Source organism: Bacillota bacterium, from assembly GCA_030019365.1.
Taxonomy (GTDB): Bacteria; Bacillota; Sulfobacillia; order JACIYH01; family JACIYH01; genus JACIYH01.
Genome location: JASEFA010000003.1, coordinates 173,015 through 288,357 on the forward strand (window position 1 = coordinate 173,015; position 115,343 = coordinate 288,357).

General features: G+C 68.9%; 102 protein-coding genes and 3 pseudogenes (1 of these 105 cut by a window edge). 93 read left to right on the plus strand and 12 right to left on the minus strand.

Going from position 1 to position 115,343, the window contains the following annotated elements; all coding sequences use genetic code 11:
* Window positions 1–184 precede the first annotated feature (184 nt).
* From whiA to QME70_07230, 54 genes and pseudogenes are all read left to right on the plus strand, one after another.
* The gene (gene whiA, locus QME70_06965) at window positions 185–1,060 is read left to right on the plus strand and encodes a DNA-binding protein WhiA (protein MDI6894335.1); all 876 of its coding nucleotides are present in this window, start codon (window positions 185–187) and stop codon (window positions 1,058–1,060) included.
* A gap of 114 nt (window positions 1,061–1,174) precedes the next feature.
* Complete coding sequence (locus tag QME70_06970; protein MDI6894336.1) at window positions 1,175–1,765, plus strand: 4Fe-4S dicluster domain-containing protein; 591 nt, start codon at window positions 1,175–1,177, stop codon at window positions 1,763–1,765.
* Window positions 1,762–2,631 (plus strand): CoB--CoM heterodisulfide reductase iron-sulfur subunit B family protein, encoded by an 870-nt coding sequence (locus tag QME70_06975; protein ID MDI6894337.1) that lies wholly within the window; start codon window positions 1,762–1,764, stop codon window positions 2,629–2,631. The genes QME70_06970 and QME70_06975 overlap by 4 nt, the downstream gene beginning before the upstream one ends.
* Window positions 2,632–2,643: 12 nt before the next feature.
* A complete protein-coding gene (locus tag QME70_06980; protein ID MDI6894338.1) occupies window positions 2,644–4,620 on the plus strand; it encodes a CoB--CoM heterodisulfide reductase iron-sulfur subunit A family protein in 1,977 nt (658 codons plus the stop codon).
* Window positions 4,611–5,045 (plus strand): hydrogenase iron-sulfur subunit, encoded by a 435-nt coding sequence (locus QME70_06985; protein MDI6894339.1) that lies wholly within the window; start codon window positions 4,611–4,613, stop codon window positions 5,043–5,045. The genes QME70_06980 and QME70_06985 overlap by 10 nt, the downstream gene beginning before the upstream one ends.
* Entirely contained in the window at window positions 5,030–6,049 is a 1,020-nt protein-coding gene (locus QME70_06990; protein MDI6894340.1) for a 4Fe-4S dicluster domain-containing protein, read from the plus strand. Before QME70_06985 ends, QME70_06990 begins: the two co-directional genes overlap by 16 nt.
* A 13-nt stretch (window positions 6,050–6,062) precedes the next feature.
* Window positions 6,063–7,145 (plus strand): 4Fe-4S dicluster domain-containing protein, encoded by a 1,083-nt coding sequence (locus tag QME70_06995; protein ID MDI6894341.1) that lies wholly within the window; start codon window positions 6,063–6,065, stop codon window positions 7,143–7,145.
* Window positions 7,146–7,248: 103 nt separating this feature from the next.
* Window positions 7,249–8,067 (plus strand): FAD/NAD(P)-binding protein, encoded by an 819-nt coding sequence (locus QME70_07000; protein MDI6894342.1) that lies wholly within the window; start codon window positions 7,249–7,251, stop codon window positions 8,065–8,067.
* Between the two features lie 2 nt (window positions 8,068–8,069).
* Window positions 8,070–9,107 (plus strand): polyprenyl synthetase family protein, encoded by a 1,038-nt coding sequence (locus QME70_07005; protein MDI6894343.1) that lies wholly within the window; start codon window positions 8,070–8,072, stop codon window positions 9,105–9,107.
* A 4-nt stretch (window positions 9,108–9,111) separates the two neighbouring features.
* Window positions 9,112–9,765, plus strand: coding sequence for a redox-sensing transcriptional repressor Rex (locus QME70_07010; protein MDI6894344.1), 654 nt, complete (start codon window positions 9,112–9,114; stop codon window positions 9,763–9,765).
* 6 nt (window positions 9,766–9,771) lie between these two features.
* The gene (gene cdaA, locus QME70_07015) at window positions 9,772–10,572 is read left to right on the plus strand and encodes a diadenylate cyclase CdaA (protein ID MDI6894345.1); all 801 of its coding nucleotides are present in this window, start codon (window positions 9,772–9,774) and stop codon (window positions 10,570–10,572) included.
* A 91-nt stretch (window positions 10,573–10,663) separates the two neighbouring features.
* Entirely contained in the window at window positions 10,664–11,860 is a 1,197-nt protein-coding gene (locus tag QME70_07020; protein ID MDI6894346.1) for a CdaR family protein, read from the plus strand.
* Between the two features lie 53 nt (window positions 11,861–11,913).
* Window positions 11,914–13,275 carry a phosphoglucosamine mutase gene (gene glmM / locus QME70_07025; protein MDI6894347.1) on the plus strand — a complete coding sequence of 454 codons (1,362 nt, stop codon included), beginning with the start codon at window positions 11,914–11,916 and terminating at the stop codon, window positions 13,273–13,275.
* A gap of 233 nt (window positions 13,276–13,508) precedes the next feature.
* Window positions 13,509–15,389, plus strand: a complete 1,881-nt coding sequence (gene glmS / locus QME70_07030; protein MDI6894348.1) for a glutamine--fructose-6-phosphate transaminase (isomerizing) — start codon at window positions 13,509–13,511, stop codon at window positions 15,387–15,389.
* A 189-nt stretch (window positions 15,390–15,578) separates the two neighbouring features.
* Window positions 15,579–16,070: a holo-ACP synthase gene (locus QME70_07035; GenBank protein ID MDI6894349.1), complete on the plus strand. Its 492-nt coding sequence runs from the start codon at window positions 15,579–15,581 to the stop codon at window positions 16,068–16,070.
* Window positions 16,067–17,650 (plus strand): NAD(P)H-hydrate dehydratase, encoded by a 1,584-nt coding sequence (locus tag QME70_07040; GenBank protein ID MDI6894350.1) that lies wholly within the window; start codon window positions 16,067–16,069, stop codon window positions 17,648–17,650. The genes QME70_07035 and QME70_07040 overlap by 4 nt, the downstream gene beginning before the upstream one ends.
* Before the next feature lie 50 nt (window positions 17,651–17,700).
* Window positions 17,701–18,927: an alanine racemase gene (gene alr, locus QME70_07045; GenBank protein MDI6894351.1), complete on the plus strand. Its 1,227-nt coding sequence runs from the start codon at window positions 17,701–17,703 to the stop codon at window positions 18,925–18,927.
* Window positions 18,920–19,207, plus strand: coding sequence for a ribbon-helix-helix protein, CopG family (locus QME70_07050; GenBank protein ID MDI6894352.1), 288 nt, complete (start codon window positions 18,920–18,922; stop codon window positions 19,205–19,207). Before alr ends, QME70_07050 begins: the two co-directional genes overlap by 8 nt.
* Entirely contained in the window at window positions 19,201–19,551 is a 351-nt protein-coding gene (locus tag QME70_07055; protein MDI6894353.1) for a type II toxin-antitoxin system PemK/MazF family toxin, read from the plus strand. The genes QME70_07050 and QME70_07055 overlap by 7 nt, the downstream gene beginning before the upstream one ends.
* Before the next feature lie 41 nt (window positions 19,552–19,592).
* On the plus strand, window positions 19,593–20,573 hold the full coding sequence (locus QME70_07060) for a D-cysteine desulfhydrase family protein (protein ID MDI6894354.1): 981 nt from the start codon (window positions 19,593–19,595) through the stop codon (window positions 20,571–20,573).
* Between the two features lie 6 nt (window positions 20,574–20,579).
* Entirely contained in the window at window positions 20,580–21,284 is a 705-nt protein-coding gene (locus tag QME70_07065) for a gamma-glutamyl-gamma-aminobutyrate hydrolase family protein (GenBank protein MDI6894355.1), read from the plus strand.
* Window positions 21,271–22,371, plus strand: coding sequence for a P1 family peptidase (locus QME70_07070; GenBank protein ID MDI6894356.1), 1,101 nt, complete (start codon window positions 21,271–21,273; stop codon window positions 22,369–22,371). The genes QME70_07065 and QME70_07070 overlap by 14 nt, the downstream gene beginning before the upstream one ends.
* A 57-nt stretch (window positions 22,372–22,428) precedes the next feature.
* A complete protein-coding gene (locus QME70_07075) occupies window positions 22,429–22,863 on the plus strand; it encodes a hypothetical protein (GenBank protein MDI6894357.1) in 435 nt (144 codons plus the stop codon).
* A 1-nt stretch (window position 22,864) separates the two neighbouring features.
* Entirely contained in the window at window positions 22,865–24,769 is a 1,905-nt protein-coding gene (locus QME70_07080; protein MDI6894358.1) for a glutamate mutase L, read from the plus strand.
* Window positions 24,744–26,090: a hypothetical protein gene (locus tag QME70_07085; protein MDI6894359.1), complete on the plus strand. Its 1,347-nt coding sequence runs from the start codon at window positions 24,744–24,746 to the stop codon at window positions 26,088–26,090. The genes QME70_07080 and QME70_07085 overlap by 26 nt, the downstream gene beginning before the upstream one ends.
* A 42-nt stretch (window positions 26,091–26,132) precedes the next feature.
* Window positions 26,133–26,567, plus strand: coding sequence for a hypothetical protein (locus QME70_07090; GenBank protein MDI6894360.1), 435 nt, complete (start codon window positions 26,133–26,135; stop codon window positions 26,565–26,567).
* Window positions 26,557–28,374: a glutamate mutase L gene (locus QME70_07095; protein MDI6894361.1), complete on the plus strand. Its 1,818-nt coding sequence runs from the start codon at window positions 26,557–26,559 to the stop codon at window positions 28,372–28,374. The genes QME70_07090 and QME70_07095 overlap by 11 nt, the downstream gene beginning before the upstream one ends.
* A gap of 12 nt (window positions 28,375–28,386) precedes the next feature.
* Window positions 28,387–29,613 carry a hypothetical protein gene (locus tag QME70_07100; protein MDI6894362.1) on the plus strand — a complete coding sequence of 409 codons (1,227 nt, stop codon included), beginning with the start codon at window positions 28,387–28,389 and terminating at the stop codon, window positions 29,611–29,613.
* 118 nt (window positions 29,614–29,731) lie between these two features.
* Window positions 29,732–30,598 carry a DUF483 domain-containing protein gene (locus QME70_07105; protein ID MDI6894363.1) on the plus strand — a complete coding sequence of 289 codons (867 nt, stop codon included), beginning with the start codon at window positions 29,732–29,734 and terminating at the stop codon, window positions 30,596–30,598.
* Window positions 30,585–31,469: a uracil-DNA glycosylase gene (locus QME70_07110; GenBank protein ID MDI6894364.1), complete on the plus strand. Its 885-nt coding sequence runs from the start codon at window positions 30,585–30,587 to the stop codon at window positions 31,467–31,469. Before QME70_07105 ends, QME70_07110 begins: the two co-directional genes overlap by 14 nt.
* A gap of 1 nt (window position 31,470) precedes the next feature.
* Entirely contained in the window at window positions 31,471–32,013 is a 543-nt protein-coding gene (gene tsaE / locus QME70_07115; GenBank protein MDI6894365.1) for a tRNA (adenosine(37)-N6)-threonylcarbamoyltransferase complex ATPase subunit type 1 TsaE, read from the plus strand.
* Window positions 32,007–32,744 carry a tRNA (adenosine(37)-N6)-threonylcarbamoyltransferase complex dimerization subunit type 1 TsaB gene (gene tsaB, locus QME70_07120; GenBank protein ID MDI6894366.1) on the plus strand — a complete coding sequence of 246 codons (738 nt, stop codon included), beginning with the start codon at window positions 32,007–32,009 and terminating at the stop codon, window positions 32,742–32,744. Before tsaE ends, tsaB begins: the two co-directional genes overlap by 7 nt.
* 5 nt (window positions 32,745–32,749) lie before the next feature.
* A complete protein-coding gene (gene rimI / locus QME70_07125) occupies window positions 32,750–33,190 on the plus strand; it encodes a ribosomal protein S18-alanine N-acetyltransferase (protein ID MDI6894367.1) in 441 nt (146 codons plus the stop codon).
* A 76-nt stretch (window positions 33,191–33,266) separates the two neighbouring features.
* On the plus strand, window positions 33,267–34,271 hold the full coding sequence (gene tsaD / locus QME70_07130; protein MDI6894368.1) for a tRNA (adenosine(37)-N6)-threonylcarbamoyltransferase complex transferase subunit TsaD: 1,005 nt from the start codon (window positions 33,267–33,269) through the stop codon (window positions 34,269–34,271).
* A 44-nt stretch (window positions 34,272–34,315) separates the two neighbouring features.
* Window positions 34,316–34,747: pseudogene (locus QME70_07135) on the plus strand (acyltransferase).
* Window positions 34,748–34,799: 52 nt separating this feature from the next.
* Window positions 34,800–35,870: a M42 family metallopeptidase gene (locus QME70_07140; GenBank protein MDI6894369.1), complete on the plus strand. Its 1,071-nt coding sequence runs from the start codon at window positions 34,800–34,802 to the stop codon at window positions 35,868–35,870.
* Window positions 35,867–36,979, plus strand: coding sequence for a M42 family metallopeptidase (locus QME70_07145; protein ID MDI6894370.1), 1,113 nt, complete (start codon window positions 35,867–35,869; stop codon window positions 36,977–36,979). The genes QME70_07140 and QME70_07145 overlap by 4 nt, the downstream gene beginning before the upstream one ends.
* Window positions 36,976–38,067, plus strand: coding sequence for a M42 family metallopeptidase (locus tag QME70_07150; GenBank protein ID MDI6894371.1), 1,092 nt, complete (start codon window positions 36,976–36,978; stop codon window positions 38,065–38,067). Before QME70_07145 ends, QME70_07150 begins: the two co-directional genes overlap by 4 nt.
* Window positions 38,061–38,669: a thiamine phosphate synthase gene (locus QME70_07155; protein ID MDI6894372.1), complete on the plus strand. Its 609-nt coding sequence runs from the start codon at window positions 38,061–38,063 to the stop codon at window positions 38,667–38,669. Before QME70_07150 ends, QME70_07155 begins: the two co-directional genes overlap by 7 nt.
* Before the next feature lie 30 nt (window positions 38,670–38,699).
* Window positions 38,700–39,248 (plus strand): gamma carbonic anhydrase family protein, encoded by a 549-nt coding sequence (locus QME70_07160; protein MDI6894373.1) that lies wholly within the window; start codon window positions 38,700–38,702, stop codon window positions 39,246–39,248.
* 125 nt (window positions 39,249–39,373) lie between these two features.
* Window positions 39,374–39,820, plus strand: a complete 447-nt coding sequence (locus tag QME70_07165) for a DMT family transporter (protein MDI6894374.1) — start codon at window positions 39,374–39,376, stop codon at window positions 39,818–39,820.
* A 203-nt stretch (window positions 39,821–40,023) separates the two neighbouring features.
* Window positions 40,024–41,496 (plus strand): IMP dehydrogenase, encoded by a 1,473-nt coding sequence (gene guaB / locus QME70_07170; GenBank protein ID MDI6894375.1) that lies wholly within the window; start codon window positions 40,024–40,026, stop codon window positions 41,494–41,496.
* A 286-nt stretch (window positions 41,497–41,782) separates the two neighbouring features.
* The gene (locus QME70_07175) at window positions 41,783–42,595 is read left to right on the plus strand and encodes a hypothetical protein (GenBank protein MDI6894376.1); all 813 of its coding nucleotides are present in this window, start codon (window positions 41,783–41,785) and stop codon (window positions 42,593–42,595) included.
* Between the two features lie 27 nt (window positions 42,596–42,622).
* Window positions 42,623–43,243: a hypothetical protein gene (locus QME70_07180; protein MDI6894377.1), complete on the plus strand. Its 621-nt coding sequence runs from the start codon at window positions 42,623–42,625 to the stop codon at window positions 43,241–43,243.
* Between the two features lie 30 nt (window positions 43,244–43,273).
* Complete coding sequence (locus tag QME70_07185) at window positions 43,274–44,092, plus strand: hypothetical protein (protein MDI6894378.1); 819 nt, start codon at window positions 43,274–43,276, stop codon at window positions 44,090–44,092.
* A 30-nt stretch (window positions 44,093–44,122) separates the two neighbouring features.
* A complete protein-coding gene (locus QME70_07190) occupies window positions 44,123–44,725 on the plus strand; it encodes a hypothetical protein (protein ID MDI6894379.1) in 603 nt (200 codons plus the stop codon).
* Window positions 44,726–44,880: 155 nt separating this feature from the next.
* Complete coding sequence (locus QME70_07195; protein ID MDI6894380.1) at window positions 44,881–45,588, plus strand: ABC transporter ATP-binding protein; 708 nt, start codon at window positions 44,881–44,883, stop codon at window positions 45,586–45,588.
* Between the two features lie 54 nt (window positions 45,589–45,642).
* Window positions 45,643–46,776, plus strand: a complete 1,134-nt coding sequence (locus QME70_07200; protein ID MDI6894381.1) for a hypothetical protein — start codon at window positions 45,643–45,645, stop codon at window positions 46,774–46,776.
* Between the two features lie 7 nt (window positions 46,777–46,783).
* The gene (locus tag QME70_07205) at window positions 46,784–47,551 is read left to right on the plus strand and encodes an ABC transporter ATP-binding protein (GenBank protein ID MDI6894382.1); all 768 of its coding nucleotides are present in this window, start codon (window positions 46,784–46,786) and stop codon (window positions 47,549–47,551) included.
* Entirely contained in the window at window positions 47,541–48,935 is a 1,395-nt protein-coding gene (locus tag QME70_07210) for a hypothetical protein (protein MDI6894383.1), read from the plus strand. The genes QME70_07205 and QME70_07210 overlap by 11 nt, the downstream gene beginning before the upstream one ends.
* On the plus strand, window positions 48,935–50,485 hold the full coding sequence (locus QME70_07215) for an ABC transporter permease (GenBank protein MDI6894384.1): 1,551 nt from the start codon (window positions 48,935–48,937) through the stop codon (window positions 50,483–50,485). The genes QME70_07210 and QME70_07215 overlap by 1 nt, the downstream gene beginning before the upstream one ends.
* A 32-nt stretch (window positions 50,486–50,517) precedes the next feature.
* The gene (locus tag QME70_07220) at window positions 50,518–52,338 is read left to right on the plus strand and encodes a glutamate mutase L (GenBank protein ID MDI6894385.1); all 1,821 of its coding nucleotides are present in this window, start codon (window positions 50,518–50,520) and stop codon (window positions 52,336–52,338) included.
* A gap of 15 nt (window positions 52,339–52,353) precedes the next feature.
* The gene (locus tag QME70_07225) at window positions 52,354–53,457 is read left to right on the plus strand and encodes a hypothetical protein (GenBank protein MDI6894386.1); all 1,104 of its coding nucleotides are present in this window, start codon (window positions 52,354–52,356) and stop codon (window positions 53,455–53,457) included.
* A gap of 88 nt (window positions 53,458–53,545) precedes the next feature.
* Window positions 53,546–53,962 (plus strand): hypothetical protein, encoded by a 417-nt coding sequence (locus QME70_07230; GenBank protein ID MDI6894387.1) that lies wholly within the window; start codon window positions 53,546–53,548, stop codon window positions 53,960–53,962.
* 43 nt (window positions 53,963–54,005) lie between these two features.
* On the opposite strand, the gene QME70_07235 is transcribed toward QME70_07230, so the two are convergent.
* Window positions 54,006–54,878: a site-specific DNA-methyltransferase gene (locus QME70_07235; protein MDI6894388.1), complete on the minus strand. Its 873-nt coding sequence runs from the start codon at window positions 54,876–54,878 to the stop codon at window positions 54,006–54,008.
* A 136-nt stretch (window positions 54,879–55,014) separates the two neighbouring features.
* Window positions 55,015–55,191, minus strand: a complete 177-nt coding sequence (locus QME70_07240; GenBank protein MDI6894389.1) for a hypothetical protein — start codon at window positions 55,189–55,191, stop codon at window positions 55,015–55,017.
* A gap of 298 nt (window positions 55,192–55,489) precedes the next feature.
* Between QME70_07240 and QME70_07245 the strand changes: the two genes are divergently transcribed.
* From QME70_07245 to guaA, 19 genes and pseudogenes are all read left to right on the plus strand, one after another.
* Window positions 55,490–58,573 carry an NADH-ubiquinone oxidoreductase-F iron-sulfur binding region domain-containing protein gene (locus QME70_07245; GenBank protein MDI6894390.1) on the plus strand — a complete coding sequence of 1,028 codons (3,084 nt, stop codon included), beginning with the start codon at window positions 55,490–55,492 and terminating at the stop codon, window positions 58,571–58,573.
* Between the two features lie 9 nt (window positions 58,574–58,582).
* Window positions 58,583–61,321: a formate dehydrogenase subunit alpha gene (fdhF, locus tag QME70_07250; protein ID MDI6894391.1), complete on the plus strand. Its 2,739-nt coding sequence runs from the start codon at window positions 58,583–58,585 to the stop codon at window positions 61,319–61,321.
* Window positions 61,322–61,336: 15 nt separating this feature from the next.
* Window positions 61,337–61,822: an NADH-quinone oxidoreductase subunit NuoE gene (gene nuoE / locus QME70_07255; protein ID MDI6894392.1), complete on the plus strand. Its 486-nt coding sequence runs from the start codon at window positions 61,337–61,339 to the stop codon at window positions 61,820–61,822.
* Window positions 61,823–61,890: 68 nt separating this feature from the next.
* Entirely contained in the window at window positions 61,891–62,814 is a 924-nt protein-coding gene (locus tag QME70_07260; GenBank protein ID MDI6894393.1) for a formate dehydrogenase accessory sulfurtransferase FdhD, read from the plus strand.
* Window positions 62,815–62,837: 23 nt separating this feature from the next.
* A complete protein-coding gene (locus QME70_07265) occupies window positions 62,838–64,022 on the plus strand; it encodes an acetyl-CoA C-acetyltransferase (GenBank protein MDI6894394.1) in 1,185 nt (394 codons plus the stop codon).
* A 121-nt stretch (window positions 64,023–64,143) separates the two neighbouring features.
* On the plus strand, window positions 64,144–64,992 hold the full coding sequence (locus QME70_07270; GenBank protein MDI6894395.1) for a 3-hydroxybutyryl-CoA dehydrogenase: 849 nt from the start codon (window positions 64,144–64,146) through the stop codon (window positions 64,990–64,992).
* A 245-nt stretch (window positions 64,993–65,237) separates the two neighbouring features.
* Window positions 65,238–65,393, plus strand: a pseudogene (locus QME70_07275) (acyl-CoA dehydrogenase family protein).
* Window positions 65,394–65,437: 44 nt separating this feature from the next.
* On the plus strand, window positions 65,438–65,683 hold the full coding sequence (locus QME70_07280; protein ID MDI6894396.1) for an AbrB/MazE/SpoVT family DNA-binding domain-containing protein: 246 nt from the start codon (window positions 65,438–65,440) through the stop codon (window positions 65,681–65,683).
* The gene (gene mazF, locus QME70_07285; protein ID MDI6894397.1) at window positions 65,683–66,021 is read left to right on the plus strand and encodes an endoribonuclease MazF; all 339 of its coding nucleotides are present in this window, start codon (window positions 65,683–65,685) and stop codon (window positions 66,019–66,021) included. Before QME70_07280 ends, mazF begins: the two co-directional genes overlap by 1 nt.
* Window positions 66,022–66,209: 188 nt before the next feature.
* Window positions 66,210–66,404 (plus strand): hypothetical protein, encoded by a 195-nt coding sequence (locus QME70_07290; GenBank protein MDI6894398.1) that lies wholly within the window; start codon window positions 66,210–66,212, stop codon window positions 66,402–66,404.
* A 114-nt stretch (window positions 66,405–66,518) separates the two neighbouring features.
* Complete coding sequence (locus QME70_07295; GenBank protein MDI6894399.1) at window positions 66,519–67,793, plus strand: molybdopterin molybdotransferase MoeA; 1,275 nt, start codon at window positions 66,519–66,521, stop codon at window positions 67,791–67,793.
* Window positions 67,794–67,818: 25 nt separating this feature from the next.
* Window positions 67,819–69,813, plus strand: coding sequence for a molybdopterin biosynthesis protein (locus QME70_07300; GenBank protein MDI6894400.1), 1,995 nt, complete (start codon window positions 67,819–67,821; stop codon window positions 69,811–69,813).
* Window positions 69,814–69,834: 21 nt separating this feature from the next.
* The gene (gene moaA, locus QME70_07305; protein ID MDI6894401.1) at window positions 69,835–70,818 is read left to right on the plus strand and encodes a GTP 3',8-cyclase MoaA; all 984 of its coding nucleotides are present in this window, start codon (window positions 69,835–69,837) and stop codon (window positions 70,816–70,818) included.
* A 103-nt stretch (window positions 70,819–70,921) separates the two neighbouring features.
* The gene (gene moaC, locus QME70_07310; protein ID MDI6894402.1) at window positions 70,922–71,551 is read left to right on the plus strand and encodes a cyclic pyranopterin monophosphate synthase MoaC; all 630 of its coding nucleotides are present in this window, start codon (window positions 70,922–70,924) and stop codon (window positions 71,549–71,551) included.
* On the plus strand, window positions 71,530–72,042 hold the full coding sequence (locus tag QME70_07315) for a MogA/MoaB family molybdenum cofactor biosynthesis protein (GenBank protein MDI6894403.1): 513 nt from the start codon (window positions 71,530–71,532) through the stop codon (window positions 72,040–72,042). The genes moaC and QME70_07315 overlap by 22 nt, the downstream gene beginning before the upstream one ends.
* 68 nt (window positions 72,043–72,110) lie before the next feature.
* A complete protein-coding gene (locus QME70_07320) occupies window positions 72,111–72,509 on the plus strand; it encodes a MaoC family dehydratase (GenBank protein ID MDI6894404.1) in 399 nt (132 codons plus the stop codon).
* Between the two features lie 242 nt (window positions 72,510–72,751).
* On the plus strand, window positions 72,752–74,053 hold the full coding sequence (locus QME70_07325) for a hypothetical protein (protein MDI6894405.1): 1,302 nt from the start codon (window positions 72,752–72,754) through the stop codon (window positions 74,051–74,053).
* A 135-nt stretch (window positions 74,054–74,188) separates the two neighbouring features.
* Entirely contained in the window at window positions 74,189–74,722 is a 534-nt protein-coding gene (gene hpt, locus QME70_07330) for a hypoxanthine phosphoribosyltransferase (GenBank protein MDI6894406.1), read from the plus strand.
* Between the two features lie 46 nt (window positions 74,723–74,768).
* Window positions 74,769–76,298, plus strand: a complete 1,530-nt coding sequence (gene guaA, locus QME70_07335) for a glutamine-hydrolyzing GMP synthase (protein MDI6894407.1) — start codon at window positions 74,769–74,771, stop codon at window positions 76,296–76,298.
* Between the two features lie 82 nt (window positions 76,299–76,380).
* On the opposite strand, the gene QME70_07340 is transcribed toward guaA, so the two are convergent.
* From QME70_07340 to QME70_07365, 6 genes are all read right to left on the minus strand, one after another.
* Window positions 76,381–77,670 carry an MFS transporter gene (locus QME70_07340; protein ID MDI6894408.1) on the minus strand — a complete coding sequence of 430 codons (1,290 nt, stop codon included), beginning with the start codon at window positions 77,668–77,670 and terminating at the stop codon, window positions 76,381–76,383.
* Between the two features lie 93 nt (window positions 77,671–77,763).
* A complete protein-coding gene (locus tag QME70_07345; protein ID MDI6894409.1) occupies window positions 77,764–78,477 on the minus strand; it encodes an ABC transporter ATP-binding protein in 714 nt (237 codons plus the stop codon).
* Window positions 78,474–79,244, minus strand: coding sequence for an ABC transporter ATP-binding protein (locus tag QME70_07350; GenBank protein MDI6894410.1), 771 nt, complete (start codon window positions 79,242–79,244; stop codon window positions 78,474–78,476). Before QME70_07350 ends, QME70_07345 begins: the two co-directional genes overlap by 4 nt.
* Complete coding sequence (locus QME70_07355; GenBank protein ID MDI6894411.1) at window positions 79,225–80,559, minus strand: branched-chain amino acid ABC transporter permease; 1,335 nt, start codon at window positions 80,557–80,559, stop codon at window positions 79,225–79,227. Before QME70_07355 ends, QME70_07350 begins: the two co-directional genes overlap by 20 nt.
* A gap of 25 nt (window positions 80,560–80,584) precedes the next feature.
* Complete coding sequence (locus QME70_07360) at window positions 80,585–81,508, minus strand: branched-chain amino acid ABC transporter permease (protein ID MDI6894412.1); 924 nt, start codon at window positions 81,506–81,508, stop codon at window positions 80,585–80,587.
* A 208-nt stretch (window positions 81,509–81,716) separates the two neighbouring features.
* Window positions 81,717–82,898 (minus strand): ABC transporter substrate-binding protein, encoded by a 1,182-nt coding sequence (locus tag QME70_07365; protein MDI6894413.1) that lies wholly within the window; start codon window positions 82,896–82,898, stop codon window positions 81,717–81,719.
* 672 nt (window positions 82,899–83,570) lie between these two features.
* On the opposite strand from QME70_07365, the gene purE reads away from it, so the two are divergent.
* From purE to QME70_07425, 12 genes and pseudogenes are all read left to right on the plus strand, one after another.
* Complete coding sequence (purE, locus tag QME70_07370; protein MDI6894414.1) at window positions 83,571–84,194, plus strand: 5-(carboxyamino)imidazole ribonucleotide mutase; 624 nt, start codon at window positions 83,571–83,573, stop codon at window positions 84,192–84,194.
* Entirely contained in the window at window positions 84,191–85,534 is a 1,344-nt protein-coding gene (purB, locus tag QME70_07375; protein MDI6894415.1) for an adenylosuccinate lyase, read from the plus strand. The genes purE and purB overlap by 4 nt, the downstream gene beginning before the upstream one ends.
* Window positions 85,535–86,254 (plus strand): annotated as a pseudogene (locus tag QME70_07380) (phosphoribosylaminoimidazolesuccinocarboxamide synthase).
* Window positions 86,255–86,341: 87 nt separating this feature from the next.
* On the plus strand, window positions 86,342–86,584 hold the full coding sequence (gene purS, locus QME70_07385) for a phosphoribosylformylglycinamidine synthase subunit PurS (GenBank protein ID MDI6894416.1): 243 nt from the start codon (window positions 86,342–86,344) through the stop codon (window positions 86,582–86,584).
* 36 nt (window positions 86,585–86,620) lie between these two features.
* Window positions 86,621–87,316 (plus strand): phosphoribosylformylglycinamidine synthase subunit PurQ, encoded by a 696-nt coding sequence (gene purQ, locus QME70_07390; protein MDI6894417.1) that lies wholly within the window; start codon window positions 86,621–86,623, stop codon window positions 87,314–87,316.
* Between the two features lie 55 nt (window positions 87,317–87,371).
* Window positions 87,372–89,705 (plus strand): phosphoribosylformylglycinamidine synthase subunit PurL, encoded by a 2,334-nt coding sequence (gene purL, locus QME70_07395; protein MDI6894418.1) that lies wholly within the window; start codon window positions 87,372–87,374, stop codon window positions 89,703–89,705.
* A 132-nt stretch (window positions 89,706–89,837) separates the two neighbouring features.
* Entirely contained in the window at window positions 89,838–91,238 is a 1,401-nt protein-coding gene (gene purF / locus QME70_07400; protein MDI6894419.1) for an amidophosphoribosyltransferase, read from the plus strand.
* Between the two features lie 36 nt (window positions 91,239–91,274).
* On the plus strand, window positions 91,275–92,360 hold the full coding sequence (gene purM / locus QME70_07405; GenBank protein ID MDI6894420.1) for a phosphoribosylformylglycinamidine cyclo-ligase: 1,086 nt from the start codon (window positions 91,275–91,277) through the stop codon (window positions 92,358–92,360).
* A gap of 123 nt (window positions 92,361–92,483) precedes the next feature.
* On the plus strand, window positions 92,484–93,113 hold the full coding sequence (purN, locus tag QME70_07410) for a phosphoribosylglycinamide formyltransferase (GenBank protein ID MDI6894421.1): 630 nt from the start codon (window positions 92,484–92,486) through the stop codon (window positions 93,111–93,113).
* Between the two features lies 1 nt (window position 93,114).
* Window positions 93,115–94,761 (plus strand): bifunctional phosphoribosylaminoimidazolecarboxamide formyltransferase/IMP cyclohydrolase, encoded by a 1,647-nt coding sequence (gene purH / locus QME70_07415; protein MDI6894422.1) that lies wholly within the window; start codon window positions 93,115–93,117, stop codon window positions 94,759–94,761.
* A 24-nt stretch (window positions 94,762–94,785) separates the two neighbouring features.
* Window positions 94,786–96,150 (plus strand): phosphoribosylamine--glycine ligase, encoded by a 1,365-nt coding sequence (gene purD, locus QME70_07420; GenBank protein ID MDI6894423.1) that lies wholly within the window; start codon window positions 94,786–94,788, stop codon window positions 96,148–96,150.
* A complete protein-coding gene (locus tag QME70_07425) occupies window positions 96,147–96,686 on the plus strand; it encodes a QueT transporter family protein (protein MDI6894424.1) in 540 nt (179 codons plus the stop codon). Before purD ends, QME70_07425 begins: the two co-directional genes overlap by 4 nt.
* A gap of 13 nt (window positions 96,687–96,699) precedes the next feature.
* Here the strand turns inward: QME70_07425 and QME70_07430 are convergent, their stop codons facing one another.
* Both QME70_07430 and QME70_07435 read right to left on the minus strand, forming a co-directional pair.
* Complete coding sequence (locus QME70_07430) at window positions 96,700–98,643, minus strand: helicase-associated domain-containing protein (GenBank protein MDI6894425.1); 1,944 nt, start codon at window positions 98,641–98,643, stop codon at window positions 96,700–96,702.
* A gap of 40 nt (window positions 98,644–98,683) precedes the next feature.
* The gene (locus QME70_07435; GenBank protein ID MDI6894426.1) at window positions 98,684–100,459 is read right to left on the minus strand and encodes a helicase-associated domain-containing protein; all 1,776 of its coding nucleotides are present in this window, start codon (window positions 100,457–100,459) and stop codon (window positions 98,684–98,686) included.
* A 64-nt stretch (window positions 100,460–100,523) separates the two neighbouring features.
* Between QME70_07435 and QME70_07440 the strand changes: the two genes are divergently transcribed.
* From QME70_07440 to ligA, 7 genes are all read left to right on the plus strand, one after another.
* Window positions 100,524–101,021 carry a GNAT family protein gene (locus QME70_07440; protein ID MDI6894427.1) on the plus strand — a complete coding sequence of 166 codons (498 nt, stop codon included), beginning with the start codon at window positions 100,524–100,526 and terminating at the stop codon, window positions 101,019–101,021.
* A gap of 36 nt (window positions 101,022–101,057) precedes the next feature.
* The gene (locus QME70_07445; GenBank protein MDI6894428.1) at window positions 101,058–102,815 is read left to right on the plus strand and encodes an ABC-ATPase domain-containing protein; all 1,758 of its coding nucleotides are present in this window, start codon (window positions 101,058–101,060) and stop codon (window positions 102,813–102,815) included.
* A gap of 166 nt (window positions 102,816–102,981) precedes the next feature.
* Window positions 102,982–104,493 (plus strand): TldD/PmbA family protein, encoded by a 1,512-nt coding sequence (locus tag QME70_07450; GenBank protein MDI6894429.1) that lies wholly within the window; start codon window positions 102,982–102,984, stop codon window positions 104,491–104,493.
* Window positions 104,487–105,824, plus strand: coding sequence for a metallopeptidase TldD-related protein (locus QME70_07455; protein ID MDI6894430.1), 1,338 nt, complete (start codon window positions 104,487–104,489; stop codon window positions 105,822–105,824). The genes QME70_07450 and QME70_07455 overlap by 7 nt, the downstream gene beginning before the upstream one ends.
* Before the next feature lie 380 nt (window positions 105,825–106,204).
* Window positions 106,205–106,933: a hypothetical protein gene (locus tag QME70_07460; protein ID MDI6894431.1), complete on the plus strand. Its 729-nt coding sequence runs from the start codon at window positions 106,205–106,207 to the stop codon at window positions 106,931–106,933.
* A gap of 25 nt (window positions 106,934–106,958) precedes the next feature.
* Window positions 106,959–109,466, plus strand: coding sequence for a 3'-5' exonuclease (locus QME70_07465; GenBank protein MDI6894432.1), 2,508 nt, complete (start codon window positions 106,959–106,961; stop codon window positions 109,464–109,466).
* A gap of 21 nt (window positions 109,467–109,487) precedes the next feature.
* The gene (ligA, locus tag QME70_07470; protein MDI6894433.1) at window positions 109,488–111,512 is read left to right on the plus strand and encodes an NAD-dependent DNA ligase LigA; all 2,025 of its coding nucleotides are present in this window, start codon (window positions 109,488–109,490) and stop codon (window positions 111,510–111,512) included.
* 535 nt (window positions 111,513–112,047) lie between these two features.
* Here the strand turns inward: ligA and QME70_07475 are convergent.
* Window positions 112,048–113,040: a ParM/StbA family protein gene (locus QME70_07475; protein ID MDI6894434.1), complete on the minus strand. Its 993-nt coding sequence runs from the start codon at window positions 113,038–113,040 to the stop codon at window positions 112,048–112,050.
* Between the two features lie 374 nt (window positions 113,041–113,414).
* Window positions 113,415–113,852 (minus strand): DUF1844 domain-containing protein, encoded by a 438-nt coding sequence (locus QME70_07480; GenBank protein MDI6894435.1) that lies wholly within the window; start codon window positions 113,850–113,852, stop codon window positions 113,415–113,417.
* Window positions 113,853–114,236: 384 nt separating this feature from the next.
* Between QME70_07480 and QME70_07485 the strand changes: the two genes are divergently transcribed.
* On the plus strand, window positions 114,237–115,343 hold the start of the coding sequence (locus tag QME70_07485; GenBank protein MDI6894436.1) for a BTAD domain-containing putative transcriptional regulator. The gene runs 2,610 nt beyond the window's last position; only the first 1,107 of its 3,717 coding nucleotides appear in the window; it begins with the start codon at window positions 114,237–114,239; the stop codon falls past the right edge of the window.

Here is a 115,343-nt window from a genome sequence, read left to right on the forward strand (position 1 = left end):
CGTCCTTCAGAAAACCGCGGACGCGGTCCGATGAAAAATGACGGAACGCCCCCCATCATGAAAAGCGGGAAGCGCCTGCACTCGGTCTGCTGGCTTACGGTGCTGTCCGTGCCAGGATCAGGCCATTGTCGTCCCCCGCGCGGGGTGCTAAACTCAAGAAAGGTGGGTGCGCGGGGGGCCTGGATTGTCCTTCACTGTTGAGGTCAAGGAAGAGCTGGCGCGCGTGATGCCGCCCCGTCCCTGCTGCCGGCGGGCGGAATTGCTGGCCCTGTGGTGGTACGGTCGCCGCCAGGGTTCCTGGCTGGTGGAGAGTGCGGCCACCGCGCGCAAGGTGGTGCGGCTGAGCCGGGGAGCGCTGGGCAAGCCGCCTCGCGTGGAAGCGGTGCGGGCGGGAGGGCACTACCGCTTCCTGGTGGCCCCTCCAGTGGGATTGCCGGCTCCCGGGGAGGCGGATGGGGAACCGGGCAACGGCTGCTGCCGGCGCTCTTTCCTGCGCGGAGTGTTCCTGGCCTCCGGCTGGGTGGCCGACCCCGGCCGGGGACACCACCTGGAGCTGGCGCTGCCTTCCCGGGAGGCGGCGGAGGAAGTGCTCGCCCTGCTGCGGAGCGAGGAGTTGCCCGCCCGGCTGGCCCGGCGGCAGGATACGTACCTGGTGTACCTGAAGAACGGCGAGCAGGTGTCCCGTTTCCTCATCATGGCCGGCGCCCACGGCTCGGTCATGCGCTTTGAGAACGTGCGCGCCCTGAAGGAAGTCAAGAACCTGGTGAACCGGCTGGTGAATGCGGAAACGGCCAACCTGGGCAAGGTGGTGGACGCATCCTGGCGCCAGGTGGAGGACGTGCGCGTCATCCTGGCGGCCGGGGTGTGGGAGCAGCTGCCCCGGGCCCTGCAGGAGGTGGCCCTGGCCCGGCTGCGTCACCCCGATGTAAGCCTGAGGGAACTGGGTGAGACACTGCAACCCCCGGTGGGGAAATCGGGGGTGAACCATCGCCTGCGCCGCCTGCACCGGTGGGCGGAACGGGCCCGGGCAGCAGGAGTTGGCGAAGGTGTATGGAAATGATACGGGGTGTTGCAAATACCTTGAGGGGGGCTAATTTTTTCCCTGCTTTTGTTACCAAAGGAACAATCCCCGGGTCCGGTGCGCGGGGCCGGGGCGGGGAGGGAGGCCGAGAGGGTGAGCAAGGCCGTACTGCATCTGAGCGAGGGGATGGAGCCGGGGTTCTTGCGTGAGGTAGAAGTAGAGGCGGGAACGAGGGTATCACTCTGCTATCAGTGCGGCAAGTGTGCGGCATCCTGTCCGGTGTCGTTCGTGATGGACCTGGAGCCGTACCAGGTGATGAGGCTGGTGCAACTGGGCGCCCGCGACGAGGTGCTGCGCTCCCGGACCATCTGGCTGTGTGCCTCCTGCACGGCCTGCAGCGAGCGCTGCCCCCGTGAGGTGGACGTGGCCGCCACCATGGACGCCCTGCGGGTGCTGGCCCGGCGGGCCGGCTACCGGCCCGCGGAGGGGCAGATCGCCCTGTTCCACGGCATCTTCCTGGACAACGTGCGGGATGCGGGCCGGCTGCACGAGCTCGGGCTCATGGTCCGCTACAAGCTGAAGAGCGGGGGCCTCTTCTCCGACCTGGATGTGGGATTGCCCATGATGCGCCACGGTAAGCTGAAGCCCGTGCCCCACCGCATCCGGGGGACGGATCAGATGAGGGCGCTCTTCGCCCGCGTGCGCGCCCGCGAGGCCGCGGCGAAGGGAGGGGAGGGGCGGTGAAGTACGCTTATTTCCCCGGATGCTCTCTCTCGGGTACCGCCCGCGAGTACGACCGTTCCACCCGGGCGGTGGCCCGGGTGCTGGGCCTCGAGCTGGAGGAGATCCCCGACTGGTCCTGCTGCGGGGCGACTTCGGCCCACGCTACTGAGAAGCTGCTTAGCCTGGCCCTGCCCGCCCGCAGCCTGGCGCGGGCCGACGAGATGGGCCTGGACGTGGTGGCACCGTGTGCGGCCTGCTTCAACCGGCTACGCACCACCGTCCACGCCGTGCGATCGGACTGGAAGGTACGGCAGGAGGTGGGGGAGGTCCTGGGCCAGGAGTACGCGGCCCGCTCCGACGCCTACGCGCTGCCGGACGTGATCGTCAACCGGTACGGCCTGGACAATATCGTCCCCCACCTGAAGAGGAGCCTGGACGGCCTGAAGGTGGCCTGTTATTACGGCTGCCTGCTGGTGCGGCCGTCGGCCATCACCGCCTCTGACGACCCCGAGGATCCCCAGACCCTGGACCGTCTGGTGCGGGCCCTGGGTGGGGAGCCGGTGGTGTGGCCCGCCAAGACCGAGTGCTGCGGCGCCTCCCTCAGCATCACCCGCACCCGGGTGGTGTGGCAGCTGGCCGCCCAGATCCTCACCGCCGCTCAGAGGGCGGGGGCCGAGGCCATCGCGGTGGCTTGCCCCTTCTGCCAGTCCAACCTGGACATGCGCCAGGTGCAGGCCCAGAAGTGGAGCGGCCGGCGCTGGAACATCCCCGTGTACTACTTCACCCAGCTACTGGGGGTGGCCCTGGGGCTGCCTCCCGGCGAACTCGGACTGGAGAGCCATTTCGTGGACCCGCTGGGGGTCCTGCGCCAGAAGGCACTGGTATAAGGGGGGCGGGGCATGAAGCGCATCGGCGTATTCCTCTGTCACTGTGGCTCCAACATTGCCGGCACCGTGGACATCGACCGCGTCGCGGAAGCGGTGCGCAAGATGCCGGGCGTGGTGTACGCGGAGCAGAACAAGTACACCTGCTCGGAGCCCGGCCAGGAGCAGATCCGCAAGGGGATCAAGGAGCAGGGCCTGGATCGGGTGGTGGTGGCGGCCTGCTCGCCCCGCATGCACGAGAACACCTTCCGGCGCACGGTGGAGTCGGCCGGCCTGAACCCCTACCTGCTGGAGATCGCCAACGTGAGGGAGCACTGCTCCTGGGTGCACAAGGACCGGGAGGAGGCCACCGCCAAGGCCATCGATCTGGTGCGGCGGGCGGTGGCCAAGGTGGTGTTCAACCGGCCCCTCCAGAAAGCGTCCATCCCGGTGGAGAAGCGGGCCCTGGTCATCGGGGGCGGCATCGCCGGCATCCAGGCCGCCCTGGACATCGCGGACGCCGGCCACGAGGTGTGGCTGGTCGAGAAGGAGCCCTCCATCGGCGGGCGCATGGCGCAACTGGACAAGACCTTCCCCACCCTGGACTGCTCCCTGTGCATCCTCACCCCCAAGATGGTGGACGTGGCCCAGCACCCCAACATCCGGTTGCTCACCTACTCCCGGGTGGAGAACGTGAGCGGGTACGTGGGTAACTTCGAGGTGACGGTACGCAAGCGGGCCCGCTCCGTGGACGAGTCCAAATGCACGGGGTGCGGCACCTGCTGGGCCAAGTGCCCCCACAAGGTGCCCTCGCAGTTCGACCTGGGCCTGGGGCAGCGCAAGGTGATCTACGTACCCTTCCCCCAGGCGGTGCCCAACAAGCCGGTCATCGACCGCGATCGCTGCGTCTACTTCAAGACGGGTAAGTGCCGGGTGTGCGAGCGCTTCTGCCCGGCGGGCGCCATCGACTTCACCCAGGAGGACGAGCTCATCACCGAGCGGTTCGGGGCCATCGTGGCCGCCACGGGGTTCGACCTCTTCGACCACGGCCGCTACGGTGAGTACGGGGCGGGGCAGGACCCCGACGTCATCAGCGGGCTGCACTTCGAGCGGCTGGTGAACGCCTCCGGTCCTACCGAGGGTAAGATCAAGCGGCCGTCGGACGGCAGGGTGCCCCGCAGCGTGGCCTTCGTCACCTGCGTGGGCTCCCGCGACGACAAGAAGGGGATCAGCTACTGCTCCCGGGTGTGCTGCATGTACACGGCCAAGCACGCCATCCTGCTCGCGGAGAAGGTGCCCGGCTGCAGGAGCTACGTGTTCTACATGGACATGCGCACCCCGGGCAAGGGGTACGAGGAGTTTTACAAGCGCTCCCAGGAGATGGGCACCCAGTACGTGCGCGGGCGGGTGGCGCGCATCTTCCGCGAAGGTGACCACCTGGTGGTGCAGGGCGAGGACACCCTGCTCGGGCGCAAGGTGGTGGTGGAGGCGGACATGGTGGTGCTGGCCACCGGCATCACCCCCCGGCAGGACGCCGGGGAGCTGGCCCGCACCCTGGGCATCTCGTACGACCAGTACGCCTTCTTCAACGAGGCCCATCCCAAGCTGCGCCCGGTGGAGACCAACACGGCGGGCATCTACCTGGCGGGCGCCTGCCAGGGTCCCAAGGACATCCCCGACGCCGTGGCCCAGGCCAGCGGGGCGGCGGCCAAGGTGTCGGCCATGTTCTCCAGGGACACCCTCACCGCCGATCCCCTCATCGCCACCGTCAACGAGGCCATCTGCTCGGGGTGCCTGTGGTGCAAGCCCATCTGCCCCTACCGGGCCATCGACGAGAAGATCATCACCGAGCGGGTGCGCGGGCGCACGGTCAGCCGGCGGGTGGCCACGGTGAACGCCGGGCTCTGCCAGGGCTGCGGCGCCTGCACGGTGGCCTGCCGGGACGGGGCCATGAACCTGCTCGGGTTCTCCAATGAACAGGTGCTGGCGGAGGTGGAAGCGCTATGCCGGTGAACTGGGAGCCGCGCATCATCGGGTTCTGCTGCAACTGGTGTTCCTACGCGGGGGCCGACCTGGCCGGCACCAGCCGCCTGGAGTACCCGCCCACCGTGCGGGTCATCCGCGTGCCCTGCTCGGGCCGGGTCAACCCCCAGTTCATCGTGCGAGCCTTCCAGAAGGGGGCGGACGGCGTGCTGGTGGCGGGATGTCACCCCGGCGACTGCCACTACTCGACCGGCAACTACTTCACCCGCCGGCGCCTGCAGGTGGCCCGCCGCTTCCTGGAGTACCTGGGGATCGACCCCCGCCGCCTGCGCATCACCTGGGTATCGGCCTCCGAGGGCCAGAAGTTCGCGGACACGGTGCGGGAGATGACCGAGGAAATCAGGGTCCTGGGGCCCAACCGCGTGATGAGGGATGAGCTATGGGCGGCGAACTGAGGGCTCAAGATGCTGCAGTGGGCGTGGGCGGGCAGGCCGGGACGGGCGCCATGAGCGCCGTCGGGCACGAGCTGGCCGAGAAGGTGGGCGGGCTGCTGGCGGGCGGCGAGGTGAGGATGTTCCTGGGGTACGGGGCCGGGCGCACGGCCCTGCGGGTGAGGCCCCGGCATGTGCTGCGGCCCGAGGGGGCTGCCGGCCTGGTGTGGAACGAGTTCTGCGCTCCCTCCCTGGCCAAGTATCTCCTGGACGAGCAGGAGGAAGAAGGCCGGGTGGGGGTGCTGGTCAAGACCTGCGACCTGCGGGCAATGAAGCGCCTGGTGGCGGACCGGCGGGTGGATCGCGGGCGCGTCCTCCTCGTGGGGGTGGGCTGTGCGGGGGTGGTGGACGCCGGTAAGGTGGAAGCCCTGCTGGTGGAGCCCGTGGTGGAAGCTGGAGTGCAGGACGGTAAGCTGGTCCTCCAGACCCGCTCCGGCGTGCGCGAGCTTCCCCGCGAGGAGTACCTGCTGGAACGCTGCCTGCACTGCGAGGATCCCAACCCCCGTGAGGTGGACCTCCTGGTGGGCCCGGAGGTCGCGCCCTGGGCGGCACGGCCTCGCGACTATGCCGAGGTGGCCGAGGTGACGGCCATGGGGGCGGCCGGGCGGGCGGCGTACTGGGACCGCCAGTTCGCCCGGTGCCTGCGCTGCTTTGCCTGCCGCAACGTGTGCCCGGCCTGCAGCTGCCGGGAGTGCTCCCTGGAGGTGTGGGAGCCCATGTGGCTGCCCCGCGAGGTGAGCGTCTCCGAGCAGTACATGTTCCACTTCACCCGCGCCTTCCACGTGGCGGGCCGGTGCGTGGACTGCGGCGAATGTGAGCGGGTGTGCCCGGTGAGCATCCCCCTCATGAAGCTCAACCGGGCGCTGCAGAAGGAAATCCAGGAACTCTTCGGGGTCGAGCGGCCCTGGGAGCCGGAGGAGAAGGAGCCCCTGGCCATGTACACCCCGGACGATCCCGACTTCCATTGAGGGAGGTGGTTTCGTGAGGCGCCTCGAACGCAAGGACATGCGTGCCTTCCTGGATAAGCTGGCCTCCGCCGCCTCCCTGGTGGCCCCGGTGCGGGAGGACGGGGTGGTGGTGTTCCGGCCGGTGTCGTCGGGCGAGCAGGTGGTGCTTGACTACGTGAACCCGGTACGCTCGGCCAAGGAACTCTTCTTCCCCCAGACCGAGGTCATGTTCCGGTTCCTGCCCTCCCCGGTGGCGGGCATCACCCCCGTGCAGCCCGACCGGCAGACCGTCCTGTTCGGCATCCGGCCCTGCGACCTGGCCGCCCTCTCCCTGCTGGACGAGGTGTTCCTGGGGGGCGATTACCGGGATGCCTGCTGGGCCAGACGGCGGGAGCTCACCACCCTGGTGGGCATGGCCTGCGAGCAGCCGGACGAATCTTCCTGCTTCTGCACTGCCTTCGGCATCACCCCGGGGACGGCGGACGGCGCCGACATCATGCTTTACCCGGCCGGCGAGTGGCTGGGGGTGGAGGTGCTCACCCCGCGGGGCCAGGCCCTCCTCGACCGGGTGCTGTCGGACGGCGCTGTCGCGCTGGGGGAGATCGGCCCGCCGGGGGCGGCGAGTCAGGCGGGCGCGGGTGGCGGGGCCGGTGAGGCGGGGGATCGTCTGCAGCAGGAATACCTCAAGCGGCCTGTGCGCCTGGGGGACCGGTTGCGGGTAGGCGACCTGGCGAAGGAGCTCGACGACCGCTTCGACGATCCTTACTGGGAGGAAGCGTCCCGGCGCTGCCTGGGCTGCGGCATCTGCACCTACCTGTGCCCCACCTGCCACTGCTTCCTGGTCACTGACGTGCCCAAGCGGGACGACGGGGTCAGGCTGCGCTGCTGGGATAGCTGCCAGTTCAAGGACTTCCTGCTCATGGCCGGGGGCCATAACCCCCGTCCCACCAAGAAGGAGCGCACCCGACAGCGCTTTATGCACAAGCTGAACTACTTCGTGCACCGGTACGGCCGTTACCTGTGTACGGGATGCGGGCGGTGCGTGCAGCACTGCCCGGTGGGCCTGGACATGGCCACCGTGATCGCCGACCTGCGGGGGGTGAGCGAGCATGTTTGACCTGGTTTCTCCGGGCGCGCCGCGAGCGGGTGCCGCGGGAGCCAGTGGCGCGGGTGTACGCGGAGCGGGTGTCACGGCGACGGTAGCGAGCGCCGTGGATCCCATGATGCCCCATCTGGCCCGGATCGAGGAGATCGTGGCCGAGACCGCTTCCGGGGACGTGAAGACCTTCCGGGTGCAGTTCCTCGACCCTGAGACTTCCTTCTCGCACCTGCCCGGCCAGTGTGCCATGGTCTCGGTGCTGGGCGTGGGCGAGGCCATGATCTCCATCAGCTCCAGCCCCACCCGGCCCCGCCCCCTGGAGCTGGCCGTGAAGCAGGTGGGACGCCTGACCGCGCGGCTGCACGAGATGGAGCCGGGGGACGTGATCGGCGTGCGCGGACCGTACGGCAACCACTTCCCCTTCGAGGACATGAAGGGGAAGGACCTCCTCTTCATCGGCGGTGGCATCGGCCTGGCACCCCTGCGCTCTCTCATCAACTACGTGCTGGACAACCGGGGGGATTACGGTAAAATAGACATCATTTACGGGGCGCGCTCCCCCGGTGACCTGTGCTTCAAGCGGGAGCTGTACGATGTGTGGCCCTTGGCGCCCGACACCAGGGTGCTGCTCACCGTGGACCGGGGGGACGAGGAGTGGAAGGGCGCGGTGGCCCTGGTCCCCCACTTCCTCGAGCAGGTGCATCCCGAGCCGGAAGGGAAACTTGCCATTACCTGCGGGCCGCCCATCATGATAAAATTCACCCTGGAGTCCCTGAAGAAGTTGGGCTTTGCGGATGAGCAGATCGTCACCACGCTGGAACTCAAGATGCAGTGCGGGATCGGCAAGTGCGGCCGATGCAACATCGGCTCCCGGTACGTGTGCCTGGACGGGCCCGTGTTTACCCTGGCCCAGCTCGAGACGATGCCCGCAGAGTACTGAAGGTGGGTGAAACAGTGGAAGCCGCCGCTGGCACGGGGGCTGCCCTCGCTCTCCCGCGCACGGCATCGTGCGTGCCTTTCCGGGGGGCCCGCTGGGCGTTTCTCGCCCGGGACATGGAGGGGGTACGGGACTGGATCCGCGTCACCCTGGGAACCCCCGGCGGGTTGCTGGGGGAGGCGGGGAGGCATCTTCTGCGGGGGACGGGCAAGCACCTGCGCCCCGGCCTGGTACTCCTGTGCGCCCGGCTGGGTGATTACCGCCCCGAGCAGGTGATCCCGGTGGCTGCGGCGGTGGAAATGGTGCACATGGCCACCCTGGTGCACGACGACGTCATCGACGGTTCCCCCCAGCGCCGGGGGTGGCCCACCGTGAACGTGAGCTGGAACGAGCGGGTGGCGGTGCTGCTCGGGGATTACCTCTTCTCCCGCGCCCTCACCCTGGGTTCGCGCTACGGTGGCCAGCAGGTGGTGGATTTGCTGGCGGGCGCGGTGGAGGAGATGTGCAAGGGCGAGATGGACCAGGAGGCTCACCGCTTCGATCCCGATCAGACGGAGGAGCAGTACCTGGCCCGCATCGGCCGCAAGACGGCTCGCTTCATCGCCGACTGCTGCCGCACAGGGGCACTCCTGGCCGGGGCGCCGGCCCCCTCCGTGGAGGCACTGGGAGACTATGGGTACAGCCTGGGCCTGGCCTTCCAGATTATGGACGACGTCCTGGACTTCACGGGGTCCCGCGCGGAGATGGGCAAGCCACCGGGGAGCGACCTGGGAGAAGGCGTACTCACCCTGCCGGTGATACTGGCCCTTCACGGTGACAGGGCGCCCTGGATCAGGGAGGTGATTTCCCGCCGCCAGCTCGGAGAGGAAGAATTGCATCGGTTAAGAAATATCCTTCAGGAAGATGGTTACCTGGAGAGGGCCCGCGACCTGGCCCGTTCCCTGAAGGAAGAGGCCCTGCAGGCGCTTTCCTGCCTGCCCCCCGGGCGGGTTGCCGCCCTCCTGGGGGAAGCGGCCCAATTCGTGGTGGAGCGGAGGTTCTAGGAAGATGAGTAACAGATCCGTCGACCTGCGCATCCCGGACGCCGCCATCAGGCGGCTCCCGGTGTATCTGAGGGTGCTGGAGGAGCTGGCCGAGGACGGGGTGGACGTGGTTTCTTCGGCCGAACTGGCCGTCCGCGTAGGTGTCACTCCCGAGCAGATCCGCAAGGACCTGGCCTACTTCGGGGCTTTCGGCACCCGCGGGGTGGGGTACGACCCCGGCCTGCTGGGCCGCAAGATCAAGCGCATCCTGGGCCTGACCGGCGAGGTGCCGGTGGCCCTGGTGGGGGCCGGGAACCTGGGTACGGCCCTGGCCCGCCACAATCTGGCTCGCCATAAGGAAGTGCGGATCACGGCCGTCTTCGACCGCGACTGGGACAAGGTGGGCAAGTCCATCGGAGGCGTGGAGATCCTGCCCCTGGAGGATCTGGAGAGGGAAGTCCGGGCCCAGGGGATCAAGATGGCCATCATCGCCGTGCCTCCCGGCGAGGCGCAGGCGGTGGCGGATCGACTGATGGACGCCGGCATCGAGGCCATCCTGAATTTCTCGCCCGCCAAGCTGCAGCCCCGGCCGGGGACATACATCCAGAACATTGACCTCATGACCGAACTCCAGGCCCTCGCCTATTACACCACCCTGCGCAAGGTAGTGGAAGGGTGACACCCGGTGGGATCTCCCCTCTGGCTGGTATCGGCCTCCTGGGTAGACTGGCTGCGGTACCTGGTGGACATCGCGGCCGTGGCTCTCATCTTCTACTGGGTATTCCGGCTGGTCCGGGGCACCCGGGCCGTTCAACTCATCAAGGGTATCGTGGTGTTGTTCGTAGCGGGCGCAGTGTCCGACTGGCTCGAACTCACCACGCTGAAGTGGCTGTTCGACCAGGCCCAGATTGCCCTCCTGGTCGCGTTGCCCGTGGTCTTCCAGCCCGAACTGCGCCGGGTCCTGGAGCAGCTGGGCCGGGGGAGGTTATTCGGACGGGACTGGTTTCTTCGTTCTTACAGCAGCCGCGCCCTCGACGAGGTATCCAAGGCGGTAGGCATTCTGTCCCGGGAAAAGGTGGGTGCGCTTCTCGTGCTGGAACGGGCCACCCGGCTGGGGGAATACGTGGAGACGGGCATCCGCCTGGATGCGGCGGTATCGTCCGAGCTGCTGGTCAACCTGTTCATTCCCAACACTCCGCTCCACGACGGGGCGGTAATCGTCTCCGGAGACCGCGTCCTGGCCGCCGCCTGCTTCCTGCCCCTGGCGGAGGCCACCCGGCTGGGAACCGAACTGGGAGCCCGTCACCGGGCGGCAGTGGGCATAAGCGAGCGTTCTGACGCGGTGGCGGTGGTGGTGTCCGAGGAAACCGGTCAGGTGGCGGTGGCCTCCGAGGGCAAGCTGGTGCGAAATGTAGATCCGACGGCTTTGCGGGAGATGCTGGACGGCTTCTTCCCGTCCGAGCCCCGCGTCTTCCGGCGGGGATAGGGCCGGGCGCGGTGCCGGTTGCTCAACCGGTGGCGGCCTCCGCCCGGTGTACGGAAGGGGCGCCACGGTGACAGACGGCGGGTGCTGGTAGGTGGACGTGCTGGATCGCTGGCTGGAGAAGGACCTGACCCTCAAAATCCTGGCGGTGGTGCTGGCCATCGTGCTGTGGCTGCGTGTGGGTTCCGGCCAGAGCCCGGTGGTTTCCGTTACCATGTCCGGGGTGACCCTGCAGGCGGTGGGTCTGCCGTCCGAGCTGGCGGTGGCGGAAATACGCCCGCAAAAGGTGGACGCGACCGTGCGCGCTCCCCGCAGCGTGCTCGATCGTCTGAGTCCCGATACCGTGCGGGCGGAGGTTGACTTGAGTGGGGCCGGCGCGGGGCAATTCTCCCTGCCCGTGGCGGCAAAGGCCCCCCGGGGAGTGCAGGTGGTGGAGGTGTCACCCACCTACGCCCGGGTGACCGTGGACTATCTGGCGGAACGCCGCGTGCCCGTGCAGGTCCAGGTGGTGGGCGTAGTAGGCGAAGACTACCGGGTAGAATCGCCCCTGCCCAGCCCCGCCGAGGTGCTCGCCTGTGGACCGCGGGGGCAGGTGGCGCAGGTGCGCTATGCGGTGGGTGAGGTCGACGTTACCGGTGCTACGGCCGATTTCTCCCGCACGGTTAACCTGCGCGCGGTGGACCGGCAGGGCAGGGAGATCCCCGGAGTGACGCTGAAACCGGGCGGGGTGGAAGTCCGTTTCAGCTTGGTGAGGCTCCCCCCGGCCCGGGAGGTACCCGTGCAGGCAGACGTGCAGGGGCAGCTTCCCGCGGGGTACCGCCTGCGGGAGGTGGTGGTGAGTCCGTCCCGGGTGAAGGTGCGCGGGTCCCAGGATAAGCTGGACACCCTGGAATCGGTGAGTACGCGACCCATCTCTCTGGAAGGGATAACCGGGGACAGCGAACGGGAGGTGGCAGTGGCGCTGCCTGCGGGCATCGTCATGGCGGACCCGCCCACGGTGCTGGTCTACCTGCGCGTGGTCGAAGACGTGGGCGAAAAGGAATTCCCGGGCCTGACCGTGGCGGTGCGCAATCTCCCCGAAGGCATGACCGCTTCCTGCCAGCCCGCACAGGTCAAGGTAACCGTGCGGGCGCGCAAGGATCTGCTGGAAGGTGTCCAGCCCCAGGCCTGGGTGGACGGGAGCGGCGATGCCGGGGAGCGGAAGGTCACCGTGCAGGTGGATGTCCCCTCCCGTGTGGAAGTCCCGCGCGTGGAACCGGCCGAAGTCACCCTTGTCACTGCCACGCGGTAGCCTGGCGGCCGGCAGCCGGGTCGCCGGCGAATATCATGGAAGGGGGGGTCGGCTTGCTCTTCGGGACCGACGGGGTGCGCGGGATAGCCAACGTGGAACTAACGCCCGAGCTGGCCTTCCGGGTGGGGCGGGCCGCGGCCGCCGCCCTGGGGGGCGAAGGTCGCCCCCGCTTTGCAGTGGGCAGGGACACCCGGCTCTCCGGTCATCTCCTGCAAGGCGCCTTCGTGTCAGGTGTGCTGTCCGCCGGGGCGGATGTGCTGGACCTGGGGGTGATCACCACCCCCGGGGTGGCCTACCTCACCCGGTACCTGGGCTGCCAGGCCGGTGCCGTGGTATCGGCTTCCCACAACCCCGCCGAGTACAACGGCATCAAGCTCATATCCGCAGAAGGATACAAGTTCCCCGACGAGGTGGAGGAGAGGATCGAGGGCCTGGCCCTGAGTGAGGACACCCTGCCCCGTCCCGCCGGGAGCGGAGTGGGGCGCCTGCAGGATGCGCGCGCAGCACGGGAGCGTTACATAGAGTACCTGGTGGGCACGGTGGCGGGGCCCATCCCTCTGCGGGTGGTGGTTGATTGCGCCAACGGTGCCACTTCGGAGCTGGCTCCCCGGGTGCTGGGGAGGGTAGGGGCGCGTGTCACCGTCATCAACGGCGAGCCCGACGGGCTCAACATCAACGCCGGGTGTGGTTCCACCCACCCGGCGGGCCTGGCACGCGCCGTGGTCCGGCTGGGCGCTCAGGCGGGGATAGCTCACGATGGCGACGGGGACCGCGTGATCGCGGCGGACGAGAAGGGCCAGATAGTGGACGGCGACGCCATTATGGGCATCCTGGCCGAGGCGTTACAGCGAGAGGGGCGCCTGCGCGGGGGAGCTGTGGTGGCCACCGTGATGTCCAACCTGGGGCTGGAGGTGTTCCTGGGCCAGATGGGGCTGGGCCTGGTGCGGACTCCCGTGGGGGATCGCTACGTGCTGGAAGAGATGCGGCGGGGCGGGTACAGCCTGGGGGGTGAGCAATCGGGCCACATCATCTTCCTGGATCACACCACCACCGGCGACGGCATGCTTACCGGCTTGCAGCTTCTTGCCGCTGTGGCCCGCGCGCGGGAGAACCTTTCCGCGCTGGCGGGACGGATTCCCCATTACCCCCAGGCGCTCCGCAACGTGCGGCTCCCCGACGGCATGCGCTATCGTGCCACTCCCCGCATCGAGGAGGCCCTGCGGGAAGCCGCCCGCACCCTGGGGGAACGCGGGAGGGTGCTCGTACGTCCTTCCGGTACGGAACCCCTGGTGCGCATCATGGTGGAGGGGGTCGACCCGGGCGAAGTCACCGGGGTGGTGGCCAGGCTGGAGGAGGTGATTGCCGGGGAGGTATCGAGGGGGTCAGGAGAACCCCGATCGGCGCATCCGGAATGAGCGCGGTGAGCGCACCCGGGAGGGTGCACAAGACGTGTCGCAAGGAGTGCGGTGTGCGACGAAGGCAGAGAGCGCCGGGACTTCCTCCCGCGTGGTGCGGGGGAAGTTGACGAGGGTGGGGTTCATCGAAGGATTCGGCGGATGCCCCACGGTTGGCCACGACCGTAAGAGGCCTCACAAATCCCGGGAGCGATCCCGGGGACAAAAGGGCCGGGTGGTGAAAGGAGAGGTGGATGTGCGGAATAGTGGGCTACGTGGGCCCGCGGCCCGCGTTGCCCGTGCTGTTGCAGGGATTGTCCCGCCTGGAGTACCGGGGATACGATTCGGCGGGCGTGGTGGTCCTTGACGGAGATCGGGCACTGGCGTGCAAGCGTGAGGGCCGGCTGTCGCGCCTGGAGGCGGAGCTGGAGGCGGAGTTCGACGGCGGGCGCGCCCGCACGGGCATCGGTCATACCCGCTGGGCCACCCACGGGGTGCCCTCGGATGAAAACGCCCACCCCCACGGAGATTGCACCGGGCGTTTCTGGGTGGTGCACAACGGGATCATCGAGAACTACCGGGAGCTGAAAGAGGAGCTGGCCGGGGAGGGCCACCGCTTTGTGTCCCAGACCGACACCGAGGTGGTCCCCCACCTCATCGAGAGCCTTTACCAGGGGGACCTGCCCGGGGCGGTGGCGGCGGCTGCCCGCCGCCTGCGGGGATCCTACGCCCTGGCTGTCATGTCGCCTCTTCACCCCGGCATGCTGGTGGCGGTGAGGCATGAGAGCCCCCTGGTGGTGGGCCTGGGCGAGGGCGAGAACTTCCTGGCCTCCGATGTGCCTGCGCTGCTGGAATATACGAGAAGCACCTACATCCTGGACGAAGGCGAAATGGCGGTGCTCACCGCAGACCGGGTCGAGGTGAGTGACCGCCACGGCCGTCCGGTGTCCAAGGAAGTGTTTCGGGTCACCTGGGATGCCAGCATGGCCCAAAAGGGCGGCTATCCTCACTTCATGCTCAAGGAGATCCACGAGCAACCGGCCGCCCTGCGCCGGACTCTGGCCTCGCGGCTGGCTGAAAACGGGGACGTGCGGGCGGAGGAAGAGGCCCTCGACCCGGACTGGCTAGGCCGGTTCCGCCGCGTGCACCTGGTGGCCTGCGGGACCGCCTACCATGCCGGACTGGTGGGGAAGTACCTGCTGGAAGGGCTGGCGCGCATGCCCGCGGAAGTGGAGCTGGCCTCCGAGTTCCGTTACCGTCAGCCCCTGGTAGACCGGGACACCCTGGTGGTAGTCATCAGCCAGTCGGGTGAGACCGCCGATACCCGGGCGGCCCTGCGGGAAGCGTGTGCCCGGGGCGCAGGCGTACTGGCCATAGTCAACGTGGTGGGTAGCTCCATCGCCCGCGACGCCGGGCGGGTCCTGTACACCTGGGCGGGGCCGGAGATAGCGGTGGCTTCCACCAAGGCCTACTCCTGCCAGGCGGCCGCGCTGACTCTGCTGGCCCTGCACCTGGGCCGCCTGCGGGGGACGCTGTCCGCGGAGGAGGCGCGCCGCCTGGGGCGGTCGCTGCGGGCTCTTCCCTCCCTGGTGGAGGAGGGGCTGGCCGGAGCCGGCCGCATCGAGGAGGTCGCCCGCCGTGTGGCCGCACACGAGGATGCATTCTTCATTGGCCGGGGCCTGGACTACGCCGTGGTACAGGAGGCCCAGCTCAAGCTCAAGGAGATCTCGTATATCCACGCCGAGGCGTACGCGGCCGGCGAGCTCAAGCACGGCACCCTGGCGCTGATCGTGCCGGACACCCCGGTGGTCGCCCTCACCACCCAACCCACCCTGCGTGAGAAGACCATCTCCAACGTGGAAGAAGTGCGGGCCCGGGGCGGCCGCGTCTATCTCTTCGCCCCCGCGTCCCTCACCGGTGGGGCGACGGAGGGCCTCGGTAGGCAGGAGGCTGGGGATGGAGCCCCCGCGCAGCCCATGGGAGTGGAGGTGATCACCATCCCCGAGGTTGACCCCTGGCTGGCGCCGGTGGTGGCGGTGGTGCCCATGCAGCTGCTGGCGTACTACGCTGCGGTGGCCCGGGGGTGCGACGTCGACAAACCCCGCAACCTGGCCAAGAGCGTCACCGTAGAATAGGTGAGCCCGTGCCGCCTGTTGCGCCAGGGTTTTCCCCCTGTCTTCCGTGATGCTGCCTTGAGCCCTTCTGGTTCTGGCCTGCGGGAAAGAGGGGATCCCTGCTCCGCCGATGCTCAGCGCTGACCCCCACCTGGGCGAAGGAGAACGGCGGCGAAGGAAAATGGGGGTGGGGGGAAGAATACCCAGGGGATGCTGGGCCTGGGTGTTGACGTGGTTGCCGTGTCGCGCTGGCGCCGCCTCCTGCGGTTGCAGGGGGACCGCGTGGCGGGGCGGGTTTTTGCCCCGGAGGAGCTCGCGCAGTGCAGCGGGCGACGGGCTGCCGAGCAACTGGCGGCCCGGTGGGCGGCCAAGGAGGCCGTGGCCAAGGCCCTCGGGTGCCGGCCCGGGTCCTGGCGCGACGTTGTGATCCAGCGGGGCGCCGGCGGGGTGCCGCGCGTTTTGCTGCGGGGGGCGTGGATGCAGGCCGCCCGCCAGCGCGGCGTGAAGTCCTGGCGCATTTCCCTGAGCCATGAGAGAGCGGTGGCCGTGGCCGTTGCTCTCGCCCTGGGCGAAGACGGCAGGGTGCTGGCGGAGGGGGACGTGCCGCTGGCAGAAGAGGCAGGGCTTGCGGAAACCGGTGGGCCGCCGGTTCGGGACGCGGTCCGGGGCGCGCAGGCGGGAGGCGCGGTGGAGGAGGCATGAGGGCAGTCACCGGGGCCGAGATGCGGGAGATCGACCGCCTGGCTCAGGAAGAGGGGGCCATCCCCGGTCTCATCCTGATGGAGAGTGCGGGCCGGGCTGCTTTTGGACAGGCCCTCAAGATGCTCGGGGATGCGCCCGGGTGCCGGGTGCTGGTGCTGTGCGGCAAGGGGAACAACGGGGGCGACGGCCTGGTGGTGGCCCGGCACCTCTGCCATCAGGGGGCGGAGGTGAGGGTGCTGCTCACCGCCTCCCCCGACGAACTGAAGGGGGATGCCGCCGCCAACCTGGCCATGGCCAGGGCCGAGGAGGCCCTGCCCGGCACCCGCCTGGCATTGCGGTTCCTGTCGGGACCGGGCTGGGAGGGCGTTCTCGCGGAGGAACTGGCCGCCGCGGACCTGGTGGTGGACGCCCTGCTGGGCACAGGGATACAGGGGGGTGCCCGGGGGCAGGTGGCGCAGGTCATCGAGGCGCTGAACCGGGCGGAGCGGCCGGTCCTGAGCGTGGACGTACCTTCGGGGCTGGACGCCGACACCGGGGCGGTGAGCGGGCCCTGTGTGCGCGCCCGGGTGACGGTCACCCTGGGTCTCCCCAAGGTGGGTCTGCTGGTGTACCCGGGCGCCGAGCACGCCGGCCGGGTGGTGGTGGCCGACATCGGCATTCCCCCCGGACTGGTAGAGCGGGTCAACCCGCAGGTGGAAATGCTGGAAGAAGAGCAGGTGGCAGCCTGGTTGCCCGCCCGTCCTCCGGCCGCCCATAAGGGAACTTTCGGACACCTCTGGGTGGTGGCCGGGTCCCAGGGGATGGTGGGGGCGGCGAAGATGGCGGCCATGGCGGGCCTGCGGGGAGGAGCGGGGCTGGTGACCCTGGCCCTGCCCGTGCGGCAGCAGCCGGTGGTGGCGGCGGGGCTATCAGAGGTAATGACGCGCGGCCTGCCGGAAGAAGAGGGGATGCTGAGCGCTTCCGCCCTGGACGTACTCAAGGAGGCGGGCCGGGGGGCGGAAGCGTGGGCCATAGGGCCGGGACTGGGGCGCTCGCCCGGGGTGGCCACCCTGGTGCGCGACTTCGTGCGCTGGTGCCCGGCGCCCCTGGTGGTCGACGCCGATGGCCTCTGGGCCCTGGGCTCGGACCTTTCCCTCTTGCGGGAGAGGGAACACCCGACTGTCCTTACCCCCCACCCCGGCGAGATGGCTCGCCTGCTGGACAGCACCGTTGCCCGCGTGCAGGCGGACCGCTTCGAGTCGGCGCGGGAGGCGGCCCGGCGCTCGCGGGCGGTGGTGGTGCTGAAGGGGGCCCGGTCGCTGGTGGTGACGCCTGGCGGCCGGGTATTCGTCAACCCCACCGGCAACGTAGGGATGGCCACCGGGGGATCGGGGGACGTGCTCACCGGCCTGCTGGGTGCGTTTCTGGCGCAGGGAGTGCCTGCCGAGCGGGCGGCCTGCCTGGGCGTGTTCCTGCATGGCCTGGCCGGAGACCTGGCCGCCGGGCGCAGGGGCCACCTGTCTCTGGTGGCCGGTGACGTCCTGGCCTTCGTGCCCGGCGCCGCGCGGCGCCTGGAACGGGCCGCCCGCCGGGCGGACTGACGCATCTGCCCGGGGGAAGCGGGGCGGGCGGAGGGCCGCGCCTCGAGCGGGTGGCGAAGGAGGTGGGGGCGGCGGCGCTGCGGGCGGTGCTGGAACGCAACCTGAGACCCACCTGGGTGGAGGTGGACCTGGATGTCCTGGCCGCCAACGTGCGGGAGCTGGTGCGGGTGGCCGGGGGCAGCCAGGTGATGGCCGTGGTAAAGGCGGACGGGTACGGCCACGGGGCCGTCCCGGTGGCCCGCACGGCTGTGGAAGCGGGTGCGCGCTGGCTGGCGGTGGCATGCCTGGAGGAAGGGCTGCAACTGCGCCGTCAGGGCCTCAAGGTACCCATCCTCATCCTGGGCTACCTCCCACCGGAGGAAGCACGCGCCGCCGTGGAGGCCGACATCTCCTGCTGCGTCTTCGGGGACGAGGGGGCGCGTGCCCTGGCCCAGGCGGCGGCACGGTCGGGCCGGCGAGCCCGGGTGCATGTCAAGGTGGACACCGGGATGGGCCGCCTGGGGGTACGGCCGGAAGATGCGGTGGGGTTCGTGCGCTGGCTGAAGGGAATTCCCGCCCTGGAGGTCGAAGGGGTATTCACGCACCTGGCCGCCGCTGACGAGGACGACCTCTCCTCCGCGCGGGCGCAGGTGGAGGCCTTCTCCTCGGTGCTGACCGCCCTGGAGCGGGAGCAGGTGCACGTTCCCTATCGACATGCGGCCAACAGTGCCGCGCTGCTACGCCTGCCCGGGGCCAGGCTGAATCTGGTGAGGCCGGGGCTGGCCATGTACGGCATCTACCCGGCCCCCGGGCTGGAATCGGTGGCCCGGGTGCGACCCGTGCTGACCTGGAAGACCCGCGTGGCCCAGGTCAAGGTAATGCGACCGGGCGAGACGGTGGGATACGGGCGCACGTGGCGGGCGGCGGGGGGCGAGGTGGTGGGCACCCTGCCGGTGGGGTACGCGGACGGGTACCGGCGGGTGCTGTCGGGACGGGCGGAGGTGCTGGTGCGGGGGCGGAGGGCGCCGATCGCGGGCAGGGTTTCCATGGACCAGCTGACGGTTGCCTTACCGGCCGGATGGGAGCTGTCCGCCGGGGAAGAAGTGGTGCTGCTGGGACGGCAGGGAGAGGAAGAGATTACGGCCGGGGATCTGGCCCGGGCCGCCGGCACCATTCCCTACGAGATCCTGGTGGGGATAGGGCGACGGGTGGCCAGAGCGTATTTGTGCGACGGTGAGGTCGCCCGGGTGGAGACGGGCACCGCTGAGTTTGCCGGAAGGGGTGAAGGTAATGGGTGAAGCGCGCAGGATAACCATCACCTTGCCGGCGGATCTACTTGACGCGGTAGACGGCATCGTGATCCAGGAGAAGAGGAGACGCAGCGAAGTCATCTGTGATGCCCTGCGGGGCCACCTGGAATCGCGCCGCCGCCAGCTACTGCGGCAACAGCTGGTGCGGGGATACCAAGAGATGGGCCAGTTGAACCTGCACCTGGCCGAGGACGGTACCACCTGGCCCGTGGAGGCGGCGTGGGCGGGGGGAGGCCCCCTCACGGGGACGGAGGGTGGGAGTTGGTGATCAGGCGGGGAGACGTGTTCTACGCTGATCTGAGTCCGGTGGTGGGCTCGGAGCAAGGGGGCATCAGGCCGGTACTGATCATCCAGAACGACATCGGCAACAGGTACAGCCCTACCACCATCGTGTCTGCCATCACCTCCCAGATCGCCAAGGCCAGGTTGCCCACCCACGTGGAGCTCCCGGCTCGGGAGTCGGGCCTGGATCGGGACTCGGTGATCTTGCTGGAGCAGATCCGCACCATCGACAAGCGGCGGTTGCGACAGCGGGTGACCCACCTGGGTGACGAGATCATGGAGAGGGTGAACGAGGCCCTGGCCATCAGCGTGGGATTGAGAGAGATTTGACGTCGCAGGCGACCAATACCGGTCCTTGGGGGGGATGAGGAGTGCAATTTGCCAGGCTGCCGCGCCTTCACCTTGCCGGATTGCCCACGCCCCTGGAGGAGGCCGTGGGGCTGGAGCGCCTGTTTCCGGGAGTGCACCTGTTCCTGAAGCGGGATGATCTCACCCATGCCGCCCTGGGAGGGAACAAAGCCCGCAAGCTCGAGTTCCTGTTCGCCGACGTCCGGCGCCAGGACGCCGACGTGGTGCTGACGGTGGGAGGGCCGCAGTCAAATCACGCTCGCATCACCGCTGCCCTGGCCGCCCGCCTGGGCCTGGAATGTATCCTGGTGCTGGAGGGCGAGGAGCCGGAAGAGAGGCAGGGCAACCTGCTGCTGGACCGCCTGCTGGGGGCGGAGGTACGCTTTGCCGGCGCCCGGCCAGCCCAGGAGGTGATGGAAGAAGCAGCCGCCGACCTGCGGGCCCGGGGACGGCATCCCTACCCCATTCCCGTGGGGGGATCCACCCCCCTGGGCGCGGTGGGCTACTGCCTGGCCATGCAGGAGATGCTGGCCCAGGCTGCCGGGATGGGCGTCGTGGCGCACCGGGTATATGTGGCCACCGGTTCGGGAGGCACTCAGGCCGGGCTGGTGCTGGGCGGGCGGGTGCTCGATCCCGCCCTCCGGGTCACGGGCATCAGCGTGAGCCGGTCGAGCGGTGAATCCCGCCCGCGGGTGGCGGACCTGGCTACCGGGGCGGCCCGGCTGCTCGGTCTGCCCGTAACCGTGAGTGCCGGAGAGGTAGAGGTGCTCGACGACTACATCGGGCCGGGCTACGGCATCCCCACCCCTGCCTGCCTGGAGGCGATCCGGCTCCTGGCGCGGGAGGAGGGGGTGCTGCTCGACCCCGTGTACACCGGCAAAGCCATGGGTGCACTGGTGGACCACCTGCGCCGGGGCGTGGTGAAACCAGGGGAGAACGTGGTATTCTGGCACACGGGAGGGTCTCCCACTCTCTTTGCATATTCGCAGTATCTGGAGGACTGAACGAAATTGCTGCCTCTCATAGGAATCACCAGCAGCACCGATGAAAATGACCGCGTGCGCGTGCCGGCCGGTTACCCGGCGGCCGTGGAAGCGGCCGGCGGTGTCCCGGTTATCCTGCCGGTGCTCAATCCGGGGAAGGCCGCAGAGGTGCTGGCTCACCTCCAGGGCCTTCTTCTTTCCGGGGGTGTGGACCTCGATCCATCGTACTACGGCGAGGACCCCTTACCCGGCCTGGGAAAGGTCACCCCCGAGCGGGATGCCTTCGAACTCGCCCTCGCTCGTCAGGCCCTGGCCCTGGGTGTTCCCATCCTGGGGATATGCCGGGGTGTCCAGGTGCTCAACGTGGCGGCGGGAGGAAACCTCTTTCAGGACCTGGGCTCCCAGCTGCAAAAGGTGCTCAAGCACAGCCAGGAAGCACCGCGCTGGCACGAAAGCCATCCCGTGCAGCTGGACCCCCAGAGTCGTATGGCCGCCGTTCTGGGTGTGACGGAGGCCCGGGTCAACTCCTTCCATCATCAGGCGGTCAGGGCCGTGGCCCCGGGACTGCGCGCAGTGGCCTGGGCACCCGATGGGGTCATCGAGGGGGTGGAGTCCACCGACCATCGCTTCGCCCTGGGGGTGCAGTGGCATCCCGAAGAGATGTGGAGCCGGGATCCTCTGCACCTCAAGCCCTTCTCGGCACTGGTGGAGGCCGCCCGTGCCCGCCTCTGACCCGCGGCCGCGGCTGCGGGAACTGGGGTATCGGGTGGGAGAGCTGCCCGCGGGACCGGGGAACGCCGTCACCGATGTGGCCGGCGTGCTGGTGGGACACGTCACCCTTTACCGGCCGGAGGAAGGGGTGTGCACCGGGGTCACAGCCGTGCGACCCCACCCGGGGAACACCTTCCGGGAAAAGGTCCCCGCAGCCGTCCACGTCATCAACGGCTTCGGTAAGGCCTCCGGGCTGGCCCAGGTTGCCGAGCTGGGTACCCTGGAGACGCCGGTGATGCTCGTGAATACTCTGGCGGTGGGCAGCGTGGCGGACGGCCTGGTCCGCTGGATGCTCGAACAGGACCCGGGGATCGGGGGGCCGGCGGGCACCGTCAACCCGGTGGTGATGGAGTGCAACGATGGGTACCTCAACGACGCCCGCCTCCCGGCCGTCCGCCCGGAGCACGCGACCCGGGCCCTGGAGGCCGCCGGTCCTCTGGCCCCCGCGGAAGGCGCGGTGGGTGCCGGGACGGGCATGGTCTGTTACGGCTTCAAGGGAGGCATCGGCACCGCCTCCCGGGTGGTGGCGGGGGAGGCGGGGACCTTCACGGTGGGAGTCCTGGTGCTGGCCAACTTCGGGCGCCGCCGTGACCTCACCATCCTGGGTGTCCCCGTCGGGATGCACCTGGAGAAGCGTGGGGCGGAGGCGGGGGTGGGCGACGGGTCGGTAATCGTGCTGGTGGCCACCGATGCGCCCCTCGGCGCGCGCCAGTTGGGACGGCTTGCCCGGCGGGGGGTGGTGGGCCTGGCCCGCACCGGCTCCTTCGTGGGGCACGGCAGCGGCGACTTCGTGCTGGCCTTCAGCACCGCCACCCGTTACCGCCACGACGCACCTGATCGGGTGCAGTGGGCGGCGTTCCTGCCCGACCACGGAGCCACTTTTGCCGGGCTCATGCGCGCGGTGGTCGAAGGCACGGAAGAGGCGGTGCTCAATGCCCTGTTCCGGGCGACCACCACCCGCGGCCGCCTGGGGCGGGTGGTGGAGGCTCTACCGGTCGCTCATGTTATTGACATGTTGAAAGGCTCGGGGGAGTATTACAAAAATTGAAAGCTGCTCAGCAGGAACCCCCATACGAAGGCCGAATATGATTCACGAGTTGGGACTATGGCAGAGCCACGGGAAACGCTGGAATGGACGGTTGCCCTGTATGCCCGCCAGCCCGGGCGCGCCGCGGTGGCGACGGTGGCGGTGATCGGTTCGGCCGTTCTGGCCTGGTGGTGGTTCCACGAGACCTGGATGGTGGTGGCCACCCTGGTGGTGCTGGGCGGGGCGGTGGCACCCTACCTGTTTCCCATCAGATATCGCCTGGACGAGAAGGGAGTGAGGCTCAAGAACGGGTTGCTCTGGGATTTCCGCCCGTGGGACAGGTTTTTCGATTACCGCATCTTCCCCGATGCCGTGCAGCTTTACTTCGATCAGCGGGAGTTGCGCGGGCGCATCCTCAAGGGGCACCTTCTGTTTTTCGACCGGGAGCAGGTGCTGAGGGACCGGATCGTGGAGATGGTAACACGCAAGGTGGGTGCGAAAAAGGGGGGTTAGAATGAGCCGTAGTAGGCCGCGGGTCATCCTGGCGACGGACGTGGGGAGCACAACTACCAAGGCGATTCTCATCGAGGATCGGGGCGGCGAGTACCGCCTGGTGGGAAGGGGGGAGATGCCCACCACAGTGGAGGCTCCCTGGGAAAACGTGATGATTGGAGTGCGCAAGTCCGTGCGGCGGCTCGAGGAACTCCTCGAACGCCGTTTTTTGGATTCCTCCGGTCGCCTCGTCCGCCCCGCCGCGGACGGCGAAGGGGTGGATTACTATGTTTCCACCTCCTCCGCGGGCGGTGGCCTGCAGATGATGGTGGCGGGGCTGGTGTCGAGCATAAGCGCAGCTTCCGCCAACCGGGCCGCCCTCGGTGCCGGTGCCGTTGTCCTGGACGTGATCGCCGTGGACGACGGGAGGTCCACCTCCGAGCAGATCAGCCGCATCACCGAGCTGCGGCCCGACATCATCCTCATGTCGGGGGGTGTGGACGGGGGGTCGGTATCCTACATCGCCGCCATCGCGGAGACCATCGTGCAGGCCAATCCCCAGCCGCGTTTCGGCGCCACCTACAAGCTCCCCCTGGTGTACGCGGGTAACCGCGATGCCCAGGACCTCATCCTGGGGGTGACGGGCTCTGAGCTGGACGTCCATCTGGTGGAGAATCTCCGTCCCCGGCACGACGTGGAGAACCTGGGCCCTGCCCGGGAGGCCATCCACGAGCTGTTCATGAACCACGTGATGGCGCAGGCGCCCGGCTATGCCGAACTTATGGAGTGGGTGGACGTGACCATCATGCCCACCCCCGGCGCCGTGGGCCGCATCATCAGCCTGATGGCCGAGCAGTACCGGGCCAACATCATCGGGGTCGACATCGGTGGCGCCACCACGGACGTGTTCTCCAGCTTCGAGGGTACCTTCACCCGCACGGTAAGCGCCAACCTGGGCATGTCCTATTCCATCTGCAACGTCCTGGAAGAGGCGAAAGTCGATAACATCCTGCGCTGGGTTCCCTTCGGGGTGGACGAGGTCAAGCTTTCCAACTGGATCGCCAACAAGATGGTGCGTCCCACCACCATCCCCATGACCCTGGAGATGCTGGTGCTGGAGCAGGCCCTGTCCAGGGAAGCCCTTCGTCTCTCCTTCTCCCACCACAAGAGCCTGGCCCGCAAGGTGGAGAAGGAGGAGGCCCGGGCTGCCTGGCACAGCGCCCAGCAGGAGATATTCCGGGCCTCCGGCCGCGAGATCATCGATATGAAGAAGCTGGATATGCTGGTGGGGTCGGGCGGTGTCCTCTCCCACGCCCCCCGGCGGCAGCAGGCGGCCATGATGCTCATCGATGCCTTCCAGCCCGAGGGCATCACCCAGCTGGCGGTGGACTCCATCTTCATGATGCCCCACCTGGGGGTGCTTTCCACCACCCATCCCGAGATCGCCGCCGAGGTATTCGACAAGGACTGCCTGATCCGCCTGGGCACCTGCATAGCCCCCTCGGGGAAGCTGCGGGAGGGGCAACCGGCGGTGGCGGTGCGGGCCCATCTCCCCGCAGGCGTGCAGGAAGAGAAGGTGGCTTTCGGCGATATCAGGCGCATTCCCCTGGACGTGGGGCAGACGGCAAAGGTGGAAGTGATTCCGGCCGGGGCCCTGGATGCCGGCGCCGGCAAGGGCCGCCGCCTGGAGGCCACCGTGCACGGGGGTCTGGTGGGGATCGTGATCGATGCCCGGGGCCGCCCTCTGGAACTGCCTTCGGAACCGGCCCGCCGGGTGCAGAAGCTCACCGAGTGGTTCGAGGCCTTGGACCTCTATCCTGGGGATCTGCTCCGCAAGTACCAGGCCGCCCATCCCGTGGGCAAGGCGCCCGTTCCCGGCAGGCCGGAAGGAGGGGAGAAGCGTGGCGGTCTCTTCTGGCGTCGCTGATTACGTGATCCAGCGCGTGCGCAAGGTGCGCAAGCTGCCCCTGCCCGGGGAGGTCCTGGTAGGGCCGGGCGAGCGGGTGGAACCGGATACCCCGGTGGCCCGCATCAGCCTGCGGCCCGGCATCCCCTGGGTGCTGCCCGTGGCCCGCCTGCTGGGCATCGAGCCCGCCGACCTGGGCAAGGCCATGCTGGTAAAGGTGGGGGACCAGGTCAAGACCAAGCAGGTGATCGCGATCGCCGAGAAGGGCCTGTATGGTCGCAAGGAATACGAATCCCCCACCGACGGCATGGTCGAGGACATCTCCACGGCTTCGGGGCGGGTAATCGTCAGAGAAGAGTTTGGTCGCGAAGAACCCCCCGTCCAGGTGGACGTCGCCTTCGAGCTGGGGTGCCGGCCCAAGGACGTACCCAGGCACATGATCACGCCCGTGGGCAAGGAAGTCAAGAAGGGTCAGATGATCGCCAAGAAGGGCGAGCAGGCGGCGTTCTTCACCAAGACCTGCCTGACCCCCGTCTCGGGTGTGATCGCCGAGGTCAACGCCCAGACCGGCATGGTGACCATTGCCAGGCCGTTCAAGGAAGTGGTGGTGAAGGCGTACATCAGCGGGGTGGTTACGGATGTACTGCCCCGCCGGGGCGTGGTGGTGGAGGCTCCGGCCGTGCGCCTGACCGGGATCTTCGGCCTGGGCCGGGAAACCCACGGTCCCATCCAGGTGGTGGTCTCCTGCCCCGATGAGACGCTCACCGGGGACCTCATCGACGAAAAGTGCGCCGGGAAGATCGTGGTGGGGGGCGGTTACGCCACCAACGAGGCTCTGGTCAAGGCGCTTCAGGTGGGGGCGCGCGGGGTGGTGACCGGTACCGCAAACTACCTGGACCTGGTCCGCTCCCTGGGGGTGCGCCTGGGGGTGGGCATCACCGGCCAGGAGGACATCGACATCACCGTGATCCTCATCGAGGGATTCGGGGGCCTGGCCATGCGCGAGCACGTCTTCCGCAGCCTCAAGGCCCTGGAGGGGCGGCTGGCTTCCATCAACGGAGCCACTCAGATCAGGGCGGGCGCCATCCGGCCGGAGATCGTGGTTCCCTTTCCCGACTACCAGGGGCCGGTGGTGGAGGAACAGGTGGCCGACGAGGAGTTGTGCCGCGGCCAGCGCGTACGGCTGATCACCGACCCTTACTTCGGGCGCCTGGGCCACATCGTTGAGATTCCCCGGCAGCCCATGGTGGCGGAGACGGAGGCGCGCGTCCCCATGGTGGAAGTGGCAGTGGACGGAGGGGAACGCGTCGTGGTCCCCAGGGCCAATGTGGAGCTTTTCTAGCGGCCGTGGCCCTGAAACGGCGGCCGCAGGGAGGTGGGGGCGGTGCCCCGCTGGCTCGATAACTGGATGATCTACGAGATCACGCCGCAGGAACGGGACCAGCTCATCGAGAAGCTGGCCCGGCTGGTGCGCCGCTTCGGGATGTACACCCCCGCCATATTCATGCTCGAGACAGGCAAGGATCTGAGCTGGCTGGGCAGCCAGTTCATGCACCTCTTCTCTCCCGTGATCACCCTGGTCTGGGGAGATTTTGAGAAGCTGGCCTTTCTCCTGGAGGACAAGCAGAACGTGGAGCGCCTGATCCAGCGCATCGAGGAGCTGTCAGAGGAAGAGAAAAGGCAGGCCCGGGAGCGCCGGGCGGCGGCCCGTCCCGGGCGCCCGGCCCCCAAGGACAACCGTGCCCCGGGGGATGACCGGCCCGCGGCCCGCGAGGACAACCGGGCCGGAGAGCGGAGGGATAAGAGTCGTGCCCGCTGAGATCACATCGGTGCTGGCCACCGACTGCGGCAGCACCACCACCAAGGCCATCCTCATCGACAAAGTGGGCGACGAGTACCGGCTGGTGGTGCGGGGGGAAGCCCCCACCACGGTGGAGCGTCCCTTCGAGGACGTAACCATGGGAGTGCGCAACGCCGTCCGCGAGGTGGAGGAGCTAACCGGGAGGAAGTTTCTCTCGGAGGAAGGGATAATCACCCCCCGGCAACCCGACGGCAGCGGGGTGGATACTTACCTTTCCACCTCCAGTGCCGGGGGCGGGCTGCAGATGATGGTGGCGGGGGTGGTCAAGAGCATGACCACCGAGAGTGCCCAGCGGGCCGCCCTGGGGGCGGGGGCCATCGTGATGGACGCGGTGGCCATCGACGACGGGCGCAAGACCCACGAGAAGATCGCCCTCATCCGCCACCTGCGCCCGGACATGATCCTGCTCTCGGGTGGAGTGGACGGGGGCACCGTCACCCACGTGGTGCAGATCGCCGAGCTGCTGGCGGCGGCCGAGCCCCGGCCCCGGCTGGGCATTGGTTTCCGGCTGCCGGTGATTTATGCGGGCAACCGGGATGCCCGTCCCCACATGGAGCGCATCCTGGGGGAGCGTTTCGACCTGCGCACGGTGGACAACCTGCGCCCGGTGCTGGAGCAGGAGGTGCTGGCGCCGGCGCGGGAGGAGATCCACAACCTGTTCATGGAGCACGTGATGGCCCAGGCCCCCGGCTACAACAGGCTCATGACCTGGACGGACGCGCCCATCATGCCCACGCCCGCGGCCGTGGGACTGGGCATGCAGACGGCGGCGCGGGAGTATGGCCTGAACGTGATCGGGGTGGACATCGGGGGGGCGACCACGGACGTCTTTTCCGTGTACGGGGAGCGTTTCGTGCGCACGGTGAGCGCCAACCTGGGCATGTCCTATTCCATCTGCAACGTCTTGCTGGAAGCGGGGCTTCCCAACATCGTACGCTGGATTCCCTTCCCGGTTGACGAGGCCGACATCCGCAACCGCATCCGGAACAAGATGATCCGTCCCACCACCGTACCCCAGACCCTGGAGGAGCTGGCCATCGAGCAGGGCCTGGCGCGGGAGGCCCTGCGCCTTGCCTTCGAGCACCACAAGACCCTGGCGGTGGGGTTGAAGGGGGTGCAGCGGCAGCGCACCATCGACGACACCTTCACCCAGGTGGGGGCGGAGACGTACATCGACCTCATGGAGCTGGGTCTGCTCATAGGCTCGGGCGGGGTGCTCTCCCATGCTCCCCGGCGGGTGCAGGCGGCCCTGATGATGCTGGACGCGTTTCAGCCGGAAGGTGTCACCCGGCTGGCGGTGGATTCCATCTTCATGATGCCGCAGCTGGGGGTGCTGTCCACGGTACACGAGCAGGCGGCCGCGCAGGTGTTCGACCGCGACTGCCTGATCCACCTGGGCACGGCGGTGGCCCCGGTGGGGCAGGGCAGGGAAGGGGAGCCGTGCCTGGTGGTGACCCTGCACCTGCCGGGGGGAAAGGTGGTCAAAGAGGAGCTGGCGTACGGCCAGATCCGGCGCCTCCCGCTGGAGGTGGGGGAGGAGGCGGAAGCCGAGATCCATCCTGCCCGCGGGTTCGACGTGGGGCGGGGCCGGGGGCATGCCCTGCGCACCATCCTGCATGGGGGAGTGGCGGGGATCATTCTGGATTGCCGGGGACGGCCTCTGGTGCTGTCCTCCGAGCCCGCCCGGCGCTGGCAGAAGCTGCGGGAATGGGCTCTGGCCGTCGACCTGTATCCGCGCCAGTTCCTGGAGAAGCTGGGTGGTTAGGGAGGGAACGACATGGCCCACGCATACACTCCCGGTCTGAAAGTCACAGAGTACGCCGTCATCCGGCGGCAGCGCCGGTTGCCCATCCCCGGCCGGGTGCTGGTGGAGCGGGGGCAGAGGGTGGGTCCCGATGCCGTGGTGGCCGAGGCATCTTTGCCCGGCAATCCAAACACGGTGAACGCGGCCGCCGCCCTGGGCGCGGACCCTTCCGACCTGCCCCACCTGATGGTCAAGAAGGTGGGCGATCCCGTGCGGAAGGGGGAGGTGATCGCCCGTTATCGGGCGCTGTTTGGACTGGTCTCGAGCAAGTGCACTTCTCCCGTGGACGGGGCTGTCGAGTCGGTATCCGAGGTCACCGGGCAGGTGATCGTGCGGGAGCCGCCCATTCCCGTGCAGGTGAGGGCGTACCTGGAGGGCGCGGTAGCCGAGGTGATACCCCGGGAAGGGGTAGTGGTGGAGTCTCAGGGCGCGTTCATCCAGGGCATCTTCGGGGTGGGCGGGGAGACGTACGGGGAGATCCAGGTGGTGGTGGCCAACCCTGAAGAGGTGCTGGAGGCTTCCGCCATCCTTCCTGCCCACCGGGGCAAGGTGCTGGTGGGGGGATCGCTGGTGACCGGTGCCGCCCTGCGCCGGGCGGTGGAAGTGGGGGCCCGCGGAGTGGTGGCGGGCGGGATCATCGACCGCGACCTGATCGGGTTCCTGGGCCATGACATCGGGGTGGCCATCACCGGACACGAAGACATCCCCATCACCGTGATCGTAACCGAGGGTTTCGGCCAGATGACCATGGCCCACCGCACTTTCGAATTGCTGCAGTCTCTCGGCGGCCGCATGGCCTCCATCAACGGCGCCACCCAGATCCGGGCCGGAGTGATGCGCCCGGAGATCGTGGTACCCGTCAGCCGCCGGCCGTCGGCCGCCGCCCGCCCCGCCGCGGGCAGCACCTCTGCGGGCGATGCTGCCAGCGGTGGGCGTGCCTCTGCGGGCGATGCCGCCAGCAGTGGGCTCACCTCTGCGGGCCAGGCTGGTAGTGGGGGGGTGTCCCAGGGTCTGGTGCCCGGGACGCGCATCCGCATCATCCGCGAACCCTACTTCGGCCGGCTGGCCCACGTGACCGAGCTGCCTCCCGAGCTGCAGGTCATCGAAACTGAGGCCAAGGTGCGCATCCTGCACGCCCGTCTGGATTCGGGCGAACTCGTGACCGTACCCCGCGCCAACGTCGAAATCATCGAAGACTAACCTTGCATCCCCATGGGGCGCGTGCGCTGGTCTGCACGGCGACGAGCGGCGCAGGAATTACCGGGGCGTGGGTAGAAAGCCTCCTTGCTAGCGGTGGCGGCGGCAGGAGGTTGAGCCGGTGACGGGGCCCGCGATCCCGGAGGCGCTGGTGCGGGATTTGCTGAGCGACCAGGCGGTGCTCGATCGCGTCAAGGTCGAGGACTTGCTCCCCGTGGCCGCCGGTGCTCGCCCGGCCGCGCTGATTGTCCTCCCCGCCGATCTGCCGGACGCCTATGCGCTGGGGGGAGCCATCGATGCGCTGGTGAGCCAGCACAGGGCGCGCTGGCAGGTGGCTCTCCGCCCGCAGGCGAAGCTGCGCCGGCAGGCGGATCTGCTGCGCGAGGCGTACGGGCGGGTGGTCGAGTCGGCTCCCACCTACCGCTTCCTCAGCGAGTGGATCGAACGGTTGGGCCTGAACGCCTGGCAGCTGGAAGTGCGTCCCACGGTCCGCTACCTGGTGGTGTATCGGGACCCGGTAGCGGTGCCCGTGCTGGCGGAACTGGGCGAGATGCTGGCCGAGCGTCGGAAGCGGATGGGAGGCTGGGCGGAAACCGAGCCCCGCTTTGCGGAGTCGTTGGGGAAGGTCCTGGGGTATCCGGCCTGCTGCCTGGACAACTATGTCCGCCATCTGGCGGACGGAACCCCGTACGAAGACAGCCTGGCCGCTCAACTGGCCGCCGGGGTGGCCCGGGGGGACGAACCCGATGAGAGCGTCTTCTTCGCGTCGGGATTTCTGCCCTGCGGTCCGCGTTGCGGCGCCGCCCGGGCGATCGGTACGGGTATCGTCGAGACGCTCGCGGCCTGGCTGCCCGAGATGGCGAGCAGGTATCGGCAGATGTGCCGCGAGAACCTTACCGAGGCAGCCCGCCCCCCCGCGGAGCGGCGGCGCTACGTGGAAGTGCTGGAGCGCACGAGGAGGCTTCTGGGCGGATATGACGAAGCGTAGCCGGGGCGGGCAGGGGGCGTCCCATGCCCGCCAGCAGACCTTTTCTTTCCTCACGGGACCGGATGTACCCCTCCTCGCGGTTCCTCAACCGGACGGGGAAGCGGTGGCAGAGGCCGCTCCCCGGCATGAAGTCGAGGAGCAGCGGGCAGAGGGCGGGGCGGTGTCGCAGGGCGGAGCGAGGGCAGCCCCTGCGGCGCTATTTGTCGGCGCAGCCAGCACGGCGTCCCCGGTAGGGGAGGCCTGGCCCCTTGACGGGGGAATACTGGCAGAGGGTGATACCTTCCTGAGGGAGATGGAGGGATCTCCCGACCTGGAGGAACTGGGCCGGGTGGCACGGGGATGTCGGCGTTGCCCGCTGCGGGAGGGGTGCCGCGGCGTGGTGTTCGGTGAGGGCGATCCCCGGGCGGTCATGATGTTCGTGGGTGAGGGTCCCGGTCAGACCGAAGACGAGATGGGGCGGCCATTCGTGGGTAGGGCCGGCCAGCTGCTGGACAAATGGATCGGACTCCTGGGGCTCAAGCGCCATCAGGTCTACATCACCAACGTGGTGAAGTGCCGTCCGCCGGGAAACCGGACTCCCCTGACGGAGGAGATGCGCTCCTGCTGGCCCATCCTCCGCCATCAGCTGCTGCTGATCCGCCCCCGCATCCTGGTGTGCCTGGGTTCTCCGGCCCTGCAGGCCCTGGTTCACCCCTCCGCTCGCATCACCCGGCTGCGGGGGAACTGGCTGGAGCGGGGGAGCATGCGTATCATGGGTACTTTCCATCCGGCCGCGGTGTTGCGGGATCCCACCAAGGAGCGGCCGGTGCACGAAGACCTGCGCCGCCTGAGGGACGAGTACCTGCGCGTTGCCCCCCGAGGGGGTGGCTGACATGCCACCCCATCTCCATGAGCAACCGGTAGCCCGCCGGATGCAGGTTCTCAGCCGGTCGCCCGCCCAGACCCGCGAGTTGGGTGCCCGCCTGGGGGGCATGATGCAGAGGGGCGACGTGGTGGCCCTGGTGGGGCCGCTGGGCGCGGGCAAGACCACCCTGGTGCAGGGCATGGCCGAGGGGCTGGGCTTTGCCGGTCGCGTGCGCAGCCCTTCCTTTACCCTGGTCAACGAGTACCCCACCCCGCGGGGAAACCTGTATCACCTGGATCTGTTCCGGCTGGACTCCGCCCGGGAGGCGGAAGAGGCCGGGTTGGACGAGTTCCTCCCGGGTGACGGCATGGCCGTGGTGGAGTGGGCGGAAAGGGCGGCAGCAGGGCTGCCGCCCGAGCACCTGGAGATATCACTGGAGATGGGGTCGCAGGAAGAAGAGCGCGTGCTGCTCCTCACGGCCTGCGGGACCAGGTATCATCTCCTGCTGGATGCCTTCGCCGGTGCCGGTGAGCCGGGGCGTCGGCGGGACGGAGGGCGGGGGCGGTGCTGATCCTGGGCCTGGAGACCGCCACCCGCTTCACCTCGGTGGCGCTGTTGAGCGGGGATGATGTGCTGGCAGAGCACACCTATTGCGGTCCCCTGCGACCGTCCCAGGTGCTCATGCCCCTGGTGGACAGGCTGTTCCACGAGACCGGCCTTGAGCGGAGCCAGCTGGAGGCGGTGGCGGCAGGGGCCGGCCCCGGTTCCTTCACCGGTTTGCGCCTGGGGCTGGCCACCGCGCAGGCGCTGGCCTATGCCCTGGGAGTCCCGGCGGTGGGGGTCAGCACCCTGGAGGCCATGGCTTTCCCCTGGCTGGGCACGGGGTGCCTGGTGGTACCGGTGCTGGACGCCCAGCGCGGGCGGGTATACGCCGCCGGCTATCCCCGGGAGCCCGCGGGCTTTGTTCCCCGTACTGTGGAATGGGAGACCCTGCTGCACCACCTGGCCTCCGGGCCCGGTACGGAGTCGGCGGAGAATGAGGTGGGCCGGGTGATCCTGGTGGGGGAGTGGGCCTGGGCCCACAGGCAGGAGGTGCCTTCCCGGGCAGGTGAGGTTGCCCTGGTGCTGGAGCCTCAACTGGGATACCCCCGGGCGACGGTGGTGGCGCGGCTGGGCCGGGCGTCCCTGGAAGCGGGTGCGGCCGGTGACCCCTTCGCCCTGCGAGCGGTCTACCTGCGCAGATCGGAGGCCGAGGAGCTGTGGGAAAAGAGACAGTGCGGGACGTCGACCAGGTGTATATAGACCAGATGACACTGGCCGACCTGGACGGCGTGCTGGCGGTGGAGGAACTATCGTACCGTACCCCCTGGTCGCGGCGGGCTTTTCTGAGCGAGCTGACCGAGAACATCCACGCCCAGTACATCGTGGCGCGCCTGGGCCAGGAGGTGGTGGGGTACGCGGGCATGTGGGTGATCCTCGACGAAGGCCACGTGACGAACATCGCCGTCCACCCGGACTGGCGGCGCCGGGGACTGGGCGAACGCCTCCTGCGCGAACTCATATCCCGCGCCCGGGCGCACGGGGCCACCCGCATGACCCTGGAGGTGCGCAAGTCCAACCTGGCGGCGCAGCGGCTGTACACCGGCCTGGGCTTCGCCCCCCGCGGCATCCGCAAGGGCTATTACTCCGATACCGGGGAAGACGCCATCATAATGTGGCTCGAAGACCTTTGGGACGAAAAGTATTGAGCGACAAGGGCGCCTGGTGCGGGTGCCCGGAGGCGCGGGGGAGCCGGTGGCGCGGCAGAGCTGGCGGGTGGGTGCCATGAGGGTACTGGGTGTGGAGACGTCGTGCGATGAGACCGCCTGCGCGGTGGTGGAAGACGGGCGGCACCTGCTGGGGAACGTGGTGGCCTCGCAGGTGAGGCTGCACCAGCGTTTCGGCGGGGTCGTGCCCGAGATCGCGTCGCGTCGCCACCTGGAAGCGCTCCTGCCCGTGCTCGACCAGGCGCTGGCGGAGGCGGGCGTATCCTTGCGAGGCATCGAAGCTGTGGCGGTCACCCCGGGGCCGGGGCTGGTAGGGGCCCTGCTGGTGGGGCTGGCAGCGGCCAAGGCCATCGCCTGGGCCCTGGACGTCCCCCTGGTGCCCGTGCACCACCTGGAGGCTCACGTCTACGCGGCGTTCGTGGAGTACCCTCACCTGGAGCCGCCCCTGCTGGCCCTGGTGGTGTCGGGTGGGCACACGGACTTCCTGTGGATGCCCTCGCACGGGCGCATGGAGCTGAAGGGCAGGTCGCTGGACGACGCCGCCGGGGAGGCGTTCGACAAGGTGGGCAGGTTGCTCGGCCTGCCGTACCCGGGCGGGCCCCACGTGGAGGCCCTGGCGCGCGACGGGCAGCCCACCATCCCTTTCCCGCGGGCCTGGCTGGAGGGGGCGCTGGACTTCAGCTTCAGCGGCCTGAAGACCGCGGTGGCGGCATACCTGCGTCGGCACGAGGGCGGGTACCGGGCCGCGGATGTGGCGGCCAGCTTCCAGGCCGCGGTGGCGGAAGTGCTGGCCGAGAAGGCGGCCCGTGCCTGTTCCGCTTTGGGGGCCACGCGGTTGGTGCTGGCGGGCGGGGTGGCGGCCAACCGGGCCGTACGAGAGGCGGTGCGCTCGCGCTGCGGGAAGGCGGGAGTTGAGCTGTACGTGCCCCGGCCGACCCTGTGTACGGACAACGCGGCCATGGTGGCCGCCGCCGGCTATTTCGCCTGGCGGGAGGGTCGACGGGCGGGGATGGACCTCAACGCCAGCCCGGGCCTCACGCTGGAGGCGGTGGGGCTGGGTTGAGCGGCCGGCGGTTGCAGGTACATCCCGGCGGTGCGGCAAATCCTATGGCGGGGTGGACCCGCCTGGTCAACCCCTGGCGGGCCACCCTGAATTTCGTGGTGCTCTACATATGCCGGTTCGTCCCGTGGGTGGGGGTGAAGAGGCTCCTGTACCGTTGCCTGGGGATGAAGGTGGGCCGGGACGTGGCCGTGGGTCTGGGGGCTATGTTCGATATCTTCTTCCCCCACCTCATCACCCTGGGGGACAACTGCGTGATCGGGTACAACGCCACCATCCTGGCCCACGAGTTCCTGGTGCGGGAGTGGCGGACCGGCCCGGTGGAGGTGGGGCGGGACGTGCTCATAGGGGCCAATGCCACGGTGCTGCCCGGCGTGCGCATCGGGGATGGGGCCGTGGTGGGGGCGGGGGCGGTGGTGACGCGGGACGTGCCGCCGGGGGCCTTCGTGGCCGGGGTCCCGGCGCGGGTGGTCCCGCGCCCGGAGCAGGGGGCGGCCGAATCCGGTGGTGCTGAGAAGGGGAGGGGTGGGTTTGGAGGTCAGGGAGTTCCTGGAGAAGGTGACGGCGGCTTCGGGGGTCTCGGGGTTTGAAGGCACCGTGGCCTCCCTCATCCGGGAGGCGTGGGCGCCCCTGGTGGACGAGATCCGCACCGACACCATGGGGAGCCTGATCGCCCGGCGTGCCGGCCGGGCCGACGGTCGCCTGGCGCTTGGGGTGCTGCGGGTGATGATGGCCGCCCATATGGACGAGATCGGCCTCATGGTGAGCAGGATCGAAGAGGGGGGTTTCCTGCGTTTTACCACTGTAGGCGGGTTCGACCGCCGCGTGCTGCCCGCCCAGGAGGTGCTGGTGCACGGGCGCCAGGACCTGCCCGGGGTGATAGGGGTCAAGCCGCCCCACCTTCTGCCGCGGGAAGAGGCGGAGAAGCCGTACAAGATGGAGGACATGTACATCGACGTGGGCCTCGATGAGGCGCGCGTGCGGGACCTGGTGCGGGTGGGGGATCCCATCACCGTGGGGTACGGGTGCCGCTCCCTGCAGGGGGAGCTAACTGCGGGCAAGGGGTTGGACGACCGGGCCGGGGTGGCCACCCTGCACGCCTGCCTGCAGGAACTGGCCCGCCTGCAGCATCCTCATGACGTGTTCCTGGTGGCCACCGCGCAGGAAGAGGTGGGACTGAAGGGTGCTGTCACCTCCGCGTACGAAGTTGCTCCCGACGTGGGGGTGGCGGTGGACGTGGAGTTCGCCGAGCAGCCCGGCCTGCCCGAGGACCTGACCGTGGAACTGGACAAGGGTCCCATGATCGCGGTGGGGCCGAACATCCACCCTTACGTGTTCTCGGTGCTGGAGAAGGTGGCCAAGGAAGAGGGGATCCCCCATCAGGTGCGGGTGGTGCCCGGACCGTCCGGCACCGACGCCTGGGCCATCCAGGTCACCAGGGAGGGCATCCCCACCGGCCTGGTCGGCATCCCGCTGCGCTACATGCACACCAGCGTGGAGGTGGCGTCGGTGGCCGATATCAAGCGGGCGGGGCGGCTCCTGGCCCGCTTCGTGATGGCCCTCGACGCGCAGGCGCTGGCCGGCTGGAGGTGGGAAGCATGACCGCTTACGCCGAAGACGCCGGACGAAAAATCGCTCCCGGGCGCGAGGCAGAGGGCGCGAGTGCGTACGGCCAGGAGGCGGAGTTCCTGGGGCAGTTGAGCGAGGCCGCGGGCATCTCCGGCTGGGAGGCACAGGTGCGGGAGATCATCCGCAGCCACCTGGAGAAGATGGGGGTGGGCTACCGCAGCGACCACCTGGGCAACATCATCGCTTACCGGGGGCCCGACGACGAGCGCTCCGGCCTGCGGGTGATGCTGGCCGCCCACATGGACGAGGTGGGGCTGGTGGTCTCTGCCATAGACAAGTCAGGGCTGCTCCGCTTCCGCAAGGTGGGGGGCATCGACGACCGGGTGCTGGTCTCCAAGAGTGTGCTGGTGGGAAAGAACCGCGTGCCCGGCGTCATCGGCGCCAAGCCCATCCACCTGCAGCAGCCCAAGGAGCAGGAGAACCCCTTCCGCGCGGAGGAGCTGTTCGTGGACATCGGTACCAGGAGCAAGGAGGAGGCCGAGAAGGCGGTGAAGGTGGGCGACCCCATGGTGTTCGCCACCCGCCTCACCCGCCTGGGGGAGAAGCGGGCGCGGGGGAAGGCGTTCGATGACCGGGCCGGGTGCCTGGTGCTGCTGGGGGCTCTACGGGAGAATTACCGCATCCCCGTGTACGGTGTGTTCACCGTTCAGGAAGAGGTAGGGTTGCGGGGGGCGCAGGCGGCCGCCTACGCCATCGAACCGGGCCTGGGTCTGGCCCTGGAGGGCACGGTGTGCTCGGACACCCCCGGCTCGGAGGAGCACCTGCAGGGCACGAGGCTCGGCGCCGGGCCAGCCATCTCGGTGATGGACGCCGCCACCATCCACAACCGGCGGGTGATCGAGCGCCTGGTGGAGGTGGCCCAGAAGGCCGGTATCCCCCATCAACTGCGCCGCACCACCTCGGGCGGCAACGACGCCGGGCGCATCCACCTGGCCCGGGCCGGGGCGGCGGCCGGCGGGCTGTCGGTACCCTGCCGCTACATCCATTCGCCTGCTTCGGTGCTGGACCTGGAGGACCTGGTGAACACGCGCCGGTTGCTGGTGGAATTCCTGCACAGCCTGGAGGAGGGGTGGACGCCATGAAAGAGGAGACGCGCGAACTGATCCGGAGCCTGACGGAGGCCTTCGGGCCCTCCGGTCAGGAAGAGCAGGTGCGGGAGCTGATCACCTCGCTGGTGCGCCCGCACGTGGACGGGGTGCGCACCGACGCCCTGGGCAACCTCATCTGCACGCGCGGACCGCGGAGGGCAGGCACCGCAGGCGGGCCGCCTGGCACCGCACGCGCGGGCACGGGCACTGCCACCGCAGCGTCGGGCACCGCGGGGGCCGGCGGGGTTAAGAAGGTGATGCTGGCCGCCCACATGGACGAGATCGGCATCATGATCACCCACATAGACGACAAGGGATTCCTGCGCTTCGGGGCCATCGGCGGTGTCAGCCCCCACCGGTGCCTGGGCCAGCGGGTGGTGGTCGGCAATGGCACCTTGGGGGTGTTTGGCCACGAGAAGCTGGACGACCCCAAGGACCTGAAGTTCGAGAAGATGTTCGTGGATATCGGTGCCTCTTCCCGCGAGGAGGCGGGCGAGAAGGTCAGGATCGGCGATGCCGCCGCCTTTACCCGGCCGCTGCAGAGGGCCGGCAACCGGCTGGTGGCCAAGGCCATGGACGACCGCATCGGATGCGCCGTGCTGGTGGAGGTGGCGCGGCGGCTGGGGGCCTCGCCCCATGAGGTGCACTTCGTCTTCACCGTGCAGGAGGAGGTGGGACTGCGGGGCGCCCGCACCGCCGCCTTCGGCCTCGCCCCCGACGCGGCCATCGCCGTGGACGTCACCACCACGGGCGATACCCCCAAGGCGGAGACCATGGAGGTGAGCCTGGGTAAGGGGGCTGCCATCAAGGTGAAGGACGCCAGCCTGATCTGTCACCCCGGCCTGCGCCGGTCCCTGGAGGACACCGCCCGCGCCCACGGGATACCGTACCAGCTGGAAATCCTGGAGCGGGGCGGCACCGATGCCGGGGCCATGCAGCTCGCCCGGGAGGGTGTCCCGGCCGGGGTGGTATCGGTGCCCTGCCGCTACGTGCACACGCCCTCGGAGATGGTGGACGAGGGAGATGTGGAAGCGTGCATCGAGCTGCTCGCGAAAGCCCTGGAGGGACCCCTTGAGTGGTAGACCTTCCCATCCTGGTAGTCTCTGACCGGCGCCTTTTCCCAGGAGATCCCGAGGGAATGGTGCGGGCGTTGTGCGCCTGCCTGCGGGGCGGGGCGCGGGGCGTCGAGGTGGGCGATAGCGACCTGGCCGGTCACGACCTGCTGGCCCTCGCCCTGCGGCTGCGGGAGCCCACCCGGCAGGCCGGGGGGCTGCTCCTGGTGGCGGAGCGCGCCGACGTGGCCCTGGCGGCGGAGGCGGACGGCGTTCACCTGGGGTGCGGTGCCCTGCCTGCCCCCGCCGTCAGGAAACTGGCGCGCCGCCTGAACTCGTCTTTCCTGATCGGACGGAGCGTGACCACCGTGGAGGAGGCCGCCCTGGGGCAACTGGAAGACGCCGACTTCCTGGTCTTCACACCGGTGTGGCCGGAACCGGGGCTGGACGCGCTGCGGGCGGTGGCGGCGTCGGTGCGCCGCCCAGTCCTGGCCGGTGGGGGGCTGACACCCGAGCAGCTCCCCGCCCTGCGCGAGGTCGGGGTGGCGGGGCTGGTCCTGGGCCGGGAGGTGCTGGAGGCGTCCGATCCCGAGCGGGAGACCGCCCGCTTCCTGGCCGCCTGGCAGGCCTGACTCAATGGCGGTGCTGTGGGGGTGTTGGCGTTGACCGAGCGTGGGGTACCAGGGGGTGAGGGGGACCGGTGGCCTTTCGGGTCACCGCAGGTGGACCCCGCGGCTTTCGTGGCGCCGGGAGCCTGGCTGATCGGCAGCGTGGTGGTCGGGCCCGAATCTTCGGTGTGGTACGGTGCCTGCCTGCGCGGAGATGAGAACTGGGTGCGGGTGGGACGGGAATCCAACATCCAGGACGGCGCCACGCTGCATCCCACCGGGGAACATCCGGTGGAGGTGGGTGACCGGGTCACGGTGGGACACCGGGCTATTCTCCACGCCTGCACGGTGGAGGACGACTGCCTTATCGGGATGGGCGCCATCGTGCTCGATGGTGCCCGCATCGGCCGGGGATCCCTGGTGGGGGCGGGCGCGCTCGTGCCTCCGGGGAAAGAGATACCTCCCGGCAGCGTGGTGCTGGGGGTACCGGGGAAGGTGGTGCGACCGGCCGGAGAGCGGGAAGCCCACGAGATCGCGTACTCGGCCGCCCGCTACGTAGAACTCACCCGCATCTACCGCCGCCACGCCAGGGGGCTTACATAGGTGCGGGTCGCCCGCCAGGGCGGCGGGCGGCGTGCGCGGGCCGCATTCCAGGGCGGGCGCGAGGGGAACCATAGCGGGCGGGAATGGGGGTTGCCTGGGGCCTGGGCCGGCGAGCGGGTGTGCCCTTGCAGTTGCTGGCTTTGCTGGGAGCCGCTCTGAGCGGGGCGGCGATGACGGCTCAGGCGGCCATCAACGGTGCCCTGTCGAAGATGGTGGGGCTGGTGGCTACCACCTTCGTGGTGCAGGTGGTGGGTCTGCTGGCCAGCGGATTGGTGTTGCTGGGTGCCGGTTCCTTCCGGCACCTGGCCGGGATGACCGGAGCCCCGCCCCTGCTCTGGACGGGAGGTCTCCTCGGCGTCTTCATCATCTTCAGCATGGCCTTCGTCATGCCCCGGCTGGGGGCCGGGCTGGCAGTGGCGGTCGTGCTGACCGCCCAACTGGTCGCCGCCCTGGTGTTCGACCACTTCGGCCTGCTGGGGATGCCGCGTGCCCCGGTCAACTGGATGCGTCTGCTGGGAGCAGGGCTCCTTGTCGCCGGGGCCTGGCTGGTGAAAGCTTCCACCCCCAGCTGACGGTGATGCTGCAGGCCGCGTTCTCTGCTGTGCCGCGTCTTCCCGCCGCGGGAAAGGTGCGCTATACTGGTGCAAAACCGGGGGAGGATGTGCCAGTGGGCGAAGACGCTTGCGCTGGGCGAACCGCCGGGTGCGGCGAGCACGAACACGCTGGGTTCGCGGCCCGGTCCGGGGGAGGGGGCGTACCCGGCGGAGGAGACGGTTTGCCGGAAGAGGAGTTTCGGCAGAAGTTCGGACCCGAGGGGCTGGCGTTCGACGATGTGCTGCTGGTGCCGGCGGCGTCGGAGGTGCTGCCCCGGGAGGTGGACGTGTCCACCTCCCTGACCCGCAACATCCGCCTGAACATCCCCCTGCTCAGCGCGGCCATGGACACGGTGACGGAGGCGCGCATGGCCATCGCCATGGCCCGCGAGGGCGGCATCGGCATCATCCACAAGAACATGCCCGGGGAGCGCCAGGCGGCCGAGGTGGACAAGGTCAAGCGCTCCGAGCACGGCGTCATCACCGACCCCTTCTACCTCGGACCCCACAACACGGTGCGGGAGGCCATGGAGATGATGGCGCGCTACCACATCTCGGGCGTCCCCATCGTGGCCGACGGCATGGGGCTGGTGGGGATCATCACCAACCGGGATGTCCGCTTCGAGGAAAACCTGGACCAGCCCATTGCCAATGTGATGACGAAGGAGAACCTGGTGACCGCGCCGGTGGGCACCAGCCTGGAAGAGGCCCGCCACATCCTGGCCCGCCACAAGGTGGAGAAGCTGCCCCTGGTGGATGCGGATTTCCGGCTGCGGGGCCTCATCACCATCAAAGACATCGAAAAGGCCCGCAAGTACCCCAACGCGGCCAAGGACGGCCGCGGTCGCCTGCTGGTGGGGGCGGCGGTAGGGGTAGCGCCCGATACCCTCGCCCGGGTAGAAGCCTTGCTGGCGGCGGGCGCGGACATCATCGCGGTGGATTCAGCCCACGGACACTCCCGCGGAGTGCTGGACACCGTGCGCCGTATCAAGGCGAGCTTCCGCTGCGAGGTCATGGCCGGGAACGTGGCCACCGGGGCAGGGGCGCGTGCCCTCATTGAGGCGGGCGCGGATGCCGTCAAGGTGGGGGTGGGGCCCGGGTCCATCTGCACCACCCGGGTGGTGGCGGGCATCGGGGTGCCGCAACTCACCGCCATCTGGGAGGCGGCGCGGGAGGCGCGGGCCGCGGGCATCCCGGTGGTGGCGGACGGGGGCGTGCGCTGGTCGGGCGACATCACCAAGGGCCTGGCGGCCGGCGCCAGCGCGGTGATGATCGGGAGCCTGTTCGCCGGCACGGAGGAGAGCCCGGGCGAGATGGAGATTTACCAGGGGCGTAGCTTCAAGGTGTACCGGGGGATGGGTTCCCTGGGTGCCATGCGGGACGGCTCCGCCGACCGCTACTTCCAGGAGGAGATGCCCAAGCTGGTGCCGGAGGGTATCGAGGGACGGGTACCCTACCGGGGTCCCCTGGCGGAGACGGTGTACCAGCTGGTGGGGGGCGTGCGCGCCGGCATGGGCTACTGCGGCGCCCGCAGCATCCGGGAGCTGCAGGAGAGAGGCCGCTTCGTGCGGGTGACGGCGGCGGGAGTGCGGGAGAGCCACCCTCACGACGTCCAGATTACGCGCGAGGCACCCAACTATAACCTGCCCGGTTAGGGCATGGCGGCTTCCCCGGGGAGGGCTGGAATAGCGGGCGGCAGGTGAATGGGGGCGGGGGGTCGGCCGGTACGCGGGTCGGGGGCCGGGTGGAGCCGGACTCACGGGTCTGGCGGGTGCGCGAGCCGGGCGCGCAGGTCCGGCGGACGAGCCGGGCGGGAGAGGCAGGAATTTTCCATAAGCCGTTGAATAAGGGGTAGTGGAGGTACTGCAGGCCGGCACTTTCCTACGCGGGTGCCGGCGCCGAGTCGGCATAGGTTAATGAGGGCAAGGAGGTGAACGGCTAGTGTCTTACCAGCTGGCGGCAGATCCGTACCTCGGCATCTTCGTCAAAGGCTCCTTCGTAGCGCTCATCATCTTCCTCGTCTATGCGATCCTGGTCTACTTCTTTATCCAGCGGGCGCGGGCGGGGCTTCCCATTCCCACCATCCGTAAGATCGCGGGACTGGAAGCTCTGGACGAGGCCATCGGCCGCGCCACCGAGATGGGGCGGCCGGTGAACTACGTGCCGGGCATCGGAGCATCGTACAACATGCAGACCATCGCTTCATACGCCATGCTCGGGCACGTGGCCAAGCGGACGGCGCAATACGACACCCGCTTTATCTTCACGTGCGCTGATCCTGTCGTGCTCCCCATCGCCGAGGAGATCATCCGGCAGTCCTACCTGGAGGCGGGGCGGCCCGACGCCTACAACCCGGACGACGTCAGGTTCCTCTCTGACTGGCAGTTCGGGTACTGCTCGGGCGTGCTGGGCATCTACCAGCGCGAGCGGCCGGCGGCCAACATCCTGTTCGGCGCCTTCTGGGCGGAATCCCTGATCTTCGCCGAAGAGGGCAACCGCACCGGGTCCATCCAGATCGGGGCCACCGCCAACATGCACCAGATTCCCTTCTTCGTGGCGGCCTGCGACTACGCCCTGATCGGCGAAGAGATGTACGCGGCCTCGGCTTACCTGGCCAAGGAGCCCGTGCTGTACGGCACCGTGGTATCCCAGGACTGGATGCGCATCGCCTTCTTCGCGGTGATCATCATCGGGACTGTCTTCCAGATCGTCCAGGGGAAGGCCAACGTCATCACCAGCATCTTCAGCAAGTAGGTCCGGCCCGAGAAGGGAGGTGTCATAATGCGGAAAGAGCTTCCGACCATCATCTGCATCGTGATGGCGGCGGTCGTGGTCCTCTCCATGTACGTCTTCCCCATCAACAACCTCAAGTGGATGGACATGTTCGATAACTGGAACAACCTGCTCTATTACCTGGCCATGGGCCTCGGCCTCATCAACCTGACCCGCCTCCACGTGATGGCGGTGGTGAAGCGGCGTCCCAACTGGGTGTACAGCATCTGGCTACTGGTGTTCATGTGGGGATACTTCATCCTGGCCATGATCCAGACCGTGGACGGCCCGCAGGCGGACTGGGTGTTCCAGAACTTCATGACCCCCATCGACTCCACCGTGTTCGCCCTGCTGGCCTTCTACATCACCTCGGCCTCCTTCCGGGCCTTCCGGGCCAGGACCCTGGAAGCGACCCTGATGCTGCTCACCGCGTTCCTCGTCCTCCTGGGAACCTCTCCTCTGGGCGACCTCATCATCCCGGGCTGGACCAGCGTAAAGGACTGGATCCTGAGCTTCCCCAACACGGGCGGGCAGCGCGGTATCACCATCGGTATCTACCTGGGTGCCCTGGCGGCGGCCCTGCGCGTCATGCTGGGCCTGGAGCGGGCGTACCTGGGCGGCGCGCGGTAAAGATTCTGCCGGGAAAGGAGGTGCAACGTCGTGAGAGCACTGGTAGATCTGGACCGGCGGTGGATTTTCCTGGTGGTGTTCATCCTCATTGCCCTGGTGGTTATCTTCCCGTTGGGGCTGCCCGTACGGGTTACCCCCATGACCACGGCGATGTACAACTATATCGACCAGCTCCCGGCGGGGTCGGTGCTCTGGCTGGGGCTTGACTACGGACCCAGCGTGGCCGGGGAGCTGAATCCCCAGCTTACTGCCGTAGTGAACCACGCTTTCCGCAAGAACCTGCGCATCATCACCTACACCATGTGGCAGACCCAGGGCACCATCGGGCGAAACATCATCAACAAGCTGCTGAAAGAGTATAACAAAGAGTACGGGAAGGACTGGGTGGACCTGGGCTTCAAGCCGGGTGGCGATACCAACCTCCGTCTCATGACCTCCAGCCTCAAGGAGGCGGCGGCAGGGGTGGACTACCAGGGCAAGTCCCTGGACGAGTTCCCCCTGACCAAGGAAGTGAAGGCCCTCGACAAGCCCTATGTGGCCCTCGTCGTCGACTTCCCGGCCGGTAGTCCTGGTGCTCCCCAGTACCTGGCCATCGTCACCGAGGTCAAGGGCGTGAAGATGGGCGTGGGGCAGATTCAGATGTCGGTGGCCGACTCCATGCAGTTCGTGCAGTCCGGGCAGTACACCGGTATGATCCCCGGCCTGCGGGGAGCGGCCGAGTACGAGAAGCTGATCGGCAAGCCTGCTGCCGCCATCCGGGCCATGGACGGGCAGACGCTGGCCTCGGCCTTCGTGGGCCTGCTCATCATCCTGGGCAACATCATCTACTTCAGCACCCGGAGCCGTTAGGCGAGGCTGGACAGGTAAGGGGGTGAATTCATGTCCACTGATGTGGGTGTCTGGCTACAGGTGATATGTACCATCGGCGTGCTGACTTACCTGTACAAGGAGAACTGGTTCTGGCGCATCTTCGAGTACGCCATCGTGGCCGGCTTCACCGGGTACAGCCTGGCCTACGGCTACCACAACTACATCAAGCCCTTCATCGGAGAGAAGATGATCAAGGAGGGCCAGTGGTCCTTCCTGATCCCGCTCATCATGGGCATCCTGCTGTACGCCCGGTTCGTCTCGGGGTGGGGCTGGCTGGGCCGCTACGCCATGGCCTACATGATCGGCTACGGCGCCGGCTACACCCTGGGCTTCGACATCAAGCCCCTGCTGGGGCAGATCAGGGCCAGCTTCATCAGCCTGAACAGCTTCAACAACATCATCCTGTGGCTGTTCGTGGTGACCTCGCTGGCATACTTCTTCTTCACGGTGAGCAGGGAGGCCCCGAGCATGAAGGGCCTGAGCACGGTGGGGAAGTGGGCCATCATGATCGCCCTGGGGGCCTCGTTCGGCAACACCATCCTGTACCGCTACAACCTGCTTTATCCCCGCATGAAGCTCATCTTCAACACCTGGTTGGGGCTGGGAGGCTGAATCGAGCAACCCGGCGGGGCCGTCCGGCGACGGGCGGCCCCGTTTCCTTCGGGCCCATGTCATCGTGCGGCGGGTTCTCTCGGTCCCCGGCGGGGGCGGGGTGCTGCAGGGGCGTGGCGGTACGACGGCGGGGCAGGCGCCGAGGGGGCGAGACGGTGGGACTGCTGCTGCGCGCGGTGAACCTGCGCCGGGTGTTCGTGCAGGGCAGGCGGGTGGTGCACGCCCTCGCCGGGGTCAGCCTGGCGGTGGCGGCGGGGGAGTTCCTGGTCGTCACGGGGCCGTCCGGTTGCGGGAAGACCACCCTGCTCAACATCCTGACCGGGATGGACCGTCCCTCGGCGGGTGAGGTGGTGCTGGGGGATGTGGCTTACAGCACTCTGAGCGAGGACGGGCTCTCCGCCCTGCGGCGGGAGCGCCTGGGGTATGTGTTCCAGTTTTACAACCTGTTGCCCCACCTGACCGCCCTGGAGAACGTGGCCCTGCCCCTGCGTTTCCGGGGGTGGGACGCTGCCCGGGCGGCCCGCCGGGCCAGGGAGATCCTGGAGGAGGTGGGACTGGGAGCCCGCATGCGCCACCGCCCCGGCCAGCTTTCCGGCGGCGAGCAGCAGCGGGTGGCCATCGCCCGGGCGGTGGCCCACGATCCCGACCTGGTGCTCGCAGACGAACCCACCGGCAACCTGGACTCGCGTGCGGCTGCCCGGGTGGCCGATCTGTTCGCCCAGATCAACGGCCGGGGACGGACCCTGGTGGTGGTCAGCCACGATCCCGCCCTGGTGGAACGGGCGGAGAAGGTGCTGGCCATGCGAGATGGGGCCGTTGCCGGTTCCGCCAGCAGCCGTTGCGGTGGGCAACCTGAGGCGTAGCGGGGAGGAGCTGGTGATGGGGAGGGCCGCGGTGCCCGGAAGGGGCGGCTGAACATGAGGGTGGAGCGGGTGTGGGGTGCGGGAGGGCGAGCCGCCTGCCGCCCCGGTGACGAAGTGGATCCGGCCAGCGTGGTGGGGTACGGGCCCGAGCCGCCGCCCCGGGCCGTCCTCCTGGAGGCCGATGCCGGGCGCACGGTAGCCACTCTGGTGCACCGGGTGGGCGACCGGGTGGGGCGGGGCGAAACCCTGGCCTTTTACTCCTTCATGTTCGGCCTGGGATATCGGGAGTTCGTTTCCCCGGTGGACGGCCGGGTGGTGGCAATGGAGCCAGGCCGGGTGCTGGTGCAGCCCTTCCCCCCTGAGGTAAAGGCCCTGGTGAGGGGCCGGGTGGAAGAGGTGAGGGAGGGCGGTGCGGTGATCGGGGTGGAGGGCACGCGGCTGGGAGCGGGGGCCGCCTGGGGGCCCGCCCGGGGGGGCGAGTTGATGGTGTTGCCCAATGGGGAAGTGGCGGCCGCCCACCTGGGCCCCGCACACACCGGACGCGTGGTGGTGGGCGGCTGGGCGGCCCGGCAAGCCGTGGAGCGGGCCTTTGCCCTGGGGGTAGCGGCTCTCATCGTGGGGGGCGCGGCCCAGGCGGCCGTGGACTGGCTCGATGCCGTGCGCGGCCAGCTGTCAGTCGACGATTACCTGGCCCGGGTGTACGAAGGCCCCCGGGGCGGGGCGGGTGAACCCCTGTGGCAGGAACGGGAGGGCCTGCCCCTGACCCTGGTAACCCTGGAGGGATTCGGCCCGCTGCCCGTACCGGAGGAGGAATACCGCCTGCTGGCCGGGGCACAGGGCGCCTGGTGCTATGTGAGCGGCGAGGAATCCGTGCCTCCCTGGGTGGGGATAGTCGCGGCCGGCGAGACCGCCGCGCGGGGTGAGAGCGCCGGACCGGTGGGGCCGGGGGCCAGGGTGCGGCTGACCGGCCTGCGCCGGCAGGGCGAAGAAGGCACGGTGGTGGAGGTGCTGCCCGAACCCGTGGTGCTGGAAACTGAGGTGGCGGTGCCGGCCGCCCGCGTCAGGCTGCACGACGGCAGGCTGGTAGTGGTGCCCCTGGCCAACCTTCAGCCGTCTGGTTGCGAGCCGGGACGGCCAGACGGGCCGGGCGCCAGCCGGGGCCCGGGCACGGGGTCGCTGGCGAGGTGAGTCGGGCATGACGGTGCTGGAGGGGAGGGGTCTTTCCCGCAGGTACGTGCTGGGGGAAGAGATCTGGGCGGTGAAAGACGTCGACCTGGCCCTTGCCCCCGGTGAGCTGGTGGTGGTGGCAGGTCCGTCTGGTTGCGGGAAGACCACCCTGCTTTCCCTCCTGGGGGCCATGGATCGCCCCACCTCTGGAGAGGTGTACCTGCAGGGCCGGGGGTACTCCCGCCTTGGCCCCGCGGGTCTGGCCCGGGTACGGCGGCAGCATGTGGGCTTCGTGTTTCAGGGATTCCACCTCATCCCCCACCTGCGGGCGTGGGAGAACGTGGTCCTGCCCCTGCGCATGACTGGTGTCAGGGGGCGGGCCGCGCGCCGCCGCGCCCTGGAGCTGCTGGAGAGCGTGGGCCTGGCGGAGCGGGCCCAGCACCTGCCGGGTGAGCTTTCCGGGGGCGAGCAGCAGCGGGTGGCGGTGGCCCGGGCCCTGGCCAACCGTCCCCTGGTGGTGCTGGCCGACGAGCCCACGGGCAACCTGGACGTTGCCTCGGGACGGGCCATAGCGGCCCTCTTCGACCGGTTCCGGCGGGAGGGGACGACCTTCCTGGTGGTGACCCACCACCGGGAGACCTTCGCCCCCTGTGCCACCCGGGTGCTGGAGATGCGGGACGGTCGCCTTTACGGTCCCGCCGATCCCACCGCGGGTGCCGGCGGGCCTGCCGCCCGGGGGGCGGGTGTCAGCTCGGAGGGCACGGCCGGGTCAGGAGGGACCGGCCATGGCCGGTAGGGTGTCCGGGCCGACGGGCAACCTGCGCGAAGAGGCCGGGCTGGCCCTGGGTAACCTGCGCCGCTGGTGGTGGCGCCATCTGCTCACCGCCCTGGTGCTGGGAGTGGGCATGGCAGTGTTGCTGCTCGGCCTGGGGTACATCTCCGCCCACGGTCGCCTGCTCAGCCGCGGTTCTCCCCAGGTCCGCCTGCCCTGCCGCCTGGTGATGAGGGTTCCCCCGGCAGTGCGGGTGATGGTCGATCCCGGCCAGCCCGAGAACAACATCCCCCCGACTTACCGGTACGAGAGCGTGTTCTCGGGGGATCTGGCCGCCGCGCTTGAGAAGGTCCAGGTGACGTGGATGGAGGGGGCGGGATCGGTTCCCCTGTTCACCGGCCCGCTGGGCCAGGGGGAGGCGTGGTACGTGGTGCCGGAGGGGCGTCTGGTCGGTGCCCTCACGTGGCGGGCGGGCCGCCCGCCCCGGGCGCCTGGCGAGGTTGCTCTGCCGGCCGAATGGGCACGCCAGGCCGGCGTGGGCGAAGGCGACGTGGTGGAACTGGGGACCGTCGATCCGGGGACCGGGTATCTGCGTGTGGAAGCGTACCGGGTGGTGGGAGTTTACGAGGGGATGGACCCCGTCCTGGCCGTTCCCTTGCTCCCTCTGGCCGGCGAGCGATGGCAGGGGCGCGACTTTGCCCGGGAGCTGAAGGATACCGGGGAGGTGGCCTGGCCCTACCCGAACATTTTGCTGGTCGACTTGCCGCAGTCTTCAACCGGACTGTTTTTCCGCATCCTGGAGAACGAGGAGTACCGCATGGGGGAAATCCTGCGGGCCGGTACCCCCGGGGAAAGGGTGAGCGACCTCACCTGGCGCATGTACGGACCCGTGCAGTCGCTCTTCCCTCTGGTTTTCGTGTTCGCTGGGCTGGGCGTGTTTGCCAGCAGCCTGCTGGCCGTGCTGGACCGTCGCAGGGAGCTGGCCATTCTCAAAGCGATGGGCATACCGGGGGCGCAGATCGGACGGGTGCTGACCCTGGAGGCAGTGGCCGCCGGCCTGGTGGGGTCCCTGCTGGGGTGGGTGGGCGCCGTGCTGCTGCGACCCTGGCTGGTGGGTCCGGGTGGCGCCCCGGTCCCCATCTCGGCGACCATGGTGGCGGGTGCGGTCCTGGCCGTGCTGGTGACCGCGGGGCTGGCGGCGGCAGGGCCTGCAGCCATGGCGCGGGCGGCCACCGTGAACGAGCTCCTGCACGGGCGCACCATCCGCCTGTGGCACCAGCGCGTGGGCGAGCGTGCGGGCGAGCGTGCGGGCGCGAGCCACCCGGGTGCAGTGGCCTCCGCGGAGGGTAACAGACCTGCGGCAGGGGGATACGGCGCGGCTGGCGGGCGGGGCAGGAGGGTGCTCTGATGTTTCTCTTGCTGGGGTTCGTCAATGCCTGGCGCAATCTCTCCCGCAGCGCGGTTGCCCTCATCGGGGTGGCGCTGGCGGCGGCGGTGTTCACCACTTCCCTCTCGCTGGCGGCCGGCTATCCCGCCGGGGCGCAGGCGGAGTATCGTTTCGTCCTGGGAGGAGACGTCCTGGTGTTGCCGGCCCGGTACTGGTTTGCCGATCGGGGGGGAGCGCTGGAGCTGGCGAAGGCTGATGCCGACCTGGCCTTTCCCCTGGCGTACTTCTACCCTGGATCCTTCACGCGCGGGTTCCTGGCCCCGCCGGGAATGCCGGGGATCGTGGACACGGTCGATCTGGCGCGCGAGTTGGGCTTGGGCGCGGCGGCGGGCGCAGGCGCGGGCCGTGCCGCCCGCGGGGAGCGTACCGCCCGCGTGGGACAGGAGGTGGTGCCGTACTGGCTGCTTCCCGCCCGCATCATCCGCCAGGTGATGACCCCGGAGGGGCGGACGGTTCAGATGGGTGTCCCGGTGGCCCTGCGGGGAAGAGAAGTGGCGAAGGACCTGGTCTGGTGGCCGTGCCAGGAGATGGTGCTGGAGGGACGCTACTTCACGCTCGAAGACGAAGGGCAACCGGTGGCGGTTGTCTTCGCAGGGGCGGGGCGGCTGGGCGAGACCCTGACCGTGCGGGTACCTGCCCTGCGCCGGGAGGGTGCTGAGGTGCGGGGGGACGACCGGGGCTCACGGGAGTTCCCCCTGCAGGTGGTGGGGGTGCTCAGGCTCCCCCGTCGCCTGGTCACCGTGAGCCGTGGGGGAGACAGACCGGTGACCGTGCCCGTTTCCTGGCAGCCAGGCGAAATCTTCGTTCCCGCCCGCACCCTGGCCGGGATCTACCGCCACATGACCGGGGAGGAGCTGGACTGGGCGCCGGCCGCCTCGGTGCGACTCACCTCGGTGGCTTACCTGGAGAATGTGACCTCCCGGCTGAACCGGGTTGATCCCCGCTGGGTAGCCCGCAGCGTCCCCCGGCTGCTCGCGGAGGCAGGCAGCGAGGGGCTGGTGCTCCCCGAGGAGTGGCGGCGGGGCCTTAGCGGCTTCGCTTACGGCGGCGGGCAGGGCTTTTCTGCGCTGGCACGGGGGACGCCGGCTCCCCCACCCCCTCCCCAACCGGTGCTTCCCGTCGATCCGGGAGGGGCCGGCATGTACCTCATGTACGCGGTGGCGGGGATGCTGGTGGCGGTGAACATGCTGGTGCTGGTTTCGGGGCGGCAGGAGGAGATGGGGGTGCTGCGGGCCCTGGGCGCCCGCGGCCACGAGATCCTGGCCATGGTGCTGGGGGAATGCCTGGCGATAAGCCTGGTGGGCAGCGGGGTGGCCTTCGGTTTCATCCAGCTTCTGGCCACGTGGAACCTGGTGTCGAACCGGGTGCCCTTGGTTCAGGTGGCGGCAAGTACCCTGGACCACCTGGGGCGGGTGCTGGGGCTGGCTGCCCTCATGGCGGTGGTGTTCGGGCTCATCCCCGCCGGGCGGGCCCTGCGGCGGAGCCCCGTTGACCTGCTCAAGGGCCTCTGACTGACGAGGCTCGATGGAGCGGAGGTGGAAGGATGACCGCGTGCGTTTTGGCCCTGGACGTAGGGAGCACCACCACCAAGGCCACCCTCTTCCGGGAGGAGGGGGAAGGGTGGCAACTGGCCGGGCAGGCCAACGCCCCCACCACGGTGGAACGCCCGGTGGAGGACGTGATGGTGGGGGTGAGGGAGAGCCTCCGCCGCCTGGAGCAGGCTACGGGCGAGATCCTCCTGGACGAAAGAGGGGAGCTCATCCGGCCCCACCAGGGCGACCGGGGCGTGAACCTGGCCGTGGCCACCTCCAGCGCCGGGGGTGGCCTGCAGATGCTGGTGGCGGGGGTGATGCGCGAGATCACGGCCGAGAGCGCCGAACGGGCGGCCCTGGGGGCGGGGGCCATCGTGGTGGACGTGCTGGCCATCGACGACGGGCGCACCCCGGTGGAGAAGGTGCACGCCATCCGCAACCTGCGCCCGGACATGGTGCTGCTGTCGGGTGGGACCGATGGCGGCGGGGTGTCCCACGTGGTGGCCCTGGCTGAGTCCCTGCGGGCGGCCCGCCCCCGGCCCCGATTCGGGGAAGGGTTCCGCCTGCCGGTGGTGTACGCGGGGAACGTGCGCGCCCGGCCTCACGTGGAGGAGCAACTGGGTGCGGATTTCCTGGTTTCCACGGTGCCCAACCTGCGTCCCGTGCTGGAGAGGGAGGAACCGGAGCCGGCCCGGCAGGAGATCCTGCGCCTGTTCCTGGAGCACGTCATGCAGCATGCTCCCGGCTACCCCCGGTTGCTGGAGTGGACGGGGGGGAGCATCCTTCCCACTCCGGTGGCAGCGGGTCACGCCGTGCAGAGGGTGGCAGAGAGATTGCGCAGCAATGTGCTGGCGGTGGACATCGGAGGCGCCACCACCGACGTCTTCTCCGTGGCGGGGGGTGCCTTCCACCGCACCGTCTCCGCCAACCTGGGCCTGGCCTACAGCAGCCCGCACGTGTTCGCCCGGGCCAGCTTCGCCAACCTGGTCCGCTGGCTGCCCTTTTCCGTGTCCGAAGACGAGCTGCGCAACTGGATCGGCAACAAGATGATCCGTCCCACCCTGCTGCCCCAGACGGCGGAGGAGCTCATGGTGGAGCACGCCCTGGCCCGGGAGGCCATGCGCCTCTCCTTCCGCGAGCACCAGCGTCTGGCCAGGGAGCTCAAGGGCGTCCAGATGCAGCGCACCATTGCCGACATTTTCTCACCCCGGCCCTCGGGTGCCCCGGTGGTCGAGATGCGCACGGTGGACGCCATCGTGGGCTCGGGCGGCGTGATATCCCACGCTCCCCGGGGTCAGCAGGCCCTGCTCATGCTGCTGGACGGGCTGGAGCCGGAGGGGATCACCGAGCTTTACTGGGACCGGGGTTTCCTGCTTCCCCACCTGGGAGCCCTGGGGGATGCCGACCCGGACATGGCCATGGGCCTCCTGGACCGGACCCTGGTGCACGTGGCCACCATCATTGCCCCGGTGGCGCCGCGGGCGCGGCCCACCACCCAGATCGCGGAGATGGTGATCAGGCGGCGGGGTACCGTGGGCAGGGAAATCATCCGGCAGGGGGACTTCCGGATCTTCCCCTGGTACCGGGGAGAAGTGCTCGAGGTGGAGCTGCGTCCTGCCCGCACCGTGGACGTGGGCGAAGGACCGGGCAAGCTGGTGCGGGCCCGGTTGGAGGGGGGCGAGTACGGGGTTATCCTGGATGCCCGGGGACGGCCCCTGTCTCCTCCCGAAGATTCCATGGAGCGCCGCGACTGGCTGCTGGGGATCATGCAGTTCCTGGAGGCCTACCCCAAGAGTGCCCTGGACGGCCTGCGGGCCGGCGCCGGGCGGTAGGGCGAGGTGGGCAAGATGAGCGACCAGACTGTCATCAGACGGGAGCGACGTCTCCCCTTCCCGGGAGAGGTGCTGGTGGAAGTGGGCCAGGTGGTGGAGCCCCAGACCGTGGTTGCCCGCACCACCGTGATGCCGGGCATGCCGTATGTGGTGGAGGTGGCCCGCGAGTTGGGGGTCGAACGGGGAGAGGTGGGGCGGTACCTGCTCAAGGTGCCCGGGGAGAGGGTGGCCACCGGTGAGGTTCTGGCCCGGGCGGACAGGGGGTTGGGGGGTGTCCGGGAGTGCCGCAGCCCCTGCGAGGGAGAAGTGGAGACGATCCTGGTGGCCCACGGGCAGGTGCTGGTGCGGGAGGATGCCCGCAAGGCCGCCCCCGTGGTGTGGGTGGATGTGGCCCGTCGCCTGGACGTGCCGCCCCACCGCATGCGCGCTTTCCTCCGGGTCAGGGAGGGGGAAGAGGTCTCCGCGGGCCAGCTCATCGCCCAGGGCATGGAGGGGCTGATGGCAGACCGGGTGTATGCGCCCGCGGGCGGGGTGGTGGAGGCGGTGGATACCCGCACGGGCGGGGTGGCCATCCGCCGGCCCCACCGGCCGGCCGAGGTGGACGCTTACCTGGCGGGGCGGGTGGTGGAGGTCTTCCCCGAATGGGGGGCGGCCGTGGCCGCTCTGGGTCACCAGGTGACGGGCGTGTTCGGCATCGGGGGACAGGCGTACGGCATCCTGCGGGCGGCCGTGTCGAATGCGGAAGAGGTATTGGACGCCGGGGCGATCTCCGACGATGACGCGGGGAAGGTGCTGCTGGGCGGTGCCCTGGTGACCCTGGACGCCCTCCGGCGAGCCCGCCAGGCCGGGGTGCGGGGCATCATCAGCGGGGGTGCCCAGCAGGGGGATCTGGTTGCCTTCACCGGCCGGGAGATGGTGGTGGGGATCACCGGGCAGGAGCCGGTGCTTACGGTGGTGATCACCACCGGGTTCGGCAGGCAGGCCATGGACGCCGGTCTGTTCGCCCTGCTGGCGTCCTGCGGCGGGCGCCCGGTTTCCCTGGACGGCACCACGCAGGTGCGGGCGGGCGCCGTGCGCCCCGAGGTGCTCGTCCCCGTGGAGCCCGCCCCCGCCCCCTGAGCCAGTGCCCCCATCCCTGAGCTGGCGTCCCTGTCGGTTGGACTCCTGTGCCCGGGGGTACCGGGCTGCCTCCGGCTGAGCTACGGCCATGACGCGCGCACAGAGATTGGGCATCGTCGGCATATGTGCCTTCGCTGCGGCGGAGCTTCTCTGCGACCTGGCCCAACTGATCTGGTCCGGGATGCCGCCTTTCGTGCGCCTGCTGGCGCTCGTCCTGATCACCAGGCTGGTGGGTGACTTCTGTTACTGGCGCCTGGAACCGCGACGCCGCACCTGGCTTTACTGGGACGACTACCTGGCCCACCACGTTTTCCCCCACTTCCTGTGGGGTGTGCCCCTGGCAGTGGCCCAGGCGCTGGCGGTCATGTGGTTCGTTTCCGTCTTCTGGGTGCACCTGCTGGCGGTGAGCGCGTTGCCCGCCACCATCCTTTACGTCATAACCCGCTACCTGGACGAACTCGCTGAGGACCGCGGTCACCGTCCCGGCCGCCGCCTGGAACCCTAGCCTGGCTTGGGCGCAATGCGCATCCGTCGGCCCCGCATTGCTTTCAGCCGGACACACAACCGGCAGGAGGGCTGTTCTCCTCGATGACCGCACTCGGGAAGAGGCCGTGGTGGTACTTCGCCAGGCGTGACCTGGCCAGCTTGAAGTACGCGGGGTCGATCTCGAAGCCGATACTGTTCCGTCCCCACAGGCTTGCGGCAAGGTTGGTGGTTCCGGTTCCCATGAATGGATCCAGGACCGTGTCACCCACGAAACTGAACATGCGAACCAGTCTCTCGGCAAGTTCCAGGGGATACGGTGCTGGGTGCTGGGTCGTCGATGCGCCGGGAAGGCTCCATATTTGACTGAACCACGACTTGTGAGCCTGTTCAGGAATCACGCTGAGGATCCTTGCTGCCGGCGTCGGCCTGCGGTACGCACCGGGCTTCCGCTGCATGAGTATGTACTCGATGTCGTTCTTTATGATGGCGTTGGGCTCATAGGGCTTGCCCATGAAACTCGAGCCATTCTGGACTTCGAGTGAAGCGTTTGTAATCTTATGCCATATGATGGGGGCGAGGTTGTCGAAGCCCAACCGTCGACACCTTTCCTGGATGGAGGCGTGAAGCGGCACAACCATATGGCGGCCGTTCGACTTTCGCGACAAGCACACATCGCCTACCACTATGACCAGACGACCACCCTTAACGAGCACCCTAAAGCAGTGCCGCCAGACCAGGTCTAACTGGTCGAGGAACTCCTCATAGTCCTCCACGTGTCCCAACTGGCCAGGCACATCCCTGTATTCCTTTAGAGTCCAGTAGGGAGGAGAGCACACCACCAGATGAACGCTGTCGTCCCGCAGGCGGCTCATGTCCCTGGCATCCCAGAGGCAGAGTGAATGAGTGGTTCTCACGCAGCGTGCTGCCTCTCCCATGCGCTGGATGAGACTGGCATCCTTCGCGATCTTGGGAAGGAGAACTTTCAACTCCCGGGCATCGAGCTTGACGCCTGGGAAGTACCGTGCCACGACTCCCTCCAAAGACAAGTCGGACCACTCGCTCACTGTCTCCTCACGTCCCCCCCTGAATGGACGGGTTGCGAAGTACGGTTTCCTGAACCAGCCTGTCGAACATCGCGTTGAGTTCCGGCTCCGGAGTTATCAGTACCGGCCCCGAACGGAAGTCCACCTCAATCACAGAGAATGCACGTATTGCCTCGTCGAGGCTAACAGGATGGGCCTGTTCCACCGATCATCGCCTCCGCGTACGGCTGGTGCAAGCCGAGCACATCCGACTCTTTCGCTGGCCATTATTCTCCTGGAGACTGGTTGATTCCTGCGGCACCTGGTTATGTGGGTGCGTTCAGGCAGGAGGCCCTGGCACGGGGGGCGAATTACGGTGAGGCGGCCAGCATCCCCGCCAGAGGTGCAGACCGCGCGGAGGCAACGCCCGCCCCACTGCGCAAGTGGGGTGGATGGCGCCCGTCGGGCGGTGCAGAAGGGAGAGGCGGGGTCGTGAGCCCCGGCCTGGAAACGGAGGAAGAGTCATGCCTGCTCTGGAGGAATTCTCGCGGCGACGGCAGGAGCTCATGGCCCGGAGGGCGCGCGCGCCCGGCCTGGAGATCTACGTGGGGATGGGGACCTGCGGTCTGGCGGCAGGGGCCCAGGCCGTTTGGGACGCCGTGGAAGAACAATTGCGCGAGCGGGGCATCTCCGCCCGCCTGGTCCGCACGGGATGCATCGGCATGTGCGAGTCCGAGCCTCTGCTGGACGTGGTGCGGCCGGGCGAGCCCCGCATCACTTACGGAGGGGTTTCGGCGGAAGCGGTGCCCGAGATAGTGGAAAAGCACGTGCTCGGGGGGTATCCCGTGGAAGAGCACGTGATCGGACAGATCACCGATCCCGCCCGCCCCTACCAGGAGCTCCCCTTCTATGCCAAGCAGCGCAGGCTGGTGCTGGCGCGGACGGGGTTCATTGACCCCCGCAGCATCGAGGACTACCTGTCCCTGGGCGGTTACGGGGCGCTCCTCAAGGTGCTCACCTCCATGACGCCCGAGCAGGTCATCGCGCAGGTCACGCGCTCGGGGCTACGCGGGCGGGGCGGGGCCGGCTTCCCCACCGGGCGCAAGTGGGAGGCCACCCGGTCCGCCAACAGCCGCAAGAAGTACGTGGTGTGCAACGGCGACGAGGGTGACCCGGGCGCCTTCATGGACCGCAGTGTGCTGGAGGGCGATCCCCACGCGGTCCTGGAGGGGATTATGATCGCCGCCTACGCCATCGGGGCGGACGAGGGTTACCTGTACATCCGGGCCGAGTACCCCATGGCGGTGCGCCACGTGCGCCTGGCCATCGAGCAGGCGCGGGAATGGGGCCTGCTGGGTGAGTACATCCTGGGCACCGATTTCTCCCTCGACCTGCACGTCAAAGAAGGTGCGGGCGCCTTCGTGTGCGGTGAGGAGACGGCGCTTTTGGCTTCCATCCAGGGAGAGCGGGGCATGCCCCGTCCCCGGCCCCCCTTCCCGGCGCAGTCGGGCCTGTGGGGCCAGCCCACCAACATCAACAACGTGGAAACCTACGCCAACGTCCCCGCCATCATGACCAACGGGGCGGAATGGTTCGCCCACGTGGGCACCGAGCGTAGCAAGGGCTCCAAGGTGTTCTCCCTGGCCGGGAAGGTGGCCCGCACCGGGCTGGCGGAAGTGCCCATGGGGATGAGCCTGGGCGAGCTCATATTCGACGTGGGTGGCGGCATCAGCGGGGGCAAGAAGTTCAAGGGCGTGCAGATCGGCGGGCCATCGGGTGGGTGCCTTCCCCCGGAACTCCTCAACACGCCCATCGACTACGATTCCCTCACGGCGACGGGGGCCATCATGGGGTCGGGCGGCCTGGTGGTGCTGGACGAGGACACCTGCATGGTCGACCTGGCCCGCTTTTTCCTCAACTTCACGCAGAGCGAGTCCTGTGGTAAATGCACTCCCTGCCGCGAGGGTACGAAGCGCATGCTGGAGATTCTTACCCGGATATGCCAGGGGAAGGGCGAGCCGGAGGACCTGGGGCGCCTGGAAAAGCTGGCCCTGGTGGTCAAGGATACTTCGCTGTGCGGTTTGGGGCAAACCGCTCCCAACCCCGTGCTCACCACCCTGCGCTACTTCCGGCACGAGTACGAGGCTCATGTCATCGCAAAGCGGTGCCCGGCCTCGGTATGTGCCTGGCTGTTCACCTCGCCCTGCCAGAACGCCTGCCCGGCCGGGATCGACATCCCCATCTACCTGGACCACATCCGCAACGGGCGTTTCCGGGAGGCCTACTTCGTAATCAAACGGGACAATCCCCTGGCCGCGGTGTGCGGCCGGGTGTGCGACCACCCCTGTGAGGGCAAGTGCCGGCGGGGCCAGCTCGATGACCCTCTGGCCATCCGCCTGCTCAAGCGGGCAGCCACCGACTGGGTCCTGGAACACGACGACCGGCTACCCAATTTCACGGTCCGGTCACCCCGGGGAGTACGGGTGGCGGTGGTGGGATCCGGCCCGGCGGGACTGAGCTGCGCCCACTACCTGGCTCTCAAGGGTTATCAGGTTACCGTGTTCGAAGCCTTGCCGGTGCTGGGAGGCATGCTGCGTACGGGTATCCCCGAGTACCGGCTGCCGCGGCGGGTGCTGGATGCCGAGATCCAGTCCATCATCGACCTGGGCATCGAGGTCAGAACGGGGGTGCGGGTAGGCGACAACCCCACCCTGGAGGATCTCAAGCAGGAAGGCTTCCCCGCCATCTTCCTGGCCCTGGGGGCCCAGGGGAGCCCCCCCCTGGGGGTGCCCGGAGACCGGCTTGAGGGCGTTTACCCGGGTGTGGAGTTCCTGCGCCGCGTGAACCTGGGGCGGACCCCCGATCTCACCGGCAAGAGGGTGGTGGTGGTGGGCGGCGGGAACGTGGCCATCGACGCCGCCCGCACCTCGCTGCGGCTGGGCGCCTACTCCGTGCGGGTGGTCTACCGCCGCCGGCGGGACGACATGCCCGCCATACCGGAGGAGGTAACCGAGACGGAGCGGGAAGGGATCGGGTTCACCTGCCTGGCCGCCCCGGTGCGGGTGGCGGGAGAGGGGCGGGTGAGCGGCGTGGTTTGTCGGCGCATGGCCCTGGGTGACTTCGACCGCGATGGTCGTCGCCGGCCGGTGCCCGAACCGGACTCCGAGTTCACCCTCGATGCGGATGTGATCATCAGCGCCATCGGGCAGGCGGTGGAATCGGCCTGGGGTCAGGTGGCAGGCCTTCGGGTGGGCCGGGGCGGGGTAGTGGATGTGGACGCCCGCACCCTGGCCACGGGGGTGGAGGGGGTATTCGCGGGCGGCGACTGCGTGTCCGGCCCCGCCACCGTGATCGAGGCGGTGGCGGCGGGCAAGCGAGCTGCCGCGGCCATCGACCGTTACCTGGGCGGTGACGGCGAGGTGGTGCCGGGTTATCCCCTGGACCGGCGGCTCTCCGGCGAGATCATAGAGACCACCGTGCGCAGACATCCGGTGCTGGCCCTCGAGCCTGACCGGCGCGCCCGCTCTTTCGCCGAGGTGGAGTGCGGTTACCCGTACGACGTAGCCAGCGCCGAGGCCGCCCGGTGCCTGCGGTGCGACGTGAAGTGAGGTGGGACCATGGCCGGCCTGATCACGCTAACTGTCGATGAAAGGCAAGTTGAAGTCCCCGTCGGTACCACCGTGTTCGATGCCGCCCGGGCGGCGGGCATTGAGATCCCCCACCTCTGCCACCATCCCTGGTTGAAACCCACCGGGGCCTGCCGCCTCTGCGTGGTGGAGATCCAGGGTGCCCGCGGACTGCCCACCTCCTGCACCACCCCGGCGGCACCGGGCATGGTGCTGCACACGGAGTCCGCGCGGGTGGTGGAGGCTCGCCGCACCATCCTCGACCTCATCCTCGCCAACCACCGGGCCGAATGTCTGACGTGCGAGAAGGCGGGGGACTGCCGCCTGCAGGATTACGCCTACCGCTACGGGGTGGAGCGCACCTCCTATGAGGGCGAGCGGCGACAGTATCCGCCCGATGAGTCCAACCCCTTTTTCTACCGGTATCATGACAGGTGCATCATGTGCGGCCGCTGCATCCGCGTGTGTGACGAAGTCATGGCGGTGAACGCCGTCGACTACGCCTACCGCGGCTTCCGCACCAAGGTGGCCACCGCTTACGAAGTGGGCCTGGAGGAGAGCCCCTGCGTCTTCTGCGGCAACTGCGTGGCCGTTTGCCCCACCGGGGCGCTGCAGCCCAGACTCCCGGTGGGCCAGGGGCGCCGCTGGGAGATCCGCAAGGTGCGAACGGTGTGCCCCTACTGCGGCGTGGGCTGCTCCCTCGACCTGGAAGTCCGCGGCCCCGCCACTGGGGGTGCGGCTGCGGTCGCCGCGGGCGCGGGGGGCGACGGAAGGCCCAGGGTGGTGGGGGTGAGCGGGGGCGAAGGCCCCACCAACGAGGGCCTGCTGTGCGTGAAGGGCCGCTTCGGCTGGGACTTCCTGCACAGCCCCGACCGGCTCACCCGGCCCCTCATCCGGGAGGGCGACGGGTTCCGGGAGGCCTCCTGGGAGGAGGCCCTGGACCTGGTGGCGCGCCGACTGGGTGAGATCCGGGAGAAACATGGGCCGGACAGCCTGGCCGGGCTGTGCTCGGCCAAGTGCACCAATGAGGAGAACTACCTGTTCCAGAAGCTGGTGCGGGCGGTGTGGGGGACCAACAACGTGGACCACTGCGCCCGCCTGTGCCACGCCTCGTCGGTGGTGGGGCTGGGGATGGCCTACGGTAGCGGGGCCATGACCAACTCCCTGGCCGACCTGGAGCAGGCCAACCTGTACTTCGTGATAGGTTCCAACACCACCGAGGGCCACCCGGTGCTCTCCCTGCGGCTGAAGCGGGGACTGCGGGCGGGGGCGAAACTCATCGTGGCCGACCCCCGGCGCACGGAGCTGGCCGAGCGGGCCGACATCTTCCTGCAGCACCTGCCCGGGACCGACGTGGCCCTGCTGGGGGCCATGATTCACGTCATCCTGGAGGAAGGGCTCGAAAACCGGGAGTTCGTGGCCGCCCGCACCGAGGGCATCGACGAACTGCGCGCCTCGGTGGCGGCGCTCACGCCCGACTACGCCGCCGGGGTCACCGGGGTCCCCGCCCACCTCATCCGGGAGGCGGCGCGCGAGTATGCCCGGGTGGAGCGGGCGGCCATCCTCTACGCCATGGGCATCACCCAGCACACCACCGGCACCGACAACGTGCTGGCCATCGCGGCCCTGGCGGCCGTATGCGGCCAGGTGGGCCGGGAGGGCACGGGCGTAAACCCCCTGCGCGGCCAGAACAACGTGCAGGGGGCCTGCGACATGGGCGGGCTGCCCAACGTGCTGCCGGGTTACCAGTGGTACCGGGACGAGGGGCTGCGCCGCAAGTTCGAGGAGGCCTGGGAGCGACCGCTCCCCACCGGGGACGGGCTCACCGTGGTCGAGATGATGGAGGCGGCCGCGCAGGGCCGCATCCGGGGCATGTACATCATGGGGGAGAACCCCATGCTGTCCGACCCCGACCTGGGCCACGTGGAAGAGGCCCTGCGCTCCCTGGACTTCCTGGTGGTGCAGGACATCTTCCTCACTGAGACGGCGCGCCTGGCCCACGTGGTGCTGCCGGCTGCCGCCTTCGCCGAGAAGGAAGGTACCTTCACCAACACCGAGCGGCGCGTGCAACTCCTGCGCCGGGCGGTACCGCCTCCGGGCGAGGCCCTGGCCGACTGGGAGATCGTCGCCCGCGTGGCGGAACGCATGGGATACCCGATGGCCTACGCCGGCCCGGCCGAGATCATGGAGGAGGTCACCCGGCTGGTCCCCAGCTACGGGGGCATGGGGTATGCCCACCTCGGTGAGGGTGGCAGGCAGTGGCCCTGCCCGCAGCCGGGTCATCCGGGCACGCCCGTCCTGCACCGGGAGAAGTTCACCCGGGGAAAGGCGCGCCTGTTCCCCCTGGAGTTCCACCCGCCTGCCGAGGTGCCGGACGCCGAGTTCCCGCTCTACCTGACCACCGGGCGCATCCTCTTCCACTACCACACCGGTTCCATGACCAGGCGGGCGCGGGGGCTGCAGGCCATCCGGCCGGACCCTTACGTGGAGATCCATCCCGACACGGCCGCCGGCCTGGGTATCACCGCCGGCCAGATGGTGGAGGTGGCCTCGCGCCGGGGCTCCATCCGCCTGCGCGCCCTGGTCACCAACCGCACCGCGCCCCCGGTGGTGTTCATCCCCTTCCACTACGCCGAGGCGGCCGCCAACGTGCTGACCAACCCCGCCCTGGACCCGCAGGCCCGCATCCCTGAACTCAAGGTGTGCGCCGTACGCGTGCGCCCCGCCTGAGAGGAGGTTTCCCCCGTGAGCGCGGTTGCCCTCAAGGAGCAGGAGCTAAAGCAGAGGCTGGAACCCATCCTGGTCCGCCACGGAAGGGCGCCCTCCGGTCTCATTCCCATCATGCAGGACATCCAGGCGGAGTTCGGATACCTGCCGCGGGAGGCGGTGGAAGAGGCGGCGCAGTGGCTGAAGATACCGGTGAGCAAGGCCTATGGCGTGATCACTTTTTACGCCCAGTTCCACCTCAAGCCCCGGGGCAAGCACGTGCTGCGTGTTTGCCTGGGTACCGCCTGCCACGTGCGCGGTGGCGAGAAGGTGCTGGAGGCGGTGAGCAAAGAGCTGGGCGTCGCCCCCGGCGACACCACCCCCGACCTCAAGTTCACCCTGGAGCGGGTGGCCTGCCTGGGATGCTGCGGGCTGGCCCCCACCATGATGGTCGATGACCAGACCTTCGCCCGCCTCAACGCACAGAAGGTCAAAGAAGTCCTGGCCCAGTTCGCCGACAGTTGAGCCACCCGGCCCAGGCCCTGCCCTTTGCCGCGGCCCGGCGGGGTGGCTCCGGTGAGGAGCGATGAGCAGTGGAGCCCGTGACGGCGGTGGTGATCCGCCGCATACGAGCCCAGTCCGAGGAGGAAACGGGTGACGTGGTGGCCCGCGAGTACCCCGTCACCCTGGTCTGCCGGGGCGAAGGCTCCGGCGGTTCGGGCTGGGAACTGGCCACGCTGATGTGCACACCGGAACACCTGGACGAGCTGGCCCTCGGTTTTCTCTACACCGGGGGCCTGCTGTCGTTCCGGGAGGAGGTCCGGGGCGTGGAGGTGGAGGCGGGGGCGGATGCGGGCCGCGTGGTGGTCACCCTGGCTCCGACGGCGGAAACGAGAGTTGGTGCCTGGCGGGCGGCCCGCCGGGAGGACTGGCAGGCGGCCCGTCCCGTGACCACCGGTTGCGGGTACGCGGCGCTCGTCGGCGATGAGGAGTTGCCCCGGGTGGGCGGTAACCTGCGGGTAACCGTGGCGGAAATAATGGGCGCGCTGACCGAGCTCGGGCGGGCTGCCGTGCACCGGGAGACCGGGGCGACCCATGCGGCCGCCCTGGCCTGCAAAGGGGGGATCGTCTGCCTGCGGGAAGATGTGGGCAGACACAACGCTATCGACAAGATCGCCGGTTGGTGGCTCACGCGCTGCGAGGCCGGGGTGGCGCCCGCTGGGGACGGGGGCGACCGCACGGCGTCCGGAGGCGGAGGCGGGCGGGTGGCGTGCGGCGGTGCCCCCGCTTCCGGCCAGGATGAGGGCCTGGTGGTGCTCACCACCGGGCGGCTGTCATCGGACATCGTGCTGAAGGTGGGGCGGCTGGGCGCCGAGGTGCTGGTGTCGCGGGCGGCGCCCACCTCCCTGGGTATCCGCCTGGCCTACCTGACCGGCCTCACCCTGGTCGGGTTCGCGCGGGTGGGACATCTCAACGTCTACACCTTTCCCGAGAGAGTGCTTACCACGCCTGGTTGAGTTTCTGATGGGGGGGATCACAGATGCAGGAGACGGTAATCGCGAGCGGATGCCGGACCCCGTTCGGTAGCTTCGGAGGGAGCCTCAAGGATATCCCGGCCGCCGACCTGGGGGCGCTGACCATCCGCCAGGCCGTGAAGAGGGCGGGTCTTTCCGCCGAGCAGGTCCAGTACGTGCTCATGGGTATGGTGGTGCAGGCGGGGGCGGGTCAGAGCCCGGCCCGGCAGGCCGCCATCAAGGCCGGCATACCGCCCCACATCCCCAGCGACACCATCAATAAGGTGTGCGCGTCGTCGCTGCGGTGCGTGAACATATCCGACGCCCTCATCCGGGCGGGTGACCTGGAGATCGTCGTGGCAGGGGGCATGGAGAACATGAGCCGCGGGCCCTACCTGGTCCCGGGGGCCCGCTGGGGCTATCGCCTGTGGAACCAGAGCCTGGTCGATGCCACCGTCAACGACGGCCTGTGGTGTGCCTTCCACGACGTCCACATGGGGGTGCATGCCGACCGGGTGGCCCGTGAGTACGGCATCAGGCGCCAGGAGCAGGACGCCTGGGCGTACCGCAGCCACACGCGGGCCCTGGATGCCATCCGGGCGGGGCGCCTTAAGGATGAGATCGTGCCGGTAGAGGTGCCCCAACGCAAGGGGCCGCCGCTTTCGTTCGACACCGACGAATCACCGCGGCCGGACACCTCTCCCGAGAAACTGGCCGCGCTCAAACCGGTGTTCCTGCCCGACGGCACCATCACCGCCGGCAACGCCCCCGGCATCAGCGACGGCGCCGCGGCCCTGGTGATCATGTCACGGCGCAGGGCGCAGGAACTGGGGTTGAAGCCCCTGGCGACCATCGTCTCCCAGGGGTGGGTGTCCCGGTCCCCGGAGGAGTTCCCCCTCAGCCCTTACCCGGCGGCCCAGGCTGCCCTGCAGAAGGCAGGGCTGTCCTTCGCCGACGTGGACCTGATCGAGGTGAACGAAGCCTTCGCTGCCGTGGCCCTGGTCAGTATGAAGCTGGGCGACTGGCCGGAGGAAAAGGTGAACGTCAACGGCGGGGCGGTGGCGCTCGGGCATCCCATCGGTGCCTCCGGGGCACGCATCCTGCTCACCCTGGCATACGAGCTGCGCCGGCGCGGGGGCGGCCTGGGAGTGGCCTGCCTGTGCGCCGGTGGCGGGCAGGGCGAGGCTACCGTCATCCGCGTCGAATCTTAAGCAGCCGGGCGGCACCCCCGTGTGCGGCAGGCGTGGGCTGCGCCGCGGGAGGTGGCCTGCCCCCTGGGCGCGTGGTACTTGAGCACCCGCAGACTGTACGACAGAAGGGAGGGCTATTGCCATGGAAGTGCGCAGGGTTTTCGTGGTAGGGGCCGGCCAGATGGGCTCGGGCATTGCCCAGGTGGCGGCCCAGGCCGGCCTCCAGGTGACCGTGCGGGATATCGCCCCCGAGTTTGTCGAGAAGGGGATGGCCGCCATCCGCCGCAACCTGCAGCGTAGCGTGGAGAAGGGCCGCATCACCACGGAAGAACAGCAGGCTATCCTGGATCGGCTGCATACCACCCTGGACCTGGAGGCGGCGGCGGAGGCGGACGTGGTGATCGAGGCCATCGTGGAGAACCTGCAGGCCAAGAAGGATCTGTTCAGCGAACTTGACCGGATCTGCCCGGCGGCCACCATCCTGGCGTCCAACACCTCGTCCCTGCCCATCACCGAGCTGGCCGCCAGCACGAAGCGCCCCGACCGCTTCATCGGCATGCACTTCATGAACCCGGTGCCCGTGATGCAACTGGTGGAGGTGGTGCGCGGTCACCTCACCTCCGACGAAACGCACCGGGTGATCCGCGACCTGGCCGTGCGCATGGGGAAGACCCCGGTGACGGTGCAGGACTACCCCGGGTTCGTGGCCAACCGCGTGCTCTTCCCCATGATCAACGAGGCCATTTACTGCCTGATGGAGGGCGTGGCGTCGGCCGAAGACATCGACACGGTGATGAAGCTGGGCATGAACCACCCCATGGGGCCGCTGGCCCTGGCCGACCTCATCGGCCTGGACACCTGCCTGGCCATCCTGGAGACCCTGCACCAGGGCCTGGGTGACCCCAGGTACCGGCCCTGCCCGCTCCTGCGGCGCATGGTGAGCGCCGGCCTGCTGGGTCGCAAGACGGGCCGCGGCTTCTACACCTACTGAGGTGGGCCGTACCGGCAGCGCCGCGCCCCGCTGCCCGTGCCTTGCCCCGCTGCCGGCGTTGCGCCCCTGCCGACCCCCAGCTTGCGGCCTGCCTGGCGGGCAGATCCCGCGGACTGCTTTCCACTTCGCCAGGTACTCCTGAGCCGCGCGAATGTCCTGCGACCCTTGCCGGAAAGGAGGACGGGCGGCGCTCCCTGTCACTTCCGTGCATAGCCATCCGACACCGGTGAGCCGGTGGTCGTGGACGGGGGTACCTGGCGCGGGCGCTGGTGCTGGAAGAGATCTCCCGCGTTTCCTGCGCCCTCGGTATGGCCCTGCAGGTGTTCCACCTGGGCATCGAGCCCATCCTGGCCTACGGTAGCGAGAAACACAGTAGCCTTGCTCCGTTCCCCTGGACTTGAGTATAATCAATGTAGATACGCAAGCTTTCTTCCCGGGAGGTGGGGTGAAGGTGATCTTGAGGGTTCAAAAGTGGGGAAACAGTCTCGCATTGCGTATCCCCAGGTCGTTTGCCGAGGAAACGCATCTGAAGTTCGGCTCGCCCGTAAAGATGGTGGTCAGTGACGGCAAGATCGTAATAGCCCCGGTATCCCCGGAGTATCAGTTGGAGGAGCTTGTCGCACAGATTAACGAATCCAATCTTCATGGCGAAGTAGTGGCCTCCAGCCGCGCGGGACGGGAGTCGTGGTGATGGCCAGCCGGTATGTTCCCGACAGGGGACACGTAGTCTGGCTCACGTTTCATCCGCAGGCGGGCCATGAGCAGTCTGGAAGGCGACCTGCGGTCACCGTATCACCCCGCTCGTACAACGGGAAGACAAATCTTGGGATTTTCTGTCCGGTCACCTCTCAGGTCAAGGGCTATCCGTATGAAGTGCGGGTCCCCGCTGGACTGGGCGTCACCGGTGTCATCCTGTCCGATCAGGTGAAGAGCCTGGATTGGGAAGCAAGGGAAGCGGAGTTCATCTGCGCGTTACCGGAACAAACGGTCTCTGAGGTCCTGGCCAAGCTCAGGACTCTGATCTCCTGACCGGGAACCTCGAGGGGTGGCGGCCGGGGGCCACATCGGGGAGAACCACCAGAAATTGCAGTGGCCAGGCAGTTATTACAGAGGTATACTGCACGCGGGAGTCGAAATACCTCGCTGAGCATAACGCTCGCCGCGCGCGGCGCCCAGGTGCGCATGGCGCCCGGGGATCGAGGCGGAGGCGTGAACCCGTGAAGACTGATGCGGAAACCGGGATGGACCGGCTGGCGGAGGCCGTGCGGCAGGCGGCCGGGGACGGCAGGCTGCCCTGCGCCCGCGCCTTCGAACTGGCCCGCGAACTCAGGGTGCCCCCGGCGCGGGTGGGGGAGATGGCTGATCGCCTGGGGATCAAGATAGTCGCCTGTCAACTGGGGTGCTTCCGCTGATGGGCGCCGTGCATCGTCGGGCGGTGTAGGGCCATCCGATGGGCGGTGACGCCCCGGGCCGCCCGAGCGGTGAAAGGTGGGTCCGTCCGGGAGACGTGAAATGCGAGCCAGGCGGTGAAGCAGGTCTTGTTCTTCAAGGTGGTCACGGCTCGGGAAGCCCAGCGGAGCGTGCTGGAGGTCTTGGGGTGGCGCGGCGGGGACTCCGGCGGGACGTCCCTGACCCGGGCGGTGGAGCACCTGGCGCTTGAGGGGTGTGCGGGCAGGGTGCTGGCCGCCGACCTGGTGGCGGCCGAGGCTGTGCCCGGCTTCCCGCGGTCCACGGTGGATGGGTATGCGGTGCGGGCCCGGGACACCTTCGGTGCCAGCGAGGCGCTGCCCGCGTACCTGCTGCTGGCGGGCGAGTTGCGCATGGGCGAGGCGGCGCAGAAGGCACTGGGTGAAGGAGAGTGCGTGGCTGTGGCGACGGGTGGCGCACTTCCCGACGGCGCCGACGCCGTGGTCATGCTGGAGCACACCGAAACGCCCGGCGACGGCACCGTGGCCGTGATGCGCCCGGTTTCGCCGGAGGAAAACCTGGTGCGCCCTGGCGAGGATGTGCGGGCGGGCCAGGTAGTGGTGCAGCAGGGGCAGGTCCTGCGCCCTCCCGACCTGGGGGTGGCCGCCGCCCTGGGGTACACCGGTTTGCCGGTGTTCGCCCGTCCCCGGGTGGCTATTATCTCCACGGGGGACGAGCTGGTGCCGCCGGAGGTGAGGCCGGGGCCGGGCCGGGTGCGGGACGTAAACGCGTACGCGCTGGCGGCGGCCGTGCAGGGGGAAGGTGGTATCCCCCGCCTGCTGGGGATCATACCCGACGACCGTGAGGCCCTCGACCGCGCGCTCGGGGAGGGGCTGGAGACTGACTGCGTGATCGTATCCGGGGGAAGCTCGGTGGGCGCCCGGGACCTGGTGGGGGGGGCCATCGCCTCGCTGGGCGAGCCCGGCGTGCTGGTACATGGCGTGGCGGTGAGGCCGGGCAAGCCGGTCATCGTCGCCGTGACCCGGGGCAAGCCTGTGTACGGGCTGCCGGGCCACCCGGTGTCGGCCCTGGTCACCTTTTACCTGCTGGTGCGCCCCGTCATCCGCTACCTGGCGGGTGCCGATCCCTTCCCGTTCGAGCCGACCGTGCGGGCTCGGCTGGGGCGCAACCTGGGCTCCCGGGCGGGCGTGGAGGAGTACGTGCGGGTTTCCCTGTCCCGGGAGGGCGGGCAACTGGTCGCCCGCCCCGTGCTGGGGAAGTCGGGGCTGATCTCCACCCTCGCGCGGGCCTGGGGCCTGGTGCGCATCCCGGCCGAGGCCACCGGCCTGGCCGAGGGTGAGGAAGTCGAGGTCCTGCCCATCCCTCCCCTGTGAGGGCGGGGGGACGGAGGTCTGCGAGGTGCGCAAGGACGTCTATCTGAAAACGGTACCCTGGTGGGAGGCGCGGGCGCTCTTCCTGGAGACCGCGCTGGGTCCGGGACGGCATGCCCGGACGGAGGCAGAGGTCATACCGACGGCTGAGGCGGTGAGCCGGGTGACGGCGGCGCCGGCGTTCGCGGTCATGTCCTGGCCCCACTACCACGCCGCCGCCATGGACGGGGTGGCGGTGTGCAGCCGTGACACCGCGGGTGCGAGTGAATCCAACCCCGGGTGGCTGAGCCGGGAGCAGTACGACCCCGTGGATACGGGCGACCCCCTTCCTCCCGGCCGCGACGCCGTCATCATGAGCGAGGAGCTCCACCCCCTGCCCGACGGCCGCCTCGAGGTGATCGCCGCCGTCCCTCCCTGGGACAATGTGCGCGCCGTAGGGGAGGATGTGGTGGCGGGTGAGATGGTGGTTCCCGCCGGGCACCGCCTGGGCCCTGCCGACGTGGGGGCGCTGCTGGCGGCGGGGGTGGTGAGGATCGCCGTGCGGGGCCGCCCCCGGGTGGGGATCATCCCTACGGGCGATGAGCTGGTACCCGTGGGGAAGGCCGTGGCCCCGGGACAGATCCCCGAGTTCAATTCCGCCATCCTGGCCGGGATGCTGGGCGAGTGGGGGGCGGTGCCCGTGGTGTACCCCCCGGTGCCGGACGACCCCGGCGCGGTGCGGGACGCCATGGTACGGGCCGCCGCCGAGTGCGACCTGGTGCTCACCATCGGAGGGTCGTCGGCGGGCTCGGGCGACTACACCGCGCGCGCCATGGCCGAGTGTGGCGAAGTGCTGGTGCACGGGGTGAACACCCGCCCGGGCAAGCCCGTCGTGCTGGGCTTAGTCCGCACCGGCGCCGCGGGTGGAGACCCCGCCGTCGCGGCGCACGGGTCGGTTGCGGACGAGGTGCGCGGCGCCCGCGGGCCGAGGCCGGCGGTGGGTATCCCCGGGTATCCGGTGTCGGCGGTGCTGGCCATGGAACTCTTCGTGCGGCCCCTGGTGGTGACCCTGCAGGGGCTTCCCCCTCCCACGGCGGAGGTGCTGCGCGGGCGGCTGACGCGACGGCTGGCCTCGGCTGCGGGGGTGGAGGAGTTCGTGCGCGTACGCGTGGGCCGGGTGGGTGACGAGTGGGTGGTGGCACCCCTCTCGCGGGGGGCCGGACTCACCACCAGCCTGGTGCGGGCGGACGGGTGGCTGGTGGTGCCCGCCGGTGTGGAGGGATTTGCGGAAGGGCAGGAAGTGGAGGTGCAACTCCTGCGGGGCCGCGATGAGATCGAGGGGTGCCTCCTGGTGACGGGGAGCCACGACCCCGCCCTGGACGTGCTGGGGAGCCTGCTGGGCGAGCGGCACCCCGGCCTGGGACTGAGCTCGGGCAACGTGGGTAGCCTGGCGGGGCTGGTGGCGCTGGGAAGGGGGGAGTGCCACGCCGCCGGGTGTCACCTGCTGGATCCCGAGACGGGCGAGTACAATGCTCCCTACGTGCGGCGGCTGCTGCCCGGGCGCCGGGTGCTCCTGTTCCCGCTGCACTTCCGGCAGCAGGGCATTATGGTGGCACCGGGCAACCCCAAGGGCATCCGGGGGATCGAAGACCTGGCCCGCGCCGATGTTTCCTTCGTCAACCGCCAGCGCGGGTCAGGGACGCGTGTGCTGCTGGACTGGCTGCTGGGGCAGAAGGGGATTTCCCCGCACCGGGTGAACGGTTACGGGCGGGAGATGTTCACCCACGCCCAGGTGGCGGTGGCGGTGGAGAGCGGCACCGCCGATGCCGGCCTGGGAGTGCTGAGCGCGGCGAAGGCGCTGGGGCTGGATTTCGTCGCCGTGGCGGAGGAGCAGTACGACCTGGCCTTCCTGCCCAGGACCACGGAGGATGGCCGGGTGCGGGCGCTGATGGAGGTGGCACGCAGCGAGGCGTTCTCCCGAGCTCTGGAGGTCATGGGCGGCTACCGCCCCGCCACCGGCGACGCCCGTGAGGTTGGCCCGTAAGAAGGTTGGGAGGGCAATGAGGTGAAGGACGGGTTTGGGCGGGAGATAAACTACCTGCGGATGTCGGTGACCGACCGCTGCAACCTGCGCTGCCGCTACTGCATGCCTGAGCAGGGGGTGCAGCCCATCGCCCACGCCGACGTCCTCCGCTACGAGGAGATCGAGCGGCTGGTGCGGGTGGCGGCCCGGCTGGGGTTCTGGCGGGTGCGGGTGACCGGCGGTGAACCCCTGGTACGTAAGGGGCTGGCGGGGTTCGTAGCCCGCCTGGCGTCTGTCGCCGGCGTTGCAGACGTCTCCCTCACCACCAACGGGATCCTCCTGGCCGACCTGGCCGGCGAATTGCGGCGGGCGGGGTTGCGCCGGGTGAACGTGAGCCTGGACACCCTGCGGGAAGACAGGTTCGCCTGGATCACCCGGCGCCCGGAGTTCCGGCGGGCCTGGGCGGGGATCATGGCGGCGCTGCGGGAGGGCCTGGTGCCGGTCAAGGTGAACGTGGTCCTGATGGCCGGGTTCAATGACGACGAGGTGGAGGATTTCGCCCGCCTCACCAGGGAATACCCCCTGTGGGTGAGGTTCATTGAACTCATGCCCCTGGGCAACAACGGGCTGCACGGGGAGTCCCGGTACCTGCCGGTGGCGTCCGTCTGGCCCCGCCTCCAGACGCTGGGGCCCCTGGAGGAAATCCCCTCCTCGGCCGGGGACGGCGGTGGACCCGCCCGCTATTTCACCTACCGGGGTGCGCCGGGGAGACTGGGCCTGATCACCCCCCTCAGCCAGCACTTCTGCGGGGACTGCAACCGCCTGCGCCTCACCTCGGATGGGCGCCTGAACCCGTGCCTGGCGGGACTGGGGGAGGTGGACGTGCGCGGACCCCTGCGCACGGGCGCCACGGACGATGACCTCGCCAGCCTTATCGCCCTGGCCGTGCACCAGAAGCCCGAGGAGCATCACATGGCCCCGGGGGAAGTGGCCTGCGATCGGCAGATGTCCCGCCTGGGCGGCTAGGCCCGCGGGTGACGGGCGGCGCATGGTGCCGCGGTGTGGACGGGGTACGGGCAGCCGGGCAAGGGCGATGAGGCGCGGTGCGACTGAGAGGAGGGAGAGGCCGGTGGGCGAAGAGGGCGCGCGGCTCAGCCACCTGGACGAGGCGGGGCGCGTACATATGGTGGATGTGTCAGGGAAGGAGGCGTCGGTCCGGGTGGCGGTGGCCCGGGGCCGGGTGACCATGTCGCGCCGCACCCTGGACCTGGTCCGGCAGGCTGCCCTCCCCAAGGGGGACGTGCTGGCGGTGGCACGGGTGGCCGGTATCATGGCCGCCAAGGAGGCATCCCGGCTCATCCCCCTGTGCCATCCCCTGCCCCTGGACCACATCCACATCGACCTGCGTCTTCGCGACGGGGGCGGGGCGCAGGGCGCCGCAGAGGGAAGGCCAGAGGGAAGGGGGCAGGGCGCCGCAGAGGGCGACGCAGAGGGAAGGCTAAAGGGAAGAGCGGAGGGAAGCTCAGAGGGTTGGGCGGAGGTGCTCATCCAGGCTACGGTGCGAGCGCGGGCACCTACCGGCGCCGAGATGGAGGCCCTCACCGCCGTGATGGGAGCGGCTCTGGCGGTTTACGATATGTGCAAGGGCGCGGACAAAGGTATGGTCATCGGCGAGGTGCGCCTGGTCCGGAAAGAGGGAGGGCGCAGCGGCCGGTGGGAACGGGAAGGTGAAGAGCTGTGGCCCTGCAGCGACGAATAAGAGCGGGAATCCTCACCGCCAGCGACAGTGCCTACCGGGGCGAACGCCAGGACGAGAGCGGGCCGGTGATCGCCGCCATCCTGGAAAAAGCGGGCATGGAGATCGTGCACCAGAAGGTGCTCCCTGACGATAAGGGCGCCCTGGCGGTGGAACTGAAGTACATGGCCGACGGGCTGGGTCTGGACGTCGTCCTTACCACCGGGGGCACGGGCCTGGGGCCGCGGGACCGCACACCGGAGGCCACCCGCGCCGTCATTGACCGGGAGGTACCGGGCATCGCCGAGGCCGTGCGGGCGGCCGGGCTGCGCAAGACACCCCACGCCATGCTCTCGCGGGCCGTGGCCGGGGTGCGGGGCAGCACCCTCATTGTGAACCTGCCCGGCAGCCCCCGGGCCGCGCAGGAGAACCTGGAGGTGTTGATGCCCGCCCTGGGGCATGCGGTGGAGCTCCTCCAGGGTACGGCCGTCGACTGCGCCCGCCTGCGCCGCTGACGGCGCACTTCGCCCGTGGCAGGGACGGGGCGCGCGCTGGGCGAAGTTGCCACCGGGAGGTGGCCCGGGTGGAATTCGAGGTGGGGCAGCGGGCTTCCGTTTCACGCACCGTTACGGAAGCCGATGTGGTCAACTTCGCCGGTGTGAGCGGTGACTTCAATCCCGTGCACGTGGACGCCGAGTACGCCAGGGCCACCCGCTTCGGCCAGCGGGTGGCTCACGGCCTGCTCACGGCCAGCATCATGTCGTCCGTCCTGGGCATGCAGATTCCGGGTCCCGGAGCAATTTACCTTGGCCAGACCCTGAAGTTCCTCAAGCCCGTGTTCATCGGGGATACCGTGACCGCGCACGTGGAAGTCACCGGGTGGACGGTCGAAAAGCGCAGGGTGATCCTGAACACCTGGGTGGAAGACCAGCGCGGCGAAAAGGTCCTGGAGGGCGAAGCCAACCTGCTGGTCCCCGCCTGAGCGGTGCCCCCGCCAGCACCCCTGGCGGAGGCCCGACCGGCCGGAGCGCCGGATGCCCCGGACATGGTGACCGGGGGCCCCGGGCAAGGTGCTCGTACGCGATACCCCGGGTGCGCAGCCGGGCCGTTGTAACACGGGTGTCGCATAATTGTAAGGCGGCGTTACAGGCATGAAGACGCTGTCCCGCTAAGCCTTATGTAAACAACGCGCGAGATGCGGGCGTTACGGCGGGAGCGGGGCAGATGGGATCTGGCAGGAACGTGGCATCCGTCGCTGCCATGCTCGCAGCAGTGGGAATGTTGCTGGGAGGCGTCTGGGCCTACCCGCGGGTGCCCTGGTTAGGCGAAATGCCTTCCCGGTTGGAGATTGCCGGCGAGACGCTGCTGGGCACCCTGGCCGGTGACCGACTGTACCGCGCTGCGCCTGCCGGGCCTGCCTGGCGCCCCCTTGCGGGCGCCCGGGTCGGCGCTGCCGAGGCGGCGCCCCGGCTGGGACCTGAGGCAGCGGCTGCTATGGCCACCCGGCTGGAGGAGGCCATATCCCATCAAGCAGACTGGCTGCTGGCCTGCCGCACCGCGAGCGGCACTTTCGCCGTGGCCCCGGGCGCAGACCTCATCGTCCCCTACTTCGCCAACCAGGCGGCCTGGTCACTCCTGCCCGAGTATCCCAGGGAGGCAAAGGCGCACCTGGAGTGGTATCTCAGTCACCTCAACCGGTCGGACCGGTGGGGTCTGGCGGGTACGGTGTATGACTACCGCATCGAAGCAGACCGGGAGGTTCCCACGGGGTCGTACGATTCCGCCGATGCCTATGCCGCCACCTTCCTCAGCGCGGTGGCGCGTTACTGGCAGGTGACCGGCGATACCCACTTCGTACAGGATCACCGGGCCGAGCTGGACCTGGTGGCCGGGGTCATCGTAGCGCTGCAGGACACCGACGGGTTGGCCTGGGCGCGACCCGGGCATTGGGTCAAGTACCTCATGGACAATGCCGAGAACTTCCAGGGCCTCAGCGACTACGGCTGGTTGTTGGGCAGGCTCGGGGATGGGGATGCCGCCCGCTATTGGGCGGGCCGGGCCGAGACCATACGGGGCGGTATCAGACAGGTGATGTTCAATCCGCGGCGGGGCGACTACTACTGGGCGGTCAAGATGTCGGGGACCAGGCGCCTGCCCAACTGGCGGCAATGGTATCCCGACGCCGTGGCCCAGCTCTTCCCGGTGCTGTGCGGCGTGGAACCCCCCGACAGCCGCATCTCCCGCGCGGTGTACCAGCGGTTCGTGCATTTCTACCCGGCGTGGGCCGCGCGCCCCCGACCGGGTCGTTCGCCCTGGGGCGTGATCACCCTCGTGGCCGTCACCATGGACGATACCGCCGACCTGGAAGCCGGCCTGGCTTCCGCGCGGGAAATCCCGGCGCGGGCTCCGTTCTGGCATGCCGGCGAAGCCGCCTACCTGCTGTCGGCCGCCCGCCTCTGGCTTTCCCACCTTTCGCCTGCCGCGGAAATCCAGCCGGGCGTTTCCGGAAGTGTGGTCGAGCGGTAGCCTCGGCAGATCCCTGTCGTGGGGTGGGGAGCAGGACGGGCCGGCACTCGCGACGAAAGCTATGGAAAAGCGCGGGAAACCCGGTCTTCGCTGGGTGCCGGGCTGCTGCGGCGAACAGTAGCAGAGGGGGCAGTTATGGAAGGGCATAACGTGTTGATCAGCGCGGAGGAGATCGAACGCCGGGTGAAGGAGCTGGCGGAGGAGATCTCGCGTGACTACCAGGGCAAGGAGCCCCTCCTCGTGTGCGTCCTCAAGGGCGGAGTGATCTTCCTGGCCGACCTGGTGCGGCACCTAACCGTGCCGGTGAACATGGACTTCATGGCGGTGTCGAGCTACGGGCAAAGTACCATCACCTCCGGGCAGGTGCGCATCATCAAGGACCTCGACACCAGCACCGAGGGCCGCCACGTCCTGCTGGTGGAGGACATCGTGGATACCGGGCTCACGCTGTCCTACCTGTGCGACATTCTGCTGGCACGGGATCCCGCCAGCCTCAAGGTTTGCACGCTGCTCGACAAGGCCGCCCGTCGCAGGGTCAAGGTTCCCGTTGACTACGTGGGGTTCGAAGTGCCCAATGTATTCCTGGTGGGGTACGGGCTGGATTACCGGGAGCGCTACCGGGAACTGCCGTACATCGCGCGCCTGGAGGCCGAGCCGGAAGATGGCTGAGTCCGCGTGGGGGTGAATCTGGGACAGGGTGACGGGGGGTCAACGGATGGACGTCATACTGGTACTGGACTTCGGAGCCCAGTACGCCCAGCTGATTGCCCGGCGGGTCCGCGAGCAGGGCGTTTTCAGCAAGATCGTGCCGGCCACCTGGCCGGCTGCGCGCATCCTGGAGGAGAGGCCGGCGGGGCTGATCCTGAGCGGCGGGCCTGCCAGTGTCTATGCCGGGGGTGCACCCCACCTCGACCCCGACCTGTTGCGGGCGGGGGTACCGGTACTGGGGATTTGCTACGGCATGCAACTGCTCGCCTTCATGCTCGGGGGCGGGGTGGCACGGGGCGAAAGGTGTGAGTTCGGACGGGCCCAGGTGGAGGTGCTGGACGAGGACGACATCCTGGCCGGCCTGGGCCCCGGTCCCCTGGACGTGTGGATGAGCCACGGCGACCTGGTGCGGACGCCCCCGACGGGATTCCGCGTGCTGGCCCGCACGCCCGTCACGCCCGTGGTGGCCATGGCCGACAGCGGCCGTCACCTTTACGGGGTGCAGTTCCATCCCGAGGTGGTGCACACTCCGCGCGGGAAGGAAGTACTGGCCAACTTCCTGTTCCGGGTGTGCGGGTGCCAGGGGGACTGGACGACATCTTCCTTCATCGACAGCGCGGTGGAGCGGGTGCGGGAGCAGGTGGGCGATGGGAGGGCGGTGTGTGCCCTCTCCGGAGGGGTGGATTCGGCCGTGGCCGCGGCCCTCACCCGGCGGGCCATCGGCGAGCGCCTCACCTGCATCTTCGTGGACACCGGACTGCTGCGGGAAGGCGAGCCGGAGCAGGTGGTGAGCGTGTTCCGGGACGTTTTCGGGTTACCCCTCATTCACGTGCGGGCGGCCGGCCGCTTCTTCGCCGCCCTGCGCGGGGTGATCGACCCCGAGGTCAAGCGCCAGCGCGTCGGCGAACTGTTCGTGCGCATCTTCGAAGAAGAAGCTGCCCGGCTGGGGCCGGTTGAGTTCCTGGTGCAGGGCACCATATACCCCGATGTGATCGAGAGCGGGACGGCCACGGCGGCCACCATCAAGACCCACCACAACGTGGGCGGACTGCCCGAGCGCATGACCTTCCGGCTGGTGGAGCCCTTACGGGAGCTGTTCAAGGACGAGGTGCGCGCGGTGGGAGAGGCTCTGGGACTGCCCGAGACCCTGGTGCGGCGCCATCCCTTTCCCGGGCCGGGACTGGCGGTGCGGGTGGTGGGGGAGGTAACCCCCGATAAGGTGGAGGTCCTCCGCCGGGCCGATGCCGTCGTCGCCGAGCAAATCCGGCAGGCCGGGTGGTACCGCCGGCTGTGGCAGGCGTTTGCGGTGCTGACGGACACCCGCTCCGTGGGGGTGAAGGGGGATGCCCGCGCTTACGGCTGGACGGTCGCCGTGCGGGCGGTGGAGAGCGAGGACGCCATGACCGCAGACTGGGCGCGCCTGCCCCACGACCTGATGGAAGCCATCTCGACCCGGATCGTCAATGAGATCCCGGCCGTCAGTCGGGTGGTGTATGACATCACGTCCAAGCCGCCCGCCACCATCGAGTGGGAGTGACGGGACGATCCGGCCGTGGGAGCGACTGCCTGAGTGGCGGGCGGGAGTTGCCGGCCGGTTGCCCCGTTGGCTGGGGGGCGGATCAGTGAGTATCGCTGATGTGGGGTTCCCGTGGGGCCTGCCCGTCCGGGAGAGTCCGCGCCGGCTCGCGTACGGCGATGGACACCCATAGCAGGTTGGCCAGCATGAGCAGGCCGGTGAACAGGAAGATGGCCCGCAGCCCGAACGTGGCCACCACCACGGCGCCCAGAACGGGTCCCAGGAAGTTGCCCATGAAGGTGGCGCTTGAGGTGAGGCCGTAGGCGGTGGCCCTGCGCCGGCGGGGAGTGAGGTGGCCCACCAGGGCATTGGCCGTGGGCAGGATGCCGCCCACGAACATCCCCAGGCCGAAGCGCAGGGCCGCCAGTTGCCAGACCTCACGGACCAGGGCCTGGGGGAGGACGAGCAGAACTGCTCCCGCCGTGGCCAGAGTTAGGGTGGGTTTGCAGCCCAGGGCATCGGCTCGCCTGCCCAGGAGAGGAGCGGCGAGAGCACTGCCCAGGCCGGCGGCGGCGAACGCTATGCCGGCCAGCGTGGCGGCCCGGTCGGGGTCGCCGGTGAGCTCCAGCACGAAGAGGGAAAGCTGGGGCCCGGCGCTGGAGTTGGCCACCTGGGCCATGAGCAGCACCCCGAATACCGCCAGCAGCCCGGGTACGGCGGCCACCCCGCGCATCTGGGCGCGCAGAGGTTCTGCCTGCTCACGCGCCACTGGCACGAAATGCTCCCGGACGAGGACTGCCATCAGCAGGCAGGCCCCCAGAGACAGGAGGCCCGTGATCAGGAATGTGCCGCGGTAGCCGATGGCCGCGGCCAGCACTCCCCCGAGCAGGGGGCCGAACACGATCCCGGCCAGCTGCCCGGTGGAGAGGATGCCGAGGGCGTACCCGAGGAGGTGGGGAGGGGTTCCTGCACCCACCAGGGCCACCGCAGCAGCGCCGAAGCCGCTGAACAGTCCCATGAGGAGGCGTACCGCCAGCAGCTGATGGACGTTGCGCACCAGGGCAGCCAGCATGCTGAACACGCCCACGGCGGCGGCGGCCCGCAGGACCATCACCTTGCGGCCGTGGCGATCCGCCAGCGCGCCCCACACGGGGGACATCAGCGCGGCCATGAGCATGCTGGCCGACTGGATCGCCCCCGCCCACAGTTCCACCCGGCGCATGTCCTGGATGCCCAGGTCCTCATGGATGAACAGGGCCAGGAAAGGCATGAGCAGCTGGATGGCCGCCATCAAGACGAACTGGCCGGCGCACGCCGCATAGAGGTTGCGCCGCCAGTGTGGAAAGCTGCCCCGTGCTTCAGTGGTTGCTCCCGCAGTTGTTCCGTTGCTCATGCTCCATAGAATACTTCGTGCGGCGAGATTTCTCCTCCTGATACGTGTTAACCCCCGCTGGCCGCGACCCCCGGTCCGGGTGTGGCGCGTCTCTCAGCCGCCCAGGTAGGCTTTCTTGACGTCGGGGTTGTCCAGGAGCTCCTGGGAGGTGCCGGCGAGCACCAGCCTGCCGTTTTCCAGCACGTAGCCCCTTTGGGCGAACTTGAGCGCCATGCGGGCGTTCTGCTCCACCAGGAGGATGGTGGTCCCCTCCCTGTTCATCTCGCCCAGGGCGTCGAACACGTTCATCATGAGCAGGGGAGCCAGGCCCATCGATGGCTCGTCCAGGAGCATCATCCTCCGCCCGCTCATGAACGCCCTGGCCACGGCGAGCATCTGCTGCTCGCCGCCGCTCAAGGTCCCCGCTTTCTGGGAGATCCTCTCTTTCAGGCGCGGGAAGATGGAGAAGACCCGCTCCAGGTCGCGGTCGATCTGCTGGTGGTCCTTGCGGGCGAAGGTGGCCAGCCTCAGGTTTTCCATAACCGTCAGGTTGTCGAAGAGGCGCCGCCCTTCGGGGACGTGGGATATACCCAGGTGGCTCACCACCCTTTCCGGCGGGTACCTGAGCAGGTTCTCCCCCCTGAACGCGATCTTGCTCCCCGGTTCTGCCGGCACCAGTCGGGAAATGGCGCGCAGGGTCGTGCTCTTCCCCGCCCCGTTGGCGCCGATGATGCACACTATCTCCCCTTCCTCCACGTGAAAGGTGATCCCGTGCAGGGCGGCGATTCTGTCGTAGGAGACGCGCAGGTTTTCCACCGTGAGCATCAGGTCACCACTTCCTTGCCCAGGTAAGCTTCGATCACCACGGGGTTATTGCGGATCTCCTCCGGTGAACCCTCGGCGATCACCTCTCCGAAGTTGAGGGTCTGGATGGTCTCGCACAGATCCATGACCACCCGCATGCGGTGCTCGATGAGGAAAACGGCCATCCCCAGTTCCCGGTGGATCCTGCGGATGATATCGACCATCTCCATCATTTCTTCGGGATTCATACCCGCGGTGGGTTCGTCCAGGAGCAGCAGCTTCGGGTCTGTGGCCAGAGCCCGGGCGATTTCCACCCGGCGCTGGGCCCCGTACGGCAGCTCGGTGATCACCTTTGGCGCGAACCGTTCCACCCCCAGCATCCTGAGCAGCCCGTACGACCTCTCTTCGATCTCGGCCTCCTGCCGGTGCCGGCGTGGGGTGGCCAGAAAGGCTCCTGCCAGGCCGTAGTTGATTTTGGAGTAGTGGGCCAGCCTGACGTGATCCAGGACGGTCATGTGCCTCCAGAGCATCATGTTCTGGAAGGTCCGGCCTACACCCAGGGCGGCAATGCGGTGCGGGGGAAGGCCGGTTATGTTCCCGCCGTCGAAGATGATTTCCCCGCGGGTGGGCCGGAACACGCCCGTGATGAGGTTGAAGATGGTGGTTTTGCCCGCCCCGTTGGGCCCGATCAGTCCCTTGATCTGGCCCGTCTCGATGCGCAGGTGGTACTCGTGTACCGCCCGCAGCCCGCCGAAGTAGTGGGTCACGCCTTCAACGTCCAGGAGAGACATATCCCGCCCCTTCCTCCCGCCTGCGCCTGGGGCCCAGGAGCTTGATGATATCGAAATCCCGGAAGGCGATGAGCCCGGTGGGGCGGAACACCATCACCAGGATGAGCAGGACCGGGATGAGCACCCACTTCCATACCTCCAGCGGGCGCAGGGCTTCGCTGAAGAGCGTGAGGCCCAGGCCGCCGGCGACGGACCCGACGACCGAGTTCAGCCCCCCGAAGTACACCATGGCCAGCACTTCCGCCAGCTTCTGCGCCCCGAAGGTAGCCGGGTTGATGTAGCTCACCACGTGGGCAAACAGCCCGCCTGCCACCCCCGCCCAGAAGGCGGCAAACAGGAAGGCCACGATCTTGGTGCGGCGGGTATCGACGGTCATGGCCTCCGCTGCCATCTCCCCGTCCCGCACCGCGTTCAGTGCCTTGCCCAGGGTCGATCGCACGAAGTTGCTGATCACGGCAATGCACAGGATCGTCCAGAGGAATATGGTGGGAAGGCCTGCCCAGTTGGGCTGGTTCATGAAGCCGCGCGGCCCTCCCACGATCTCCAGGTTTTCGAAGAGGCTCTTGACCACGAACGTGAAGGCCAGCGTGATCACGCCCAGGTAGTCCCCCCGGGCTCTGAACGAGGGGATGGCCACGGCCAGGGCTCCCAGGGCCGCCACCAGGCCGCCCGCCACCAGGGCGAGCGGGAAAAGGAAGGGGCCCAGGGCGGGCGGGAGCAGCGGCGCTCCGAACACGTCGTCTTCCACGAAGCACAGCACGGTGAGGACAGAGGCCGTGTACGCACCCAGGGCCATGAAGCCGGGGTGGGAGCAGGAGAACTCACCCATATAGCCGTTGACCACGTTCAGGCTCAGGGTGAGCATGACCGCGATCAGGGCCAGCCGGGCCACCAGGTACCGGTAATCGCTGAGGCTGCACCACAGGTGAATGCTGGCGTACAGCAGGGCCAGGTGGATCACCATGCTGAGGGCCGGGCTGCGCAGCAGCCGGCCGGCCAGCTCGTCTGTTGCCTGCGCCGTGGCCAGGGCCACGGCGAACGCGGGCAGGAGATAGACGAGAAGCAGGTACACCAGCGTGCCGGGAATGTGCTGGGGAGCCTTGAGCATCACTTCGAACCCGAAGAGAACCGGGATGCGACCCAGTCCCAGGGTCAGGGCCAGGGGCAGGCCGAACAGGAACTCGGAGATGACCGCCGCCAGCGCCCCCAGCAGCCATCCCAGGAGGGGCACGTTCCCCAGCAGGCTCAGAGCCCTGCTTATGGTGGGGCGGGTTGACACGTCGGGCGTCGACAGATGCTGCGGAGGAATTGCCATAGCATGATCCCCTCGCCTTCCCGCGTCACAGCCTCAGGCGGGCACTGTACGGCTCTCCGAAGAAGCCGTAGGGCCTGAAGGTGAGGATTACCAGGATCACGGAGTACGCGATGAGATCGCGCAGCGTGGAGGGGAAGATCACCGCCACGAATATCTCGATGAAGCCGAGCAGGAAACCCGCCAGGGCCGCGCCCAGGACCGATCCCCTGCCCCCCAGGATGGCGGCCACGAACGCCTTCCAGCCCACCAGCATCCCCATGTACGGTTCCAGCACGGGGTAGGCCTGGCCGAAAAAGACGCCTGCCACCGCGGCCAGGGCCGAGCCCAGGCCGAAGGTGAGGGCGGCCATGGTGTTTATCGGTACCCCCATGAGGGGGACGACGAAGATGTCGACTGCCATGGCCCGCATGGCCATGCCCCACTTGGTGCGTCGTACGAACTGATCCAGGGCGAGCATGAGGAGAAGGGAGATGACGACGATCATGATCTTGGTGTTGGTTATGCTGACGCCCGCCACCTGATACGAGGTGGCGTCGATGAGGGCGGGGAAGCTGCGCCTCTTGGCGCCCAGGAGCGCCAGGTTCAGCGTCTCGAAGGTGATCCCGATCATCAGGCCCGTCAGGGCTGCGGACGCCCGCGGCGCCCCGCGGAGCGGGCGGTAGCCCACTCTTTCCACGAGCATGCCCACCACGGCAGTGAGCAGCATGGCCAGGAGGAGGGTCAGCACCAGGATGAGCCAGCCGGGCAGGGCCAGCGCCCCTGCCGAGCTCAGAACGAGCAATCCCGTGGCCACGAACAATCCCATGTAGGCACCCACCATGAAGATGTCGCCATGGGCGAAGTTGAACAGCATGAGCACGCTGTACACCATGGAGTAGCCCAGGGCGATCAGGGCGTAGAAGCTTCCCCATTGCAGGGCGTTTACCACATGCTGCAGGAGGTAGGCCATCGCGTCCTCCTTCCCAGCTCCTGCCAGGCATCTCGGGCGGCCTGGCGGCACGGTGTCGGGCACCTTTCAGGTATCGCACTGCCCGGCCGGCAGGGCCGCAGGGTGACAGCCCTGCCGGCCGGGACACGCACGCAACACGTGGGCAGGTCCTGCGGGCGGTCGGCCGGAGCCGCTGCTGTTGCTCGGGGACTCCGGGCCGGTGGCCCGCTCACTGGGGGCTGACGAACTTGTAGAACTCGAACTCCCCGGTATCGCTGATCCTGACGATCACCGCCGCCTTGATGGGGTCGCCCTCTTCCGTAAAGGTCATCTTGCCGGTGATGCCGTCGAAGTCCTTGATGGCGGCCATGGCGTCGCGCACGGCCTTCCGGTCGGCGGCCAGGTCGCCGGTGATCTTGCCGGCTGCTTTGATGGCTGCCTCCAGGATGCGTATGCTGTCCCAGGTCAGGGCGGCCACGTCGTCGGGGACTTCACCGTACTTGGCCTGGAAGCGGTCGATGAACTCTTTGGTGGCCCCCTTGGCGCCGGCGGCCGCGTAGTGGGTGGTGAAGAAGCACCCGTGGCAGAGGGGTCCCGCCAGCTTGACCAGCTCGGGCGAGCCCCAGCTGTCGCTACCCACCACCGGCCTGGTGAAGCCCAGCTCCCGCGCCTGCTTGAGGATGAGGGGGACCTCGTCGTAGTACTGGGGGGTGAAGAGGAACTCCGCTCCAGAGGCGATGATCTTGGTCAGCTGGGCGCTGAAGTCCCTGTCCTTGGTCACGAAGCTCTCGAAGGCCACCACCGAACCCGGGCCGTGTATTTCTTCCCATGCCTTCTTGAAGAACTCGGCCAGTCCCTTGGGGTAGTCGCTGGCCACGTCGTACAGCACCGCCGCCTTGGTGAACTTGAACTCCTCGGTGACGAAGCGCGCCACCACGGGGCCCTGGAAGTCATCCAGGAAGCAGGCGCGGAACACCCAGGGCCGGTTCTTGGTGGTGCGCGGGTTGGTGGACCAGGGGCTGATCATGGGGCACTTCTGGTTGTTGCACACTTCGCCCGCCGGTATGGCCACCTTGGAGGCGTTCGGCCCCACGATGGCCAGCACCTGGTCCTGGGTGATGAGCTTGGTGGCCGCTGCCGCTGCCGACTCCGGCTTGGACTCGTTGTCTTCGATCAGCAACTCCACCTTGTACTTCTTGCCGCCGACCTCCAGGCCGCCCGCCGCCTCGATGTCCTCCAGCCACATTTGGGCAGCCCGCTTGCAGCTCTCGCCGACCTTGGGAATGTCGCCCGTTAGCTCGGCGTTTACTCCGATCTTGATGGTGGGTGGGGCTCCGCGTCCGGCGCATCCCGTGCTTATGAGCGCGGCTGCCATGGTGAGGACGGCGAGGGCAATGAGCATCCTGCGCATACTCATCCCCTTCCTTCCTGTGGCAGTGATATGCCCCTCTCGGGAGGGGCTGATCAGCCCCTACCGATCGGTGTTGGTTCCTTTCCCAAGAGATGGACTGCGCGTGTGGTGACCCGCTGGCGGCCGCTGCGCAGTCGGATCCCCCACTGATGCTGTGCCGCCTACGCCCGAACTCTGGCCTCCTTCGCGCACGGCAGATTGACCCCCGTCAACCGGTTGCTCACTTACTGAACAGCGTGGTCAATGCATACCAATGCACCCTACTTCATGCATACGATTCGCCGCCCGCCCGGTGTTTCCTGCTTATGGCTATCCTGTCACTTGCCTTGACGGGGGCGGCGGGGCTGGGATATGATGTTCGTGGACAACCGCATCGTGGCGGGGGAAAGTGCGCCTAGGGTTCCGCGCCCACTCTGGCCCGCGCCGCACAGGGCAGGACCGGGAGCGGGCGGCCGTGACCGAGCGGCGCAGGCGCCAGCGGGGGTGGTGCCCGGTGACCGCGACTGGACGGCAGCGCGCCGCTCCGGGCTTACAGCCGGGCCCTCATCTTTGGGGCGCTACACCACGGGAGAAAAGCCCAGGTGGGTAGGTTTCCGCTCGCGAAACCTATCCCCTGGGCAAGCTGTTTAGGAGTTAGGAAGCGTGGTGAAGGGGAACACGGGGGGTGCAGGCATGGGTGGCGCAGGCATGGGTGGCGCAGGCGACCGGCCCCGGGTGGCCCTCGTGGTGGGGAGCGACTCCGACCTCCCCCTCATGAAGGAAGCGTACGACTTGCTCACCGCCTGGGGGGTCGGCTGCCGGGTGCTGGTGGCTTCCGCCCACCGCACTCCGGACGAAGTAGCCTCGTTTGCCCGGGGGGCAAGGGACCGGGGATTTGAGGTGATCATCGCCTGCGCGGGGCTGGCCGCTCACCTTCCCGGGGTGATTGCAGCCCACACCACCCTTCCCGTGATAGGGGTGCCGCGGGCGGCGGGCGGCCTGGGGGGCCTGGACGCGCTTCTCTCCATCGTGCAGATGCCTCCCGGGGTGCCGGTGGCCTCCGTGGGCCTGGACGGAGCCAGGAACGCGGCTCTGCTGGCGGCTGCCATCCTGGCCGTCAAGGATGACGGTGTCCGCCAGCGGCTGGAGTCCTTCCGCCGTGAGCAGGCGGCCGCCGTCCGGGAGAAGAACGCCCGGCTGGCGGACCTGGGGATGGCTCCCGCCGGAGGGGAGTTGCCGGCCGGCCCGGGCGTGGGGTCCCCCCGAGGGGAAGCGCCCGGTGGGTCCGGCGTGGGGCTCGCGGGGGTGATGGGGTGATCGCGCGTTACACCCGCCCGGAGATGGGGCGGTTGTGGTCCGATGAGAACCGGTTCCGCAAGTGGCTGGAGATCGAGGTGGCGGCCTGTGAGGCGTGGGCCTCCCTGGGAGTCGTCCCCGAAGATGCGGCCCGGCGCATCCGGGAGCGGGCCTCCTTCTCGCTGGATCGGGTGCGGGAGCTTGAGCGCCAGGTGGATCACGAGGTCATCGCCTTCGTCTCCGCGGTGGCGGAGACGGTGGGGGAGGACGGCCGGTACCTGCATTACGGTCTCACCTCTTCGGACGTGATGGACACCGCCCTCTCCTCCCTCGTGGTGGAGGCCCTTGACGTCAGCCTGCAGGGCCTGGACGGGCTGGCGGGGGTGGTGCGGGACAAAGCCTTGCGTTACAAGGACACGGTCATCATGGGACGCACCCACGGGGTGCACGCCGAGCCCACCACCTTCGGCCTGAAACTGGCCCTGTGGTGGGCAGAGCTGGGCCGGCACCGGGAACGGTTGCTGGAGGCCCGGCGCCACATCGCCGTGGGCAAGCTCTCCGGGGCGGTGGGCAACTTCGCCCACCTGGACCCGCGGGTGGAGGAGTACGTCTGCCGGCGCCTGGGCCTGGAGCCGGCGCCCATCTCCAGCCAGGTGCTGAGCCGGGACCGGCATGCCCACTACCTGTGCACGCTGGCCAACCTGGCCGCCTCCATCGAGAAGTTCGCCCTGGAGATCAGGGGTCTGGCCCGCAGCGAGGTGCGCGAGGTGGAGGAACCCTTCCGCCCCGGGCAGAAGGGATCGTCGGCCATGCCCCACAAGCGCAATCCCATTTTGTCCGAGCGCATGTGCGGGCTGGCCCGCCTGGTGCGCTCTTATGCCATGGCTGCCCTGGAGAACGTGGCGCTGTGGCACGAGCGGGACATCTCCCATTCCTCCGCCGAGAGGGTGATCATCCCCGACGCCACCACGGTGGTCGACTACATGCTCCACACCTTCACCCGCGTGGTGGAGGGCATGCGCGTGTACCCGGAGCGGATGGCGGCCAACGTGTATGCGGGAGGCGGACTGGCCTTTTCGGAGCGTGTGCTCCTGGTTCTGGTCGACCGGGGGATGAGCCGCGAGGAAGCCTATCAGGTGGTGCAGGAGCTGGCGCTGCGGGCCCTCGATACCGGGGCTTCCTTCCGGGAAATGGTGGAGGCTGACCCCCGCGTGATGCGGGTGCTGGATGCCTCCCGGGTGGCGGAGTGCTTCGACCTGCGGCCTTTCCTGGCCCGGGTGGACTACATCTTCCACCGCCTCGGCCTCCTGGAGGGACCCACGGGTGCTGTCGTGACGGGGGACGGCCACGGGTGGCGGTGAATGCTGGCATGGAGGTGGGACGAGGTGAAGGTGCGGGAGCTGTACCGGGGCAAGGCCAAGGTCGTGTGGGCGACCGATGACCCCGAGCGGGTGGTGATGGAGTTCACCGATGCAGCCACGGCGTTCGACGGCGCCAAGCGGGGAATCATCTCTGAGAAAGGGCGCCGCAATGCCACCATGTCGGCCATCCTGTTCCGCTACCTGGCAGAGGAGGGGATTCCCACCCACCTGATCGACCAACTGGCCCCCAACGAGTTGCTCTGCCGGAAGCTCACCATCGTCCCTCTGGAAGTGGTGGTGCGCAACATCGCGGCGGGCGGGATTTCCCGGAGGCTGGGGGTAGCGGAAGGGAGGCCGCTGGCCCGGCCGGTGCTGGAGTTCTCCTACAAGAGCGATGCCCTGGGGGATCCCCTGGTCAACGACGACCAGGCGCTGGCTCTGGGGCTGGCTACCCCGCGCGACCTGGAGGAGATGCGGGATATGGCCCTCACGACCAATGCCCTGCTGCGCCGCTTCCTGGGGGTGCGGGGACTGGAGCTGGTGGACTTCAAGCTGGAGTTCGGCCGCTACGCCGACGGGAGCCTGCTGCTCGGGGACGAGATATCGCCCGACACGTGCCGCCTGTGGGATGCGAGCACCCGTGAGAAGCTGGACAAAGATCGCTTCCGCCGCGACCTGGGCGGGGTGGAAGAAGCGTACGAGGAGGTCCTGCGCCGCCTGCAGGAAGAGCCACAGGGCGCTGGGGATCAGGCGGGGATCGCCCCCGGGCAGGGGGCTACGGACACCGGGCGGGTTTTTCTGGCGCTGGTGAGGGTCACCCTGAAGGAAGGGGTGCTCGATCCTCAGGGGCGTACCATCGCGGGTGCCCTGCAGTCGCTGGGTTACCAGGGCGTGGAGGCGGTCCGGGTCGGCAAGCACATCCAGATCAGGTTGAGAGGGGCCGACTACGCCGAGGCCCGGCGCCAGCTCACCGAGATGGGGCAGCGCCTGCTGGCCAACCCGGTGCTGGAGGACTTCCGCTTTACGGTGGAACCGGGCACGGAGGCCTGACACTGTGGGGCCGGCGGTGGGCCGGGGGGTCAAGACGTGAAGTTCGGAGTGGTCGTGTTTCCGGGGTCAAACTGCGATGCCGACTGCTACCACGCCATCGGGGTGGCTACGGGGGCGCGGGTGGATTACGTGTGGCACCGGGATACGAAGATATCCGGGTTTGACTGCCTGGTGCTGCCGGGTGGCTTCTCTTACGGCGACTACCTGCGCACGGGGGCCATCGCCAGGTTCTCGCCGGTCATGGGCGAGATTTCCCGCTTTGCGGCTGACGGCGGGCTGGTGCTGGGGATATGCAACGGCTTTCAGATTCTGCAGGAAGCCGGTCTCCTACCGGGAGCCATGCGTAAGAACGAGAGCCTCACTTTTCGCTGCCACTGGACCTGGCTGCGGGTGGATGACAGCGGCACCCCCTTCACCTGCCTGTGCCGGAAGGGACAGGTGCTGCGCATCCCCATCGCCCACTACGAGGGGAACTTCTACCTTCCTCCGGAGGAACTGGCTGCGGCGGAGGAGCGCGGGCAGGTGGTGATGCGGTACTGCACCCCGGCGGGCGAAGTGGTTCCCGAGGCGAACCCCAACGGCTCGGTGGGGAGCATCGCCGCGCTGCGCAATGCCGCCGGCAACGTCCTGGGCATGATGCCCCACCCGGAGCGGGCTGCGGAGGGAGTCCTGGGCAGTGAGGACGGCAGGCTGATCTTCCAGTCGGTGACGGAATGGCTCCGCCGCCGCTAGCCGCCGGCGACGGGGCCCGCGCCAGGGGAGGATGAGGGGCGGGAAGATGGCTGGGTTGAGCCAGGACGAGAGCGAGGCCCGCCGGCCATGGCGGGAGCTGGGGCTGACCGACCACGAGTACAGGCTCATCGCGGACGGACTGGGGCGGGAGCCCAACTGGACAGAACTGGGGATGTTCTCCGTGCTGTGGTCCGAGCACTGCGCGTACAAGCATTCCCGGTTGCTCCTGCGCCAGCTGCCTTCACAGGGACGGCGGGTGCTGCAGGGGCCGGGCGAAAACGCGGGGGTGCTGGACATCGACGAACCGGTGGCGCTGGCCGTGCGCATCGAGTCCCACAATCATCCCTCGTTCGTGGAACCCTTCCAGGGCGCTGCTACCGGCATCGGGGGGATAGTGCGGGACATCCTGGCGGTGGGGGCGCGGCCGGTGGCCCTCCTGGATTCCCTGCGCTTCGGCGACCCCGCCTCCCCGCTCACCCGCTACCTGTTCGGCGGGGTGGTGGCGGGTATTGCTTCGTATGGCAACAGCATCGGGGTGCCCACCGTGGGGGGCGAGGTGGTCTTCGCCCCGGTATACCAGTACAATCCCCTGGTGAACGTCATGTGCCTGGGGCTGGTTTCCCGCCACCGCCTCATGAAGGGGCAGGCGGCAGGCCCGGGCAACGCCCTGCTCCTGGTGGGATCTCCCACCGGGCGGGACGGCATCCACGGGGCGGGGCTGCTGGCGTCCCGTACCTTCGACGACAGGGCCGCTGAGATGCGGCCGGCGGTCCAGGTGGGCGACCCCTTCATGGAGAAGACCGTGATCGAAGCGTGCCTTGAAGCCCTGGAGACGGGGGCGGTGGTTGGCCTGCAGGATCTGGGAGCGGCCGGCCTGACCTCGGCGTGTGCCGAGGCAGCCGCCCGGGCCGGCACCGGGGTGGAAATCGATATTTCCCTGGTGCCGCGCCGGGAACCGGGGATGACTCCCTTCGAAGTGATGCTGTCCGAGTCTCAGGAGCGCATGCTCCTGGTGATCGAGAAGGGCCGCGAGGAGGAAGTGTTGGGGGTGTTCCGGCGCTGGGACGTCCCCGCCACCATGATCGGAAGGGTGACCGGGGGAGGCACCTTCCGCGTGCGCGACGGGGATCGGGTGGCCGCCGAAGTACCGGCGTCCCTCCTGGCGTCGGGCTCGCCGGCATACACGCCCCCGCAGGAGGAACCGGAGGAAGCTGCCCGCGCCCGAGCGCAGGACCCCGCGGCCGTGCCGGTGCCGGCGGAGGAAGCCTTCCCGGCCATCCTGGAGAAGCTGCTGGCCTTGCCCGGCGTGGCCAGCAAGGAGTGGGTGTTCACCCAGTACGACCACATGGTGCAGATCAACACGGTGGTGGCACCGGGGGCCGACGCGGCCGTCCTGCGCCTCAAGGGGACGTCGCGGGGCATCGCCGTCTGCACCGACGGGAACGGCCGCTGGTGCTGGCTCGATCCCCGCGCGGGGGGTGCGGCCGCGGTGGCCGAAGCGGCCCGTAACGTGGCCTGCGTGGGGGCAGAACCTATCGGGCTCACCAACTGCCTGAACTTCGGGAGCCCGGAGGATGCCGGCGTGATGTGGCAGTTCGCCCGCGTCATCGAGGGGATGGCCGAGGCATCCCGGGAGCTGGGGGCGCCCGTCACGGGGGGAAACGTCAGCTTCTACAACCAGACCGGGAAGCAGGCGGTGTATCCCACCCCGGTGGTGGGGATGGTGGGGCTGTTGGGGGACGTGGCCCGGGTGGTAACCCCCGGGTTCAGACGGGCGGGCGACATGGTGGTCCTGCTGGGGCCTCCCCTGCGCCCCGATACCGACCGGGGCTGGCAGGGCCTGGGCGGCTCCGAGTACCTGGCGGCGTGGCACGGCATGGTGGCGGGGCAGCCGCCCATCCCCCACTTCAAGGCAGAGAGAGCGCTGATTGCCCTGCTGGTGCAGGCGGCCCGAGAGGGTATCCTGGCTTCGGCCCACGACGTATCCGACGGAGGCCTGGCGGTGGCCCTGGCCGAGTGCTGCTTTGCCGCGGCCCCGGCCGGGGGCTGCCTCGACGCGGCCCGCCCGGCATCGACCCCGGCAGACGGGGTCCTCCTGGGCGTGGAAGTGGACGTGCCGGCGGCGGGGGTGAGGCCCGACGCCCTGCTGTTCGGCGAGAGCACGGGGCGGGTGGTGGCGAGCTGCCGACCCGGCGACTGGCCCCGCCTCGATCATCTGTCGCGGGCGGTGGGAGTTCATGTCCAGCCGGTGGGCTGGGTGCGGGGTGAGAGTCTCTCCCTCGGTGTGAGTGGCCGGGTCCTGGTGGACGTGCCGGTAGCGCGCCTCTGGGACCTGTGGCGCGAGAGCATCCCTCGCCTGGTCGCCGGGCACGACCCCGCCCCACCGTGATTTGCCGTGGTGGTGCCGCGGCACCGGGTGGCGGCACCGGGCAGCCGGGGTGGCAGGGTGGCCGGACCGGGGGGCCGGACCGGGGGGCCGGGGTGGGGAGATTCCCGGGTAGTTGGGCGGGGAGGTGGCGGGTTGCGCGAGGAATGCGGCGTGTTCGGGATCTGGGGACATCCCCAGGCGGTGGAGCTGACCCACGTGGCCCTGTTCGCCCTGCAGCACCGGGGCCAGGAGAGCGCGGGGATAGCCAGCGTCAGGGACAGACACCTGCGGCTGCACAAGGGCATGGGCCTGGTGTCCGAGGTTTTCGGCGAGGCCGTGCTGCGCGACATGGCGGGAGAGGCCGCCGTCGGGCACGTGCGCTATTCCACCTTTGGATCATCCGACCCGGTGAATGCCCAGCCCCTGGTGATCCGCTACCACCGGGGTATGCTGGGCCTGGCCCACAATGGCAACCTGGTGAACGCCCCCCAGCTGCGGGATGAACTGGAAGCCCAGGGGTCCATCTTTCAGACCACCCTGGACACGGAGGTAATCGCCCACCTGATCGCGCGGCGTCCATCTCGTGAACTGGCGGAAGCGGTGGCGGGATCCCTGGCCGAGGTGAAGGGAGGCTATGCGCTCCTCTTCCTCAGCCCGGGAGCCCTGATCGGAGTCCGCGACTCCAACGGTATTCGTCCCCTCTGCCTGGGGAAGCTGGACGGGGCCTGGTGCCTGGCCTCGGAAACCTGCGCTTTCGATGCGGTGGGGGCCGAGTTCGTGCGGGAGGTGGAGCCCGGGGAGATGGTGGCGGTCACCCCGGGGGGGATGGTCAGCCGGCATGTCACCCCGGCCGGTCGCCCCGCCCTGTGCGTGTTCGAGTACATCTACTTCGCCCGTCCGGATTCCGACCTCGACGGGTTGAACGTGCATTCCGTACGCAAGCAACTGGGGAGGGTGCTGGCCCGTGTCCGGCCCGTACCGGCCGATCTGGTGACGGGGGTTCCTGACTCCAGCGTGTCCGCCGCGACGGGGTATGCAGAGGAGGCCGGCATCGCCTACGAGGTGGGCCTGGTGAAAAACCGCTACATCGGTCGTACCTTCATCGAGCCCCGGCAGGAGGGGCGCGCTCGGGCCGTGCGCCTGAAGCTCAATCCCCTGCGGCGGGTGGTGGAGGGTAAGCGGGTGATCCTGGTGGATGATTCCATCGTGCGGGGGACCACCTCCCGGTACATCGTGGGCCTGCTGCGGGAGGCGGGCGCCCGCGAGGTGCACCTGCGCATATCCTCGCCGCCGTACCGCTTCCCCTGCTACTACGGCATCGACACCTCCGCCCACGGCGAGCTGGTGGCGGTTAACAGGGGCGTGGAAGAGATCCGCAGCCTGGTGGAGGCCGACAGCCTGGCCTACCTGCCGGTGGAGGGACTGGCCGAGGCGCTGGGACGGCCCCTCGACCGTTACTGCCTGGCCTGCTTCACCGGCGATTACGTGGTGCCCGTTCCCGTGCCCCTGGACAAGCTCTTCTTCGAGCGCGGCCGCCTGCCCCGGGAGGTGTGACCGGTGCGGCAGTGCTTCCCCCGGGAGGTGTAAAGCGTGCGAAAGGGCGGCAGTTGCTCCGGCAGCAAGAGTGGTGGCGCCCCACCCGGTTCCCTCGACTACCGGAGCGCGGGCGTGGACGTCCAGGGGGGGAACCAGGCGGTGAAGCTCATCGCGCCCCTGGCCCGGGCCACCTTCCGGCCGGAGGTGCTGGGTGACATCGGCGGTTTCGGGGGGTTCTGCCGTCTCCCCGCCGGCTACCGGGAGCCGGTGCTGGTGGCGGGGGCCGACGGGGTGGGGACCAAGCTGAAAGTGGCATTTGCCCTGGGCAGGCACGACACGGTGGGCATCGACTGCGTGGCTATGAACGTCAACGATGTCCTCGCCCACGGCGCCGAGCCCCTGTTCTTCCTGGACTACCTGGCGGTGGGGAAGCTGGACCCCAAGCAGGTGGCAGAGGTGGTGGCAGGGGTGGCGGAAGGCTGCCGGCAGGCAGGGTGCGCCCTGCTGGGAGGCGAGACCGCCGAGATGCCGGGGTTCTATGCCCCGGGCGAGTACGACCTGGCCGGGTTCGCCGTGGGGGTGGTGGAACGGTCGTGGCTCACCGATGGTTCCACCGTGCGCCCCGGAGATGTGGTGCTGGGGCTGGCCTCCTCGGGGCTCCATTCCAACGGCTTCTCCCTGGTCCGCCGCATCCTCCTTCTCGATACCCCGGGCGGGCGGGATCGGCTGAGCCGGCCTGCCGCTGAGTTGGGGGAAAAGACTCTGGGCGAGGTCCTCCTCGAACCCACGCGCATGTACGTGCGGCCGGTGCTGAGCCTGCTGGCGCAGGTACCGGTGCGTGCCATGGCCCACATCACCGGGGGAGGGCTGGTGGAGAACGTCCCCCGTGTCATCCCGCGGGGGTGCCGGGTGATCATCCGGAGGGACTCGTGGCGGATCCCGGAGATCTTTCACCTCCTTCGGCGGGAAGGGTGCGTCCCGGACGAGGAGATGTGGCGCGTGTTCAACATGGGCCTGGGATTCGTGCTGGTGGTCGATGCGGATGGGGCCGATCTGGCGACGGAAATCCTCTCGCGGGCCGGGGAGCAGGTCTACCGGATCGGCTCAGTGGAGCCGGGCGACGGTCTTGTGCTGCAATGATGCCCACTGATGGTCGCCCGCCGGGGAATCCGGCGCCGGAGTGAGGCCGGTCCCACGGTCGCTCCCGGGCGATGCGGCGCCGCGCGGTGGTCTTCAGATGCGGTGCGGCGGGGGGGAGGGGACGTGCTCAATTTAGGGGTGCTCGCATCGGGACGGGGCACGAACCTGCAGGCGATCCTGGATGCCTGCGCCCGCGGGGAGATTCCCGCCCGGGTGGCGGTGGTGGTGAGCGACAACCCGGGAGCGGCGGCGCTCGTGCGCGCGCGACGGGCGGGGGTTCCGGCTCTGTTCGTGGATCCCCGCGGCAGGAGAAAGAAGGAATTCGAGGCAGAGCTGAGCTGTATCCTGAGGCAGCACGGCGTGGGGCTGGTGTGCCTGGCGGGGTACATGCGGATGCTGGGGCGGTCCTTCCTGGAGGAGTGGGAGGGAAGGGTGCTCAACATTCACCCCTCGCTCCTGCCCGCCTTTCCCGGCCTGGAAGCTCAGCGGCAGGCGTGGGAATACGGGGTGAAGGTAGCCGGCTGTACGGTCCACTTCGTGGTACCCGAAGTTGACGCCGGCCCCATCGTGCTGCAGGCGGCCGTCCCCGTTCTGGGGGATGATACTCCCGAGACCCTGGCCGGTCGCATCCTCGAGCAGGAACACCGCATTTACGTGGAAGCCATCCGCCTGTATGCGGAAGGACGCCTGCGCATCGAGGGGCGCCGGGTGACTGTCCTGCCGCCCGCCGGCGAGCACCAGAGGAGGGGATGAGATGGGAGAGCGGCCTTGGGCGCTCCTGAGCGTCTGGGAGAAGGCGGGGCTGGTGGATTTCGCCCGCGGCCTGGTCGACCTAGGGTTTGACATCCTGGCTTCCGGAGGCACGGCCGACCACCTGGCCCGGTCCGGGATACCGGTGAGCGGGGTCGAGGACATCACTGGCTTTGGCGCCCTGCTCGACGGCAGGGTGAAGACCCTCCATCCCCTGGTCCATGCCGGCATTCTGGCCCGCCGCGACAACGCTTCCCACATGGCCCAGTTGCGCGACCGGGGTGCCCGTCCCGTCGACCTGGTGGCGGTCAACCTGTATCCGTTCCGTGAGACCGTGGCCCGGGGAGCCGGCCTGGACGCCACCCTGGAGATGATTGACATCGGCGGCCCCGCCCTGCTGCGGGCGGCGGCAAAGAACTTCCCCCATGTGCTGGCGGTGTGCCGGCCCGACCAGTACGCCGTGGTGCTGGCAGCTCTCCGCAGGAAGGCCGCGGGACGCCTCCCTCCGGACGAGGAAGGGTGGCTGCGCCGGAGCCTGGCCGGCGAAGCGTTCCGGCACACCATGGCCTACGACTATCTGGTCAGCCAGTACCTCTCTGCCGCCGGCCAGACGGCCGCCGCGGTGGAGCCAGTTGCCGGTGCCGCCGCCGCGCCCACCGCGGGCGGCGTGGGCTTCCCGCGTGAGCTCCACCTGGGTTGGGAGCTGGTGCGCGCGTTGAGGTACGGGGAAAACCCCCACCAGAAGGCGGCTCTGTACCGTGCCCTGGGGGTGCCCGAGACGGGCCTGGCCGCGGCCCGGCAGGTTCAGGGTAAGGAGCTTTCGTACAACAACCTGGCGGACGCCAGCGCTGCCTGGGCCTTGGCCTGCGAGTTCGGCGATTCCCGGCCGGTGGCGGTGGTGGTGAAGCACGCCATGCCCTGTGCCTGCGCCACCGGAGCGGATGCGGTCGCCGCTTTCCGTTGCGCCCGCGAGGGAGATCCGGTTTCCATTTTCGGGGGAATCGTGGCGCTCAACGTGCCGGTGGACGAGGCCACCGCCGAGGAGATGGCCCGCATCTTCCTGGAGGTGGTGGTGGCCCCCGCCTTTACGGACGAGGCCCTCTGGCATCTCCGCCGCCGGCAGAACGTGCGCCTGCTCCAGGTGCCCGCCGCGGCCGCGGGCGATGTGGCATGGGGGCCGGCTGCACGGGGATGGTACCTGCGGCAGATCGAAGGTGGCCTGTTGGTGCAGGAGTACGACCGCCCGGTCGACGGCGACGATCCCGCCGGCTGGCGCACGGTCACCGTTCGGCGCCCCACCTCCCGTGAGCTGGCCGACCTGGCCTTTGCCTGGAAAGTGGCCAGGCACGTCCGTTCCAACGCCGCCGTGCTGGCCAGGGACGAGGCTACCGTTGGGATAGGGCAGGGTCAGCCCAACCGGGTGGATGCCGCCCGCCTGGCCGTATCGCGGGCGGGTCCGCGCGCCCGTGGTGCCGTGATGGCTTCCGATGGATTCTTTCCCTTCCCGGACGCGGTGGACGAGGCGGTGCGAGCGGGCGTCACCGCCATCGTGCAGCCGGGCGGCAGCATGCGGGACGGCGAATCCATCGCCGCCTGCGACCGGGCCGGCCTGGCCATGGTGTTCACCGGGGTCCGCCACTTCCTGCACTGACTCAGGGTGGGAGGGATGATGGCCGTGAAGGTGATGGTGGTGGGAGGGGGCGGAAGGGAGCACGCCCTGGTATGGAAACTGGGTCAGGGGTCGTCGGTTAGCGGGCTTTTCTGCGCACCCGGGAATGCGGGGACGGCGGCCCTGGCCACCAACGTAGACGTCGCCGCTACCGATCTGGAGGGCCTGTGCGCCTTTGCGTCTCGGGAAGGCATCGACCTCACCGTGGTGGGACCGGAAGAGCCCCTGGTGCGCGGCGTGGGAGATGCATTCAGGCGGGCGGGCCTCCTCCTCTTCGGCCCGGGTAGGGAGGCGGCCCGGATTGAGGGTAGCAAGGCTTTCGCGAAGGAGTTCATGGCCCGCCACGGGATCCCCACCGCTCCCTTCCGGATCTTCGATGATGCGGGCCGGGCGCGCGCGTACATAGAGTCCCGGGGCCGGCCCGTGGTGGTGAAAGCTGACGGGCTGGCCGCGGGCAAGGGTGCCTTCGTGTGCGCCTCGCCGGACGAGGCGGTGAGGGCTGCCACCGACCTCCTCGAGCACGGGACTCTGGGGGAGGCCGGAGGGGTGGTAGTGGTGGAAGACCGTCTCGAGGGAGAGGAGCTCTCCGTCCTCGCCCTCTGCGACGGTGAAAGCTGCATGCTGCTCCCCGCTGCCCGCGACCACAAGCGCGTCTTCGACGGCGACGCCGGTCCCAACACGGGCGGTATGGGCGCTTACGCTCCGGTGCCGCTGCCGGCCGGCCTGCTGGACGTCGTCCGGGACAGGATCATGGCGCCTGCAATCCGGGGGATGGCCCAGGAGGGTTTCCCCTACCGCGGGGTCCTGTACGCCGGGCTGATGCTCAGCCGGGACGGGCCGGCCGTGCTGGAGTTCAACTGCCGCTTCGGGGATCCCGAGACGCAGGTGATCCTTCCCCTCCTGGACGAGGACCTGGGAGAGTTGCTTGCCGCCGCCGCCCGGGGAGAGCTCCCCGGGCGGGAAGTGCGGCTTCACAACCGGTACGCCGTGTGCGTGGTGATCGCTTCGGGAGGTTATCCCGGGCCCTACCGGCGGGGAGTGCTCATCACCGGGCTGGACCGGGCGGCAGAAGTAGCCGGGGTGGTGGTCTTCGAGGCCGGCACGGCCTGTGACGCGGAGGGCAGGCTGGTCACCGCGGGCGGCCGGGTGCTGGGAGTGACGGGATGCGGGCAGAGCCTGGAGGAGGCCCGTGAGCGCGCGTACCGCGCCTGCGCCCGCATTTCCTTTGCAGGGATGCACTTCCGCCGCGACATCGCCGGCAGCGCCCCGTCCGCAGCCGCGCCAGGCCCGCCAGGCCGCGCCACGCCCCCGGCGCAATCGGGCCTGCACGGCGCGGTCCCATGGGTGAGCGGGCCGGGTGGGCAGCCGTGAGCGCACCTGACCGGGAGTCCCGGCATGGCCAGGGGGGCGCGGCGCGCCCGGCGGCTTACTGGGGGCGGGTGGCTCTCATCGGTGCTGCGTACGCCGCCCTCACCCTGCTTCCCCCGTTGCGGGCGATAAGCTACGGCATGATCCAGGTGAGGGTGGCGGAGGCTCTCACCGTGCTGCCCTATGTCACCCCGGCGGCCATCTGGGGCCTGTTTGTGGGATGCCTGGCCGCCAATGTGGCTGGCGGCCTGGGCCCGGTCGACATGGTGCTGGGCAGCCTCACCACCCTGGCGGCTGCCTGGCTGACGTCCCGGGTGAGGCCCGCCTTGCTGGCGCCCCTGCCCCCTGTCGTCCTGAACGCTCTGGTGGTCGGCACCTATGTGCCCAGGCTGCTGGGCCTGAGTGTTCCCCTTCCCCTGGGTTGGGCGTGGGTGGGCCTGGGCGAACTGGCTGCCTGCTACGGCCTGGGCTACCCCCTGCTGGCCTACCTCTCCCGCCGCCAGCGTCTCCTGTCCCTCCTCCGGGGCACAGCAGGGTAACTTTGCCCGACGACTACCGGCGGCCGGGGAGGTCAAACCAGTCGGAGGGGACGACGCGGATGGGTGGCTGGGTGGGCGCGCGGCCGGGTGAGATTTGGCCCTGGCGCTGCCCCCGCATCGTGGCTGTGGTCATGCTCTCTTGCCCTTTGTAGGGTGCGGTTGCGGAGAGCGAGCTTGCGAAGTGGGTGGTTGACGAGGTTCCTCCATCGAGGGGCGCGGCCACCTCCACTTGCGCCCGGGGCAGAAACCCTTCCTTCTCCAGGAGTTCAGACAGGACGGTGAGGTCCCCCTCGCGCAGGATGAGGTCGCAGGGGGTGAGTTCCCCCGCCAGGTACGGCTGCAGGCGCGGTGAGGCTTTGAGGTGGGCGGCGGTCTCGGGGTCGGCGCAGCGCAGGAGGTGAAAGCGGGCCAGCCACACCCGCCCGTATGCGGCTGCCCATTCCCGGATCGAGGCCTCCACGTTCTGGGGGAGCGGATGCTCGCTGCCCTTCCCCAGCACGGCGAGCAAGGCCTCACCGTCCATCCCCGCCTTCATGGCCTGGTAGACGGAGCTGCGGTTGATCTGGAACAGCAGGGCCTGGTCGGCCTTGATCAGATCTGCGAGGGTGCCCACCTGCAGCAGGATACGGGGGTGCAGCGTGAAGGGAGCCACCACCTCGAAATTGGGTGCCACAATGAATGAGGTTTCGTCCTGGGGAAGCAGTTCTGCGAGAAAGGCTTCCGCGCCACCGAATACGGCTTCCAGATAAGCCCTCCCGAGGGGCGTGAGGCGCAGGGCAGTGAGCTTGTGGTCGGGGCCCTCTGCCTGTTCGAGTATACCGAGGAACTCCAGGCTGTGGATCCACTGGGTGAGGGGCTGCGCAGTGAGGCCGGCGGGGAGGGAACCGGTGCCCGGAACCGGCAAGGCGCGATGGACGGGGAGCCACCGGCCCGGGGGCACCCAGAACAGCATCTGGAGCAGGGTGAACACGTTCTGGTACCAGTTGGCGCCTCGGTGGATGAGCTGCTCCACCATGTCCAGCCAGCGCTCGGCCCACGACAGGCCAGTCCACCTCTGCAGGACAGGGGTCACCGCCACCCCGTCGGGCTGGTCCTCTATCAGGTGGCGGGCGAGGGCGTAGTCCCAAAGGACGCTCATGCGGGCAGCCAGGCAGTCTTCCCGCGGGAGCCCGCTGTCAGTGGGACCCCAGCCGGGCCAGCCCAGCAGACGGGCCAGGCGCATCTGCTGGCGGCGGTAGATGTCACCCTGGCGGGTGAGCCTGATTTCCCCCCGGGTGACCGCCAGCAGGAACAGGTGCAGATCGCGGATGGCGGTGGGCCGGTGCCCGGGACTCCGGTGCGCGGCTTCGGGCAGGGCGGCTTCCCCTATCACGGGGCGGAAGAATATCTCCTCTGCCGCCGCGCGCACGTCCCGGGGGATGAAGTACACGGCCCGGTAGTCGTAGTGGCCCACGAATACCAGGGCTTTGCGGCGCAGGGAATCAAAGGTGGGCTGAAAGCGCCGGTGGCGCTGGCCGGTGATTTCCCCCAGGGTGGCCCAGCACTGTTCCACGGGGATGCCCCTGCCCGCGTTGAGGGCTCCCACCAGCCAGAGGGCTGTTTTCTCCGGGGAATCGAGCCCCCCCAGCACCCCGGCCAGGTGCTCAGGTTCCAGGAGGGATCCCAGCACGTCCTCAAGGGAGCCCAGGGCGCCGTGGCGGGCGCGCAGCGAATCCAGGTACCAGGGAGGCGCCGCAGCCAGGCATTCGACCAGGGCAGGCGCGGCGGGAAGGAAGGTATCCAGGCCCCGCACCTGTATCGGCGCAGGACGGGTCCCGCCGTGGTGGTCTGCCGGGGGCTCATCCATGCGGGCCCGACCCGCTGGGGCGTCGCCTGCGGGGGTCTCAGCCATGCGGGTCCGGCCCGCCGGGGCGTGACCGCTGGTATTGGTGTTCCGCCTGACCGAAGTTGCGCTCACGGTGGAACCTCCCTCCCGTGTGGGGGCAGCTGCACTCCAGTCACCTCCGGCCCTTCAGCGGGGCCGCGCCCGCAGGGGGCGGCGGCTCGCTCGCCGGGGGGAGCGCGGCCCGTCCTGCCAGCACTTCCTGGTCGTAGTGGATGGAGTAACGGTAGCCCTGTTCGGTGAGGAAGAGCTGGCGCTTCTGTGCGAAATCCTGCTCCTTGGTCTCCCGGGACACCAGCGTGTAGAACGTGGCCGGGATGCCCGAAGCCTTGGGCCGCAGGATGCGCCCCAGGCGCTGGGCCTCCTCCTGGCGCGACCCGAAGGTGCCGGATACCTGGATGGCCACGCTGGCCTCGGGCAGGTCCAGGGCGAAGTTGGCCACCTTGGACACCACCAGCAGGCGCAGGTCTCCCTCGCGAAACTGGCGGTAGAGCTTCTCGCGCTCCCGGTTGGGCGTGGTGCCGGTGATGAGCGGTGCTCCCAGGGATTCGGCGATCTGCGCCAGCTGCTCGAGGAACTGGCCGATCACCAGGATACGCTCCCCCGGGCCGCGCCCGTGGACCGTGCGGTTGCCCAGGTGGAGCTTCACCACATGGTGGACGAGGGGGATCTTGGCCGGATTCTCCGAGGCCAGGCGGAATCGGGACCGTTCGTCGGAGACGGCGTAGAGCAGGCGCAGGTCCTCCGGCATCCTCACCCTGATCTCGTGACAGGTGGCCTCCGCTATCCAGCCCTGTTTCTCCAGCACCTTCCAGGCCACGTCGTACCGCTTGGGGCCGATGAGGGAGAAAACGTCGTCCTCCCGGCCGTCTTCCCGCACCAGGGTGGCGGTCAGGCCCAGACGCCGGCGAGCCTGGATTTCGGCTGTGGCCCGGAACACCGGTGCTGGTAGCAGGTGCACTTCGTCGTATATGATGAGGCCCCAGTCCTCCCGGTCGAACAGCTTCAGGTGGGGGAAATCCTCGCTCTTCCTGGGGTGGTGAGTCATCACCTGATAGGTGGACACGGTCACCGGACGAATCTGCTTCTCCTCACCCGTGTACTCTCCGATGTCGTCGGGCAGGAGCGAGGTCTTGTCCAGCAACTCGTCTCGCCACTGGCGAGCCGCGGTCACCCCCGTGCACAGGATCAGGGTGCGGGTGCGGGCCTGGGCCAGCACGCTCAACCCCACGATGGTCTTTCCCGCCCCGCAGGGGAGCACGACCACCCCGCTTCCACCTGCCGGGCCCCCGCCCTTCCAGAAGCGATCGGCCGCCTCCCGCTGGTACGGTCGTAACGCGAAGGGGGAGCCCACCCGCGTCGCGGCGCGCAGGGAGATGTCCAGCGGGGCGCCGGGCGTGTAGCCGGCCAGGTCCTCCACCGGCCAGCCCACCTTGATGAGGGCCTGCTTGAGGTGACCGCGGCGCCCCGGGGCGACGTAGATGCCGTCAGCGACCTGCTCCTCCAGGTAGGGTTGCACCTGGCGCTGGTTCCATATCTGAGTGAGGAGCACGGGATCGCGGGAACGCAGGACCAGGCGGTCGCCGTCCCGGTGCAGTTGGAGTTGGCCGTAGCGGCCCACGTACTCGACGATATCCCGGCGCAGGTTCTCGGGCACCGGGTAGCGCGAATGGGCGTCGAGGACCCGCAGGATGTCATCGGCGGTGAGTCCCGCCGCCGCCGCGTTCCACAGGGAGAGGGGTGTGATGCGGTAGGTGTGGACGTGCTCGGGACTCTTCTCCAGGTCGGCGAAAGGGGCCAGCGCGTCGCGGGCATCCTCATACCGGGGATGATCTACTTCCAGCAATATGGTACGATCACTCTGGACGACCGCCGGTCCCTGCGCCGCCACGGTTCTCCCTCCGGTGCCGGCCACCCGGCCGCCATCTGCAATCCAGCCAGGAGCGGGCCCAAATATGTATCTTTTCTCTGCCCATATGCCCCCATCCTGCACGATCCAGGACGAGGGGCTGCAACTGGAAAGGGAAGCCGGGTTCTTCCTGGTCGAGGTGCCGTTTGCGGTTCGCCTGCCCGACGGCAGGCGGGTGGGCACGGTGGCCTACCGCAATCTCAGCCGGCGCCGGGCGAGTGCTGAGATCGGCATCGAGCTGTATCCCGATTATCGGGGTCAGGGCGTGGGACCGCGCGCCATCCGGGCCCTGCTCGGATACCTGTTCGACACCCTGCATTTGCGGCGCGTGTGGCTGCGGGTGATGCCGGACAACGAACGGGCCATCCGCTGCTATGAAAAGTGCGGGTTCCGGCGGGCCGGATACGGTAAGGCGTACCTCTTCGTGCCCTGCCTGGTGATGGAGACCACCGCCGACGAGTTCCGCCGGGCACCCGTGCCGCCGCAAGGCGAGCGTTCCACCACGCCATCCCGGGGTGAGCGTTTCACCGCCCCATCCCCGTGAACGTTCCCCAGTGCTATGCCGAGGTGAGGGTTGACGATGGCAACGGCCGAGGATCTCAGGAGCATCCTGCGACGCATTGACGGTCGCGGCTACAAGGCCTACCTGGACATCAAGGGAACCTACCAGTTCCCCGGATTCCGCCTGCACGTCGACCGCGTGCAGGGCGACCCGTTCGCTTCCCCTTCCGAGGTCCGGGTGGTGGTGCCGCAGGACCTGGCTCGCTTCCCCCAGGAGCTCTACCGGAGCCGGGCGCGCCGCCTGGGCCTGGAGGATTTTCTCCTGCGCACCCTGGCTGCCGCCCTGCGCCGGGAGGCCCGGGGCCACCGGGGCACGGGGACGAGTGGCCTCATGGCGGTAATGCCTTACGGTCAGGAGATCCTGTGGCGGTCGGCCCTTTCCGTGAGCGCCGAGCGGGTGGAGGCCAGGCTGGCGGTGGGGCTTCCCGCAGCCGGTCGCACCGTGCTGGGGCGGGAGGCGGAGGCCATGCTCCTGGGGGAGCTGACCCGGGCGGTGACCGCGGCGCTGTACTGGGAGAGGGTCGATCGGGAGGGGGCGCAGCGCTGGGCCCGCCTGGCGGAGGACCAGGAGTACATAAGGTCCGAGCTACCCGGGCGGGGGCTGGTGGCCTTCGTGGCTAACGGTGCCATCCTTCCGCGCGAAAGCGGCGTCTCCGATCGCCCGCTCCGCCAGGGGCGGGTGATCCCCTTCGAGTCGCCCCCCTCCCTGGAGGTGGAGTTTGTGCTCCCCAACGGCGGCCCGGTGCGGGGGATGGGCATCCCGCGCGGCGTCACCCTCATCGTGGGGGGAGGGTACCACGGCAAGTCCACGCTCCTTCGCGCCCTGGAGCGGGGGGTCTACGACCACATCCCCGGCGACGGCCGGGAACTGGTGGTGACGGTGGCAACGGCGGTCAAGATCAGGGCCGAAGATGGCCGCCGGGTCGAGAAGGTGGACATCAGCCCGTTCATCTCCTACCTGCCCTTCGGGCAGGACACCCGGTGTTTCTCCACGGAATCCGCCTCGGGGTCCACCTCGCAGGCGGCCAACATCGTGGAGGCCCTGGAGGCGGGTGCCGACGTCCTGCTTCTGGACGAGGACACCTCCGCGACCAACTTCATGATCCGGGATGCCCGCATGCAGATGCTGGTTTCCCGGGAGAAGGAGCCGATCGTCCCATTCCTGGATCGGGTGCGTTCCCTGTGGGAGCGCCTGGGAGTATCCAGCGTGCTGGTCATGGGGGGATCGGGTGATTACTTCGACGTGGCGGATACCGTCCTCATGATGGACGCCTACCGTCCCCACGACGTCACGGCCCGGGCGCGCGAGATCGCCGCAGGGGTGCCCAGCCGCCGCCGGCCCGAGGAGCCAGGCCCCATGGAGCGCCCGGCTCCCCGCATTCCCGTGGGAGATTCCCTGGATCCGACCAGGGGCGGTCGCATCAAGATCGCCGCCCGCGGCACCGAGCACATACGCTTCGGCCGGGAGGACATCGTGCTGGACTGTGTGGAGCAGATCGTGGACGAGGGGCAGGTCCGCTTCATCGGTGATGCCCTGTACTGGATGGCCCGCAGCTGCCTGGACGGCCACCGCCCCCTGCGGGAGGCCCTCGGCGTTCTGGTCGCCCGCCTGGAGAAGGACGGCCTGGACGCAGTCGCCCCAGTCGGACCGCCGCCCGGGGATTATGCCTGGGCGCGTCCCCTGGAGGTGGCTGCCGCCCTGAACCGGGTGCGCACCCTCCGCGCCCGCCTCACCGCGCCGGCGGCGCCTCCGGTGAGGGAGGAATACTTTGGGTGACGTGGAATCCACCAGGGGCTGGTGGAGCAGCCCTGCCCGTGCGGTATAGGCCTGGGGCTGGTGGAGCAGCCCTGCCCGTGTGGTACAGGCCTGGGGCTGGTGCAGCGGCCCGGCCCGTGCGGCGAACGTTACCGCCGATGGGAAATGGGGAGACGGGGGTGATGGGATGCGAGAAGTCGCGCGCAAGGCACTGGATGCGGCGCGCGCCCGCGGGGCGGCCTACGCCGACGCCCGCGTGGTGACCCGCCGCGAAGAAGATGTGGTCACCAAGAACGGTAAGGTCGAATCGATTTCCGCGTCGCAGTCGCGCGGCATCGGGGTGCGCGTCCTGGTGGACGGGGCGTGGGGCTTCGCCTCCAGTTCGGCGCTGGATGACCGCGAGGTGATGCGCATCGCGGAGAAGGCGGTGGAAGTCGCCCGTGCCAGCGCCCTGGTGAGATCCGACCCGCCCGTCGAGCTGGCTCCCGTGGATGCGGTGGAGGACCGCTGGGAGTCGCCGGTGAAGGAGGATCCCTTCTCGGTCAAGCTGGAGGACAAGATCGACCTCCTCCTGAAGGCGGACCGCCTGATGCGCAAGGATCCCCGCATCAGGGTGGCCCAGGGCTCGGTGTCGGTGTTCCGCGAGGACAAGGTCTTCGCCAGCACCGAGGGTACTTACGTGGAGCAGAGCAAGACGGAGACAGGTGCCGGGATCTCTGCCCTGGCCGCCGAGGCGGGCGAGGTGCAGCGCCGCTCCTATCCCTCATCTTTCGGCGGTGACTATGCCGCCAGGGGATACGAGTGCGTGCGGGAGATGGACCTGGTCGGCCACGCCGAGCAGGTGGCGGACGAGGCGCTGGCCCTGCTGCAGGCCCCGCAGTGCCCGTCGGGTACCACCACCGTGATCCTGGGGTCGGGGCAGCTGGCCCTCCAGGTGCACGAGTCGTGCGGCCACCCCAGCGAACTGGACCGCGTTTTCGGCACCGAGGCCTCCTACGCCGGGACCAGCTTCATCACGCCCGACAAGCTGGGCAAGCTGCAATACGGCTCCGCGGCGGTGAACATTGTGGCCGACGCCACCATCCCTGGGGGCCTGGGCAGCTTCGGTTACGACGACGAAGGTGTCCCCGCCCAGCGCGTCCCCCTGGTGCGCAACGGTCTCTACGTGAACTACCTCACCTCGCGGGAGACCGTCGCCCGCCTCGCCCGCCACCTCGACCGTGGCGCGGCCGCCACGGCGGGCGGTGACGCAGCGACCGGCGCGCAGGGCGTCAGGGCCAACGGGACCATGCGGGCCGACGGCTGGAACCGATTGCCCATCATCCGCATGACCAACATCAACCTGGAGCCGGGGGACTGGAGCCTGGACGAGCTCATCCGCGACACCCGTGACGGGATCTACATGGAGACCAACAAGTCCTGGTCCATCGACGACAAGCGCCTCAACTTCCAGTTCGGCACCGAGATCGCCTGGGAGATCAAGGACGGTTCCCTGGGGCGCATGCTCAGGAATCCCACGTACACGGGTATCACCCCGGAGTTCTGGGGCTCCTGCGACGCCGTCTGCGACCGCAAGCACTGGCACCTGTGGGGACTGCCCAACTGCGGCAAGGGCGAGCCCCCCCAGGCGGCCCACGTGGGGCACGGGACCGCGCCGGCACGCTTCCGCAACGTCAGAGTGGGGGTGGGAAAATGGTAGGCAAGGAGGCCGCACTGGCCCTGCTGGGGAAGGTGCTGTCCCTCTCCCCCGGGGACGCCACCGAGGCCATGGTCTACGGGGGTGACTCTTACCTCACCCGCTACGCCTGCAACTACATCCACCAGAACGTGGGCGAGCACAACACCAGCCTCACGGTGAAGGTGCGCTTCGGGCAGAAGGTGGGGCAGGCCACCACCAACCGGCTGGACGATGCCTCCCTCGGGGAGGTCGTGCGCCAGGCGGCGGAGATCGCCCGCGTGCAGCCCGACAACCCGGAGCTGCCGCCCCTCCCCGAGCCGCGCGACATCCCGGTGGTGGATGCCTTCGTGCCGGCCACCGCGGAGTGCACCCCGCTCGACCGCGCGCGGGGGGCACGGGAGGTCATCGAGATCGCCCGTGCGATGGGATTTGAGGCTGCCGGCGCTTTCTCCACCACGGCCGCGGAGATAGCGGTGGCCAACAGCCGCGGCGTGCGCGCCTATCACGCCGGCACCATGGCCGTCCTGTCGGCGGTGGTGATGGCCCCCGATTCCGCCGGGTTTGCGTCGGCCGCCTCCACCGACGTGGGGCGCGTCGACCCCCGCGCCGTGGGGCAGCGTGCTGCCGCCAAGTGCCGCGACAGCCGCAACAGCGTCAAGGTGGAGCCCGGCGAGTACGAGGTGGTGCTGGAGCCTCTGGCGGTGGCCGACCTGGTGGAGTACATTGGGCGGCTGGGCTTCTCCGCGGAGGCCTACCAGGAGGGGCGCAGCTTCGTGTGCGGCAAGCTGGGCGAGCAGATCATGCATCCCACGGTGACCATCTGGGATGATGGCGCCGACAGGCGCGGATTGCCCCTGCCCTTCGACGCCGAGGGGGTGCCCAAGCAGAAGGTGGTGATGGTAGGCGGCGGCCGGGCCAACGCGCTCGTGTACGACAGCCGCACCGCCCATCGCGAAGGCAAATCGAGCACCGGCCACGCCACCACGTGGGGATGGTGGTCGGGTCCCATGCCCAGCAACCTGTTCATGGCCCCCGGGGATGCCACCCTGGAGGAGATGATCGCGTCCACGCGCCGCGGCATCCTGGTGACCCGGTTCCACTACACGAACCCCGTGCATCCCGTGCGCGGCATCATCACCGGCATGACCCGGGACGGCACCTGGCTGATCGAGAACGGCGAGATCCGCACCCCGGTGAAGAACTTCCGCTTCACCCAGGGGCTGGTGGAGGCCTTCTCCGCCGTGGAGGCCATCGGGCGTGAGTTGGTGCTCGTCAGTGAAGGTTTTGGCAGCACCGTGGTGCCGGCGCTCAAGCTATCGCGCTTCAACTTCACCGGCGTCACCGAATTCTAGCCACCGCCGCAACCACCCTCCCCAATGAAATGATGCGGCCGGCATTGCGTCAAGAATGACGCAGCCAGGGCCTGGCTAATGCGTCAGGAATTGACGTGGCCAAGGCCGGGGTACCGAGTCAAGAAATGACCCCGGGCGGGCCCTGACGGCGGATCAAAAAATGGCGCCGAGTAGGCTCGGATGGTGCATCAAAAACTGACGCGGCTACGGTAGGGATGCCACGTCAAAAAATGACGCCGGACCAGTCGGCGGGTCGGGGATGGGTAGGAGGAATTCGACAGGTCCCTGCCAAATATGTCAGTATGAGGAAGCTGCTGTCGGTGCCGGCCGGGCTGGCAAGCGACCGTTCGTTGCCATCCCCAGCCAAGGGAATCTACCTCGTGCTGGCGAACCTTGGTGCCCAGGAGCGACCGGACGAGCCGATCTGTGCGCGGCCAAAGACCCTGCTTGAGGCTACCGGACTGAACCATCCCCTGACGCTCAAGCGGTGGCTGGCCAGACTCGAGCAGGCGGGGTGGATCCGGATTGAGCCTGCTGGTCGTGGCGCAATGTTGATCTCGCTCACCAGCCCGGGCCAGGTAGAACTAGCCGAGGTGATGAGGCGTCTGGAGTCAGCCGACTTCAAAGGTCAAGCCCTAACCCGGGAATGGGCGAGGCGGCTGGTGGTTGATCGGCCGTATCAGGAGAATGCGGAGCCTCCGTTCTTGGTGAATCCCCTGACCAGCTGCCCCCTGCAATACGACATTTACTTTCCACCGGATGTGGCCATCGAGTTCAACGGGCCCCAGCACTACGGCCCCACCGAGAAGTATCCGGATGCTGAGGCGGCCACCATGCGCAGGGCCCTTGACCTCATCAAGCTCGGCCTGAGCGTCAGGCACGGTGTGCATCTGGTGATCATTGACCCGGAGGACCTGACTCTGGAGCGGATGCGCGCTAAAATCAAGGGGCTGCTGCCCCTGCGCCCGGTCGAGGAGGATGACCCGGTCATACGGTACGTCGCCAGGGTCAGCAACGCCTACATCAGGCAGTGCAGGCGGGAACGTCGCCAGGAGTCCGCGGAGATGGGGTGGTCAGGGATGGGGAGGCGTGGCGCTCCGAGGGGTTGATGCAGGGAAGTCAGGAGGCGGATTGGTGGGGGCACGGAAGCGAGAAGGCTGGGAGAGAGAACTGCTGGAGGGCTTGAATGAGGCGCAGCGGGAGGCGGTGACCTGGCCGGGGGGACCGCTGCTGGTGCTGGCGGGGGCGGGGTCGGGCAAGACCAGGGTGCTGGCCTACCGCATCGCCTGGTTGATTGCCGGCAGGGTGCCGCCCGACGGCATCCTGGCCATGACCTTCACGAACAAGGCGGCGGGCGAGATGGCCCAGCGCGTGCAGGATCTGCTCCACCGGTGCTTCCCCGGGCTGGCGGGGCGTGCGGGCGAGGGTGGGGCCAGCCAGCAGCAAGCGGCCCCTGCCGGTCGCAGCGAGGCGCTCGGCGGCTGGGATGGCGCCGCCGGTGGTGGCGGGGTGCGCGGCGGCGGGGATGGCGCCGCCGGTGGTGGCGGGGGTGCGTGCGGCGGCGGGGATGGTGCCGCCGGTGGTGATGAGCGGGGGCGGCAGATGTGGATGGGGACGTTTCATGCGGTGTGCGTGCGTATCCTGCGCCCCCATGCCGAGAAGCTGGGGTATGGCAAACGCTTTGGGATAGCCGATGCCGACGACCAGGCTCAACTGGTGCGCGCCATCGTCCGCGACCTGGGGGTGGAGGAGACGCACAAGCCGGGTGGGGTGCTGGCGGTGATCGGGAGGGCCAAGGACCAGCTGGTGACGCCGGGGGAGTACGTGGCGCGGGCGCGAGGCTTCTGGGAGGAGAAGACGGGGGAGATCTACCGCCTTTACCAGGACAGGCTGCGGGAGTCCAATCTGATGGATTTCGATGACCTGCTGCTGAACACCGTGCGCCTCTTCGGCGAGCATGACGAGGTGCTGGAAGGATATGCGCGGCGGTTCCTGCACATCCTGGTGGACGAATTCCAGGACACCAACCGGGTGCAGTACATACTGCTGCGACAACTGGCGTCCCACCACGGTAACCTCACCGTGGTGGGGGACGATGACCAGTCCATCTACGGATTTCGGGGGGCCGACCTCCGGAACATCCTGGACTTCGAGCATGACTTCCCCGGGACCCACGTGGTGCGGTTGGAGCAGAACTACCGGTCCACCCAGGTGATCCTGGACGCCGCCCACGGGGTGATCAAACACAACCGCGGCCGCAAGGGGAAGCGGCTGTGGACGGAACGGGATGGGGGGACCCCCGTGTTCCTCTACCGGGCCGAAAACGAGCACGACGAGGCGCGGTTCATCGTGCGGGAGGCCGAGCGCCTGGTCGAACAGGAGGGTCACCGCCTCTCGGACGTGGCGGTGCTGTACCGCACCCACGCCCAGTCGCGCGTCCTGGAGGAGGCCTTCCTCCGCCACGGGGTGGCCTACGTGGTGGTGGGGTCGGTGCACTTCTACCAGCGCAGGGAGATCAAGGACGTCCTGGCCTACCTGCGGGCGGCCCTCAACCCCCGCGATGACGTCAGCACGGAACGCATCATCAACGTACCCCGCCGCGGCATCGGGGAGGAGACGGTGCGCCGGCTCAAGGATTTCGCCCGGCGCGAGGGCATTGGCCTCCGGGAGGCGGCCGCGCACCCCGCCGACGCCGGATTGGGGAAGGCGGCGTGCCGCCGGGTGGAGGAGTTTGCCCACCTGCTGGATGAGGTCGAGCAGCGCCTGGATCGGCCCGTGCACGAGGTGATCGGCTGGGTACTGGAGCACACCGGGTATCTGGCCGAGTTGCAGGCGGAACGCACGCGCGAGGCCGGGGACCGCATCGAGAACCTGCGCGAGCTGGTCAACTCGGCGGCAGAGTTCTCGCAGCGCTCGCCTGACTACAGGGCGGAGGCGTTCCTGGCCGAGGTGGCCCTGTTCACCAGCGTGGACGCGACCCGGGCCGGAGGGCCCGCAGTTACCCTGATGACGCTGCACGCGGCCAAGGGCCTGGAGTTCCCGGTGGTGTTCCTGGCCGGGCTGGAGGAGGGGGTTTTCCCGCACACCCGCTCCTTCGAGAGCGAGGACGAGCTGGAGGAGGAGCGGCGGCTCTGCTACGTCGGCATGACGCGCGCCCGCGACCGCCTCTACCTCACCCACTCGCGCCACCGCCAGCTCCACGGCGGCCGGGTGATGCCGTCCCGGTTCCTGGAGGAAGTCCCACGCCGCCTGGTGGAGGAACTGGCATCCCCCGACGAGTTTTCGTATGTCGGAAGCGGGGCCCCGCACCGCGATGTGGCCGCCCCCACGCGCCGCAGGGGCCATGGTCGCACCCTCGATGGCTCTGCGGCCAGCGCCTCCGCTCGTGGGGCCTCTGCCGCTCTGGCCGGCGGTACCCCGGTGGATGAGGTGTCGGCCGGCCGGGGGGGGAAGTTATGGCGGGGAGAGCCCCTTGCGCCGGGGCGCAAAGTGAGGCATCCTCATTTCGGGACAGGCGTAGTGCTGTCCTGCCGGGGCGAGGGCGAGGACGCCGAAGCGAAGGTGGCGTTCTACGAGAACGGCGTCCGGACCCTGGTGGCGCGATACGCCCACCTGGACCTCGTCGGGGAAGATGGGAGATGAGCAGGGGATGGGGGGAGCGCGGTGAGCGTGCCGACGTTCGAGCAGGCGAGGGCCCGCGTGGAGGAGTTGCGCCGGGAGATCCGCCATCACGACTACCGCTACTATGTGCTGGATTCCCCGGAAATCAACGACGCCGAGTATGACGAACTCATGCGGGAGTTGCGGCGGCTCGAGGAGCTGTACCCGCAACTGGTGACGCCCGATTCCCCCACCCAGCGGGTGGCCGGGGTGCCGTCGGAGGCATTCGGTACCGTGGTGCATTCCAGCCCCATGCTCAGCCTGGACAACGCCTTCTCCCCGGAGGATCTGCTGGACTTCGACCGCCGGGTGAGGAGCCTCCTCGGCGGCGAGCAGCCCGAGTACGTGGCGGAGCTCAAGATCGACGGGCTGTCGGTGGCGCTCCACTACGAACTGGGGAGGTTCGTGCGGGGTGCGACCCGGGGCGACGGTGAGCGGGGCGAGGACGTCACCGCCAACCTGCGCGCCGTGCGCAGCATCCCCCTGGTGCTGCATCCACCGGGGGGGATGGTGGCCGAACTGGAAGTGCGCGGCGAGGTTTACATGCCGGTAGAAGCGTTCCGCCGCTTCAACCGGGAGCGTGAGGAGAAAGGCGAGCCCCTCTTCGCCAACCCGCGCAACGCCGCCGCTGGGTCGGTGCGCCAGCTGGACCCCCGTATCACGGCCGGCCGCCCCCTGGACACCTTCATCTACGAGATTCGCCGCTGGGCTCCCGACCCCGCGCCGGGGACGCAGTGGGAGGCCCTGGAGATGCTGGGGCGGCTGGGGTTCAAGGTGAACCCCCACCGGCGCCATTGCCGGGACATAAACGAGGTGATCGACTACTGCCGGCACTGGGCGGAGCACCGCCACGACGTGGGGTACGAGATGGACGGTGCCGTCATCAAGGTGAACTCCTTCGACCAGCAGCGTCGCCTGGGCGCCACCACCCACCACCCGCGCTGGGCCACCGCCTACAAGTTCCCCGCGGAGCAGGCTACCAGCCGCGTGCGGGACATCATCATCCAGGTGGGCCGCACCGGGGTCCTCACCCCCACCGCCCTGCTGGATCCCGTGCGGCTGGCGGGTGCCACGGTGAGCCGGGCCACCCTGCACAACGAGGACATCATCCGCGAGAAGGACGTGCGCATCGGCGACACCGTCATCGTGCAGCGGGCGGGGGACGTCATCCCGGAAGTGGTGGCGGTGGTCAGGGAGAAGCGCACGGGCGGGGAGCAGGAGTTCCACATGCCCGACCGCTGCCCGGTGTGCGGGGCAGAGGTGGTGCGTCTGCCCGGCGAGGTGGCGGTGCGCTGCACGGGCGTGGCCTGCCCGGCCCAGCTCAAGGAGCAGCTCATCCACTTTGCCTCGCGGGATGCCATGAACATCGAGGGTCTGGGCCCCGCCATCATCACCCAGCTCATGGACGCCGGCCTGGTGGAGGACGCCGCCGACCTGTACTACCTGAAGTACGAGGACGTGGTGAAGCTGGAGCGCATGGCGGACAAGTCCGCGCGCAACCTGCTCGAAGCTATCGCCGCCACCCGCGACAACCCCCTCCACCGGCTGATGTACGGCCTGGGCATCCGCTACGTGGGCGAGAAGGTGTCGCGGGTGCTGGCCGACCACTTCGGCTCCATGGATGCGCTGGCGGCCGCCGGCCAGGAGGAGCTGACGGCCATCCCCGAGATCGGGCCCAAGATCGCCGCCAGCGTGGTGGCCTTCTTCCGCCAGGAGCAGACCCACCGCCTGCTGGAAAAGCTGCGCCGGGCGGGCATCAAGATGGAAGAGCGCCGGGCGGTACCGGCGCGGGAGAGCCCCCTGGCGGGCAAGACGGTGGTGTTCACCGGCACCCTGGAGTCCGTGGGGCGCAAGGAAGCCGAGGAACTGGTGGCCTTCCTGGGCGGGCGGTCGTCGGGCAGTGTGAGCCGCCAGACCGACTACGTGGTGGTGGGAGCCAACCCCGGCTCCAAGTACGACCGTGCCCGCGAGCTGGGCGTGAGAATACTCACGGAAGAAGAGTTCCGCCGTTTGGTCGGCCTGGTCTGACTGCGGTTGCTAGAAGCTGATGTGAAAGACGGGTCCGCTCGGCCGCGCGTCGCTGCCGGGCGAACCCGCATCTTGGCGAGCCGCTGGCTGGAGCACGCCGGGTTGACGAGCCGCGGGTTGGGGCGCCCCAGGTTGGGGAACCGCCGGCCGGAGCACCGCAGGTTGCGGAGCCGGCGGGTAGAGGGCCGCGGGCGTGCGGGACGGCACCGGTGCGGCAGCGCATGGCTCCCGAGTGCCGGCGGCGAAATGCTCCTGCACTTCCAGAATACCACCCGGCTGGACGAACAGAGACCTGAACCGGGCCCCGCCGTGCACTCGCCCGGTGCGGAGAACCACCAGCCTCCCGGCTTCGACAGCACCCTTGACCTCACCGGCGACTTCCAGGTAGTCAGCCCTTATCCGGCTGCTGCAAAAGCCAGTGCTGGCGACCCGCACCTTCCCGGCACCGTATATGTCACCGTTGACCTTTCCGCGGATCTCGGCATGGACCATTGCTGGTCTCGCCTCCGGGGGCGCCTGGGAGTGCCCGGGAGTGCTACTTCCACAGCCGGCGCGCCCAGGCCAGGTATCCCTTGCAGTTGGCGGTCACGGGGTCGGGCACCAGTTCCCCGTGGGACAGGTGGGGCAGGAGGTAGTTGCTGAGAGCCTGACCGCCTCCGCCGCTCACCAGCAGCCGGTCGAATTCAACCACCCGCCAGGTGGAGTTGAGCTCCACCAGGGCCTTGGCGGCCAGTTCCTTGAACGCCTGGTTCCTGATGTCGGTGATGTCCACCTCGCGGCCCGCCACTTTGATCTTGCCTGTGATCACTGCCTCATCCAGCGCGTGGGTTTCCCGTTCCAGGCCGTACCGGGCGAGCAGGTGGTCTGCCATTTCGGCGTAGGCGGTGGCCAGGCCAACGGCGATGGTCTTGCTCTTCTCGGGGATGAATTCCCCGTCCTCGATGGCGGCCAGGTCGGTGGTGCGGAATCCCACGTCAAGGACCCCGATGCGACCCTCCCATCTTCCTTCTACCGGTCGCCCCCAGGGGTCGAGACCCTGGGACCAGAATGTGCCCAGGGGCTGGGGCACCACCTCGATCTGGTCGATCTCGATTTCCACTTCGCGCGGCTGGTCCCCATCGTAGACGGTGAGGTGGCGCTGCTGCTTGAGGGCCCCGGACAGGACGGGGGCCAGGTGCATGTGGCCGGGCGGGACGCCGGTCACCACCTGGAGCCTGTTCGCACTGCCCCCGCAAAAGAGGCTCAAACCGGCCAGCAGGAGGGCTTCGAAATCCCCTCTTTCGGCGCGCGTGGGGGACAGATCCCGGAACGGCAGCCGGGAGTGGCGTATGGCCGCCTTCCCCACAAAGAGCACCCTGTTCCCCAGGCCGATCCGGAGGTAGTTCAGCGCGGAAGGCTGCTGTAGATCCGTGCGGAAGATCGGTTTGGTGTGGCCTTCACCCACCACGCTGGGGAAGACGTAACCCCTCTCACCGTCGGTCACCTTCACAAACCCGTAGCCCACATCCAGACCCAGGATCTGGCTCATTCCAGCACCTCCCAGCCGCTGATCTGCACCGTCGCACGCCTGCCAGAGCGGACAGAGTCGGGGGTCGCCTTCGTGCCACCAGGGGTACGGCCAGAAACCGTGAAACCGACCGACCGGTCGGCCTCACCACTCGCTCCTGGGAATCCATGGGTGACCGCGCTCGGATTCCCCGTCATCGCTACCGGTGCTCAGACCCCACCCCTGTCTGTCTAGGAAAGACTACCCAGTGGTCGCTTTCGACATGCGCCGGGAAACTCCTTCTCCCTTGCGGAGACGGGAGCCGGGTCGTCCCCGCGTGAAGCAAGCAGCATCCGCGCCCTGCGCATTCAACCGGAGCGGCCGAACAGGCGACCGGCGGGAGGCACAGTGAGGAGTCAGGTGGGGGAGGCGGTATCTTCCTGCGGTGCTGGTTCGGCTCGGGAGCGCTGGGCGGCGTAGTTGATGCGCAGGTCCGCGAGCAGCGACTGCAGGCGCCGGAAGCCGGCGGGGTCGATGTGCGAGGCCAGCAGGTCGGTCAGGGCGGCGACGGCATCGATGGCCAGGCGGGCGTCCTCGAAATCGCGCGTGATCTTGCCGGTCGCCGGGTTGGCCACCAGGCCCATGCGCTCCCAGGCTTTCTCCGCCAGGCCGGCGATGGTCCACTGGATCATGTCGCCCGCCGACAGTGAGGCGATGTAACCGACCGCCTTCTGGGCCTCTTCGGCCAGGCGGGAAGCCGTCTCGGGGTCGGGAGGCGTGGTCTCCGGGTCGGGGGGTGCCGTCTCGGGGGCACCCGCCGCGTCGGCGGCATCACGATCGTCCGTGTCCGTCATGCCTGCATCCCTCCTCCGTGTCGGTCATGCCTGCCAACCGTCTCTGGGCGCACCATAAGCGGCTGTCCCACCCAGAGAATACATCATCCCCAGAGGGGTGGGCAACGCTGGCCCGGAGGTGGACTTCGGCGGTTCCTTCCCTGCATGTGGTATTATGATCACCTCGGGATCTGCCTGGGCTGGCCTGCCCCTGCTGACGTGTGCGGAGCGGGAAGCAGCAAGGAATGACGGCGTATGCATCTTCCCAGCACGAGGTGTGCTTGACGATACCGGGGAACAGGGAAGCCGAACCTGCGGAGGGAGGAAATCCCCGGTCAGGCAGGTACTGCCGGGCCGGGTGGCGAAAAACGTGCATACGGATTAACCCGACGGGGGCGGGCGGGTTTGTCGGAGATCCTGTTACCGAGGTTGCAGGTGCCGGTGCCGCCGGCTGTGTACCGTCGGCCGCGCCTGGAGGCGCGGTTGACAGAGGCTCTTGCCCGCAGGGTGCTGGCGGTACGGGCGGGTCCGGGGTACGGCAAGACCACGCTGTTGGCAGACTTCGCAAACCGGTCCGGTCTCCCCGTGGTCTGGTTGCAGGTGGATGAACGGGATGGGGACCCGGGCCATCTGGCCCGGTACCTCTTGGAGGGGCTGGACCGCCTGGCCGCCGGAGAAGCTTCCGGCCGGGTTGCGCCGGGCGAGGACGGGCAGGCAGGGATTCCGCCCCGTGCCGGCGACGTCAGCAGCGAGGGCCTGCTGGCGCGGTTGCTGGATGCCCTGGTGCGGGCAGCCTCGGCGCAGGCGCGTGGCCCCCTGGTGATCGTCCTCAATGACCTGGATGTGGTCGGAGAAGCGCCCGAGACCGCCGGCCTCCTGTCGTCTCTGGTGGAATACCTGCCGGGCGGGACGGGCCTGTGGCTTACCTGCCGGACCATGCCGGCGCTTCCCCTGCCCCGCTGGAAGGCAAGGCGCCTGGCAACGGAGCTGGGAGAGGAGGATCTGGCCCTCTCACCCGAGGAGATTCGGGACTTCTGCCGGGAGATCCTGAATCTGGAGCTGGACGAGGCTGCCGCCAGGTTGGTGCACCGCGCCACGTTCGGCTGGGTGACGGGCCTGGTGCTGTTCGTGGAGTCCCTGCCCTCACCAAGAGCTGCGTCCCGGCCGACGCGCCGGGAGGCTGACCTGGTCCGGGCAGCGCGCCACCTCCTGCAGGTTCTGGGTGCGCGTCCCGGTGGTGCTCCTTCCGGAGAGCCGGGGCCCTCTGACGCGCGTGGGGCGCTGGCGGCCCTTTACCAGTACCTGGCGTCGGAGATCCTGCAGCGGTTGCGGCCGGAGTTGCAGCGGTTCCTGATGCAGAGCGCGGTACTCCCCTTCCTGAGCGTGGACGGCTGTGCCTTCCTCAGCAAGGCTGTCGGATCCGCTGCCGGAGAGAAGCCCGTTCGACCAGGAGAGGCTGGCCCGGGGCATACCGAACCCTGGGAGGATGCGGCCGCGCTCCTGGAGGAGGCG

Excerpts from the sequence above, each read along its gene's own strand:
- QME70_06985 (MDI6894339.1), top strand. The coding sequence starts at position 4,611 with ATGCCGGTGAACTGGGAGCCGCGCATCATCGGGTTCTGCTGCAACTGG.
- guaA (MDI6894407.1), top strand. The coding sequence starts at position 74,769 with ATGGACGTCATACTGGTACTGGACTTCGGAGCCCAGTACGCCCAGCTG.
- QME70_06990 (MDI6894340.1), top strand. The coding sequence starts at position 5,030 with ATGGGCGGCGAACTGAGGGCTCAAGATGCTGCAGTGGGCGTGGGCGGG.
- QME70_07190 (MDI6894379.1), top strand. The coding sequence starts at position 44,123 with ATGTCCACTGATGTGGGTGTCTGGCTACAGGTGATATGTACCATCGGC.
- mazF (MDI6894397.1), top strand. The coding sequence starts at position 65,683 with ATGGCCAGCCGGTATGTTCCCGACAGGGGACACGTAGTCTGGCTCACG.
- QME70_07340 (MDI6894408.1), bottom strand. The coding sequence starts at position 77,670 with ATGAGCAACGGAACAACTGCGGGAGCAACCACTGAAGCACGGGGCAGC.
- glmS (MDI6894348.1), top strand. The coding sequence starts at position 13,509 with ATGTGCGGAATAGTGGGCTACGTGGGCCCGCGGCCCGCGTTGCCCGTG.
- QME70_07445 (MDI6894428.1), top strand. The coding sequence starts at position 101,058 with ATGGCAACGGCCGAGGATCTCAGGAGCATCCTGCGACGCATTGACGGT.
- QME70_07350 (MDI6894410.1), bottom strand. The coding sequence starts at position 79,244 with ATGTCTCTCCTGGACGTTGAAGGCGTGACCCACTACTTCGGCGGGCTG.
- QME70_07440 (MDI6894427.1), top strand. The coding sequence starts at position 100,524 with ATGTATCTTTTCTCTGCCCATATGCCCCCATCCTGCACGATCCAGGAC.
- QME70_07230 (MDI6894387.1), top strand. The coding sequence starts at position 53,546 with ATGACGCGCGCACAGAGATTGGGCATCGTCGGCATATGTGCCTTCGCT.
- QME70_07000 (MDI6894342.1), top strand. The coding sequence starts at position 7,249 with ATGATGCCCCATCTGGCCCGGATCGAGGAGATCGTGGCCGAGACCGCT.
- QME70_07035 (MDI6894349.1), top strand. The coding sequence starts at position 15,579 with ATGCTGGGCCTGGGTGTTGACGTGGTTGCCGTGTCGCGCTGGCGCCGC.
- QME70_07480 (MDI6894435.1), bottom strand. The coding sequence starts at position 113,852 with ATGACGGACACGGACGATCGTGATGCCGCCGACGCGGCGGGTGCCCCC.
- QME70_07040 (MDI6894350.1), top strand. The coding sequence starts at position 16,067 with ATGAGGGCAGTCACCGGGGCCGAGATGCGGGAGATCGACCGCCTGGCT.
- tsaE (MDI6894365.1), top strand. The coding sequence starts at position 31,471 with ATGCCACCCCATCTCCATGAGCAACCGGTAGCCCGCCGGATGCAGGTT.
- QME70_07210 (MDI6894383.1), top strand. The coding sequence starts at position 47,541 with ATGGCCGGTAGGGTGTCCGGGCCGACGGGCAACCTGCGCGAAGAGGCC.
- QME70_07270 (MDI6894395.1), top strand. The coding sequence starts at position 64,144 with ATGGAAGTGCGCAGGGTTTTCGTGGTAGGGGCCGGCCAGATGGGCTCG.
- QME70_07235 (MDI6894388.1), bottom strand. The coding sequence starts at position 54,878 with ATGGGAGAGGCAGCACGCTGCGTGAGAACCACTCATTCACTCTGCCTC.
- QME70_07180 (MDI6894377.1), top strand. The coding sequence starts at position 42,623 with ATGCGGAAAGAGCTTCCGACCATCATCTGCATCGTGATGGCGGCGGTC.
- QME70_07010 (MDI6894344.1), top strand. The coding sequence starts at position 9,112 with ATGAGTAACAGATCCGTCGACCTGCGCATCCCGGACGCCGCCATCAGG.
- QME70_07455 (MDI6894430.1), top strand. The coding sequence starts at position 104,487 with ATGGTAGGCAAGGAGGCCGCACTGGCCCTGCTGGGGAAGGTGCTGTCC.
- QME70_07450 (MDI6894429.1), top strand. The coding sequence starts at position 102,982 with ATGCGAGAAGTCGCGCGCAAGGCACTGGATGCGGCGCGCGCCCGCGGG.
- QME70_07265 (MDI6894394.1), top strand. The coding sequence starts at position 62,838 with ATGCAGGAGACGGTAATCGCGAGCGGATGCCGGACCCCGTTCGGTAGC.
- QME70_07225 (MDI6894386.1), top strand. The coding sequence starts at position 52,354 with ATGAGCGACCAGACTGTCATCAGACGGGAGCGACGTCTCCCCTTCCCG.
- rimI (MDI6894367.1), top strand. The coding sequence starts at position 32,750 with ATGACACTGGCCGACCTGGACGGCGTGCTGGCGGTGGAGGAACTATCG.
- QME70_06980 (MDI6894338.1), top strand. The coding sequence starts at position 2,644 with ATGAAGCGCATCGGCGTATTCCTCTGTCACTGTGGCTCCAACATTGCC.
- purH (MDI6894422.1), top strand. The coding sequence starts at position 93,115 with ATGGGAGAGCGGCCTTGGGCGCTCCTGAGCGTCTGGGAGAAGGCGGGG.
- QME70_07100 (MDI6894362.1), top strand. The coding sequence starts at position 28,387 with ATGGCCCACGCATACACTCCCGGTCTGAAAGTCACAGAGTACGCCGTC.
- QME70_07150 (MDI6894371.1), top strand. The coding sequence starts at position 36,976 with ATGAAAGAGGAGACGCGCGAACTGATCCGGAGCCTGACGGAGGCCTTC.
- hpt (MDI6894406.1), top strand. The coding sequence starts at position 74,189 with ATGGAAGGGCATAACGTGTTGATCAGCGCGGAGGAGATCGAACGCCGG.
- QME70_07220 (MDI6894385.1), top strand. The coding sequence starts at position 50,518 with ATGACCGCGTGCGTTTTGGCCCTGGACGTAGGGAGCACCACCACCAAG.
- QME70_07325 (MDI6894405.1), top strand. The coding sequence starts at position 72,752 with ATGGGATCTGGCAGGAACGTGGCATCCGTCGCTGCCATGCTCGCAGCA.
- QME70_07050 (MDI6894352.1), top strand. The coding sequence starts at position 18,920 with ATGGGTGAAGCGCGCAGGATAACCATCACCTTGCCGGCGGATCTACTT.
- QME70_07200 (MDI6894381.1), top strand. The coding sequence starts at position 45,643 with ATGAGGGTGGAGCGGGTGTGGGGTGCGGGAGGGCGAGCCGCCTGCCGC.
- QME70_07215 (MDI6894384.1), top strand. The coding sequence starts at position 48,935 with ATGTTTCTCTTGCTGGGGTTCGTCAATGCCTGGCGCAATCTCTCCCGC.
- QME70_07355 (MDI6894411.1), bottom strand. The coding sequence starts at position 80,559 with ATGGCAATTCCTCCGCAGCATCTGTCGACGCCCGACGTGTCAACCCGC.
- purE (MDI6894414.1), top strand. The coding sequence starts at position 83,571 with ATGGGTGGCGCAGGCATGGGTGGCGCAGGCGACCGGCCCCGGGTGGCC.
- QME70_07080 (MDI6894358.1), top strand. The coding sequence starts at position 22,865 with ATGAGCCGTAGTAGGCCGCGGGTCATCCTGGCGACGGACGTGGGGAGC.
- tsaD (MDI6894368.1), top strand. The coding sequence starts at position 33,267 with ATGAGGGTACTGGGTGTGGAGACGTCGTGCGATGAGACCGCCTGCGCG.
- QME70_07110 (MDI6894364.1), top strand. The coding sequence starts at position 30,585 with ATGACGAAGCGTAGCCGGGGCGGGCAGGGGGCGTCCCATGCCCGCCAG.
- QME70_07360 (MDI6894412.1), bottom strand. The coding sequence starts at position 81,508 with ATGGCCTACCTCCTGCAGCATGTGGTAAACGCCCTGCAATGGGGAAGC.
- QME70_07365 (MDI6894413.1), bottom strand. The coding sequence starts at position 82,898 with ATGCGCAGGATGCTCATTGCCCTCGCCGTCCTCACCATGGCAGCCGCG.
- QME70_07205 (MDI6894382.1), top strand. The coding sequence starts at position 46,784 with ATGACGGTGCTGGAGGGGAGGGGTCTTTCCCGCAGGTACGTGCTGGGG.
- QME70_07075 (MDI6894357.1), top strand. The coding sequence starts at position 22,429 with ATGGCAGAGCCACGGGAAACGCTGGAATGGACGGTTGCCCTGTATGCC.
- QME70_07245 (MDI6894390.1), top strand. The coding sequence starts at position 55,490 with ATGCCTGCTCTGGAGGAATTCTCGCGGCGACGGCAGGAGCTCATGGCC.
- QME70_07145 (MDI6894370.1), top strand. The coding sequence starts at position 35,867 with ATGACCGCTTACGCCGAAGACGCCGGACGAAAAATCGCTCCCGGGCGC.
- QME70_07475 (MDI6894434.1), bottom strand. The coding sequence starts at position 113,040 with ATGAGCCAGATCCTGGGTCTGGATGTGGGCTACGGGTTTGTGAAGGTG.
- fdhF (MDI6894391.1), top strand. The coding sequence starts at position 58,583 with ATGGCCGGCCTGATCACGCTAACTGTCGATGAAAGGCAAGTTGAAGTC.